This window comes from Acetilactobacillus jinshanensis, assembly GCF_004359375.1.
Lineage (GTDB): Bacteria > Bacillota > Bacilli > Lactobacillales > Lactobacillaceae > Acetilactobacillus > Acetilactobacillus jinshanensis.
The window spans coordinates 519,044-634,386 of the sequence record NZ_CP034726.1 but is presented as its reverse complement, the minus strand read 5'-3'; the positions used below and the strand labels follow the sequence as shown (position 1 = coordinate 634,386).

At 40.4% G+C, this 115,343-nt stretch carries 93 protein-coding genes, 3 tRNA genes and 1 pseudogene (2 of these 97 running past the window's edge); 71 read left to right on the top strand and 26 right to left on the bottom strand.

Annotated features, from left to right (window positions below; all coding sequences use genetic code 11):
• The 8 genes from ELX58_RS03070 to ELX58_RS03035 form a co-directional block, all read left to right on the top strand.
• On the top strand, window positions 1–95 hold the final stretch of the coding sequence (locus ELX58_RS03070; RefSeq protein ID WP_133442565.1) for an APC family permease. 1,318 nt of this gene lie to the left of the window's left edge; 95 of the gene's 1,413 nt are visible here — the last part of the coding sequence; its start codon lies beyond the left edge, outside the window; the stop codon is at window positions 93–95.
• Between the two features lie 344 nt (window positions 96–439).
• Window positions 440–1,255 carry a phosphoribosyltransferase family protein gene (locus ELX58_RS03065; RefSeq protein ID WP_133441696.1) on the top strand — a complete coding sequence of 272 codons (816 nt, stop codon included), beginning with the start codon at window positions 440–442 and terminating at the stop codon, window positions 1,253–1,255.
• A gap of 29 nt (window positions 1,256–1,284) precedes the next feature.
• Window positions 1,285–1,584, top strand: coding sequence for a hypothetical protein (locus tag ELX58_RS03060; protein ID WP_133441695.1), 300 nt, complete (start codon window positions 1,285–1,287; stop codon window positions 1,582–1,584).
• Between the two features lie 695 nt (window positions 1,585–2,279).
• A complete protein-coding gene (locus ELX58_RS03055) occupies window positions 2,280–4,073 on the top strand; it encodes an ABC transporter substrate-binding protein (RefSeq protein ID WP_418620995.1) in 1,794 nt (597 codons plus the stop codon).
• 453 nt (window positions 4,074–4,526) lie between these two features.
• Window positions 4,527–6,311, top strand: a complete 1,785-nt coding sequence (locus tag ELX58_RS03050) for an ABC transporter substrate-binding protein (protein ID WP_236747700.1) — start codon at window positions 4,527–4,529, stop codon at window positions 6,309–6,311.
• Between the two features lie 226 nt (window positions 6,312–6,537).
• Window positions 6,538–7,950: a sugar porter family MFS transporter gene (locus ELX58_RS03045; RefSeq protein ID WP_236747699.1), complete on the top strand. Its 1,413-nt coding sequence runs from the start codon at window positions 6,538–6,540 to the stop codon at window positions 7,948–7,950.
• A gap of 61 nt (window positions 7,951–8,011) precedes the next feature.
• Complete coding sequence (locus ELX58_RS03040) at window positions 8,012–8,464, top strand: zinc ribbon domain-containing protein (RefSeq protein WP_162614612.1); 453 nt, start codon at window positions 8,012–8,014, stop codon at window positions 8,462–8,464.
• 634 nt (window positions 8,465–9,098) lie between these two features.
• Complete coding sequence (locus ELX58_RS03035) at window positions 9,099–10,895, top strand: ABC transporter substrate-binding protein (protein ID WP_174919238.1); 1,797 nt, start codon at window positions 9,099–9,101, stop codon at window positions 10,893–10,895.
• A gap of 126 nt (window positions 10,896–11,021) precedes the next feature.
• Here ELX58_RS03035 and ELX58_RS03030 read toward each other — a convergent pair whose 3' ends face one another.
• Together ELX58_RS03030 and ELX58_RS03025 are read right to left on the bottom strand one after the other, a co-directional pair.
• Window positions 11,022–11,384, bottom strand: coding sequence for a helix-turn-helix domain-containing protein (locus ELX58_RS03030; protein WP_133441692.1), 363 nt, complete (start codon window positions 11,382–11,384; stop codon window positions 11,022–11,024).
• A 39-nt stretch (window positions 11,385–11,423) separates the two neighbouring features.
• Window positions 11,424–11,777, bottom strand: a complete 354-nt coding sequence (locus tag ELX58_RS03025) for a DUF1516 family protein (RefSeq protein ID WP_133441691.1) — start codon at window positions 11,775–11,777, stop codon at window positions 11,424–11,426.
• 119 nt (window positions 11,778–11,896) lie between these two features.
• Between ELX58_RS03025 and ELX58_RS03020 the strand changes: the two genes are divergently transcribed.
• The 14 genes from ELX58_RS03020 to ELX58_RS02970 all read left to right on the top strand — a co-directional run bounded on the left by ELX58_RS03020 (window position 11,897) and on the right by ELX58_RS02970 (window position 26,987).
• The gene (locus tag ELX58_RS03020) at window positions 11,897–12,241 is read left to right on the top strand and encodes a hypothetical protein (RefSeq protein ID WP_133441690.1); all 345 of its coding nucleotides are present in this window, start codon (window positions 11,897–11,899) and stop codon (window positions 12,239–12,241) included.
• 90 nt (window positions 12,242–12,331) lie between these two features.
• Window positions 12,332–12,970: a hypothetical protein gene (locus ELX58_RS03015; RefSeq protein ID WP_133441689.1), complete on the top strand. Its 639-nt coding sequence runs from the start codon at window positions 12,332–12,334 to the stop codon at window positions 12,968–12,970.
• Window positions 12,971–12,995: 25 nt separating this feature from the next.
• Window positions 12,996–13,250, top strand: a complete 255-nt coding sequence (locus tag ELX58_RS03010) for a hypothetical protein (protein WP_133441688.1) — start codon at window positions 12,996–12,998, stop codon at window positions 13,248–13,250.
• A gap of 2 nt (window positions 13,251–13,252) precedes the next feature.
• Window positions 13,253–13,495: a hypothetical protein gene (locus ELX58_RS03005; RefSeq protein WP_133441687.1), complete on the top strand. Its 243-nt coding sequence runs from the start codon at window positions 13,253–13,255 to the stop codon at window positions 13,493–13,495.
• A gap of 139 nt (window positions 13,496–13,634) precedes the next feature.
• A complete protein-coding gene (locus ELX58_RS03000; RefSeq protein ID WP_133441686.1) occupies window positions 13,635–17,531 on the top strand; it encodes a PD-(D/E)XK nuclease family protein in 3,897 nt (1,298 codons plus the stop codon).
• Window positions 17,528–21,466, top strand: a complete 3,939-nt coding sequence (gene addA / locus ELX58_RS02995; RefSeq protein WP_133441685.1) for a helicase-exonuclease AddAB subunit AddA — start codon at window positions 17,528–17,530, stop codon at window positions 21,464–21,466. Before ELX58_RS03000 ends, addA begins: the two co-directional genes overlap by 4 nt.
• A gap of 136 nt (window positions 21,467–21,602) precedes the next feature.
• The gene (locus tag ELX58_RS07835; RefSeq protein WP_162614611.1) at window positions 21,603–21,761 is read left to right on the top strand and encodes a hypothetical protein; all 159 of its coding nucleotides are present in this window, start codon (window positions 21,603–21,605) and stop codon (window positions 21,759–21,761) included.
• 183 nt (window positions 21,762–21,944) lie between these two features.
• Complete coding sequence (locus ELX58_RS02990) at window positions 21,945–22,277, top strand: hypothetical protein (protein WP_133441684.1); 333 nt, start codon at window positions 21,945–21,947, stop codon at window positions 22,275–22,277.
• Window positions 22,278–22,366: 89 nt separating this feature from the next.
• Complete coding sequence (locus ELX58_RS02985) at window positions 22,367–24,259, top strand: ABC transporter ATP-binding protein/permease (RefSeq protein ID WP_133441683.1); 1,893 nt, start codon at window positions 22,367–22,369, stop codon at window positions 24,257–24,259.
• Between the two features lie 174 nt (window positions 24,260–24,433).
• Window positions 24,434–25,312 carry a GRP family sugar transporter gene (locus ELX58_RS02980; RefSeq protein WP_133441682.1) on the top strand — a complete coding sequence of 293 codons (879 nt, stop codon included), beginning with the start codon at window positions 24,434–24,436 and terminating at the stop codon, window positions 25,310–25,312.
• 383 nt (window positions 25,313–25,695) lie between these two features.
• Window positions 25,696–26,070: a DUF805 domain-containing protein gene (locus ELX58_RS02975; protein ID WP_133441681.1), complete on the top strand. Its 375-nt coding sequence runs from the start codon at window positions 25,696–25,698 to the stop codon at window positions 26,068–26,070.
• A 201-nt stretch (window positions 26,071–26,271) separates the two neighbouring features.
• Entirely contained in the window at window positions 26,272–26,445 is a 174-nt protein-coding gene (locus ELX58_RS07830; RefSeq protein WP_162614610.1) for a hypothetical protein, read from the top strand.
• 185 nt (window positions 26,446–26,630) lie between these two features.
• Entirely contained in the window at window positions 26,631–26,759 is a 129-nt protein-coding gene (locus ELX58_RS08045) for a hypothetical protein (protein WP_257791761.1), read from the top strand.
• A gap of 12 nt (window positions 26,760–26,771) precedes the next feature.
• Window positions 26,772–26,987 carry a hypothetical protein gene (locus ELX58_RS02970; protein ID WP_133441680.1) on the top strand — a complete coding sequence of 72 codons (216 nt, stop codon included), beginning with the start codon at window positions 26,772–26,774 and terminating at the stop codon, window positions 26,985–26,987.
• A gap of 180 nt (window positions 26,988–27,167) precedes the next feature.
• Here ELX58_RS02970 and ELX58_RS02965 read toward each other — a convergent pair whose 3' ends face one another.
• On the bottom strand, window positions 27,168–27,653 hold the full coding sequence (locus tag ELX58_RS02965; protein WP_133441679.1) for a hypothetical protein: 486 nt from the start codon (window positions 27,651–27,653) through the stop codon (window positions 27,168–27,170).
• A gap of 91 nt (window positions 27,654–27,744) precedes the next feature.
• Here ELX58_RS02965 and ELX58_RS08040 point away from each other — a divergent pair, with 91 nt between their 5' ends.
• Entirely contained in the window at window positions 27,745–27,876 is a 132-nt protein-coding gene (locus ELX58_RS08040) for a hypothetical protein (RefSeq protein WP_257791760.1), read from the top strand.
• Window positions 27,877–27,978: 102 nt separating this feature from the next.
• Here ELX58_RS08040 and ELX58_RS02960 read toward each other — a convergent pair whose 3' ends face one another.
• The 3 genes from ELX58_RS02960 to spxB all read right to left on the bottom strand — a co-directional run bounded on the left by ELX58_RS02960 (window position 27,979) and on the right by spxB (window position 32,804).
• On the bottom strand, window positions 27,979–29,424 hold the full coding sequence (locus ELX58_RS02960) for a nicotinate phosphoribosyltransferase (RefSeq protein ID WP_133441678.1): 1,446 nt from the start codon (window positions 29,422–29,424) through the stop codon (window positions 27,979–27,981).
• A 51-nt stretch (window positions 29,425–29,475) separates the two neighbouring features.
• The gene (locus ELX58_RS02955; protein ID WP_418620994.1) at window positions 29,476–30,882 is read right to left on the bottom strand and encodes a flavocytochrome c; all 1,407 of its coding nucleotides are present in this window, start codon (window positions 30,880–30,882) and stop codon (window positions 29,476–29,478) included.
• 122 nt (window positions 30,883–31,004) lie between these two features.
• Window positions 31,005–32,804 (bottom strand): pyruvate oxidase, encoded by a 1,800-nt coding sequence (gene spxB, locus ELX58_RS02950; RefSeq protein ID WP_133441676.1) that lies wholly within the window; start codon window positions 32,802–32,804, stop codon window positions 31,005–31,007.
• A 383-nt stretch (window positions 32,805–33,187) separates the two neighbouring features.
• On the opposite strand from spxB, the gene ELX58_RS02945 reads away from it, so the two are divergent.
• From ELX58_RS02945 to ELX58_RS02930, 4 genes are all read left to right on the top strand, one after another.
• Window positions 33,188–51,370, top strand: coding sequence for a DUF5776 domain-containing protein (locus ELX58_RS02945; RefSeq protein ID WP_133441675.1), 18,183 nt, complete (start codon window positions 33,188–33,190; stop codon window positions 51,368–51,370).
• Window positions 51,371–51,706: 336 nt separating this feature from the next.
• Complete coding sequence (locus ELX58_RS02940) at window positions 51,707–53,452, top strand: DUF262 domain-containing protein (protein WP_133441674.1); 1,746 nt, start codon at window positions 51,707–51,709, stop codon at window positions 53,450–53,452.
• 195 nt (window positions 53,453–53,647) lie between these two features.
• A complete protein-coding gene (locus ELX58_RS02935; RefSeq protein WP_133441673.1) occupies window positions 53,648–54,421 on the top strand; it encodes a (S)-acetoin forming diacetyl reductase in 774 nt (257 codons plus the stop codon).
• Between the two features lie 236 nt (window positions 54,422–54,657).
• Window positions 54,658–55,461 carry a hypothetical protein gene (locus tag ELX58_RS02930; RefSeq protein ID WP_133441672.1) on the top strand — a complete coding sequence of 268 codons (804 nt, stop codon included), beginning with the start codon at window positions 54,658–54,660 and terminating at the stop codon, window positions 55,459–55,461.
• A gap of 316 nt (window positions 55,462–55,777) precedes the next feature.
• On the opposite strand, the gene ELX58_RS07825 is transcribed toward ELX58_RS02930, so the two are convergent.
• The gene (locus tag ELX58_RS07825; RefSeq protein WP_162614609.1) at window positions 55,778–55,930 is read right to left on the bottom strand and encodes a hypothetical protein; all 153 of its coding nucleotides are present in this window, start codon (window positions 55,928–55,930) and stop codon (window positions 55,778–55,780) included.
• 128 nt (window positions 55,931–56,058) lie between these two features.
• On the opposite strand from ELX58_RS07825, the gene ELX58_RS02925 reads away from it, so the two are divergent.
• Window positions 56,059–56,430 carry a hypothetical protein gene (locus ELX58_RS02925; protein ID WP_133441671.1) on the top strand — a complete coding sequence of 124 codons (372 nt, stop codon included), beginning with the start codon at window positions 56,059–56,061 and terminating at the stop codon, window positions 56,428–56,430.
• Window positions 56,431–56,500: 70 nt separating this feature from the next.
• Here ELX58_RS02925 and ELX58_RS02920 read toward each other — a convergent pair whose 3' ends face one another.
• Both ELX58_RS02920 and ELX58_RS02915 read right to left on the bottom strand, forming a co-directional pair.
• Complete coding sequence (locus ELX58_RS02920) at window positions 56,501–57,790, bottom strand: MFS transporter (protein WP_133441670.1); 1,290 nt, start codon at window positions 57,788–57,790, stop codon at window positions 56,501–56,503.
• A 247-nt stretch (window positions 57,791–58,037) separates the two neighbouring features.
• Window positions 58,038–59,003, bottom strand: a complete 966-nt coding sequence (locus ELX58_RS02915; protein ID WP_162614608.1) for an alpha/beta hydrolase — start codon at window positions 59,001–59,003, stop codon at window positions 58,038–58,040.
• Window positions 59,004–59,254: 251 nt separating this feature from the next.
• Between ELX58_RS02915 and ELX58_RS02910 the strand changes: the two genes are divergently transcribed.
• A complete protein-coding gene (locus ELX58_RS02910; RefSeq protein WP_133441668.1) occupies window positions 59,255–60,124 on the top strand; it encodes an IS982 family transposase in 870 nt (289 codons plus the stop codon).
• Between the two features lie 24 nt (window positions 60,125–60,148).
• Here ELX58_RS02910 and ELX58_RS02905 read toward each other — a convergent pair whose 3' ends face one another.
• Window positions 60,149–60,760 carry a thymidine kinase gene (locus ELX58_RS02905; protein WP_133441667.1) on the bottom strand — a complete coding sequence of 204 codons (612 nt, stop codon included), beginning with the start codon at window positions 60,758–60,760 and terminating at the stop codon, window positions 60,149–60,151.
• Window positions 60,761–61,214: 454 nt separating this feature from the next.
• Between ELX58_RS02905 and ELX58_RS02900 the strand changes: the two genes are divergently transcribed.
• Together ELX58_RS02900 and ELX58_RS02895 are read left to right on the top strand one after the other, a co-directional pair.
• On the top strand, window positions 61,215–61,895 hold the full coding sequence (locus ELX58_RS02900; RefSeq protein ID WP_133441666.1) for a VIT1/CCC1 transporter family protein: 681 nt from the start codon (window positions 61,215–61,217) through the stop codon (window positions 61,893–61,895).
• A 52-nt stretch (window positions 61,896–61,947) separates the two neighbouring features.
• Entirely contained in the window at window positions 61,948–62,613 is a 666-nt protein-coding gene (locus ELX58_RS02895) for a VIT1/CCC1 transporter family protein (protein WP_133442561.1), read from the top strand.
• 125 nt (window positions 62,614–62,738) lie between these two features.
• On the opposite strand, the gene nrdD is transcribed toward ELX58_RS02895, so the two are convergent.
• A complete protein-coding gene (gene nrdD, locus ELX58_RS02890) occupies window positions 62,739–64,937 on the bottom strand; it encodes an anaerobic ribonucleoside-triphosphate reductase (protein ID WP_418620966.1) in 2,199 nt (732 codons plus the stop codon).
• 349 nt (window positions 64,938–65,286) lie between these two features.
• Between nrdD and ELX58_RS02885 the strand changes: the two genes are divergently transcribed.
• The 10 genes from ELX58_RS02885 to ELX58_RS02840 all read left to right on the top strand — a co-directional run bounded on the left by ELX58_RS02885 (window position 65,287) and on the right by ELX58_RS02840 (window position 75,883).
• Window positions 65,287–66,546, top strand: coding sequence for an NRAMP family divalent metal transporter (locus ELX58_RS02885; RefSeq protein WP_335878649.1), 1,260 nt, complete (start codon window positions 65,287–65,289; stop codon window positions 66,544–66,546).
• 45 nt (window positions 66,547–66,591) lie between these two features.
• Window positions 66,592–67,077 (top strand): hypothetical protein, encoded by a 486-nt coding sequence (locus ELX58_RS02880; RefSeq protein ID WP_133441664.1) that lies wholly within the window; start codon window positions 66,592–66,594, stop codon window positions 67,075–67,077.
• A gap of 21 nt (window positions 67,078–67,098) precedes the next feature.
• Window positions 67,099–67,680, top strand: coding sequence for an anaerobic ribonucleoside-triphosphate reductase activating protein (gene nrdG / locus ELX58_RS02875; RefSeq protein WP_133441663.1), 582 nt, complete (start codon window positions 67,099–67,101; stop codon window positions 67,678–67,680).
• An 11-nt stretch (window positions 67,681–67,691) separates the two neighbouring features.
• Entirely contained in the window at window positions 67,692–68,480 is a 789-nt protein-coding gene (gene sufC / locus ELX58_RS02870; RefSeq protein ID WP_133441662.1) for a Fe-S cluster assembly ATPase SufC, read from the top strand.
• Complete coding sequence (locus tag ELX58_RS02865) at window positions 68,473–69,651, top strand: SufD family Fe-S cluster assembly protein (RefSeq protein ID WP_162614607.1); 1,179 nt, start codon at window positions 68,473–68,475, stop codon at window positions 69,649–69,651. Before sufC ends, ELX58_RS02865 begins: the two co-directional genes overlap by 8 nt.
• Window positions 69,641–70,885 (top strand): aminotransferase class V-fold PLP-dependent enzyme, encoded by a 1,245-nt coding sequence (locus ELX58_RS02860; RefSeq protein ID WP_133441660.1) that lies wholly within the window; start codon window positions 69,641–69,643, stop codon window positions 70,883–70,885. Before ELX58_RS02865 ends, ELX58_RS02860 begins: the two co-directional genes overlap by 11 nt.
• Window positions 70,845–71,279, top strand: a complete 435-nt coding sequence (gene sufU / locus ELX58_RS02855; protein ID WP_133441659.1) for a Fe-S cluster assembly sulfur transfer protein SufU — start codon at window positions 70,845–70,847, stop codon at window positions 71,277–71,279. Before ELX58_RS02860 ends, sufU begins: the two co-directional genes overlap by 41 nt.
• Window positions 71,280–72,701 (top strand): Fe-S cluster assembly protein SufB, encoded by a 1,422-nt coding sequence (sufB, locus tag ELX58_RS02850; RefSeq protein ID WP_133441658.1) that lies wholly within the window; start codon window positions 71,280–71,282, stop codon window positions 72,699–72,701.
• 20 nt (window positions 72,702–72,721) lie between these two features.
• Complete coding sequence (locus tag ELX58_RS02845) at window positions 72,722–73,192, top strand: flavodoxin (protein WP_133441657.1); 471 nt, start codon at window positions 72,722–72,724, stop codon at window positions 73,190–73,192.
• A gap of 171 nt (window positions 73,193–73,363) precedes the next feature.
• Complete coding sequence (locus tag ELX58_RS02840; protein WP_133441656.1) at window positions 73,364–75,883, top strand: M1 family metallopeptidase; 2,520 nt, start codon at window positions 73,364–73,366, stop codon at window positions 75,881–75,883.
• 133 nt (window positions 75,884–76,016) lie between these two features.
• Here ELX58_RS02840 and tnpA read toward each other — a convergent pair whose 3' ends face one another.
• Window positions 76,017–76,478 carry an IS200/IS605 family transposase gene (gene tnpA / locus ELX58_RS02835; RefSeq protein WP_133441655.1) on the bottom strand — a complete coding sequence of 154 codons (462 nt, stop codon included), beginning with the start codon at window positions 76,476–76,478 and terminating at the stop codon, window positions 76,017–76,019.
• Window positions 76,479–76,578: 100 nt separating this feature from the next.
• Between tnpA and ELX58_RS02830 the strand changes: the two genes are divergently transcribed.
• The 3 genes from ELX58_RS02830 (at window position 76,579) to ELX58_RS02820 (ending at window position 80,091) form a co-directional block, all read left to right on the top strand.
• Window positions 76,579–77,922, top strand: a complete 1,344-nt coding sequence (locus ELX58_RS02830; RefSeq protein WP_133441654.1) for an RNA-guided endonuclease InsQ/TnpB family protein — start codon at window positions 76,579–76,581, stop codon at window positions 77,920–77,922.
• A gap of 259 nt (window positions 77,923–78,181) precedes the next feature.
• On the top strand, window positions 78,182–78,982 hold the full coding sequence (gene thiD, locus ELX58_RS02825) for a bifunctional hydroxymethylpyrimidine kinase/phosphomethylpyrimidine kinase (RefSeq protein WP_133441653.1): 801 nt from the start codon (window positions 78,182–78,184) through the stop codon (window positions 78,980–78,982).
• Window positions 78,983–79,110: 128 nt separating this feature from the next.
• The gene (locus ELX58_RS02820; RefSeq protein ID WP_162614606.1) at window positions 79,111–80,091 is read left to right on the top strand and encodes a tyrosine-protein phosphatase; all 981 of its coding nucleotides are present in this window, start codon (window positions 79,111–79,113) and stop codon (window positions 80,089–80,091) included.
• Between the two features lie 72 nt (window positions 80,092–80,163).
• Here ELX58_RS02820 and ELX58_RS02815 read toward each other — a convergent pair whose 3' ends face one another.
• The gene (locus tag ELX58_RS02815) at window positions 80,164–80,688 is read right to left on the bottom strand and encodes a hypothetical protein (protein WP_133441651.1); all 525 of its coding nucleotides are present in this window, start codon (window positions 80,686–80,688) and stop codon (window positions 80,164–80,166) included.
• A gap of 75 nt (window positions 80,689–80,763) precedes the next feature.
• Window positions 80,764–81,426, bottom strand: coding sequence for a hypothetical protein (locus ELX58_RS02810; RefSeq protein WP_133441650.1), 663 nt, complete (start codon window positions 81,424–81,426; stop codon window positions 80,764–80,766).
• A 360-nt stretch (window positions 81,427–81,786) separates the two neighbouring features.
• On the opposite strand from ELX58_RS02810, the gene ELX58_RS02805 reads away from it, so the two are divergent.
• From ELX58_RS02805 to ELX58_RS02785, 5 genes are all read left to right on the top strand, one after another.
• Window positions 81,787–82,578 (top strand): gamma-glutamyl-gamma-aminobutyrate hydrolase family protein, encoded by a 792-nt coding sequence (locus ELX58_RS02805; protein WP_133441649.1) that lies wholly within the window; start codon window positions 81,787–81,789, stop codon window positions 82,576–82,578.
• 17 nt (window positions 82,579–82,595) lie between these two features.
• A complete protein-coding gene (locus ELX58_RS02800) occupies window positions 82,596–82,781 on the top strand; it encodes a hypothetical protein (protein WP_133441648.1) in 186 nt (61 codons plus the stop codon).
• A 75-nt stretch (window positions 82,782–82,856) separates the two neighbouring features.
• Window positions 82,857–83,510: a uracil phosphoribosyltransferase gene (upp, locus tag ELX58_RS02795; RefSeq protein WP_133441647.1), complete on the top strand. Its 654-nt coding sequence runs from the start codon at window positions 82,857–82,859 to the stop codon at window positions 83,508–83,510.
• 124 nt (window positions 83,511–83,634) lie between these two features.
• Window positions 83,635–84,111 carry a hypothetical protein gene (locus tag ELX58_RS02790; RefSeq protein WP_133441646.1) on the top strand — a complete coding sequence of 159 codons (477 nt, stop codon included), beginning with the start codon at window positions 83,635–83,637 and terminating at the stop codon, window positions 84,109–84,111.
• A gap of 3 nt (window positions 84,112–84,114) precedes the next feature.
• Window positions 84,115–84,555, top strand: a complete 441-nt coding sequence (locus ELX58_RS02785) for a GNAT family N-acetyltransferase (protein WP_133441645.1) — start codon at window positions 84,115–84,117, stop codon at window positions 84,553–84,555.
• A 67-nt stretch (window positions 84,556–84,622) separates the two neighbouring features.
• Here the strand turns inward: ELX58_RS02785 and ELX58_RS02780 are convergent, their stop codons facing one another.
• Entirely contained in the window at window positions 84,623–85,339 is a 717-nt protein-coding gene (locus tag ELX58_RS02780; protein WP_133441644.1) for a nicotinamide mononucleotide transporter, read from the bottom strand.
• A 242-nt stretch (window positions 85,340–85,581) separates the two neighbouring features.
• On the opposite strand from ELX58_RS02780, the gene ELX58_RS02775 reads away from it, so the two are divergent.
• Window positions 85,582–86,979, top strand: a complete 1,398-nt coding sequence (locus tag ELX58_RS02775) for an MFS transporter (protein WP_133441643.1) — start codon at window positions 85,582–85,584, stop codon at window positions 86,977–86,979.
• A gap of 326 nt (window positions 86,980–87,305) precedes the next feature.
• Here ELX58_RS02775 and ELX58_RS02770 read toward each other — a convergent pair whose 3' ends face one another.
• Window positions 87,306–88,082 carry a hypothetical protein gene (locus tag ELX58_RS02770; RefSeq protein WP_133441642.1) on the bottom strand — a complete coding sequence of 259 codons (777 nt, stop codon included), beginning with the start codon at window positions 88,080–88,082 and terminating at the stop codon, window positions 87,306–87,308.
• A 96-nt stretch (window positions 88,083–88,178) separates the two neighbouring features.
• On the opposite strand from ELX58_RS02770, the gene ELX58_RS02765 reads away from it, so the two are divergent.
• From ELX58_RS02765 to asnS, 10 genes are all read left to right on the top strand, one after another.
• The gene (locus ELX58_RS02765) at window positions 88,179–88,949 is read left to right on the top strand and encodes a spore germination YkwD domain-containing protein (protein ID WP_133441641.1); all 771 of its coding nucleotides are present in this window, start codon (window positions 88,179–88,181) and stop codon (window positions 88,947–88,949) included.
• A gap of 30 nt (window positions 88,950–88,979) precedes the next feature.
• Complete coding sequence (locus ELX58_RS02760; RefSeq protein ID WP_133441640.1) at window positions 88,980–90,362, top strand: bifunctional metallophosphatase/5'-nucleotidase; 1,383 nt, start codon at window positions 88,980–88,982, stop codon at window positions 90,360–90,362.
• Window positions 90,363–90,440: 78 nt separating this feature from the next.
• Complete coding sequence (locus ELX58_RS02755) at window positions 90,441–90,713, top strand: hypothetical protein (protein WP_133441639.1); 273 nt, start codon at window positions 90,441–90,443, stop codon at window positions 90,711–90,713.
• A gap of 52 nt (window positions 90,714–90,765) precedes the next feature.
• Complete coding sequence (locus tag ELX58_RS02750; RefSeq protein ID WP_133441638.1) at window positions 90,766–90,999, top strand: hypothetical protein; 234 nt, start codon at window positions 90,766–90,768, stop codon at window positions 90,997–90,999.
• A 75-nt stretch (window positions 91,000–91,074) separates the two neighbouring features.
• Window positions 91,075–92,016 (top strand): carbamate kinase, encoded by a 942-nt coding sequence (gene arcC, locus ELX58_RS02745; protein WP_133441637.1) that lies wholly within the window; start codon window positions 91,075–91,077, stop codon window positions 92,014–92,016.
• A 268-nt stretch (window positions 92,017–92,284) separates the two neighbouring features.
• Window positions 92,285–92,357 (top strand) — tRNA-Asn (locus ELX58_RS02740).
• A 416-nt stretch (window positions 92,358–92,773) separates the two neighbouring features.
• Window positions 92,774–94,291 carry a phosphoenolpyruvate carboxylase gene (gene ppcA / locus ELX58_RS02735; protein ID WP_133441636.1) on the top strand — a complete coding sequence of 506 codons (1,518 nt, stop codon included), beginning with the start codon at window positions 92,774–92,776 and terminating at the stop codon, window positions 94,289–94,291.
• Window positions 94,292–94,485: 194 nt separating this feature from the next.
• A tRNA-Asn gene (locus tag ELX58_RS02730) sits at window positions 94,486–94,558 on the top strand.
• Between the two features lie 38 nt (window positions 94,559–94,596).
• Window positions 94,597–94,669, top strand: a tRNA-Asn gene (locus tag ELX58_RS02725).
• A 293-nt stretch (window positions 94,670–94,962) separates the two neighbouring features.
• Window positions 94,963–96,258, top strand: coding sequence for an asparagine--tRNA ligase (asnS, locus tag ELX58_RS02720; protein ID WP_133441635.1), 1,296 nt, complete (start codon window positions 94,963–94,965; stop codon window positions 96,256–96,258).
• Between the two features lie 84 nt (window positions 96,259–96,342).
• Here asnS and ELX58_RS02715 read toward each other — a convergent pair whose 3' ends face one another.
• The 4 genes from ELX58_RS02715 to ELX58_RS02700 all read right to left on the bottom strand — a co-directional run bounded on the left by ELX58_RS02715 (window position 96,343) and on the right by ELX58_RS02700 (window position 100,819).
• Window positions 96,343–97,611: a RecX family transcriptional regulator gene (locus tag ELX58_RS02715; RefSeq protein ID WP_133441634.1), complete on the bottom strand. Its 1,269-nt coding sequence runs from the start codon at window positions 97,609–97,611 to the stop codon at window positions 96,343–96,345.
• A complete protein-coding gene (recA, locus tag ELX58_RS02710; protein WP_133441633.1) occupies window positions 97,611–98,732 on the bottom strand; it encodes a recombinase RecA in 1,122 nt (373 codons plus the stop codon). The genes ELX58_RS02715 and recA overlap by 1 nt, the downstream gene beginning before the upstream one ends.
• Window positions 98,733–98,977: 245 nt before the next feature.
• Window positions 98,978–99,874, bottom strand: coding sequence for a GRP family sugar transporter (locus ELX58_RS02705; protein ID WP_162614605.1), 897 nt, complete (start codon window positions 99,872–99,874; stop codon window positions 98,978–98,980).
• Window positions 99,875–99,949: 75 nt separating this feature from the next.
• Entirely contained in the window at window positions 99,950–100,819 is an 870-nt protein-coding gene (locus tag ELX58_RS02700; RefSeq protein WP_133441631.1) for a GRP family sugar transporter, read from the bottom strand.
• Between the two features lie 279 nt (window positions 100,820–101,098).
• Here ELX58_RS02700 and ELX58_RS02695 point away from each other — a divergent pair, with 279 nt between their 5' ends.
• The 3 genes from ELX58_RS02695 (at window position 101,099) to ELX58_RS02685 (ending at window position 103,697) form a co-directional block, all read left to right on the top strand.
• Window positions 101,099–101,944, top strand: coding sequence for an SDR family oxidoreductase (locus tag ELX58_RS02695; protein ID WP_133441630.1), 846 nt, complete (start codon window positions 101,099–101,101; stop codon window positions 101,942–101,944).
• A 138-nt stretch (window positions 101,945–102,082) separates the two neighbouring features.
• Window positions 102,083–103,111, top strand: coding sequence for an adenosine deaminase (gene add, locus ELX58_RS02690; protein WP_133441629.1), 1,029 nt, complete (start codon window positions 102,083–102,085; stop codon window positions 103,109–103,111).
• A 16-nt stretch (window positions 103,112–103,127) separates the two neighbouring features.
• Window positions 103,128–103,697: a cysteine hydrolase family protein gene (locus tag ELX58_RS02685; RefSeq protein WP_133441628.1), complete on the top strand. Its 570-nt coding sequence runs from the start codon at window positions 103,128–103,130 to the stop codon at window positions 103,695–103,697.
• 72 nt (window positions 103,698–103,769) lie between these two features.
• Here the strand turns inward: ELX58_RS02685 and ELX58_RS02680 are convergent, their stop codons facing one another.
• A complete protein-coding gene (locus ELX58_RS02680; protein ID WP_133441627.1) occupies window positions 103,770–104,546 on the bottom strand; it encodes a hypothetical protein in 777 nt (258 codons plus the stop codon).
• An 83-nt stretch (window positions 104,547–104,629) separates the two neighbouring features.
• Between ELX58_RS02680 and ELX58_RS02675 the strand changes: the two genes are divergently transcribed.
• The 5 genes and pseudogenes from ELX58_RS02675 (at window position 104,630) to ELX58_RS02655 (ending at window position 111,058) form a co-directional block, all read left to right on the top strand.
• On the top strand, window positions 104,630–104,887 hold the full coding sequence (locus ELX58_RS02675; RefSeq protein ID WP_133441626.1) for a hypothetical protein: 258 nt from the start codon (window positions 104,630–104,632) through the stop codon (window positions 104,885–104,887).
• 67 nt (window positions 104,888–104,954) lie between these two features.
• Entirely contained in the window at window positions 104,955–105,485 is a 531-nt protein-coding gene (locus tag ELX58_RS02670) for a hypothetical protein (protein ID WP_133441625.1), read from the top strand.
• Window positions 105,486–105,962: 477 nt separating this feature from the next.
• A pseudogene (locus tag ELX58_RS02665) lies at window positions 105,963–107,331 on the top strand (Na+/H+ antiporter NhaC family protein).
• 29 nt (window positions 107,332–107,360) lie between these two features.
• Window positions 107,361–108,617, top strand: a complete 1,257-nt coding sequence (gene tyrS / locus ELX58_RS02660) for a tyrosine--tRNA ligase (protein ID WP_133441624.1) — start codon at window positions 107,361–107,363, stop codon at window positions 108,615–108,617.
• Between the two features lie 377 nt (window positions 108,618–108,994).
• The gene (locus ELX58_RS02655; RefSeq protein WP_133441623.1) at window positions 108,995–111,058 is read left to right on the top strand and encodes a BRCT domain-containing protein; all 2,064 of its coding nucleotides are present in this window, start codon (window positions 108,995–108,997) and stop codon (window positions 111,056–111,058) included.
• A gap of 86 nt (window positions 111,059–111,144) precedes the next feature.
• Here ELX58_RS02655 and ELX58_RS02650 read toward each other — a convergent pair whose 3' ends face one another.
• A complete protein-coding gene (locus tag ELX58_RS02650; RefSeq protein ID WP_133441622.1) occupies window positions 111,145–112,179 on the bottom strand; it encodes a zinc-dependent alcohol dehydrogenase family protein in 1,035 nt (344 codons plus the stop codon).
• A gap of 150 nt (window positions 112,180–112,329) precedes the next feature.
• Between ELX58_RS02650 and ELX58_RS02645 the strand changes: the two genes are divergently transcribed.
• Complete coding sequence (locus tag ELX58_RS02645; RefSeq protein WP_133441621.1) at window positions 112,330–113,028, top strand: hypothetical protein; 699 nt, start codon at window positions 112,330–112,332, stop codon at window positions 113,026–113,028.
• A 60-nt stretch (window positions 113,029–113,088) separates the two neighbouring features.
• Here the strand turns inward: ELX58_RS02645 and ELX58_RS02640 are convergent, their stop codons facing one another.
• The 4 genes from ELX58_RS02640 to ELX58_RS02625 all read right to left on the bottom strand — a co-directional run bounded on the left by ELX58_RS02640 (window position 113,089) and on the right by ELX58_RS02625 (window position 114,856).
• Window positions 113,089–113,490: a hypothetical protein gene (locus ELX58_RS02640; protein WP_133441620.1), complete on the bottom strand. Its 402-nt coding sequence runs from the start codon at window positions 113,488–113,490 to the stop codon at window positions 113,089–113,091.
• Window positions 113,491–113,634: 144 nt separating this feature from the next.
• Entirely contained in the window at window positions 113,635–114,057 is a 423-nt protein-coding gene (locus ELX58_RS02635; protein ID WP_236747698.1) for an acyl-CoA thioesterase, read from the bottom strand.
• 27 nt (window positions 114,058–114,084) lie between these two features.
• A complete protein-coding gene (locus tag ELX58_RS02630) occupies window positions 114,085–114,501 on the bottom strand; it encodes an ImmA/IrrE family metallo-endopeptidase (protein ID WP_162614604.1) in 417 nt (138 codons plus the stop codon).
• Entirely contained in the window at window positions 114,491–114,856 is a 366-nt protein-coding gene (locus ELX58_RS02625; RefSeq protein WP_162614603.1) for a helix-turn-helix domain-containing protein, read from the bottom strand. The genes ELX58_RS02630 and ELX58_RS02625 overlap by 11 nt, the downstream gene beginning before the upstream one ends.
• Before the next feature lie 258 nt (window positions 114,857–115,114).
• On the opposite strand from ELX58_RS02625, the gene ELX58_RS07820 reads away from it, so the two are divergent.
• Both ELX58_RS07820 and ELX58_RS02620 read left to right on the top strand, forming a co-directional pair.
• On the top strand, window positions 115,115–115,276 hold the full coding sequence (locus ELX58_RS07820) for a hypothetical protein (protein WP_162614602.1): 162 nt from the start codon (window positions 115,115–115,117) through the stop codon (window positions 115,274–115,276).
• On the top strand, window positions 115,276–115,343 hold the 5' portion of the coding sequence (locus ELX58_RS02620) for a hypothetical protein (RefSeq protein WP_133441617.1). It continues 127 nt past the right edge of the window; only the first 68 of its 195 coding nucleotides appear in the window; the start codon lies at window positions 115,276–115,278; its stop codon lies beyond the right edge, outside the window. Before ELX58_RS07820 ends, ELX58_RS02620 begins: the two co-directional genes overlap by 1 nt.

Genomic DNA, 115,343 nt, shown 5'->3' with positions numbered 1-115,343 from the left:
CAGCTAAGATCTACGCCGCCATTTGGTTTATCATCGGGATTATTATTTATTTTGTATACGGCATTAAGCATGGTTATCAAAATGCCGATAATTAATTTCAATTTATCCAAATTGTGATTAGATCAGTACTAGTTAATCGTGTACGTGATAACTCAAAGTATCTTAACATTCGTTTTAATAACTCACCGAAATTTTTGGTGAGTTTTTTGTTTCCATGTTAAATGGGAGTGATTTACCGAATTTTACACGTAAATCATGGTCATATTTAAGAATTTGGTATAAATTAACGAAAAATAACTCAATAATATTAACTAATGGTGTAAAAAATTGTAAACTATTAGTGGATAGTAGGTCCAGTGAAAAATTGCCACTGAACTTAAAATCATGTATCATAAGTTAATGTAAAAAGAAACAAATTTTATAAAAAGGGATTTTTCAAATGGCAGTAAAACGTCGAGATCGTTTAATCAATATCACTTCATTCTTATTGGAACACCCTAACCATCCGGTTACCGCAAAGTCATTCATCGAAAAGTATGGCTGTGCTAAGTCTTCACTTAGCAAGGATATTAAGATTATCCGTCATAATTTTGCGGTCCGTGGAATCGGTCGTGTTCACACTCAGGTTGGTGCTACCGGTGGTGTTACGTATACGCCAAAGGTCAGCCCAAAGCGAACTAAGGCAATCATTAGTTCCATTATTAAAGACTTAAACAATCATGACCGTTACTTGCCAGGTGGTTACGTTTACATGTCAGATATTCTGAGTCGTCCATACACCTTAGAACAGATCGGTGATGTGATCGCTACTCAGTACTTAGACAAGCCGGTTGACAAAGTCTTGACCATGAACGGTAAAGGTTTAATCGCACCAAGCGTTGCGAAGGCTTTAGGTGTATCATTCATCCCATCCGCTCATCAGTCCAAGATCAGTGATGGTGCCACCATCAACGTCAACTACTTCTCAGCAAGCAGCCACCAGTTACATAATTTAGTCTTACCACAGCGTAGCCTTAAAGAAGGCTCCAACGTTTTGATCGTTGATGACTACCTTAAAGAAGGTAGTACGATCAACGGGATAATTAACTTAATCAAGGCCTTCCATTGTAAGTTAGCCGGTATCGCTATTTTAGCCGACGGCAGCAATGGTCACTTGAACTTTGACCATCCTTACCAGTCTCTGATCCGGATCAACCCTAACGAAGGCCAGATCAAGGCTAGCTTTGGCAACTTATTTGATAAAAAGAATAACTAAGTAATCAACTATTTAGAGGAGATAATAGAATGGCTAAAGTTCAATCATCTAAAGATTTACAGAACGATGCCTTAACTTTCTGTGATGACGGTATTAAAGCCGCTAAGCAGAATGATTCCCAGAAGGTTTCTGACGCTGCTAACAACATGTGGGGCGCCGTTAAACCATTATTGGACCGTGATAAGAAGTCCGCAGGTAAAAACTCTAAGCAGAGTAATACCTTAAAGAAGGTTTGGACTTCCATTAACGGTACGATCGACAAACCTGGTAAGGCTACTCCAAAGACCTTCAAAAAGATGAAGAAAGCCTTAAATCGTTTAGATTACTAAACTAAACTTAATAAGATAGCCTGACTTCCGTTGAATTAGGGAGTGGGGCTATTTTAATAGCTTGATAGTCTCAAATTAGAAACTTTAGTTGTAAATAATTCTAAAATAATTTAAATTTTCTTAAAATTATGTTGACATCTCTCAAAAATAGTTTATTATAGTAAATGTAATCTCATATGAAAGAAGTTTGCAGGATGTTAAATGTTAATTATTATTCACATTTAAATAATGATCAACGACGCATGGACGTTCGACGAAACTGCCGAATTAAGTCCATGTGAGTTTTAGCATTCTCTTTTTTCAGAAATTATGCTCACATGGTGATCAATCAAATCGTGTGAGCTTGACATATATTCTTCGTTTTCAATCTTATGAAGTTCAGAAAAGCCACACGGTTTGAGTAAATCGTGTGGCTTTTTTAATTGCATATTTTAAAAACGTTGAGTAGGAACTTTGATAAATTGACGTTCACAGAGAAGCTAGGGCCATGAGAGCTAGCCATGTTGATTATCAAATTCGAGCCTATGAGTTACTTCCCGAAGCGAGTAGGGAAGATCGGTCAATCCGTTATCAATTAAGTTTGCGACAACTTTTCGAGCTAGTCTGTGTGAGCAGACTAGAAAATGAGGTGGTACCGCGTTTCGTTCGTCCTCTGGATATTTAAAATTGATATTAATATTCAGGAGGTATTTATGATGTTGAAGCATAAGAAATGGTTAACGCTTGGCGTTGCCGCATTATCATTAATGGGATTGACAGCTTGTTCAAATCAGGCAAACGGAACTAATAAACACGTGCATTTTTCACAGAGTTATACTGCTAGTCAGCCGGCTACTAAAAAGGGTAACCACAGTACATTGCACGTAGCTGAAGTTAACGATGCCCCGTTTGCTGGGATGTCCGCACCGACGTTACAGAGTAACCAAGAAGATGAAGATGTTTATTCACCCGGTGGTAACGGTAGCCTGTTCCACACGAATAAGAATTATGAAATCGTTAACGGTGGCTTAGCTAACTTAAAGCTAAACAAAAAGAAGAACACCGCTTTGATCACATTAAAGAAGAACGCTAAGTGGTCGAACGGTCAGAAAGTTACCGCTAAGGATGTTGAATATCCTTATGAAATCGTCGCTAACCCGAAGACTAAGGCTCAATCATTCAGTAATGATATGGATGATATCAAAGGCATGTCCGCTTATCATAAGGGCAAGGCCAGCACCATTTCGGGGATCACGTTCCCGAATGGCCCAAAAGGCACCAAGACCTTAATTCACTTTAACCACTTAACTCCAGCCATGAAATACGCTGGTAACGACTTTACCCAAGACGTCGTTGAGCCTTATCAGTACATTAAGAACGTCCCAATTTCTAAATTAGGTGAATCGTCACAAGTCAGAAAGCACCCGATCTTCGCCGGGCCTTATAAATTAAAGAAACAGGTTCAAGGTGAATCAACTACCTGGGTACCAAACAAGTATTATTACGGTAAGAAACCGCAGATTAAACACATCGATATTCAAGTCGTTTCATCTAATAACATCGAAGCGGCATTTAAAGCTAAGAAGTATGACTTCGCCTTTAACTACGGGATTCCATCTGAACAGTATCCTAAGATCCACGCTTTAAAGGATTACAGTGAAGTCGGTACGCCGGACCAAGGTTACACGGATTTCGGTTTTAATGTTGGTCACGCTAACAAGTCTGGTGTCAGTGTCATGGATCCGAATAGCAAGATGCACAGCGCTAACTTAAGAAAAGCTATGCTTTACTCCATTAACTTAGACATGATCGCCAAGAAGTTGGATAACGGGATCGACTACAGAGGTAACACCATGATCCCACCGGTATTCCATAAGTACCACACTTCATTCGCATCCCAGCCAGGCTATCCATACAACATGGCTAAAGCAAAGAAGTTATTAAAAGCTGCGGGTTACACCAAAAAAAATGGTAGCAAGTACGTCACTAAACCAAACGGTAAGCCGTTAGTTATTCACTTCGGTTGTATGCAGGGATCCAGTGCCGCCAAAGCTACTGATGAATACTTCTTACAACAGTGGCATAAGTTAGGCTTGGACGTTAAGTTCACCACTGGCAAACCAATGGAAATGAACAGCTTCTACTCAGAATTACAGAAACCTAAGCAGAAAGCTATGGATGTCTTTGAAGCATCATTTGGTGTCGGCTCTGAACCTACACCAACTTCCATGTACGGTCCTGATGCCGCTGATAACATGGCGCATTTAAACACTAAAGAAAACACCAAGTTATTGAACGAAATGAACGACAAGAAGTCATTCAATCTCAAGCACAGAATCAAGATCTTCCACGAATGGGAGAAGTACATGAACAAGAAAGCAGTCTACTCACCTGAATTCTATGATTCATTATGGACTGCCGTTAACCATAGAGTTACCGGTTACAGCTTATCTCCATCCAACAACGAATTCTGGAGTAAGTTGGGATTAAACTCAGCTAAGTTAAAGTGATTCCTTAACTTAGAGTCATTCATATAATATTTATCCTGTGATTAAGCAAAAAGGCCTGGACTCATTAAATTGAGCTCGGGTCTTTTTCACTATAAGAAACAATATTAGTAAATATAATAATAATTATATAAATATTATTAATGTTAACTTGCAATATCTGAATAAAGGTCTAATATATTAAATGTAATCTCATACGAAAGAAGTTTAAGCAATGTTAATTATGAACGATTATTTACAAATGAATAATCAGCGACATCATATGGATGCTCGACATCATAGTTGAACGTCCATGTGGGTAATTAGCATGCGTTAGTAAAACTTCGTTAAGCTCACGTGGTTATATAAAAACCAGGTGAGCTTAAACTATTAGTCGTTTCTACCTTTATGGAATTAATTTAAGTCACCTGGTTGGATAATCAGGTGACTTTTTTGATCCTTTCAGGAGGTAGTTATATGATTGATCAAAAGAAATTGTTAACGTTAGGGATTGCAGCGGTATCGTTAATGGGATTGACAGCTTGTTCTAATCAACAAGCAAACATTGGTAAACATGTTCACTTGTCTGAAACGTATAACGCAAGTAAAGCCCCAACTAAAAAAGGTGACGATAGCACCTTGCACGTTGCCGAAATTAACGATGCTCCGTTTGCCGGGATGACGTTACCGACTTTACAGGATAATCAAGAAGACGTTGATGTTTATTCACCTGGTGGCGAAGGCAATTTATTTAACACGAATAACAATCATAAAATCGTTAACGGTGGCTTAGCCAACCTGAAGTTAAACAAGAAGAATAATACCGGTCTGATCACCATCCGTAAGAACGCTAAGTGGTCGAACGGTTCACCAGTAATCGCTAAAGATGTTGAGTACCCGTACGAAATCTTAGCTAATCCAAAGAGTAAATCTCAGCAGTTCAGTACCGATATGGATGATATTCAAGGAATGAACGCTTACCATAAGGGTAAGGCTAGCACTATTTCTGGGATTACCTTCCCAGATGGGACAAAGGGTAAGAAGACGCTGATCCACTTTACTCACTTATCACCGGCTCTAGAATATAATGGCAATGATTTTATGTGGAACGCCGTTGAACCTTATGAACATTTGAAAGACATTCCAATTTCAAAGTTACCGTCTTCTAAGCAGGTTAGAAAGGATCCCATCTTCACCGGGCCTTATAAGTTAAAGAAACAGATTCAGGGTGAAGCTACTAGTTGGGTACCTAATAAATATTACTGGGGCAAGAAGCCACACATTAAACACATTGCGATTCAGGTCGTTTCGTCCAGTAATACGGTTGCTGCATTAAAGTCTAAGAAATATGACTTTACCTTTGGCAACGGTTCATCTGATTATTCCCACATTAAGCCGTTAAAGGATTACAGCGAAGTTGGTCAGCCAGGTTACGATCTTAACGATTTAGGCTTTGTCGTTGGTCATGGCAGTAATAACGGTCACAGTACCATGACACCAAGTAAGATGAGTAACGTTAACTTGAGAAGAGCGATGCTATACTCGATCAACTTAAATCTGCTTGCTAAGAAATTTGGTAATGGCTTATCCTACAGAGCTAATACGCTAATGCCACCGGCATTCCACAAATACCACAATTCCTATTCTTCAACACCTGGTTTTCCATATAACATGGCCAAAGCTAAAAAGCTGTTAAAGGACGCTGGTTACAAGAAGCGGAACGGCAGTAAGTACGTTACCAAACCCAACGGTAAGAAATTAGTCATTTACTTTGGCTGTATGCAGGGTAACGATGCCGATAAAGCTACTGATGAATACTTCTTACAACAGTGGCAAAAGTTAGGTTTGGACGCTAAATTCGCTGACGGTAAGCCGATGGAAATGAATAGCTTTTACTCAACCTTAGAAAAACCTAAGCAGAAGACCATGGATGTCTTTGAAGCGGCGTATTCGTTAGGTACTGAACCAACCCAAGATGTAATGTCTGATCCTGACGATCCAGATAATTCTGCTCACATGAACACTAAGGAAAACAATAAGTTGATCAAGGAAATGAACGACAAGAAATCATTCAACCTGAAATACAGAATCAAGATCTTCCACAAGTGGCAGAAATACATGAACAAGATGGCCATTTATGGGCCAGAATCCTACGGAATTGACTGGACCGCCGTTAACCACAGAGTTACTGGCTTCAGTTATAAAGGTAGTAACAATAACTTCTGGGGTAACTTAGGCTTAGATTCAGCACATTTAAAGTAGACTTCGCCTTAACTTAAATTAACTTACATTATTATTTACCTTCTAATAAATGAAAGATCTGATCTCATTAATTTGGGATCGGGTCTTTTTGTGTTTATATCGTAATTTTAAAATCAACAGACCGATCAGTGTCTATCGCCACCTTATATCCACCGAAATTGTTTAGAGTTATCTATGAGCGTTAATTACACTACGCATATTAACGCTCGTCAGGGGGATGACACTTTTGTTAGCGCAAAATGCTCATCATTTAAAGTTAAGTCAATTATTTATATATCTGATTGGATCATTAGGTGGCTTATTGTTCGGTTTTGATACTGGAATTATTTCCGGAGCCTCACCATTGATTGAATCGGATTTTCATTTACCAGTCGGTAAAACCAGTCTGGTAACATCGTCCGTGCTGATTGGTTCGGCAGTCGGTGCCGTATGCATTGGTTCGCTGTCTAACCGGTACGGTCGTAAGAAATTGTTGCAATTTTCCGCGATCCTGTTCCTGATCGGTTCGGGATGTTCAATGTTTGCCGTGGGCTTTGTATCTTTAGTATCAGCCCGTTTACTGTTAGGTTTTGCCGTTGGCGCCGCTTCAGCATTGACTCCGGCTTACCTAGTTGAACTAGCTGATACTAAGCATCGTGGCTCACTGGTTACGTTGTTTCAGTTGATGATTGCGTTTGGCTTCCTGTTAGCTTATTGTGCCAACATTGGGTTACTGAATGTTGACTGGCTTGGTCTTCATAGCTGGCGTTGGATGTTAGGTTCCGCTTTGATCCCATCACTGTTGCTATTATTAGGCTCACTAATCCTACCTGAATCACCACGTTACCTAGTCAAAGAAGGACATCCCGAATTAGCCCGTCATGTCTTACGGACCTTGCGAGCCAACACTGGTGAAGATCCCGATGCGGAACTGCGCATGATGATTAAATTTAATCACCGTAAGAAGGGCAACCGCCGGACTTTATTTAAGATTGGGTTACCAGCTTTATTAGTTGCCGTCGGCTTAATGTTCTTCCAGCAGTTCATCGGTATTAACGCGGTTTTGTATTTCTTACCCCAGATTTTCATCAAGGCCTTTAAATTCTCGACTTCGAGTTCAATCTGGATCTCAGTTGGTGTTGGGGTCGTTAACCTGATTTCAACGGTCATCGCTTACCGAATTATCGATGACTATAACCGGAATTCACTCCTGATCATGGGCTCGATCGTGGTTGCTGTGACCTTAACGCTGTTAGCTGGGATGAATTACCTATTCAGCATTTCAGCCATCGTCGTGCCAACGTTGATCCTGATCGTGATTTACATTGTCGGCTACGACCTGTCATGGGGTCCGTTAGCCTGGGTCATGATCAACGAAATCATGCCGTTTCGAATGCGTGGTGTCGGTGCCTCGATTGCTTCAGCCACTAACTGGATCTGTGACTTCATCGTATCGCAGAGTTTACTGACTTTAATTGCTTTATCCGGCAACAATATCTGCGGTCCGTTCGCAATCTATGCCATTATGGCATTCTTATCCATCTACTTCGTCATTAAGTGGGTTCCGGAAACCCGTGGCCGTTCATTAGAACAGATTGAAACCGGTCTGATTCATAACTTTCATCAGAAGAAATCCACGGTAAAATCGACATCGAAGTAGTGAAATTCGTCCATAAAATAAGTGGTAAACTGGCTTATTTTTAAGGTAGAAGGCGATGAAAATGACTTACAAATATTGTCAAAATTGTGGTAAGGAAATCCCATCAAACGCTAAGTTCTGTCCCTATTGTGATAAAGCTCAGATGATTAAATCAGCTAAAAAAATATCAGCTAAAGACCAGCCAAGAATTCAGGTCAACGGTGATCAAATTATGATCACCCGGCACCGTCGGATCTCACCGTTCAACATGAAGGTAATCACCTTGATTACCGTCATGATGGATGTGATCGTTATGGTTCTCTTTAGCAGTAGCTGGGAAACAATTGCTAGTAACGTCAGGAACATCGGTTCACTACCGGTTGTAATCTACATTATCTTTACACTTTGGACATCGTGGATCGAGTACTACTTCGGTGAAAAGATGTCGAAGCGCTACAATGATCTGATGCTCTGGTTCATTGGCATTATGGCGTTAGTTGCCTTTGCGTTCCTGGTTGCTGGAACTATGATCTAATAATAGAAACATTATGTTTATATAAATATAAAAGCATTTAATAAATCTTAAATTAATGTTGACATCCTGCAAAAATAGAGTATTATAGTAAATGTAATCTCATATGAAAGAAGTTTGCAGGATGTTAATTATTAATGATTATTTACATATGAATAATCGACGCATGGATATGCGACGTTGCCGACGTCAAATGTCCATGTGGGTAATTAACGTTCACTAGCTGAACTTTATAAGCTCGCATGGTTATCAACTACAAACCGTGTGAGCTTAATCTTGCTCTTCGTATTTTACCCTTGAAGTCATAAATTAGCCACACGGTTTGAAGAAATCGTGTGGCTTTTTTAATTGCATATTTCAAGACTATGAGTAGGAATTTTAATTTAATTACTGCACAGAAAAGCTAGAAGCATGAGAGCTAGCTGAGCATCAAATTAATTCGAACCTATGAGTTACATTCCGAATAAGTAGGGATGATCGGTCAATCCGTTATCAAGTAAGTCTGAAACGACTTTATGAGCCAGACTGTGCGAGCAGTCTGGAAAATGAGGTGGCACCGCGTTTCGTTCGTCCTCTTGGATATACTGTTTTACTAGAATTTTTATAAAAAGATACATATATTCAGGAGGTATTTGTGATGATCAATCATAAGAAATGGTTAACGTTAGGAATCGCGACGTTATCCTTAATGGGCTTAACCGCTTGTTCAAACCAGGCCAAAGTTGGCAAGCACGTTCACTTTTCGGAAACTTATAACGCCAGTAAACCGGCTACTAAAGCGGGTAATGATAGCACGTTACACGTTGCTGAAATTAACGATGCTCCCTTTGCTGGGATGACGTTACCAACTTTACAAAATAACCAAGAAGATGCTGATGTCTACTCACCAGGTGGTGAAGGTGCTTTATTTAACCAGAATAAGAACCATAAAATTATTAACAATGGCTTAGGTAGTTTAAAGCTGAATAAGAAAAAGAATACTGCATTAGTAACGCTTCGTAAAAACGCTAAATGGTCCAATGGTCAGAAGGTTACCGCTAAGGATATTGAATTTCCTTACGAAATCTTGGCTAACCCCAAGAGTAAATCACAGCTATATAGCCCCGATATGTCAGACATTAAAGGGATGAACGCTTATCATAACGGTAAAGCTAAGACGATTTCCGGGATTACGTTCCCCGATGGCCAAAAAGGTAATAAAGCTTTATTCCACTTTAATCAGATAACTCCAGCGATTGAATATGCTAGTAATGACTTCATGTGGAACGGGGTTGAACCTTACGAACATCTAAAGGGGATTCCGATTTCTAAATTACCATCCAGTCCGCAGGTTAGAAAGCATCCAGTCTTTATCGGTCCTTATAAGTTAAAGAAACAAATCGATGGTGAATCAACCGACTGGGTCCCTGATAAGTACTATTACGGTAAGAAGCCGCACATTAAGAACATCGATATTCAGGTTGTATCATCCAGTAACACCGTTGCCGCTTTAAAATCCAAGAAGTATGACTTTACGTTCGGCAACTCTGCTTCTGATTATGCCCACATTAAACCGTTAAAAGACTATAGCGAAGTTGGCAGACCGAATTTTAGCATTGCTAACTTTGGCTTCATGGTTGGTAAAGGTAACAAATCTGGTCACAGTACGATGACTCACTCCAAGATGGGTAACGTTAACTTAAGAAAAGCAATGTTATACGCTTTGAATTTAAATCTAGTTGCCAAGAAATTCGGTAATGGCTTATCCTACAGAGCTAATTCATTAGTACCGCCGGCCTTTAACAAGTACCACAGTTCTTACAATTCTACACCTGGCGTCCCATACAATATGGCTAAGGCCAAGAAGTTACTAAAGGACGCTGGTTACACCAAGAAGCATGGCAGTAAGTACGTTACTAAACCAAACGGTAAGAAGTTAGTTATTCACTACGGTGCTATGCAGGGTAACGACATTACCAAAGCTACTGATGATTACTTCATGCAGCAGTGGCACAAGTTAGGCTTAGACGTTAAATATGCTAACGGCAAGCCAATGGAAATGAACAGCTTCTACTCAACCTTACAGAAGCCCGTTCAGCACGTGATGGATGTTTACATCGCTTCATCAACATTAGGTACTCAGCCAAACGAAGCTGAACCTACTCAAGCTGATATGTACGCTCCAGATGATCCTGGTAACTCATCTCATTTGAACACTAAGGAAAACACCAAGTTATACAAGGAAATGAATGACAAGAAGTCATTTAACCTTAAACACAGAATCAAGATTTTCCACAAGTGGCAGAAATACATGAACAAGATAGCTGTTTACGCTCCTGAATTCTATGGAATTGACTGGACTGCGGTTAACCATAGAGTTACTGGCTTTGATTATAAGGCTGGCAATAATGATTTCTGGGGTAACTTAGGCTTGAATTCTACTCATCTAAAATAAGTTAACACTTTAATTCATTAATTCTCATTCATATAACTATTAATTCCTGTGATTAAGTAAAAGTCCTGATTTCAAATTAATGAAATCAGGACTTTTGTTTTAGGTTATTGATATAGAGTTAGCTAATTAATCTTCATAACGATCTTCAAACCAAAGCTGAAGTTGGTGACGAGCATCGTCATCAAGTTGGATTCCGTGCCAGTTAAGTGGAGTCCCATCTTGAAGAGCCTGGTTAAGATCCAAGCCTTTGGCTTTAGTATGCTCAGATTGTTGGAGGCTTTTTCCGTAGAGTTGAACGAGCTTGCTAATGGGAACGTCTAATCCCAGGGCAAGCCGATCAATTGTCGACGTTGTGATATGAATCTTTTTGCCCTGTTCAAGCCGCAAGAGATGAACGAAGCTCAGTCCAGATTTATCACAAACATCGCTTAATGATAGGTTCTTTTTAATTCTAATCTTTTGTAATGCGTCACCAAAGAGGTTACTCATTATTAAGGCCTCCCAATAAGATATCAAGTTTAGTTGTTATTATAGATGGATCCATGGACGAAAACCAGCGGTAAGTAAGCCTAAACCGATTAAGATTAGCAGTAGGATTATACAGATAATGACGATCGGTTTCGTAAGTGTATTTTTAGCTCGTCTGGCGATCAGGAATTCTAGAAAGCCAATCATGCAGAGGGATGCACCAACTTTAACGAAGGATAATCTTGGGTGTCGACCCATTGCCGTTGGTAACAGGATGGCGCCATCTAAGATAAATAGAATGTACAGAATCCGAATCATAATCGTGGCAAATTTTGAACCGCCACGTTTGCGTAGATCAATGTATAAAAACGTCAACAGTAAAATTACAAATAGAATGTGTAGCCATAGCAGCATAAAAGATTTTCTCCTTATAAAATAACGATAACCTGGAAATATATCTTCATTATACCAGACACCGTAATGATCTAATAATTGCTACAATAAATATAGATTAATTAAAAAGAGTGTTATTTATGAGTTACGAAATTGCTTACTTTGGGACCCGTGGCGTAGTTCTAATCTTAATGGCTGGATTGGTGTATTTAATTGCTGAGAGTTCCAATTGCTATAACCAAAAATGGATGAAATGGGTCAGTTTAATTTTGCTGACGGTCGGGATTATCCTCGGAACGATCGTGTTCAAGATGGGGATTGTCCTGTGTAGTTTTCTTGTCGCTGCCGCAATGACTTTAGTGATGATTCAGGAATACACCAAATACCGTGCAATTAAGACTTGGGTAATGGTCGTGTTTTGGATTAGTCTACTGGTGTTAATTACGCATCTCGGGATGTTGATCTTTAAATGGATGACGAATTAATAATCATAAAAACGATGATCAGATTTATATATGCCGTGTATAATAGGAAGTGTACTTCTAGAAATCGTTTGTGAAAGGTCATCGAAAATTATGAAACACGTTAAGAAATCGAAAGAATCGCTTCTAAAACATCATCGTGAAGATTTTAACCCCAAATATAATTCACATTTAAAGCCCAAGCAGCATTCCGCAATGCATTCAGTAGGTCGGTTTATGATGTGGACGTTAACGACACTAATGTCATTGATTATTATTGCTGTAGTTGTGATTGCTGGGACCTTATTGCTATACAAGCATGCTGATAATCACTCTAAACACGTGGTTGCCGAACAGGTCGAACGGAATAACCGGCCTCAGCAGCCTGTCTATAATCAGTCGTCGTTAAATCAGTCTTCTGATCATAATACTGATCGAAGGTTAGTGAATTACTATGCTAAAGCTGACGGTAAATTTGTAAGTCATATTAGCTATAACTCTAAGAAGGACGTTGCCAAGATTACTTTGAAGAAGCCGGTTGCCAACGCCATTAAGTATGTATCTAACACTAAGAAACCGAACCAAAAGAAATTAGTTCCAGATCTAAAAAAGGGTGTTGACGTTGATGACCTATTAAGTAATCAGGCCGTTGAAATCGCAAATGCAGCCCATGATGGTTACTTCACGTTCCAGTTTGCTAATGCCAATGGTTATCAAGCACCGAACACTAAGTCAGGAAATTATAACGTTTAATATCTAATGAACAGGAGAAATGATTATGCAAGAAAGCCAAAAAGCTAAAATTGCGAAAGAATTAGTTAAGGCTCCCGATTTCGAGAGTATCTATAAAGTATTAAAGACGATTCCTTCATACCGTGATATTTTGAAGGAATTAGCTCATACCTATCAGATTTACTATAATCCGAAGGACCAGCGCTTCGAAACCGATACTTCAGATCATAGCCATTACTTAGATTGCCGGTATGACGACGTCAAAGAATGTATTATGACGTTGATTGATGAGAATCTGTAACTATGATTTTTAATATTATTAAAGTCATCTGTGTTTTGATGGCCATCTTTGCTGTCGTGACGTTGTGGCAAGCTAAAATCAAACGACTTGGCAAGGTTTTAGGATCAATCGTGGTCGTCTTAATTGCGTTTAGCGCTAGTGACGTCACGGTTGAAACTGAAATTATGTACACTTTAGCTAATCTAATCATGCTGATGATTACGGTTGCGTTTCGAATTAAGATGAAGCAGCAGCATCGTATATAAATGAATAATTTAGAAATAGGCCTATCTCCTGATATGAAGGGGATTAGGCCTATTTATTTTACACGAATTAATATCTATCCATGTTATAATATTACTAAATACATTCACACAGAATTCACCATATAAGGAAGGCTTAATATTGTCAGCACTTCAATTTATCGTCGGCAGAGCCGGATATGATCATTTCTCAGCGTTAATCAGTAAGTTGGAACGAGATCATAAAGATGATGTTAATAACGGTCATAAGGATAACTATTATTTCTATTTGGTCCCTAACCATATTAAGTTCAAGTCTGAAATTAACACCTTAGAGCGCTTACGGTCTGATGATAAAAAGTACGATGATAATAAGCCTTACGCTCAGATCAACGTTCAGATTTTATCCCTAACCCGAATGGGCTGGTTCTTCTTTAATCAGGCTCCGATGCAGCAGCATCAACAGATCGATGACTCTGGGGTTAACATGTTGCTATATCTAATCGTCCAGAAGCACGCCAAAGAGTTACCGTTATTTTCTAAGGAAAAGGATCAGACGGGCTTTATTCTGAAGATCGCTCAAGAAATTAGCGAGATGCAGACCAGTCAGATTTCTGCTGATGATTTAGCAACCCTATATAAGCAGTCCGTTAATAGTATTAAGCGAAATGATGACAATGATGACCTAATTAAAAAAATGCACGACTTCCTGATTATCTATAAAGCTTATGAAAAGGCAACTAATAATAAGTACATCAGTAAACCCGGTGTCCTAAATCGGTTGTGTGATTATTTAGCTAAATATAAGGATTTGGATAAATGTCATTTCTACATCAGTGGCTTTTCTCAGTTTACGGCTCAGGAAAATCGCCTGGTTCAGATTCTGATTAAACGCTCTGCAGGTGTCGTTATTGATTTAAATATGAACGAATCCTGCATTGGCAATAAGTTAAAACCGTTCGATCTGTTTTACCGACCGCTGCGTTTGTATTATCGTCTGGCTAATTATGCCAAAGATATGAAGATTAAGCAGGATGGATCGATTATTGCGGGGAAGCCTGATAAAAATCAAATGAATCCTGACGTTTTGAAATTGGAGCAATACTGGATCAACGCTTATCAGAACCACATTACACCAGGTAATTTTAAGGGCACGATTAATCCCAAGTCGGTTCAGGTCGTCCAAACGGATAATACCTATTCCGAATTAGCTAACGTTGCCATTAAGATTAGACAGATGGTCACAACAGGGAAGTACCGTTATTCCGATTTTCTGATCCTAACTCGGCATCTGGATAAATTCAGCAACGTCATTAAGCCAATTTTTCATCTTCAGCAGATTCCCATCTTTAACGATCTGCAGCATCAAATGATTTTGCATCCCGTCGTTCGGTTGATTGGTGACCTGTTCTCGATTTACCACGCTAAAGACCAGCGCCAGTACACTTACCGTGACGTGATGGATCTACTAAAGACCGGTTTATTAATTCCAAAGACTGACGACGGGACGTTTATGAACGTTGATGATTATTATCATGACGTCTACCTCTGTGAAAACTTCATCTTACAGAATGGTTACTGGGGTAACCAGTGGCTTCAGGACGAAGACTGGCAGTATAGTTACTATGATGACTTCACCCACATGAACTTTACGAACGACAATCTTGATCAGCAGATTGCTAAAGTAAAGAAACACGGTGGCGACGTCAAACGTGCTAAACAGATTTTAGATCAGGTCGTCGACGTTAATAAACGTATTAACTTTATTAAGGATTATGTCAAAAACACGTTAGCACCGTTCTTTGATCAATTGGATCAGGCTAAGACCTGTCGGGATGCTGCAACCATCCTATATAATTTCCTTGCTGAAAATGGTGCAGATGTTGTCGATCGTCTTAAACACTGGCGAGATAATGAAATTAACGCTCACCAGTTAAGTTATGCCGGTCAAAACAACCAGGTCTGGGGTACTTTCTGTAATCTCTTGGATAGTTGCGTTGACGTCCTCGGTGATAAAAAGTTTGATGACCAGTTTACGGTTAATGATTTCTGGTCATTATTGAAAGTTGGCTTTGAGTCAGCATCTTATTCGCAGATTCCGCCAACCTTCGATCAAGTCGTCATCAGTGAAAGTAAAATTGTCCAGATGAAAGGCTATAAGGTTGTCTTTATGATTGGTTCTACAGATGACGTTATGCCTGATCACACTGTTAACAACACCTTATTTAGTAATACCGATCGTGCTGATTTAAAACCGGCCGTCAACGAATTTAATAATGATCATGATAAACAATGCTATCTAAATGACGGTAGTGATTATCAAGTTAATAATGAACCATACCTAAACGACTTAGCCTTCATGAGCGCCAATCAAAAGGTCATCTTCACCTATAGTTTAAAGAATGATGAAGAGGGCAACGGTGACATTAAGGAATCCCCATATGTTGCACACATGCAAGACGCCTTTGGCATTCCGACCCAGCGACCTGACATGATGCCAATCGTACGTTCGAAGGGCGCTGGAATCTACACCATGACGTCTCATGATAACTATTTAGGTAGTCCAATGGGAACGCTCCATCATTTGATTCAAGCTCTGCATGCCGTTGATAGTCTTAATCAGCACATTAAGAATAAAAAAGATTGGGTATCGTTACCCGCTGATTGGCAATACATCAAGACCCAATTGTGTACTGACACCAAAACTATGCAAGCCGAAAGTAAAAGTTATGGTGTTGACATTCCTCATCTAACCAAGAAATTATTGCAAAGTGTTCACTATAAGAATGAACCGACACCGTTGAAATCGAGTTTGGTCGACCAGCTTTACGGTACGCATCTAAATATTTCAATTTCTCAGTTGGAAAGTTTCTATCGTAATCCATACGAATATTTTTTGAAATATGGACTAAAACTGAAGCCACGCCAGATTTTAGGCCAATCAATCTCCAGTAATTTTGGGCAGTTTTACCATGCTGCGTTAAAGCGAGTTTTGATTATCCTTAGAAACAAATACGGGACTGAGATTACTCAAGCAAGTCAAGATGAATTAGCGAATGACGTTGACGACATCGTTCATAAACTGATTTATGACCCTAGTTACGGTGATAAATATTATATCTTACGTAGTTCATCCCGGATGAAGTACGTTGAAAATCAGTTAAGGACCATCATCAAAGCCATGGTTCGCACGATTTATCTCCAGTCCATCAAATACACGGACATCAGACCGTGGCGGATGGAATTACCATTCACCACTAAACGAACACGAGATCCACATCTTCCGGCATTGTCGTTCAAAGTTCAGACTAATCAAGACCAGCCGCTCCATGACATCTACGTTAACGGTCGGTTTGATCGGGTCGATCGGATCACAAATGATCAAACCCATAATCAGTACTACGGGATCGTTGATTATAAGTCTAGTAAGCATAAATTCAACTACGGCCAAATCTATGCTGGGACCGAGATGCAGATGATGACCTACCTAGACGCTCTGTATACCTATTTGCGAAAATATAAGTCGCATTCCTACGTTTTTGGAGCTCTGTATTCATTAATTCAGGATCCAATCCTGACACCGAAGAACATTCGGGATGTTGATAACATCATGCATAGCCAAAACATCTGGAACATTTTATTGCAGCAGCAACAATATAACGGGGTCTTGATTGACGGAATTGGAATGCCAGAAGATTTTGATAAGAATCTCCGAGCACATCAACCATCTAGTCTATACGCGGGCTTAAAAAAGAAGAAGACTTCACCAGGTTTTGCTAAAGTCAGTCAAAAACATTTGTTGACCAAGAGTGAATTTGATGTCATCAGAACGTGGATCGAACACAAAATTAAGGAAGCGGGTAAAGATATCTACAGCGGTGATGATGCTTTGAAGCCGGCTAAGTGGGGCAACCGAAACGCCCTTACTTATTCGGAATATAAACCGATCATGTGCTTCGATCATTCAATGGGTAATCAGTACAACGAGATCAAACCGATTTATTCACCAAGTGCATTAGTCAAGAAGATCCAGCAAGCCGAAGATGGAAAGGATAAATGATCGTTATGACAAATGACAAGCAGCCAAGATACGATGAGCAACAGGAACGTGTCATCAGAATTCGCAATAAGGGTAATTTATTGGTTTCCGCTTCAGCTGGTGCCGGAAAGACGACGGTATTAGTTAACCGGGTCGTTAATCAATTATTACCGAAGGACCTGGTGTTCTCGAAGGGTCGAACTTACGGGATTGGTAACTTCTTGATAGTTACTTTTACTAGAGCCGCAGCTAAAGAATTGTCATCACGAATTCAGGCCCAGCTCCAAAAGAAGATCACCAATGATATGTCGCAGCCTGATAAAGAAGCCTTATTGCGTCAAATCGGTGATTTACCAACGTCTAATATTGGAACGTTGGATTCTTTCTGTCAGCGGATCGTTGAACGTTATTACTATTATCTAAAGAATTTTGATCCGCACTTCAGGATCTTAAACGATAATACGGAAGTGACGTTATTAAGGGATGAAGTTTGGAAGAACGTTCGAGAAGACTTATATACTAGTGGTGACCACAAGTTCAGACGATTAGCCTCGAATTTCTTCAGCCAGCACATTGATTCCGATGATCAACTGACGGATCCGTTAACGACGTTGGTATACGCACTCTACAATTCATTTAAACGTTACATTTTTGTTGATTCCGACCACGATAAGATGATGGCGGTTAATTCGGATTATGACAAATTATTCAAGGCCTGGTGTGATTACGTTACGCAGATGTATCAAGTCAGTAAGTCATTTAAGCAGAGTCCTTTATATCAGAAATTACTTTATAAGCAGATGGATCTACGGCTTAGTCAAATCCTGGATAAATATAAGCGAGCTATATCGATCACCAATAAGTATGGCCTGGATTCTGAATACAAAGTCGTTAAATCGGAATTTGACGCCATTTCTCAGCTTCAAAAAATGATCAAACCAGACAGTGAATATTCGTGGAATCAGATTCGGAAAGGCGCTAAAAACGTTACCGTAGTCTGCGGTCAAAAATTCCCGAGTAAGCGGAAGACTAAGGATAAGGTTCAACACAATATCGTTCATAGTTACCGGAATGCTGGGAAAGACGCTTACTGTGAAAACAAACCAAATTCGTTTATTAATACCTTCTTCATGTTTGATGAAGCTGCTAACATGGACATCATTAAAAAATCTGGTCAGATTATCGATGAATTATTGAACGTCGTTAGAGCATTTGATAAGGCTTACACCCAAGTCAAAAAGCAGCGTCACGTTATGGAATTTATTGATATCGAACGGGCTGCATTAAAAATCTTGGAAACGAGTCAAGACGTTCGAGATCATTTTCAGAATCAGTTTCATGAGATCATGATCGATGAATATCAGGATGATAACGAACTTCAGGATGCCATCATTAAACTGGTTGCTAAGCACAATCCGAAGACGGGTGACACCACCAACGTCTTTATGGTGGGTGACGTTAAACAATCAATCTATCGATTCCGTTCTGCGGACCCGAAGTTATTTTTGCATAAAGATCATGCTTACAATAAACCGAACCCAAACGGCAATCAGGAAATCATCCTCAGCCGAAACTATCGTTCGACACAAAATATCGACCGTTTTGTTAACTGGGTCTTCACTCAAGTTATGGACGAAAAACTAGGTGGGATTAACTATTATTATCAGCCTGAACGTTATGGTGCCACAGAAATCTACGACAATAATTCGTTGCAAAATCATAAACCAATTAAAATTATGATTTACGCTAATGATAAAAAGCAGAGTAAATCACAAGATTCGGCTACTAAAACTCCTGATAAAGACGGGACCGACTATCAGATTGAAATGGTCGCCCAGGAGATTCGACGCTTAGTTGATAATCCAAAGAACAAGATTTATGATAAGCAGTCACATCTGCAAAGATCTGTTCAGTTTAAAGATATTGCTTTACTGGCATCGACCCGAGATGATAATGCCAAGATTGCGGACATCTTTCGAAAGTATCACATCCCGGTCCAGATGTTGGGCTCTCAGGACTATTTCAAAGCCACTGAAGTCCAGATTATGTTATCGTTACTGAACATCATTGATAATCCGGACCAGGACATCCCGTTAGTAGCGGTTTTACGGTCACCAATGGTTGGCTTGGATGAAAATCAGTTGGCTTACTTAAGGATCAATTCCAAGACTGGTAATTACTATCAGGCCGTAAAGACGTTTTATCAGGATTATCAGTCAAACAATGAGCATAAAGATAGCTTTGTTAAAGATATCTATAATAAAGTCAAGCAATTCTTGATGAACCTGAGTAAGTTTCGGAAGATCACTCAGCGTCATGGCTTAGTGGATTTAATTTGGAGTATCTATCAAACGACGGGCTTTCTAGATTACGTTGGCGGGATGCCCGCTGGCGTGCAACGGCAAGCTAATTTACATGCCTTGTATCAACGGGCTGCCCAATATGAACAGGCTAATTTCCATGGCTTATTCCAATTCGTGCAATTCATTCGCCAATTACAAAATCAGCAGAAAGATTTAACGGATGCCGTGCCTCAGCAGGGTAAAGACGTGGTCTCATCAATCACCATTCATAATAGTAAGGGCCGTGAATTTCCGATCGTCTTTCTCCTGGATGCTTCCCAGAAGTTTAATCCGGTTGAATTCCGTCAGGATTATATTCTGAGTAATGATCTTGGCTTAGGAATGAAATACTATAATCGTAAGTTACATGCTGAATCAAATTCGTTGCCTTATCAATGTCTGATCAATTATGAAAAACGTGAAGATCTGTCCGAACAGATGCGAAAACTATACGTTGCGTTTACTCGAGCTAGACAACGTTTATACATTATCGGTCAGGTACCGAAGAGGTCGAGTGTTAAGCGAATGATTGCTAACTGGGAAGATGCTGCCGATAGTTCTCATCAATTGTTAGATTTAGCCGACCGAGCCGGCGCTAATAATTACATGGATTGGATCGGTGCCTCGTTAGTAAGGTTGCCATCATTCCAGAAAGATTATGCTGATGATTTAACTAAGCCACAAAAGTGTGCTGATTTAAAGAACGAACCGAACGTTAGCGTTAAATTCTATTCAGATGACACCATCAACGAAGCTGAAAATAAATTTAACCTAAACGCTTCAATTAAATTGATATCAGAACCATTAACCGATAAGGAAAAACGGACGATCAAAGATGTTATATTCATGAAGTATCCGCATCAAATTGCCACTCAGGAAGGTAATTATCGATCCGTATCCGATGTGAAACAGTTGTTTGATGATCCGAATAAGGTTGAAATGGGTGAACTCGATCAGCAGAACCATCAAGATCATCACGGCCGATCCAACCAATACGTCACCGGTGATTTTGCGAAACCGCAATTTATGCAGGACGGTGCTGAACCGAAAGCAACCGCAATCGGAACGGCTACCCATCTAGTGTTTCAGATGCTTGACTTGCATAAGGATCAATGTCCAACCATTAAACAAATTGATGATAAGATTACTGATCTAACTAATTATCAGATGATTGATAAGCCAGTCGCTGATAAGATGCTTAAGTACCACACTCCGCAAAAGGTTCAGGCGTTCTTTAAGACTCGCTTGGGTAAATTGATCTTAACGGATCCCGATAATTATCATCGTGAGGCCCCATTTTCGTTATTGATTAAAGCCAATCAAATTTTTGATCACGGTTTTGGTCCTAAAGATCCGGAAAGTATCCTAATTCATGGGATTATTGATGGTTATTTCTATGATCAAAAGACTGGTGATGTCTATTTGGTTGATTACAAGACTGATTACGTTGACTTTCAGAATGAAGCTGCTTCAATTGCGAAGATTAAGGATCGTTATCAAGGTCAGCTAAGATTATATGCTAAGGCACTAAAGAGTGTCTATAGTGAAAATAGTTTGAGGTATAAGGGTCTGTATCTGTTATCAACGTGTAGTTTGGAGCAGATTAAAGATTGATTAATAATGAAATCACGCAGCAAACGTTGTTGTGTTATTTTTTGTTATAACAACTTAAATAAACAACCAAACTTATAAAAAGGGCCATTGATAGAAATTGATAAAAATTCTAAGTTAAAAACTGAGGTGACCAGATATGCCAATTAATTATAGCGGGACACTAGATAAAGATACGATTGCTAAACTTTTGGCATTTGAATTCGTTGATAAACACAAGATTGGCGTTGATCCAGAAGATTTGGCTAGATCGTATTCGAATGCTTACGCAACTATTTATAAGGCACTACAGCTATAACTGAAATTAAGTACATAAATTAGAAAATTAAATCAGTCTTTATATGAATTCGTTTCCGATAAGAAATGAATTCTTTTTGTTTTTATGATCAAATTATTAACCTAACCTTGAAAATTATGAAGTATGTTTGCTAACATAAAACTAATTCGGAAAATTGAAGACATCAAAAGAGAATGATTAATTGTGTACAATAGTTCTGCTGATATAAAAGGATACTTACAGGATCAGCATTCACAGCACGTGATTATTGATAACTGGAATCACCACACGCTGATTAAATTTCAGAAGTGGGGCGTTTTGATCGTCAAGATCGTTACTAAACGCTTTGGAAGCAATTTGGCTGATAAGCAGTCAAAGTTTATTCCGAAGGGCAAGCTTCACGGGATGACGATCGAACGTGAAAAACATTATAACTATTTCAAGATTAATGGTCACGTGGCGGTTCAGTGGAAGACTCTGAGTCCAAAGAATTATACATGCCGGAAATTAAAGCAATTAATTAAAAATTACTATTAATAAAAATTACTATTAAGAGGGAGCGGTCATTTATTAACGTTCTAGAATTAAAAAATATTCGTAAATCATTCACCGCAGACGGTGAAACGTTGCACGTTTTGAAGGGGATTAACCTTAAGTTCCATCTCGGTGAATTCGTATCGATTTTAGGTGAATCTGGAGTTGGGAAATCAACTTTGATGGATATCATCGGTGGCTTAGATAGCCATTATAAAGGTGAAGTGGTGGTCAACGGTAAATCACTGAAGAGTTACACATCTAAGCAGCTTGATCAGTACCGTCGTCACAACATTGGTTTCGTCTTTCAGAGCTTTCATTTAATCGGTCATTTAACGGCCTTGGGTAACGTTCTGGTACCGCTAGATATGACGAACTTATCCAAAAAGCAACGAGTTGAACGTGCTAAACATTTATTGAAGACGGTCGGCCTTGGTGATCAGATGAAGAAGTACCCGTCCGAACTATCCGGTGGTCAACGGCAACGTGTTTCGATTGCTCGTGCGTTAGCTACCGATCCGCAAATTTTGATTGCTGATGAACCAACGGGTGCCTTGGATCAGAAGAACACTGATGAAGTCTTAAGGATTTTAGATAAAATTGCGCAAAGCGGTAAATTAGTCCTGACCGTTACCCACTCGCAACGGGTTGCTGAATACGGGACCCGAATTGTTCACTTATCAAATGGTGAGATCGATCAGGATAAAAAGTTACGTGATGGTTATCAAGCCAAAGGTCAAGCTAGTACATTTCATTCTCAGCCATTACGTGCTGGATCATTATGGCGAATGACGGCTGATAATATTAAGCGTAACAAAGGTCAGAACATTTTAACCATTATCGGTGCGGCAATCGGCTTAGTTGCGATTATCTTAATCTTAGGCTTAGGTGTTGGAACTAAGGGCTACGTTAGTCAGCAGATCACTTCACAAGTTAAGCCAACCGTTGCGATGATTCAACATCATAACCAAAATGATACTCAGCCAATGAAAGCCCATGACTTAAAACGGGTGAACGACGTTAAAGGTGTCAAGAGCGTTGATTATGGCCTGGACACCAGTAAGACTCAGTTCCGATATAATAAGAAGAATGCGAATACCGATAGTTTATCAAGTGCCGTTGCGTTATTGAAGTCGAAAGATATTAAGAAAGGTGCTGCACCTGGTAAAAACGAGATCTTGATTACTCCAGATATTGCTAAGCAGCTAGATAAAAAGCATCCCAACAGTGTGATCGGCAAAAAGATCAAAGTCAGCTCAAGCATCACCGATCCGGCTCAATCCGCCAACAAGAAACAGTTATCGGTGCCGATGATCAAAGGTAACTTAAAGGTTTCTGGGATCATGACCGATGCCGCTGCAAACAATGATGGTAATACCGTTGCGTACTCAACGATTAAATCCATGGCCAAGAAGAGCCACGTTAAAGCAGAACCGCAATATTTAATTGCTAAATTCAAGGGTAACGTTGCTCAGAACAATGTGGCTCAACAGCGAGTCAGAGATTTAACCAAGAAGGGTAAAACCCAATACAGAGTTGTTAGTGCTTCGTCGATGCTAAGTAAGATTAGCCTGTACGTTCACATCATTACCGGTGTCCTGATGGCAATTGCCGCCGTATCATTATTGGTTGCTGCGGTCATGATCGTTGCTATTCTCTACATCAGTGTTAATGAACGTACCCGTGAGATCGGGATCTTACGTGCGTTAGGTGCCAGCAAGAAGAACGTTCGTCACTTATTCTTGGATCAAGCTTTGCTACTAGGAATCATTAGTTCCGTCTTAGCCACAATCGTCAGTTATTTAGGTGAATTACTCATTAATCACTTTACGTTGGCTTCATCGATGAACTTCAATATTCTGCAGATTATGCCACATCAAATCGTGATCGTCTTTATCATTACACTAATCATCAATGCGATTGCTTCGGTAATGCCATCGTGGCGTGCATCTCGATTAGATCCAATTAAATGCTTGAATAAATAAAGATTTAAAATTATAGATTTAGCTCATCAGAATTTTCTGGTGAGTTTTTTGTTTATCAGCTTAATAAATGGATTAATAAACTTTAACCCATTAAATTCGTTTCCATTTTCCTTTATAATGTACTTATATGTAAATATAAGTATATTAGTTTCTTAATAGGAGAGAGTATCTTACATGCGTATTATACTTGGTTTAATTCCCGCGCTATTCTGGGGCTTAATGCCGCTGTTCTTAAATCGATTCGGTGGTAAACCTGCCGAACAGATGCTGGGAACCGTTTATGGCGCGGCGCTTGCCAGCGTCATTTTCTATTTCATTATGCAGCCGGCGATTAGTTTCAGCGCTTTTGCCTGGTGCTTCGTGGCTGGGATGTGTTGGTCGTTCGGAACGATCACTCAATACAGTGCTTATCCTGAGATTGGGGTCTCGATCACCATGCCGACGTCAACCGGTTCTCAATTAGTTGGGACGTCGATCGTGGGTGTCCTATTCTTCAAGAGTTGGCCAGGACTTTCTGATAAGTTCATTGGCTTTTTAGCAATTGCAGTGATCGTGATTGGCGTTTGCATGACCGCTTATCAGGATAAAAGTAATTCCGGTGGGATGAAGATCAGCAAAGCTAACTTCAAAGCTGGTTTAATGAACGCTAGTTTTGGCGCGATCGGTTTTATTATCTGTAACTCATTGCCGAAGATTCCGCAGGCAGATGGCTTTGAGATGATTATGCCACAGTGCTTGGGAATGTTAACTTCCGGAATCTTAATTGCACTGTGCAGAAAGCAATATCGTCAAGAAAAGCCGTTCTTCAAAGCGGTAACCTTTGAGAACATGATCACCGGCTTTTCGTTTGCAATTGCCGAATTCGTGTACTTCTTCTCAATTGACATCAACGGCTTGTCAACGGGCTTTGTTCTATCTCAAATGTGCGTCGTGATCTCAACGTTACTTGGTATTTACGTTATCAAAGAACACAAGACCCATAAGGAATTATCACTAACGTTAAGCGGATTAGTCTTAGTTGTCGTTGGTGGTGCCATAACCGGTCTAATTTAGTTATAATGAACACGTAGCCGTCAGCTTACCTAGGAAAGTTGATGGCTATTTTTATTAATTAATGTTAGTTATCCCTAACATTAAATTTTGGATAATAAATGTTAAAATATATTTGTAATCAAGGGAGCGATAGACATGACACCAAAAGAATACCGCAAGATTACTGAAAACCGTGCCCGCACGTTACGAATTGAACATCAGCGCAACGAAGCTGAAAAGGACGTTATTCGTAAGATGCGTGAAAGTCGATAATCGTTAAATGCAATTTAATCATGATGATACCGTCAAGAGTAATTCTTGGCGGTATTTTTGTTATAAATGGCCTTGATGAATAAAATAATTTTTGGTATTCTAAACTCAAATTTATTGAAGAAGGGATACTCATGACGTTTTCTAAAGCGTGGCGAGAATTTGGTCATCATTTATTTTCAGCAAAGGGATGCGCAACTCGCAGTGAATATAACTGGGTTGTTATCCCGGTCATGTTGGTGTTTATCTTATTAGCAGTCGTCGGCTTTATCATGCTAGGTCACTATGCTTTAATTATCCCGGGTTTATTTATGATTGGGATTGATATTATCCTAGCGATTTTAATCATGATTTTCGGCTTCTGCCTATTAGCTCGTCGTTATCATGATGTTGGATCTAGTAAATGGAACGCTTTAATGATTTTTATCCCGACGCTTCGTTATCTTGATCTGATTTATATGATGGTGATTCCTCCGGATCCGGAACGAAATCGGAAGTATCAAAATTAAAATAAAATTGTGATACATGATGAAGGCCACGTAGCAATTAATATTGTTACGTGACTTTTATTTTTCTCTTAGCGTAAATTCTCTTTTCTAAAAATTATACTTATAACGTATTAATGCTGCTATTTATTACAAATTATCAAAAACGGTTGATATAATTCGTGATGGATTTGATGTTTTTAGAATTAAGAAAGGTTAATAACAATGAAGCTATACAAAGAATTTGCGTACAGTTCAATTCAAAAGGCTACAGCCGCATTAAATGAATGGTGCAGTGCGCACGCTCAGAACTTTACATATAAAGTGGTCGCCATGACTTACGATAAATATGGGAATGCCGTCATTTTAATTGCTTACAAAGAGCGTTCTAATAATTAGTTAACATAATTACTAATAACGTTTATATATTGGCATAATATATAATTATATAGAAACATATTAAATTCATTTAATATTTATGTTGACAAAGTACAAATAGAGTATATAATCATAATTGTAAAGAGAAATATGGATCTGCTAAAAGATATGTATTTCAATCTTCTTTTTAGAAAGAGATGTCTCCGATGCAAAAGATTAAAAATGTTCACACCCATATGGGTATGAACGGAATTATGAATTTATTGTTTATTGATCGTCAATTTTGCATTTTGAAGTCATCCCAAAGCTTGGAAGGCGGGATGACGAATAGCTGAGGAGGTTTTATTATGATTGAAAAATTAAAACTTACTAAAGATGGCGCCTTAGAATCTTTGCTGAATGCGTCTAGGGCACTCGGTAATGAATGTTCATCTTTAATGAATAAACCTAAATTATTTGGTAAGTTATTGTTTTCAACTCCAGGTAAGTTAAAGCGTGATCGTGTCACCTTACCTGAGGGTCCAACCATGTTGAAACCGCTGGACGCTTCGTCAAGGTCTTGAAATGTAAGACTTTTCGCCAATCCGATAATCGTAGATGTTAATCCTTGAAATTATTTATCTCGTATATAGATGAAATTTAAAACCTGATCCTAATTAATATTAGAACCAGGTTTTTTGTTTCAATATTTAAAAAGAGGCTGAAATTTAATTCAGCCCCTTTATTTTGATAATCAATCTGTTTTAGACGCTTAAATATTCGATTAATTTCTTAAATACTTTTGGCTTATTATCCAAGACTTTCCATTTCTTATTGTCTAGATAAGCCCATTTTGTATTCTTTGGTAATTTTTCAAGCGTCTTTAATTGGTCTAGATGAGCATAACCATTAGCAACATCAAATACGTCAACGTTTTGAGATTGGTTAACGTTTTTAGTGTTGGTAAGGGCCAACTGTTGTTCTGCCTGCATAGCTTTTTGATAAGGCATGACACATTGTAAATGCTTAGACATCGTATGAATTGGGTTGAAGCCATATTTATATAAACTGGCTTTCGGATTACTGAATAGATGTTTTCTATCAAAAGCTTTAACGAAATTGATAATTTTATCCATTGCTTGTGGAATGGTTATCTTATCTCTTAAGCAATTATTCTTTACGGTCTTGATATTGTTAAGTAGTACTTTGATACTACTAGCTAATTTAGCTTTATTGTCTTTGTTTTGCATACTTTTAACCCCGTTTATGATTTAATAACCTTATTATATCGCCTATTCTGTGTTCTAAACATTATTTTGAATTCATATGAAACTAATTAATATGTTTTCTAAAAAAGAACTCAACCTTTTAAATAAAATTATTCCCGATCAACAATTTCTTGATTCTGATCAAGGTATTAAAGCAGCACAAAAAGGCCGTGAGCTTGCTGCTAAAGATGCCGCTCGATATTGATTAGTAATTTTATCGTAAATAAATTTAATAACAAGAATCTAAATAGCGCAACTGAAACGAATTCAGCTGCGCTATTTTTAGTGTTAGTTTAAATATCTATTTCTACAGTTTCTTTAAATACTCCCGAATCTGCTTAATATTATTCTGCTTATTTTCCCAGCATTGTTTTGATAGGTCGACAGGGTAGTATTCAGGATTGATTTGACGCTTATATTCTGGCCATAGTAATGATAGGGAAGTCTTAGCATGCTGCTTAATATCGTTGATCGGTGGTTCGTGATAGACCTGTTTGCCATCTTTAAAAATCGTCTTTAATAATGGTTCAGCTTTAAAGTCAGTCAAGGTCTTATTAATATAGGTATATTTAGGATGGAACATAAATAGTGAATGTTCTTTATTCGGATCTTCACCGTCCATGGTGATGTAATCACCTTGAGATTTACCATCACCACTAGTAATTCGCCAAGTCTGTTTCTTAGCGGGATCCGTAGCTTTAGCCGGATTTTCGGTTAATTTCATGGCGTTCTTCAACTCACCAGTTCCGTCATCAACCGCAACTAGCTTGTAAACACCGCCTAAACTCGGCTGATCATAAGCAGTGATCAATTTAGTACCGACACCCCAGGCATCGATTTTGGCATGCTGCATCTTTAATTGGGTGATGATGTATTCATCTAGACCACTTGAAGAGACGATCTTGGTGTGGGTAAAGCCCGCAGCATCTAACATCTTACGAACTTGTTTGGATAAGTAAGCTTGGTCACCGGAATCCAAACGAACGGCCTTAAAGTTAATCTTGTTGCCCATTTCTTTAGCGACTTTAATGGCCGCAGGGACACCACTCTTCAGGGTGCTATAGGTATCAACTAAGAACGTACAATCGTGATGTGTTTCAGCGTAGGCCTTAAAGGCGTCATAATCATTACCGTAGAGTTCAACTAATGAATGCGCATGCGTACCGGCGATCGGGATGTCGAAGAGCTGACCCGCTAAAACATTTGACGTGCCATCAAAGCCACCGATGTAAGCAGCACGGGCACCCCAGTTAGCGGCAGAAACTTCCTGAGCTCGACGGCTACCGAATTCGACAACGGGATCTTTACCCGCAGCCGCTCTGATTCGAGAGGCTTTCGTTGCGATCAAAGTTTGATAATTGACGATGTTTAGGATCGTGGTTTCCAGTAACTGACATTCTAAGATCGGTCCTCCCACCTGAACGATTGGTTCATTCGGGAAGACCAGGTCACCTTCATGGGCAGAACGAATCGTCCCGTGGAATTTAAAGTGACGTAGATAATCCAAGAACTTCGGATTAAAAAGATGAGTACTCTTTAGGTATTGAATATCCTTATCACTGAAATGTAAATGATTAACAAACTCAATCAAATGCTGCAGACCCGCAAAAATCGCGTAGCCGCTGCCAAACGGATTTTTTCGGAAAAACATTTCAAAGACCGCGTTACGGTTTTGAAGATGCTTGCCCCAAAAAGTCTGCATCATACTAAGTTCATATGCATCAGTATGCATTGTTAAATTGCCTTTTGACATTTAGCACACCTCCGTAAATATATGTAGATTATTAATTATGTAGTAAGAATTTTATTTATTATTTAATTTCTGTAAGTATTGGAACGCACTCTGACCAGCTTTGCGGCCAAAGATTACGGTTTCAGCGATTGAGTTACCGCCCAAGCGGTTGTTACCGTGCAATCCACCGGCAACTTCACCAGCCGCAAATAATCCAGCAATCGGTTTGTCAGCAGAAGTTAAGACCTGTGTAAAACGATTAACTTTTAGGCCACCCATGGTGTAATGAACAGCTGGCCCCACGTGAATGGCATAATAAGGAGTTTGATTAATCGGCCGAGACATCCCAGTCGTCCGACCGAATTGATTATCCTTATGCTTAGACACCATCTGATTCCAGACTTTGATGGTTGACGTAAAATTGCTTGGGCTGACGTTCATATGATGGGCTAAATCATTTAAGTCTGTGCCATGAATTACTAAACCAATCGAATCATAAAAGTCGATTGCTTTAATTTGATTTCTAATTCCCTGATCAAAGACAACATAAGCCTTTTTCTCGGGTAACTTATTAATCGCCGCAGTAACCTTCAAACGGGTATCCAGTTCGTTCGTGAACCGTTGACCCTGCTGATTAATTAAGATTGCACCTTCACCACGAATTGCTTCCGGGATTAAGTAGGCATGAGACGTGTCTTGTTGAACCGTAGGGTGAATCTGGATCTTGGTCATGTCGACTAAACCTGCACCAACGTTAGCGCCTAATTTCAGTCCATCACCGGTTGCGCCAGGCTGATTGGTCGTTCGATAGTGAAGTAAATCGGGTCGATATTTCTTAATGATTGATTTACCGGCACCGAAGCCACCGGTCGCTAAGATAACAACGTTGGAATTGACGTGAACGTCTTTTTGACCTTTAAAGTTGACTGTGACACCGAAGACTCTGGGACCATTCGTCAAGATTCGTGTGACGTGAGCGTGATTAAAGATTGGGATGCTTGCTTGGTCACACAACTTAAGTAAATTTTTGATTAAAAATGCGCCAATTGGGGCATTATTACCAGGACGGTGAGTTCGTGGCATGTGCATTCCACCAGAAATCGTTAAATTTGGCAACTTAATTCCACGTTGATCCAGCCAATCAATGGCCAATGCCGCATGACTGGTGAAATACTGCAGAAGATCGCGGTTGTTTTCTTTGCCACCACCAATGTAGGTGTCACGGTAAAAGTCTTCGTAAGTATCAACGATATGATGCCGAAGCTGAACATCAGTTTCTGCCGCGTTCATACCAGATGATGCACAGGTTGAATTACCGCCTAATTTGGGCATCTTTTCAAAAATGACCGGCTTTAAACCTAATTCATGAGCCTGTAACGCTGCGACTAAGCCTGTTGAACCGGAACCCACGATGATGAGATCATAATCGTGCCTTAAATCCTTAAATTGATTTGGATGAAAGATATATTTACTCATAATAACGTCCTTGATGTGAAGCGAAGCATAATTCCTAGCTCTTACTCCATGAAGGCTCATGACGTATTTAATTTGATAACGGTTTTACACATAATCATTGCTACCTTTATATATGAACTAATTTATTACTTAGTTTGTTTTAAGAAATAAGCAAACGGCTTTAACATCTGACCATCATATTCATCAAAGAACTGACGAAGGGTGTAATGACCACCATTTTCTTTATCCTGACGGTAGGTTGGCGCAACCGTTTCGGTGAGCTGGCCATTCTTGTAACCCATGCGAATATCTTCAACTGGTAAGGCACGTTCATCAACGACACGAGCATCAATTAAGAATGGCTGGCCATGACGAACTGAAGCGTAAGCTTGCTTCAAAGCGCCAGGAATCTGACTAGGCTTGTCAATCGTGACACCGTCAACACCCATGTTCTTAGCGACACCGGCAAAGTTAATGTCTTGTAAGTGTAAACCGAAGAATTTCATTGGGGCATCTTCCTGTTCACCCATGATGAAACCTAAGTCATGGTTAGAGGTTACGATGCTGATGACTGGTAAGTGATATTTATGCAAAGTGACTAGATCCTGGATGACCATTGATAAGGCACCATCACCAAGTAGACCGATTGCAGGGTGCTTTGGATAATTCAATGTGGCAGCCATGGTAGCTGGTAAACGGTAACCCATGGTGGCGTATAATGCGGAAATCGTCCATTTGTGATGATATAAGTTTAAATAACGGAACGTATCGATGATGTTATTACCAGTATCAATTGCATAAATCGTCTTCGGATCGGCAGTCTTGTTTAGCCAGTAGTATAACTGTTGAGTGTGGAGGCGTTTGGTCGACATTGTCTGAATGTGATGCATGTACTGATGCCAGTTCTGGTTATCCTTAACTAAAGCTTGGAAATATGGCGATGGCTTAGCAGGAGTGCTCATCTTTAAAGCTTTCTTTAAAAAGTCACCGGCATCGGACCAAATCCCTAAATCTAAACGGTGGTGCTTACCTAATTCACTCTTATCGTTATCGACTTGAACGTATTTGTATGGATAAGATGAATAGAAGTTAGCGAAGGCAAAGTTACCACCGATGACAATTAGAAGATCTGATGTTGGGATGGCTTCATCAGCGGGCTTACTTGCGGCACGGTTAGCACAGCCTAAGTAACCTTCGTAGTGTGGATCAACTAGACCTTTGGCTAGACCATCGATACATACGGGGATCTGTAACTTCTTGGATAACTTAACAACTAGGTCACCGTTGCCATGGATACCACGACCAACGTGCATTACCGGTCGTTTAGCTTCTTTGACCATCTTTAAGAAGTTTTTAACGTCTTCAGTGGTGGCCTTAGGTTCAACACTTGGACGATCCATTGACTTGGAGTGAGTTGAATATCTTAAGTCAGGGATCTGCATGTAACCAAAATTATTTGGAACGACAACGACTGAGACGCCACGGTTCTTGTAAGCCTGCTTAACGGCTTCGTTAATTACATGCGGGAGACTCTGCGGTGTCATAACGATTCGGTCGTACTGAGCAATGTTCGCAAAGATTGGTGATTCAGGGAATTCCTGGAAGCAATCGTAATTCATGGCAGCATTGCCGACCTGCCCAATTAACGCTAGGACGGGTGAATGATCAGCTTTCGCATCATATAAACCATTGACTAGGTTAGCGGCACCTGGACCAGCGGAACCGAAGCAAACACAGATCGTACCGGTTAATTTAGCGTTGGCACTGGCGGCTAATGCGGCAACCTGTTCATGTCGAACTTGAATAAACTTTAGGTGGTTCTTTTCCTGATCCAAAGCATGCATCAGGGAGTTAACTGAACCTGCTGGATAACCATAGGCTTGTTTAACGCCATATGATTCTAAGACTTTTAATCCGGCTGCGTACGCACTAATTGTTTTTGGCATATTAAGATCTCCTTTAAACAGAGCTGATTTAACTATCATCATTTTTGACTATAGTGAATTTTGTTTATGAAATTGCTTTGGTTTTCTACATAACGCGTGTTCTTTTCCCAAGCTTCAAATCAATATAATGTGAAATGGTCTTTTTTGGACTATTTATCATAAACTGAACCTTTATAAAACTGGTCTAACATTTAGTCACTAAAAGTGGTTTAATATAAATAGTTAATATTAAATGGAATGGATTACATAAAATCCGAATTCTATCAATCGAAGTACAATTTGTGAAATAAACTTGTTTAATTAGTTAAATATTCGTTTAAGGAAGCGTTTAAAATTGCTATATAACAAGAGCCAATTTAAAAAGACTAACGATAAAAAAACTCTTGCACAAGGTCGGTAAGCACTGGGTAACCGTATCGATTGCCATGCTTGCTATGATCGGTGCCGGAGCTGTATCGACTACTTATAGCGAAGACGCGAAGGCTGATAATTCGGCTAATGTGTCGGCATTAAATAATCAGAAGAACGATCCGGCGGCTAACCATTCGTTTAATACGGCAGCCATTACCGAACAGGCCAATGAATTACATGAATCCATGGTAGCTAATGCTAGCCAGAAGGTTCAGCATACCAATCCATTGGGCACCATGCGCTTAGGCGCTGATCACGATAATGATGGTGTCACCAATGCGGGGGTTGCTCAGGGCGGACTTTTATCCCAGCAGATCAGTAAAGATAGTGACGTGATTGATTCAGCCGTGGCTAATGTGGAATCGTTGGCAAACGATCCTGCAGTTACTTCATTCTCAAATGGTGGGGACATTACTAATTCCAGTAGTAATGCTAATCGCGCATCTGCATCAATTGATTCGGCTTCAAATATCATTGCGTCACAGTCAAGCAATTTAGCAAACTTTGATAATGTTCCTGCTAACGTCAGAAGTAATTCATATGATGTTAAAGCTGATCAAGAAGCTACTACTGCAGCCAGTGCCGTAACCGGTGCCGATTCAGTTGCTGTCGATGCTGATGCAAAAGCAGCTGCTAACTTAAGTAGTGAAGCTAGCTCTATATATGCAGCTAAATCAGCCATTAATTCAGAATATTTTGCTCAAAACAAAGATGTGAGTTATTTAAGTTCGATCGCTGTAATCATTAGTGGTGGGGCCAATGTTGCTAAGGTAAATGGCTCACTATCACTAACATATTATTCTAGTTCTTTAGCAGGTAAATCATCGGGTACCTATAATTATGGATCAAAAGGAATTAATGGGACTGTCTTTGAGAGTAGTTATGATAAAGGCTCTGGGACACTAAGTTATGCATACACTGACAACACATCATATGTTAAAAATAGTGGCTATGATGACCCAACCAAATATTCGACATCGTTTATATCAGCTTATGAAAGTGCCGTTAAAGTTAATAGTGAAAATGATAGTGCCGAAATCGAGTCACTATCTTCAGAATTAGTTGCTAATAATCAGTTAGCATCTAATTACATGAATGCCGCAGATTTAGCCATTAATAATGCATCTACCGCTTATTCCATGTTTGCGAATGCTAAATCTTTAGCAAACGATGCGAGTTCCACAGCATCAAGTTATGCGGTTGCTGCATCCAACGAAGGCTCCGACAGCGTAGTTGCAGCAGATAATGATGCCAATAACGCTAGTTTAGAAGTTTCCATGGCTTCTTCCGTAGCATCTGCAGCAGCTAGTTATTCCAATGAAGTGTCTGAATACGCGGATGAGGCCAAAAAAGATGCTGAAAATGCCGTAACGGCAATTGTTACTGATCATAATCCGTATCAGGCGACCATTAATCCGGCAAACCTTTATGCCCGTGATACATATGAAGTTCATGGGGAAAATGGTGATTATGATCCTAGCAATCCAGGTAAGTATAAAGCGGTTACGACGGATGGCGGTGAAACCATTAATGATCAAAACGTATGGTTCTTTAATGATCCGAAAGATCATAATGCCGAAGGATATTGGTTTAGAGATCCTGCACAGCGCATTGTTGAGTATGGCCAAAATTCAACTGGAACTATACAAAGTGGAATTGAAAGTAATGGATTTGCTGAAACGTTCACTAATATTTGGGGCAATGGGATCAACTTTACCTTTGATTGGCGCACGCATAGCTTAATAATTAGTGGTACTGGTACGTTAAATCAAAATAATCATGCCCAAACTGAAGGTGGGTACCATGGTTGGAATGGCGCATACTCTGGTATTAATATGATGTGGAATCCAAATAATCCTAATTATAATAACGTTAGTGATGTGAATTTTCGTCAGGCAGTTGTAGATATTAACCGGATTGCGGGTAATGGTACTAAAAGTGACCAGGGTGATTACGATATAAAATTAGATTCGGCAACCCAGAGTAAGGTTGATAGTTTATTTGAAAATCAAACCTTATCAGATGGTCATGGACACATGATCACATATCAGGATCAGTTCAGTGACATTAATATCCCTAAGTGGCGCCTTCAAAATTCAGATGGAACGATTAAATATAATCCAGATGGTACCGTTACTGTTTCGGATGTAGATGTTAGTCACTATGATGGTTTTCAAGGTAACTCAAAGCCATATTACATTACTATAACTGGTACCATTAAATCTAATAATAATGATTGGAAATTAAAGATTGCTGGACCTAGTGACACAGAATTTAATAAGGGCCTAAACCATGTTTCTGCTCCGTTGGATGCATCGGGGCTATTCTCCGTGGATTCTGGTACCGGTAACACTAATTCTGACAGTGATGTTTCTGGGGTTGCCGGTGGCTTCTGGGGCCATTTTGAATCGATGGACCTTCATAATCTAGATACTTCACGGGTAAAAGATACCGGATATAGTAACACCATGACGGCATCTACTCCAGCACCTAATAGTGGCTTAAATCAATCTGATATGACGCCGGTTCATAGTTCAACCGATAATCCTTACGATGAAAATGGTTGGAGTCGTTTCGTTTCTGAAGATTCAAAGCACCAAAGTACTAATGGTACCTTAAACAATTTACAGTACCTAGAATTACCAGTGGTACCTAAAGATTTTGTTAAACAAGACAGTGATATTGGTGGTTATCGTTCACCATACGCTATTCAAACCACAACGCCTTTAATAGGTCTTAATACTAGGCAGACCGGTGATATTAACAGAACTGAACAGCATAGTTTATTCACTAATTTTGGTGATAAAGGCGATAACACTGATATTAAAATTGTGAACGGTAAACCTGAATTAGTAAACGGTCAGTTTGTACCTGCTAAAACTGATGCTGATGATGTCATAGATCGGTTTGGTAATTCAATCAAGGTTGATAGTGATGATCGTGCTAGTGATTTACCCGTTGGAATTTACTACGCCACCATTCCAGTTAAAGTTAACGTAGTTGATGAAACTCACAATAATCATGTTATTGAGACGGAAAAACAGATTAGGTTACCAATCTTAGCAAAGGCTTTCGATAATTATAGCCAGTTAATTGAGAATGAGGTTAAGAAAGATCAGTTAAACATCTTAAACGGATTTACGATTGATCCACATCAGGATTACGTCGTTCATAACCCTAAGAGTCGTACCGATGCCTTTATTGATATTAAAGTTAAGCCTCAATTTGAAACGGCATTGGTACAGCTTTATGTGGGTGATAATAGTGATAAGACTAATCCTACTGAATTAACGTCAGATACTAGTAATTTCATTAATGGTGATTCTAGTGATGTTAAATATGATCATTCAATCAAGAATTATTATGGTGCTAAACTTCATCCCGTTAATGATGGTAACTACATCGATGCTTTTGTCCATCGTGAAAATCCAGCAATTAATAATCAAAAGGTTTATCGGATTGCGACTAGTACTAATAAGGGTAGTCGTACCGTGACTGAAGATACCATCCCGTTACCTAATTTATCTGATAACCCAGATTTATCTAACTACATCTATGTCGATGATGGTGACGGTACTACCAGTGATACTAAACATAAGGGTAGCCTTAAGATTGGTTATCAAGACGTTGATCCGGCTAATCCTGGTTATACTAAAATCATTCAAGTTCGGATCATGTTAGATCCACAGAATGCAAAGCAGATTAGTAATGATGCTGCTTCAACGAGTAGTGCTGCAAATGCAATTAAGGCTGTCTCCAGTTCTTTATCATCAGGTACATTATCTGTAGCTGGAATTACCAGTAATAGTACGGCACTTAGTTCTGCTCAGGATGCCTTAGCTAAAGCATCCGCTGCAGTTTATGCGGATAGTCAGTACATTGAGAATAGTAGTGCTAACACTTTGACTGGTAAGAATTCTACCGAAGCATCAAGCATTGCCGCTGGTGATAGTAATGCCGCATCGGAAGCCCGTAGCCAAGCTACCGTAGCATTCCATGCTGCGGCCAGTGCCGGTAGTACGATTGCTAGTAATGATGACGCCAGCGCATCCAATGATTACTGGAACGTTGATTCGCAAGATGCATCGATTGCTTCAATTGAATATAATGCTATGGCTACAGGTGCATCTAAGACTGCTGCTAGTACTGCTTATGCAACAGTGTCAGCCCAGGCTAGTAGTGCTTCATCTGCTGAATCGGGTGTTGACTCAGCTAACGAAGCCGCAAGCAGTTACGCATCCTTAGCTGAAGAAGAAAGCTTCGGTGCCGAATCGGATGCCGCTTCAAATGCACGTAATGCTGTAAGTGAAGCTGCCCAGGCTGCATCATATTCAATCATCGTTTCTAGTGCTACTAAGATCGTTGCATCTGGATACAGTGCCGTTACCAGTTACAGTAATGCCGATCACGATGCCGGTATAGTTAACTTCGCTTCGAGTGTCGTAAGCAATGCCAATAAGGATCCGTTTGTGAGTGGTAAGGCTGCAACTGGTAGTAATTTGGCTATTCTACGTAATGATAACGTTGCCACATCGGTTGGTTCTGATTTAACTATAATTAATACGGCTAAAACTACTGTTACTTCTGCATCGGCAACGGTATCAGCTAATGACGCTGGTGAATTAGCTAAATCAACAGCCAAACAAGATGCTGATTTAGCTGCAGCTAATGCTTATAGCGTTGCATTTGATGCCGCCAGTCATGAAGCATCCAATGATGCTACTGTAGCTTCATCATATGCTAATCCAACATCTAATAACGCTTCGTTGGCATCGATAAGTGCCATGGCCGCCATCAGTGTGGCTAACGCTATTCCATCGTATACCGCAGATTATCATGATAGCTTAATTGCTCATGATGATGCGGATAGTGCATTTAGTTCTGCTAGTAATGCATCAAGTGATGCGTCGGTTGCATCCAGTGCCGCATCAGTTGCTATTTCGGCTGCATCCGTAGCTAGTTATGATTATGCTCATAGTAATGACGATGGCAAGAGTGATACCGATAGTGATGCATCCAGTGCTGCATCCGTCGCTTTGAGTGCAGCTACCATAGCTAGTGTTCATGCAAGCGATGCTGATCAAGAATACTCTAGTGCTTCATCTTATGCTTTAGAAATCGTTAGCTTATCAAGTGAAGCCTCAACCATGACCAGTCTATCAATTGCCGCTAGTGAATCGGCTTCACGTGCTGCAGCTAGTGCGGCTGGTGCTCAGGGTACTGACTTGGAAGCTAATAGTGCCAGCACTGCTGCATCCGTTGCTGTAAGTGCTGATAATATTATTAGCAGTGGCAGTATGTTAAGCATGAGTAATGGCATCCCATTAGCCAGCGGTTCAATTGGAATTAGTGGTGCTACGTTATCTGATAGTATAACCGCGGATAGTTCTGCAGCGGCAAGTTATGCTGCATCAGCAAGTGCTGACGCTTTTAATGCTATTAAGTATCAAAATAGTGCCAGTAGTGATGCACATAGTGCTTCATCATACGCAAGCGATGCAAGCGCCGATGCATCACAGGGTATTGCCAATAGTACTAAAGCTATCAATGATAGTACCAGTGCGTCGATTGCGAGTTCATCAGCTTCATCTGATAGTGCTAAGGCTTTGAGTTATGCAGAAGACGCATCTACTGCTGCGTCAAATGTTGTATCTTTGGCAACTAAAATCAATAGTGTTGCAATTGACCTTCACAACAGTTATTTGAATACCCAAGATTCTAAATCAGCTAGTTCAGAAATTGTGACTGCTCAGACTGATGCCAATTCTGCTAGTGCAAGTGCCGCCAGTGCTAGTGCTAATAATGGTGATATTAATGGTAACGCTCAGGGTGCTGCTAATAATGCTAGTTCAGCAATGAGCTACATTAATTCAGCTAATACGTATCATAATTCAGATGCTAATACTACTACCGCTATTAATGGTGTAATCAGTGAAGCTACATCAGCTAGTAATGAAGCTTCTTATGAAAGTTCGTTAGCATCCAGTGCTAATTCGGTTGCTCAATCTGCATCAACAACGGCTATTGAAGCATCAAATAGTGCAGCATCTGATTCAACGACGACGTACTATCATTCATCGAAAGAGCCAATGACTTCAGCAGATGGAGCTAATATGACATCCTTCAATACTTTGTATTCAGGAATTGACAGTATTAGTAGTAATAATGATGGTACATATAAGTACTATAAAGAAATAAATGTTACATCTTCGACTTCATCATTTACTAGTGCTCACGATACAACGGAAACTGTAACGTATACTGGGTCTGTAGAAGAAACATTTACGCCAAGGGGTACTTCAAAGCCAACTAGTATGAAAGGTACTAGTGGTAACTATACCTATTACAGTCTTATTAATTCATCCTCTACTAGTGAATTTACTGTTAATTCTGGATCACTTAGTAGTCGTGCTACAGCATGGATATATTCTGGTTATGTAACCGATTCAACAGCTAAACCTAGTTATGGATCGGACAGTGTTATTGGTAGTAATGGAACATATAAATTCTATATGATGTCATCTTCTGATAAGACATTTACAGCATCAATTGGTAGTACTAGTAGTAGTGCTACTTCTTATGAATATTCTGGATATGTTGAAACACAAATTACTGCTGACTCCAGTATTGATAGTATGAGTAGCACTGGAACTGGTAGTTATATCTATTACAAGGCTGTTACCAGTAGTTCAACATCAAACCTTAGTAATAATGTAGTTCCTGGCCCATTTACAGACAATATTCCCGGAACGACTGAGTCGTCCACTTATAGTGGCCAAATGGAAAGTGTAATGAATAACGATAGCAATGTTTCAATTACTAATAGTAATTACACTTATACACCTGTAAGTATGAATGGCAGTCGAGGTAATTATAAGTATTACTACATGAATCCTGAGGTACCAACTGATGGGAATACACCTACAGAAGATAGTAAAGTTACTTATACAGATTCAAATAAGTCTGCTGCCGCTTCCGATGCCGCCAAAGCTGAAATTGCTTCATCAATCGCTAGTTCCACTAGTTCAGTAGTTGCCTCAGCAAGTAATGCAGTAAACGCTGCCTCTACTGCTGCTGCAAATGCTAATGGTAGTGCTCAAACGATCGTAAAGAGTCTAGCTAATTCAGCTGCTGCATCGGCATCCGTAGTTGCTTCTACCGCGGTTCAGAGTGCAAATGGCTACAATAGTCCAATTTCTACTGAATTTAATAGCTTTACTAACGCCACTAATAGTTTGAATACGGCATCCCAGTCGACCAGTTCTGCAAAGAGTGCTGACGCTCAGTACGATAATTCATCAGCTAATAACTACATTAATCAGCAGAGTTCCATTGCCACCAGTGCATCGGAGGTCATCGCTAGTGCCAGTGCTGCATACCAGAGTGCTAGTCAACAGGCATCACTTGATGCTGGATCCGGATCTGGATCGGTAAAGTCAGCTTCATATGATGCGACTAATAAAACGATTAGTCTTGTAAATTCATCCGTAAGCGGTGCTAAAGCATATCAGAGTAATGTGATTAATGATTCTAAGGATGCAGGAACAGCTAGTGCTTCTGCAGCATATTCTGATGCCAGTTCCGCCGTTAGCGATGCCTACAATGCCGCTTCGGTAGCTAACGATGCATCGTTACAGAGTAGCCTCGCCAGTTCAGCTGCTTCCGTGGCCGCCAGTGAAGCTAAAATCGCTAGTACGGCAGCCGTTAGCGCAAGCAGTGCTATCCAGAGCTTGAGTAATTCTCGTTATAACTCGAATTCCGCCGCAGCCATGATTGATGCTAACAAGGCTAGCCAGAGTGCTTCCTTAGCATCCAACGATGCTGCAAGCGCCAGCGCTAGTCAATCGGTTGGTTCAACGGCTCAAAGTCAAGCTGCCAGTGCTAACAGTGTCACGGCTTCGTTAAGTGATTCCGTAGCTAAGATGAATAACGCTACATTAAATAATGCGTTGAACAATGATGCTTCGATTGCGAGTGCTGATGCTAATTCGGCTAATAATGAATTGGCTAACGCAAGTAAGGATGCTGCCAGTGCTTCATCGGCCGCAGCTTCCGCAGCCAACGCTGCCCAAAGCGCATTATCTGCTGCCAACGGTGGTAGCCTTAGTGGTGCTGAGAGTGGTAGTACTTCCGCTCAGACTGACAGCGTTTCTGCAAGTAATGACGCTTCATCGGCATCGTTAGAAATCAGCTTAGCCCAAAAGGCGGCTGCCGATGCCATGGCTCATGAACACGATGCTGAAAGTCTGGTTAACAGCGCCAAAGTTGCTAGTAACGGTGCTAGTGATAACGCATCGTTGACCACGAGCGTGGCATCCAGTGCTTACCAGGACAATTACGATGTTCAGTCCGAATCATTCAACATCACGAGTGATTCCAACGCAGCGGCTTTGAATAGTGGGTTAGTTCAACAGTTAGAGCACAATCGTGATAACATCAACATCTTTAACAGTAATGCGTCGGCATCCAACGCTATGACTTCATACTCAGCTGCCGAAACGAGTGCTAACGCCATTGAAAATGGTGCCAAGCATGATGCTAACGTTGCATCCAATAACGCTAGTAACGCTTACTCTGTTGCATCGAGTGCCGATAGTGCTGCTCAGTCTGACTTTAAGGCTAACAATTCTGCATCGGTTGCGTCAGATGAAAAGAATGCCTATAGTGCTTTGACTAGTGCTATTGCCGCATCGACCTTAGCAAGTAGTGCTGACGTGCGTGCTTCCAGCGCATCGGTCGTTGCCTCCAATGCCGAGAGTGATGCTAGCAGCATGGTCACGAGCTTAACCATTTCAGCTGAAAATAACAATCCATCGAGTGCTTCAGCCAACGCATCGAGTGCTGCTTCGTCAGCTAATAATGCAGCTAAGAGTTTGAGTTCGATGGCATCCAATCATTTTAGTAACGCTACCAGTGCTAGTTCCACGATTGCCAGTGCCATCAGTGGGATGTCATCTGCTAGTGGCTACGGTGATTCGTACGCAACGTCAGTAATTAATTCTGATAAGGCGGTTGCTAATAACGCTAGTGCAACCGTAAGTAATTACGTAAGTGACATCACTAGTTTGAGTAATCGTGCATCTAACGCGGCTAAGTTCGCTAATTCTGAGATTAGTAGTCTTAATGATGATAAAGCCAGTGGAAATAATGCCGGAATGTCACAAGCGGCTCAATTGATCAGTGCTGATAATCAGGATGCTAACCAGGCTTCTAGTCAGGCTTTGTCTGAAGCCGTTGATGCTAACCACTTAGCTGCTGATGCACAAAGTGCTTCGATTAACGCAAGTGCTATGACCAGTGTCGCTTCAGCAATTGCGAACGCCCGTGCCGCTTCTGTTAATGCAAGCAAGGCGAGTGTATTTGCATCGCAAGCTACGGATAATAGCCAGAGTACGAGGGATGCTAATACAGTTGCTTCGAGTGATGATAGTGCTATTACTTCTGTAAGTCAGGCTGTAGCTACGCAGTTCCCTAATAATGTAACTGTAACGAGCTATAGTTCATTTGCTTGGAATAATAATGATGAAAACTACACGGGGTCATATGTAACGACTCAGTCATTTGATAGTTCCAATTCAAAAGCTAACGTTGAAGTAGCTAATTACACAAGTAGCGCCAATGATGAAGCATCGTCTGCTAGTTCATACAATTCCTTAGCTTCAAGCTATGCTAAGGCTGCTAATTCAATTGCCGCTGAAGCATCAGCTGGTGCTAGTCAGGCGGCCGTTGATTTAGCTCATAGTGATGCTGAAGATGTGAACGCCGATAGCGTCAAGGTTTCCAACGAAACTAGTCAGGTAAGTCAGGATGAAGCCAGTGCATCTAGTGCTGCAGGTAGTGCATCAACTAATGCATCCGAAGCTAACGTTAACTTAGCTAAAGCTCAAAACGTTCTTAATAGCTTAAAGAATGCCGGTCAAACGGCTGCTTCAAACTCTAGTGAAGCAAGTACCGCTGCATCATCGGCTAATAATTACCTTAAAGGTAGCGCCAGTACCGATGCTCAAGGTCACATCTATGTCAACATGATGTCCAATAATTCATCGGCATCTAGTGCAGCCGTTGTGACATCCAATGCTTCAGCATCTGTATCAAATGACGTCAACTCAGTTAAGGCTTACAGCAACGGTTCGAACACGAGTGCCTTTAGCTCCTTAAATAGTTACAACAATTTGGCTAATAATTACAATAGTACGGCTGATTCAGCTAGTGCCATTGCCGCAAGTGCATACAATACCGCATCGAGTGCAACGAATGATGCTCTTAAGCAGTCTACCAGCGCTAGTCTTGCTGCTAGTCAAGAACCAAATTCTAAGGGCAGCGATGATGCTAGTGGTAGCGTTGCTTTAAGCGCTGCGAATGCCGCTGATAGTGATAATGCATTAGTTAGTTCTGAATCAACGGTTGCCAGTCAAGAAGCAAGTATTGCCGCTATTGCTGCATCAGAAGCTAAGCAGATTCATGTCAACGCCGACAGAATTGCTTTAAGTTTAGCTAACTCTGCAGCTCAAGATGCGTCAACCAGCGCTAGTTCAGAAAACGTAAGTACTAGCCGGATGGCTTCGTACGCAACGATTAATAACGGTATCGTTTCATCCGCTAATTCCGTTGCGGCTAGTGCATCGACAGTTACCAATTCGATTAACGCTGTCGTATCAGGATCGGTTCTAAGGCAATCGATTAAAGACCGGATTTCGACCGATAACCATATTGCTCAGAGCGCATCAAGTGCCATTTCAAGTGCTAATAGTGGGTATGCTTCAGTAGCGGCCAGTGCATATAGTCAGGCAAGTACGGATTCCATCAATGCTTCAAAGGATGCATCGAACGCGAGCGTTGAAGCATCCAGTGCTGTTGCGGCCGCCAATGCTGATCACATTACTGACGCGTTAGCTCAGGCATCTGAAGCAGCTTCAAATAATAGTGCTGCTAACAGCGCTAAATCGGATGCAATCATCCAATCAAATGCCGTTAGTAATGCAGCCAGTGATGCAGCTAACGCATCGTCCGCCGCATCCAGTGCCGCTAGTGATGCCGCTAGTTTAATCAACTCGATTGTTAATAATAATTTGTCGAGTGCTCAAGGTAACGCTTTGAAGTACAAGAATAATGCAGATGCTTCCGCTGGAGTCATTAGTGCTGACGTTACCAGTGCATCTACTAGTGCACATACTGCTAGTGGTGACATTTCATCGTTAATCAATAGTAAAATCAGTAAGTTTAATAACGCTGTGGCTACCAACCAAGCTAATAATGATTCAGTCACCGCCAGTTCGGCATCGAACGTTGCCAGCTCGGCAAGTGCTGAAATCGTTAGTGATAAAAACGCCGCTAATGCAGCTAAATCAGCTGCTGATGCTGACTACACTAAAGCAACAGCTAAAGGTGTTGATAATTCAACGGCTTCCAGTGCGGCTAGTGACGCCAGTCAGCAAGCACAAGTTGCTAGTTCCGCTTCGATTGATGCTAGTAATGCTTTGACGATTGCTAACAGTGCTGCTGTAGTTGCTTCAAATGCTGAAAAAGATGCTGAATCAATTGCCGATAGTTTGAGTAATACTAATTCGGCATCAAGTGATGCATCGATTGCAGCTAGTGAAGCCGGTAATTCTGCGGCATCTGCTCAAGGATGGAGTGCTGGAGCTCAGAGCGCTTACAGTAACGCCAGTTCAGCTAACTCACAAACGATTGCTGACAGTACATCGGCTCTTCAATTTAGTAACTCAGCAGCTAACGCTAGTTTGTCACAGGATTCTAGTTCCGCAAGTTCAGCCTTTGCAGCCGCTAGTTCAGCCAGTGTCACCGTAGCCAACGATATTTCCGCAGCTAACAGCGCTGCTAAGTCAGCAGCTCAAGAAGCTACTAACGCTAAGAATGATAATAATGATCCAGTGGCTGCCGCCAGTGCTGCCGCTAGAGCTCAGAGTGACAGTAACGTTGCCGAAAGTGCATCCAACGCTGCAAGTAACGATGAAAATACGGCATCCAGTGCCGCCTCGGTTGCGGACGTTGCGCAATCCTCAGCTGACAGTACGTTAGCTAGCTTAGAAAATATCCGGAATAGTACGTTAGATTCATATGCTTCAGATGCTGCTAAACACGCATCGAATGCTGAAAACGACGCCTCGAATTCTCAGTCAGGTGCTGAAAAGGATAGTGCCATTGTTGATACAGATAACAATGTTGCTACTAGTGCTTTTAATGTGACTAGTGAAAATAGTGTTACGGCACAGAAAAATAATGAAACCGCATCTGATAATAATTCAATGAATACTTACATGTCAGAAGTATCTAAAGCTCGAGGCGTTGCGGTAAACTTATCTTCAGCTGCAAATAGATATACGTCATATGCTAAATTACTTTCTTCTGCCGCATTAAGCGTTGCAAACGATGCTGCTTCTGCCTCATTAGCATATAATGTTTCTGAAGCATCTGATTATGATAGAGAAGCATCTGTTGAAGATGAAAATGCTAGTATGGTAAGCTCTACTGTTTCATATATTGCGTCATTGGCATCTCATAATGCATTAGTTGGAAGTGATGCTGCTAAATCAGCTAATAGCTTGTTGACCAGTTTGGTTGATAATCAACGGACGACTTCAGAAAACGCATCCCGTGCCTCAATTGATTCATCCGAAGCGGCTAGTGATGCTTCGTTAGCTAATGATGATGCTAACATGGCTAGTAATACAGTCACACCAACCGCGGCTAATAAGCAAAACACGATTGATATTAGTAATACTGATGCCAACTACAACAACAGTTCTGCGGCTAGTCGCTTAACGAGTGACGTAAATGCCGCTAGCTTAGCTTCTAGTAATGCGGTTAACTACAATAACTTAGCAAAGAGTGCTAACAGTGTGGCATCATTAGCCGCTAAGCATGCGAATGGCAACGGAGCAAATTCTAGTGATAGTACAACGGCTCAATCGCCATACAATAATTCGTACGCCGGTGATTACTACGAAGCATCTAGTTATGCTCATGCGGGTGACAAGAGTGATACCGCTAAATACACGACCCGTGCTGACAGTGATAACTACTTAGCTAGTTCGGCCTTAACGGTTGCTAATTCACTGGCATCGGCCGCTAGTTCAGCTGAATCAACTGCCAGTGCCGCTTACAGTGATGCTCGTAGTATCAACGTCAGCTTGTCGGCATCGAACTTCGCTTCCATAACCGCAAGTTATGCATCCAACGTGGCTCGTGATCAATCCAACGTTTATTCAGGTGTCATGAGTGATCACAGTAACGCATCGGTTGAAAATGACTTGGCATCAAGCGCTATGAATAACGCCAACAGTGCTAGTTCTGAAGCTGCTGAAGAATTCAGTGGCAATCCATCATTAACTAGTATGAGTACGTTTAGTCAGGAAGCATCGAACACAGCATCGGATGCTGCTAAACAGGCATCTGTAGCATTCAGTGCTAAAGCAGTCGCTGGCAGTGCCAATAGTGAAGCCCAGAGCTTAAAGGCTGATGCGTTATCCGCTTCAAGTGCTGATGAACCAACGAAAGCATCATTAGATGCCAGTCAAGCATCGAATGATAATAACGAAGCTAGTCAAGCTAGTCAGTCTGCATCGAGTGCTGATGTGGCCGCAGTCGCAGATGCCAGTGCAGGTAGTGCGGCTGCCAGTTCTGCTGATAGCTTACTGGATGCCTTGAAGAACAGCGCTGCCGCCGGGAGTGCCATTGATTTGACGAGTGTATCCAATGCTGTAACGTCGGCTTCCTCAATCATGAGTGCTATGAGTTCAATCGTGGTTACTAAGTCAACATCCGCATCGAACGGCAGTAATTCAGCCGCAAGCATGCAGGACAGTGATGATAACAGTGCAGACTCAACCGCCTTTAGCTTAGCTAGTTCCGCTAACTTAGTAATCAGTAGTGCCCAGAGCGTCGTTACTTCTGCCTCGAATGAAATCCATAGTGATAGTTCATCAGCTAAAGATATGGCAAGTACCAGTGCTCAAAGGGAATCGGCAGCTAACCAGGCTGATTCAGCATGGTCTGCAGCTAGTTCCGCAGTTAAAGTCGCTGAAGCTGAATCCAATATCGTGGTTGCCGCTAGTTCCGCAGCTAAAGCTGCTGCAACGGGCGCTAAGAATACGAACGACAGTGCATCGGCATCGGTTGTCAATGCTGAAGCTGATCGTTACGCATCCTTAGCCGCCAGTCATAAGGCTAACGTTGATCAAGACGTTGCATCCACTGGTTCATCTGCTGATGGCGTAATCACCAGTGCAAGTAATGTGACATCAAGTGCTGCATCAACCGTTGCTTCCGCAAGTGCAATCGTGGGCAGCAATGCTTCAATGAGGCATTACAGCAGTATCGATTCAAGTGCTAAGAACGTAATTGATGCCCAGTCCGCTATCATGTCGACTGAGTCAGCTAGTGCTAGTTCAGAAATGAATAATGCTTCAAGTGCAGCTAGTGCTGCGGTATTAGATTCATTGGTTGGTGATACTAGTGGAGCTAAGAGTGAAAACGCTAGTGCATCGATTGATGATGCGAACGCCAGTGCCGACAGCTCCAAAGCTTCGAGTGCGGCATCGACCGCATCGAGTGCTGCTAGGAATGCAGTGACTGCGGCTATTGATGCTACTACCTTAGCTAATAGTGTGAAGAACGGTAACCAATCACTTGCTCAAAATGCGCAGATGGCTTCAAGTGTTGTCTCAACGATTAACACTAACCTAGGTAACGCTAGTTCTGCATCGTCCGCTGCTCACAGTAATTCTGCTGCAGCTTCCGGTTACAGTAATGCTGTAACGTCATACAGTAACGAACTTGCTAATTCATACAATAACAGTTCAGCTACTTCGCGGATGAATAGTGATAGCAACGCTGCTTCGGTTGCCGATAGTCAAGCTAACTCCGCTAGTTCGGTTGCTTCAAGTGATAGCATTAAAGCTAGTTTAGTGGCTCAAGACGCCAGCGCCATGGTACAGATTGCTAATTCAGCATCGGCTAACCCAACTCAGCCAAATGCTAAGCAATCGGCTGCAAGTGCCGTAACCCGTGCTCAGCAGGATAGCTTAACGGCTAGTTCTGCAGAGAGTGATGCGGCATCGGCTGCTAGCGCGGCTAGTTTAAACAGCCAGATGGGTAGCATTGCATCGAGTGACGCTAGTGAGATTATCGTAAGCCTAGCATCGTCGGCTGCTAAACACATTGCCTCGAGTTACGCATCCAACGCTAACCAGCAGGCTAACAACGCCAGTGAAAACAACAGTGATGTTGTTTCTGGCTCATCCGCTGAGAATAATAGTCAGGCTAACGACAGTTCTGATGCCACGAGCGGTAATAACCAGGCTGCTAAGGCTAAGTCATCGATCAGCAATGATACTAATCCTAGTGATAATGTTGCTAAGAATAAGATCTCTGCCGACGCATTAAACGCAGCTAAAGCTTCTGGTGACGCTAAGACTCAGTCATCCAGCGCATCGGGTGATGAAAAAGCCGCAAGTACTCAGGCATCGATTGCTTCAAGCGCTGCCAGCGCCGCAAGTTCAGCCGTTGCAAAGGGTGATTCGAGCACCGCAAGTCACGATGCCAGTGTTGCATCCAGTGCTGCTAAGTCAGCTAGCTCTGCTAATTCAGGTGCGGTAAACGCCGCATCCACAGCATCTAGTGATGCCCAGCAGGCTTTATCCGCGGCCAGTGATGCTCAAAATTTACTCAATAGTGTAAGCAACAAGAGTGATACCGCTGATCAGAACGGTAAGACTGCATCTACGGCATCGACCGACGCTGCTAAGTATGCATTTTCTGCTAGCTCAACAGCTAAGGTCATGAACACTTCTAGTGCTAACGACTTCAACAGCAGCAGTGCTACTAATTCGTTAAGCGTTGAAGGCGCTTCATATAATAATAGCTCAGCTGACAGTAGCTTAGCCGTAGATTCAAGCGTTGCTAGTGAAGCATCGAGTCAGGCCAGTTCAGCTAACTCGGTTGCTAACGACGCTAATTCCGTTGCTAGTTCAGCAACCTTTGCTGCCAGTGTTGACGATAGCATCGCTAATTCCATTGCTAGTGGAACGCCAACCGGTCAGAAGAGTTCTGTAGCCGCCAGTGCCGCTACTAAGGCTCAGTCCTACGCAGCCTTAGCTAGTTCTGCTAACAGTGTGGTTCAGTCAGCATCTAAAGTCGGTAACCTTGACAGTTCTGCTGAAAGTACCGCCGAAAGTTTAGCCCAAAGTACGGTTAACAGTTTATCCGAGGTAACGACTAACTTAAGTTCTCAAGCTTCAGCTGATAATGCATCAGCTAACGCTAGTTCAACCGCTGTTCAAAATAACAGTAGTGCTAATCAATCTGATAACTCTGCAATTTCTGGATACAGTAATAGTTCAATCGTTACAAGTTCCGTTGCTCAAAGCCTAGCTTCTGATAGTAGTGCTGCTAATTCAGCAGATAGTGATGCTTCAATTGTAAGTTCAATTGCTGCTAACGCGTCTGCTGTTGAAGCTGGTGAAGTCAGTGCCGCCAATCGTGATCATAGTGATGCTAACAGTGTTGCTTACAGTTCCGCTGTCAGTGCTGCTCAGAGTGCATTGGCAATTGCTAATTCTGCCGCAAGTCGCGCTAACCGTGATTTTATGGTTGCATCTAATGCCGCTAGTTATGCCAACAGCATTCTTGGTTTATTAAAGAACAGTGTCGCCGCTGACGAAGCCGCTGGTGCCACAATGGCCTCTAGTCTTGCTGAATCAGCAAGTAAGAACATGGAAGCTGCAAAGAAAGCTCAAGAAGCTAAACAGATTGCTGAGCATAAAGCTGCTAAAGCTGAATATCAGACTAAGTCAATCCACTTACCAGCTAACACTACACCTACTCAAGCCACTAAGGTTGTTGACCGCTTAGATGTTGACCAGACCGCAACCTTTGGTGACAAGTTAAGTATTACTCGTAAACCAACCCTTAGTTACTACAGATACCTGATGACCTTAAAGCCAGTCTTGGCTAACAAGTACATTGCTGGTCGTCGGACTAATAAGACGGTTACGATCATGCCACGTGGTGACGAAGCTAAGATTGAAAAGGTCTTCAATATAAAGCAGAGTCGTCGTAATGTGAAAGCATTCGAGATCACGCTTGGTAAGCAACGTTACTTCGTTCAGGATCAGACTAGAGCGATTACCAATGCTTACTGGCAGACGAATGACTTGAAACGCGCTATTGCTCATGATCATTCTAAAATTGCTACTGTAACTAGAGAATGTATCATTTACAACAGTTCTCATTACACATCACGGCGTGCCATTAAAGTGGTTCCGATTGGGACTCGCGTCAAGATCAAGCAAGTCATCACGATTGGTAAGAAGGGTAATTACCAGACTCGTTTCGAATTAACGAATGGTGATTACATCACTTCTAATAAGCGTTACACAACGCTTAAGAAGTCGAATCTTAAGCCAACTAAGCATATGCGTCAGATTAGCAAGCATAACGTTCAGAAGATGAACGCCAAGATTACTCAACAATGTGAAAATGCTTACCTGAAGGCTCATCCGTATTCTGACGCCACCGTTAAGGCCGTTAGTCAGATTAACTTCAACGGACCTGCTAAACACGTCTTTACCAAGAACGGCTTAGCTAAGGCTCTTGATGCTGCTCAACCAGGTCAGGTAATTAGTTACTATGGTACCAGGATGGCGGCTCTTGATAAGTGGACTCATTGGCGTTACTTCATGGTTACCAAGGATACCTTAGCCTATCACTTCATTTTGGGTGTTGGTAATGCTAAGGTTAACAACATTCTTCGGATTCATCACGCAATTACGATCTTCATCACTAAGATCATTGCGGTTCATGGTAAGAAGCGTAACTACATCCGTTATGAATTTAAGGCTAACCATCATAACTACTGGGTAACCGCCCGTGAAGATTACGTACCGAACTCGTACTTACAGAATCGTGACTTTGCTAGACGGGATGCGCATTACGTTAAGGTAATTCGCCCATGCCGTCTGTACATTGATCGTCATTATAACAATAAGACATTAGTTAGTAATGTTCGTGGGGGGATCTTCCACGTGAAGAAAGTTATTTTCATCAACCACCCAAGTTGGGAACAGACACGTCTGGTATTGACGAACGGTAATTACATTACGGCTAATAAGAACTTCGTGAAGATTATTAAGTAATAAGAATTAAATAATTAGATGTTTTATGAAGATTCACTGTGAAAGGTGGGTCTTTTTTGTTTGGAAAATTATTTAAATAATGTCAAAAAATATCGCGAAATAGCAGAGGATTTCATGCTATTTAATGAAAAGTATTGCAATTTATTAAAATAATTGTTGATATATTAATGATGTCTGATATTTATTCAGTAAAATTATGCAAGAAATACTGTGTTAAACAGCATCAAAGTTTAATTAATTTTCATGAAATGGTATAGTAAAAGCGCGCCAGAAATTGCTTTCTGACGCGCAAAAGTAAATTTATTTGAATAACATCTTCAAGAAAGAACTGATTTAATGTTATTCACTGATATTATAACATATAGCAGTGCTATAAAATCACCAAAAATATTGGTAGCTTATCAACGTCCGTTTGAATGGGATGCCAAAAATGGTCAACGTTTTGCAGAAGATATGTTGGACGTAATGTCTGGCAAGGAAAAGGAATGCTTCTTAGGAAGTATGACGCTACTGAGAGTACCTACAAATGATATATATCTTATTGATGGTGGTAATCGTGAAATTTCAGGATTAGCTCTGATAGCGCTATTACGGAATCGTGCAATTAACTTAGAAAACAAACATGATCGTAATAATGAAGGAACTAAATCGGCATATAAGTTAGTTTTTACCGCTAAAAACAATATGAATGATTTATTGTATAGGGGTTCACGGAAGCAAATTCCTTTGTCAATTCCGAATGGTACTGATAATGAATCAAGACGATTTATAGCTTATTTAAAAGGGATGCTGATTGATGATGGCCATCATCATTATGCTGCTTTCTATAATAAGGGTAAAAAGGATAGTGTTTATCGTTTAAATAGTGTTCATCGAGTTCTTTCCAGAATCATCGGCCATAAATTACAAGATATGAATTATGAAGAACAGGCTAAATACTTATATACGGCTTATCATAATTTATGCAATAATGTTAAAGTTGCTAGAATCCTTACAACCGATCGGCGACAAGCTCAATCAATTTACGAGTCGATTAACAGTACTGGTGTTCAATTAGCTCCTCAAGATTTAGTTAAGAGTTATTTAGCAGCATTACTAAGTGAAGATAGTTCCGAAGAAATGAAGACCGGAATGGGTAAATTTACTCAAATGTCTGCGGTGTTTGATGATATGGATACAATCCCTTATTATTTAAGTATTTATTGTGAAGCTAAGCTTGGCATGTCGACATCGAATTCATCACTTGTAAATCGGGTTGATAATAATATTTCAACACCATCTGAAGCCAAACAAATGATTGATGAAACACTCATTTTAGCGTCGACATTTAAGGAACTTCAGAGACCAAAAAGTGTTAAGCATCTTCAAATGCCTGATATAGCTCATCAAAATATGATGCTCCAAGACATGGGTGAACATTATTTCTATAACGTAATTCTTGCTATGCACTATCGTAAATATAGCAAACAAGCAATTAGAAGTGTCTTTAAAGTCCTTTTAAAGATTTCAGTTCAAAGAAGTTTAAAGCACAATAATCGTCCTCACTTTAATAAGGTATCCAGTGAAATATGGTCAAATGCACCAAGTATTCAGACGATTAAAGCTCACGCTATAAAAGAAAATCGGAAAATCCAGGGACAATTGTATAGTTCTAAGCAAATGTGCATGAGTTATAATGAACCATTAACTAAACCGGGATCCTTACGATTTTCTACTATTGCATTTATTATTGCTAACATTTATCGTTACGAGAGTAATGATTTCAAGACAAAAGATTCAATTTACAATTCATTATTTAGGAGTAAACGAAACCCATCATTTATGTTAATGCATTTAAGTGAAACGGTTGATGGTGGTTTACTTAATTCGCTCGGTAATGATGTTTTAGTTGAAGCATCTCTAAAGCCAGAACAAATTAAGACGTTAGATCATAAATTAGAGTTACTAGATAAGTCTAAACTAAAATATAATCGTCAATTATATACTTATGTAAAGAAAGCCCTTGATCAAGGCCATGGTATTACTGAAGTGGTTAGGCAGCGTCAGCATCATGTCGCTGATGATTTTGCTAAGATTTGGTAATTAAAAATAGGGTGTATAATCAACATTATATTATCGAAAGTTAAAGGTCTCATTGCAAAATGAGGCCTTTTTCTATTGCCATCAATTAATTCAAGTGGTAATTAATCGTGCAAGCTTAAATTGTTGCAACGGGGCGGAATCAGCATACACTAAGGGATGTTAACAACATTAATAGTTTGCAAAGGAGTTGTTACAATGTCTAAAAAAGTAGCATTAGTTACCGGTGGTAGCCAGGGAATTGGTAAAGCCATCGTTGACACATTAAGTAAAGACGGTTTTGCCGTTGCCGTTGTTGCCCGTAAGAAAGCTAAGATTGACAAAGTTGTTAAGGACGTTAACGCCAATGGAGGCCATGCTATTGGTTTAATTGCCGACGTATCCGACCGTGATCAGGTCTTTGCTGCTGTTAAGAACACCATCAAGAAGTTAGGTGATCTTAACGTCATGGTAAGTAACGCTGGGGTCGCTCCAACCACACCGATCGATCAGGTCCGTCCGCACGACTTACAGATGACCATGAACATCAACTTAGGTGGTGTGATTTGGGGTATCCAGGCTGCATCCCAGGCTTTCCGTAAGCTCGGTCATCCTGGCAAGATTATCAACGCTTGTTCTCAAGCCGGCCAGTACGGTAACCCTAACTTAACTGATTACGGTGCATCCAAGTTCGCCATCCGTGGAGTTACTCAGACGACCGCTCAAGAATTAGCTAAGTTCGGTATTACGGTTAATGCATACTGCCCAGGGATCGTTAAGACACCGATGATGAAGGACATTGCCGTTAAGGTTGCCAAGAACGCTAACAAACCAGTTGAATGGGGCTGGAAGCAGTTCTCTAAGAACATTGCTTTAGGTCGTTTATCCACGCCGCAAGACGTTGCCAACTTGGTATCATTCTTAGCTAGTCAGAAGTCCAATTACATTACGGGCCAATCAATCCTAGTTGATGGTGGTATGGTCTTCAGATAATTAATGTTTCTCCCTGACGGAATTCCCTCTTGAAAACAAAAATTTATAGAGAGAATTCATTAGCTTAATCTTGAATAATTTGAATGGCACGTTAAATTTATTTAGCGTGTTTTTCTTTTACCCAGTTTCAGTGAATTTTTCCTAAAAATGAGTGCTAAAGTATGTTAATCACGCTAATAGTTAGGTATAATGACTTTTGCTAGATATAAATATAAGCAAAATTGGAGAATAATCGTATGGTTAATAATCTTTGGAAGAAAATGGGCTACCGTCAAATTATCAGTGGCTTACATTATTTAGAAAAAGTTAATCCGTCGTCCGAAAGTACTGGTAAGGGTGTTCTGATGATTATTCAGGGGGCTCAGTTCATGTTCGGGATCGATTCGGCTAAGTATTTAAAGGATACTTATAAGGCTACCGGCTCCAATAGTGAACTAGCCAGTACTTTAGGTGACTTGTACAGTAATGACGAATGGCGCAAGAAGATGTGGCAGTTCGTCGAAATTAATGATCCAGACTTTAAGAATGTCGCTAAAAAGATGGCTGATCAGAAGAAGATTGAAAAGAAACACCGTAAACATGATGTGATGGTTCTTAAGTTCTTAAGCCGTTACCCGCACTTATCCGAATTGGAACAGCAGATTCAGGACGCCTTGATCAAAGGTGGTCAATCCTTTGCTAAGACGCAGTCTGATAAGAAGTCACCGTTGAACGAAATTAACGTTGATCCGTCCCAGAAGAAGATGGACGTCTTCGTTGCTAAGGTTGAAGTTCGTCAACCAAAGGACTTAATTACCAGTAAAAAGGACGAATACGCAATCTTTAACGTTTACGTTAATATGGAAACTGACAACTTCAAATTCACCGATAACGACGTTATCTACAGTAATTACTGTAAGAAGTCGAATGTGGAAAAGAATAGTCATCATACACCGTTTAACGTTACCGGTAAATTCAAAGAAATCGTTAACCTTCAGCCGTTCTTTATGCAGTATTTGATTTTGTGTAATCAGCAGTACAAGAAGTACGGCTTCAAGTAAAAATTAATAATTAAGATAAAGAAAAGCACGCTTCATTTTTGGAGCGTGCTTTTCACTTATAAAAGGAACGCTATGGGAATGCTTGACAGATGCTAAGCATCAAAGCGCACAATATCGTTACACCGACTATCATACCTGTGTATCGCATAAAACCGGGATGCCGACTGTGAATTACGTGAACCGTCAACCAAGCAGCTAGCGTTGCACAGATAACAAGTAATACGAAACCTAGCATCCTACGCACCTCCCAGTGTCAGAATAGTCTGAGCACTAGTTGGATACATGGTGATATGTTAAGTCTTGTATGGGCGATTTATCACACCGATGCGCAAACAATCAAAATGACACCGTAGACGACGATTGAGCCTAAGAACGTTAAGAACGTTGGCCATGAAATCGGACAACGGTAACAAATGTAGCTAATCAACGTAATAAATATAATTGTGCAGACGATGAGAACTATAAACATCAATTCTGACACCCCCATCTACGATAAGAATAGATTATCGTGATTATGAATGTGTGTTGATAGTAGGGGGGATGCCGTGTTGATTGGTATACTGGGTTATAATTAATTAGTAAAAGGACTCTTCAACCATGCTTAAAACTATTAAATCTACTGCGATCATGTTTTTACTAATTCTTGCCGTTTTAACGGATGGCCTAATTATTGATTCGAATTTAAACACTAGCGCCAGTTATTTGTATTACATGTTAGCACTGTATTTTTTAATTTGTGTTGTTGCTGGCTTCATCGTTGTTTATCGTGTTGCTAATAATCCTAACAAAGCATTCAAGAAATTAGCACCGATGTTCGTCCGAATCTCGTTTTTCTCGTTAATGATCTGTAAGGTCTTTTTGATTACGCCTAAGAATAACATTTTAGTTAATTTAGCACCAGCGTTATTCATTCAAATTGCGTGTATGATCGATCTGAAATTAGCGGAGCATACAGCAAAAATTATGTAAAAATAAGGAGCGTTGTTCTTAAGCAATGCTCCTTATTTTTAATAATGGGGTAAATAATGTGTAACCTTAATTAAGCATTTGCTCGCTGTGCACGCATCTTCTTAGCATGTTTGTGGTAACTGCTGATGGCTTGGAAAGTCGTCATAACGATTACCGTAATCACACTGATGATGAACATGACAACGAACGAATGACGGATGATGCCAACTAATGAGTTGGTTGGGTTCATGAAGATTCCTAAGTAGTGGGTACCTAAAGGTCCTAAGAATGAACCTAAGTTAGATCCAGTGATTAAGATTGAAATCGTAAAGGTTTCGTACTTAACTGGAACAACTCGACCAACTAAGGCGTATGAATAAGTACCGAACATTGGGAATGCCATTCCTGAACAAATAGCACCAAGTGCTAACATCCAGATGTTACTAGCAGTAGCTTCTAGGATGGTACCAATGGCGATCATAATGACACCGGCAGTAACGGTGTAACGGTGGATCCAGCCATAGATATGACCGAAACTAGCGTTAACGAACGTTGCGAAGATGGTGTTTAGACCGATGATCAAACCGGCTTCACCAGGGTTACCGATATGTAAGAAATGAATTAAATTTGGAACTTCGATAAAGCAACAAACGTTGGCCATGACCATGAAGATCATTAAGAATGATAGACCACAGACTAAGCTAACCAAATGAAAGACATGCTTCTTGGATAACTTAGGGGCTTTAGCTTTACCGGTCTTAACGGCTTTGGTTGCAGTAACATCCTTATCATATTTAGTTGGAAAGTCTTTCCAGAAGTAAATTAAGATCAGGAAGATCAAACCATATGACAGGAATGACAGGTGCCAGTTAATCATTACTAGCAGGCCCATCAGAATATCCAATACACATTGGCCTAACGGTTCCATCGCGGTACGGTAACCAGACATTCTGATTCGTGTCCGTTCATCGTAACGGAAGTAAATGTTAATTGAATCAATTGCTAGGGCATTCAATAGACCTAGACCAAGGCCCCAACCAATTCGTGTTAACAGAATGAAAATAAAGTTATCACTGAAGGCTGGCAAAATACCTAAGACTGCAGTAATTAAAATACCTAAGCCAATCGTTCGTTTAATCCCAATCTTTTTGGCAACCCAAATCGAGATAAACAGTGTAATCAGTGCAGATAATTGTTGAGCCGTACTGATTAAATCAAAGATACTAATTGGAACATTCGAGAAGTACTTTAACATCGGTGGCAACGCCGGGGTGATGGCTTTCCCGGATGAAATAATTAGGGATGGTACCAGTATCGCACCAAACACGATTGCGCGCTTGCGCTTGTTGACCGGACTATCCAAATCATCGTCTTTATTCATGGCTCTTGCGCTCCTTTCTTAAGTGTATGTATTGCCGACTCCATGGTTGGATCCAGAAGCCGGTGGTTAGATTATGAATATGATGAGAATAGTGTCATCTGATTGCTATTCAGTTATCATCTTATGGGAGCGCTTACATATTATGGTGCTGATATTTCATAACGGAGATGTCGATTTACGTCATATAAAGAAAATCCCCATCACGAAATTATATTTTCGCGATGGGGATTAATTGGCTATCTAGTGATTAAATCGTAATCTGGGATAACTGCTTTTCGTTAAGGTTCTGGACGTTTTCCCTTTTCAGTAACCGTTTAAAGAAACTAAGTTCATCATCGTCACATCGATCAGCGATCGGGTCACTTTGATCAATCTGAAAATCATGCTCACGAGGGAAATCATCACTACCGTAGATCTTATAGAGGTGAGGAATCTCATGGTCGATTAATAGTTGATCCATGCGGAACGACTGGTTGATCATGTCGTCATCGGATGCCGTCTGGACAAAGACTGGTAGGAACGGTCGCTTAATGTAGTTATCGATGTGAACGAAATCCGGGTAATGTTGAGTAACCTGGTGTGTATAATACGTACTTTCGACCGGATTGACGTAACCAAGGATCTTATTGATAAAGAAAACACCACAGTTAAAAACGCCACCCATAATATTAATTGGCGGGCGCTTAAAATCGAATTTAGCTGCGGCGATTGGGTTAGTGTATAAAGTTAGGTATTCTTCGGCCAAGTTAGCACCAGCACTGTCACCAATTATGAAGACGTGCTGGAGATCAAAGCCATATCGATAGGCGTTCTTAACGCACCACCGAACAGCCATCTGAGTGTCGTCCCATGCACAGGGGAACGGGTATTTCGGTGCCAGTCGGTAATCATAGCTGACCACTTCAAATCCGGCTCGTGCTAGGTGCATACAGTAGAATTGATACGTCTTCCGGGATCCATAGACAAAACCTTTGCCGTGCATATCGATAATTAATGGCAACTTACCGATCTTAGCGTTGGCTGGTCGATAGACATCGATTAAATTATGTTTTTTATCAGGTCCGTACTCTAGATTAGTGTGTTTAATGATATCTTTCGGTTTCGGATTTAGCCCTTGATCACGAATATTATCGGCATGTTTCCAATTTTCATGGGCTTGTTCGGCTATCTTGATGTTCTTTGGGTTATTACTTCTTAAACTGGCAATTCGCATAGTATAGCTCCTTTTAAAAACACTCATTTACCATCCAGTTCTATTTTATGGAAGCGCTTTCATTACAAGGTGCCGATAATTAATATCTTGAATGTCGATTTGTCGATAACGAAACAATCCCCATAACGGAGATTTGGTTTCGTTATGAGGATTGGGTAATGATTACTCGTTTGGCTAGTTGGAGATAATATTAAAAAAGCCGAACATGTCGGCTATACTAAAAGTAGTTCACACAATAGGAAGTATAGCTTATGCTCGACCAAGTTCAGTATACTAATAATCACTCGTTAATACAATTTCAATCCTGTATTCATACCATTAAACCACTTTATAAAGCCTTTATTTCCAAGAACTTTCGCCGAAGGCGAAATGTTAATCATTCAAAATTAACAGATGTAGAAGTAATCGCTTTATTATGTCTACAAGCGTTATTAGGCATAAACGCTAGACTTAGGTTTTATCATTTTATACTTGATAATGGCGTGATAAGTCCTAATAGAATGCCTGAAGAATCACGTTTCAACAGAATTTGTAATCGAGATGGCGTCATTCTTCAAATTATTCGTTGGCAACTTATTATACGATACGTATATCCAAAGTATTCGATAATTGACAGTTTACCGATGCCATTATGTAAGTATGTCCGTAATACAAGAGCTACGCTCTTAAATCGTTATGCAAATATCGGCTTTAAATCTACTAAAAAGATGTATTACTACGGATTCAAAGGTAGTTTTGAAGTATCCGATTCGGGTATAGTTCTTGCATACACCATTACTAAGGCATCTATTCATGATATTAAAATGGTTAAAACATTAGTTGATGAATTTCCATGTCAGCATATTCTAGCTGATGAAGGATATATTAGTAAGGCTTTGAAAGCAGATTTAGCTAAGCATGGAATTTGGTTCTGGACGCCATTACGTTCAAACATGAAACAATATTCCTACGATGATAGCCTACTAAGGCGACTACGTCGCCACATTGAAACGGTATTCTCTAGATTGAATCAATTATTTCATATTGAACATAATACTGGCAGGTCACTTAATGGATTTCAGACAAGGTTGGAGCAAGCATTATTAGTTGATACACTATTAAAATTAAAAATACTGAACTAGCCAAACGAGTAATGATTAATTAATTTAATTATCTTTGATCGTGGTTCGTTTTAATAGTTTTAAGTTGGGGTGGTAGAAATGATAACGGCAGACCGGTTTATAGGTTTCGTTACCGCCAACTTCAATTTGCTTCCCATTATATACAGGTTTGCCATTATGGAAACGAAGGTTCATCGTGGCTTTCTTACCGCAGAACCAGCAGACCGTTTTGATTTCACGGATCTTATCGGCATAGATCAGCAGGTTCTCTGAACCTTCGAACAGGTGGTTCTGGAAGTCATTCTTTAGACCAAAGGCCATAACCGGGATATTCAAATCATCGACAACTTTAGCTAATTCTAAAACGTGATGCCGCTTTAAGAACTGGGCTTCATCGATCATTACACACGAGACCTTGGGGACCTTTTCTTTGAATTTCTTGATCACGTCGTAGACGTTGGTATCGTTTCGGATCGGGTAAGCTTTGCAACTGGGACCCATTCGCGATTTGACTTCACCGGTCTTTTCACGGGTGTCGGTCGCACTGGTCATGACCAGGACGTGTTTGCCTTCCTCGTGATAATTATGGGCGATCCGTAAGATGTCCATACTTTTACCGCTGTTCATTGCTCCATAGTAATAGAAGAATTGCGCCATGATTAATTCCTTCCTAAGCATTTTTGACTGACATCTACAATTTTAAATGAAATTCTGCACAAATTATAGGAAAAATTTTGTGAAATGAACATGAGCAAAATACTAACATTAGGAATTAAAATGTTTAGTATTAGAAGCGATGGGAATAGATAAAGTCCTATCCACCGCTATGAATCCTGATTGCCTTTGGATCACACAGCGGGTAAAACATGTATGCAGTAATTTACTTTTGCTTTTAGCATATGTATCAACCCTCCGCAAACTTGTGAACGGGGAGTGTTGTTAATCAGCTCCTTGAAAGATCGGCCAGTAACCGGTCTTTTATTTTAGCTAAATTTTTACATCACCTAAAATTTAAGTTATCAAAGTTGAATATCTTTACTTTTGATTTGTTACCTGTATCATATAGACACACGATAAAATGTGAAGGTTTACACAAAGCGGTGATGTTTATATGGAAAAAGCTAAAAAGAAGACGTTAAACCAAAGGATTAACGTTATTCGTGCCAGCGTGATGGGCGCGAACGACGGGATTCTATCGATTGCCGGAATCGTTATCGGGGTCGCTGGTGCATCTGCCAGTAACTTCGCAATTTTTATTTCCGGGATTGCCGGGATGATTGCCGGTACCGTCTCCATGACGATGGGCGAGTATACATCCGTCAGTACCGAAAAGGATTCGCAGCGTCACGCCATCCTCCATGAGAAATACGCGTTAAAGACTAATTACAAGGGTGAGTGCGATGCCATCAGAAATAAGTATTTAAAGACCGGGATGAAGCGATCGTTAGCTGATCAAGCCGTTAAGGAAATGATGAGCAAGGAACCGTTGGTGTCAGCCGTTCGTGAACGCTATGGCTTCGACATCAATGATTTTACTAGTCCTTATGCTGCGGCAATTGCTTCGATGATTTCGTTCCCGACGGGTTCAATTCTGCCATTAGCTTCAATTGGTTTAGCCCCAATGCATTTACGTATCATCGACACGTTCCTTGCCGTCATCATCGCTTTAGCCATCACCGGTTACATTGCCGCAATCATTAGTAACGCCAGACGGTTTCACTCTTTGATGAGAAACGTGATTTCAGGAACGTTAACGATGATCGTTACCTATATTATTGGTAGATTACTTTAACTAGAGAGGGTGAATCAGATTGAAGAAATTTAAACGTCGTCATAAGCAAACCATGAACGAAAAGCTGAATACCTTACGAGCTGGAGTTCTAGGCTCTAACGATGGAATCTTAACCGTCGTTGGTGTCCTGTTTACCGTTGCCATCGCGACACCGAATCAGTTTACGATCTTTATTTCTGGTCTAGCTGATTTACTGGCATGTGCCTTCTCAATGTCATCAGGTGAGTACGCTTCGGTTAGTTCCCAGAAGGATGCTGAAGGGGCCGCTGTAATTAAAGAAAAGCGGCTCATGGCCACTAATTTTAAGCAGGAATTACGGACCGTTCAGCACTATTACATGAAACGTGGGGTTACCCAGGCCACGTCATTAGCGATCGCTCGTGATTTACTGTCCAAGCGGCCGTTAACCACTTTGGTTGACATCAAGTACGGCCTAGATTTAGGTCACTACATGAATCCATGGTACGCCGCATTTTCTTCGTTACTGTCCGCCTCGATCGGTGGTTTCTTTCCGTTAGTTGCTATGACGTTGTCACCGGTTAATATCCAGTGGCCGGTCACGATTACGGTCGTCATCTTAACTTCGGCATTGACCGGTTACTTGAGTGCTAAGTTGGGTAACGGCTTAGAAAAGGTTGCCGTGATCCGTAACATCATCATTAGTATCATCACCATGATCATTCACTATTCGTTAGGTAAGTTATTGAATCAGTTCTAAATAATTCAGGTTAATATAATTTAAAAGGGATGCTTATTAAAAAGCATCCTTTTTTATTGGCAAACTAAAAGGGCGCCATTCCATGATTTATGGGATGACGTCCTTCTTTGTTTATTAATTGGTATCTACACTAAACGAGAGTCAGATTGTTTGTCCTTTTCATATTTAGCGACGTTTTGGATCATTCCGGTGGACATGTTCTTCTTACGAGAAGCAATTTCCATTAATCGACCGTGGACGATTGGGCGAGCCTGCGGATTACCTAGGTAACCACAAAGTCGCTTAACTACGTCACAATAACGTGGATCGCTGTTGCCACACTGCGGGCAGACGAAACCTTTTGATGTGGCCTTGAAATCACCTTTGAAACCACACTTAAAGCACTTATCAATTGAAGTGTTAGTGCCTAAGTAACCAACGTGATCATAAGCCCAGTTCCAAACGGCTTCTAATGCTGCGGGGTTCATCTTTAGATTTGGGTATTCACAGTAATGAATGAAACCACCGGCAGCGTATGGCGGGTAATCCTGTTCAAACGATAGCTTTTCGAATGGGGTTGGTTGTTTACGAACATCGTAGTGGAAACTGTTGGTGTAATACTGCTTATCAGTAATATCCTTAACCTTGCCGAATTTCTTTAAATCGTCTCGGCAGAAGGTATCGGTTAATGATTCAGCTGGTGTGGAGTACAAGCTGTAATGATAACCGCTTTCTAATGACCACTTATGGCAGAGGTTGTGCATCCGACGAACGATGTCAACGGTAAAGGCCTTAACCTTCTTGTTGTGTTCCCAGTTGGGTCCGCCAAAAGTCGTTCCGACTTCGTATAAGCCAATGTAACCTAGGGAAACAGTAGCACGATAATGATCAAAGAGCTGACGAACGTTATCACCGGGTTTTAAACGTTTGCCAAAGCCGCCATATTCATATAACAGTGGGGCATTTTCAGGTTTAGCCTGGCAAACTCGGTGGGTCCGGTACTTTAATGCGCGGTGGCAAGTTCCCATTCGTTCGTAGAAGATCTTCCAGAACAGGCCCTTGTTACCATGGGCTAACATTGCGATGCGTGGCAAATTAACGGTGACGACACCTAAATTCATGCGACCGTCGTTTTCTTCTTTACCATCTTTATTAGTCCATTTCTGCAAGAAAGAACGGCAGCCCATTGGTGCTTTGTAATTACCGGTGATCTGGCAGATCTTATCATACATCAGTATATCTGGGTACATTCTCAAGGTTGAGCATTTAATTGCTAATTTCTTGATGTCATAGTTCGGATCCTTTGGGTAGAAGTTCAAGCCTTTCTTTAAGACGTAAATCAACTTTGGAAAGACTGCGGTTCGACGTTCTTTACCAAGGCCCTTAATTCGGATCTTAAGGATGTCTTTTTGAATCTCACGTTCGATCCAGCTAGTTCCTAAACCGAAGTTAACGGTCGTGAATGGCGTTTGGCCTTGTGACGAGAAGAGGGTGTTAATTTCGTATTCTAAGGATTGCATGGCGTCATAAATATCTTTTTTCGTGTATTTAACGGCAAAATCACGTTGTTTATCTGGTGCAACCCATTCTTTAGCTTGTTTTAAATGCTTACGGTAGTTCTTTTTAGCGTATGGTTCTAAGACTTCATCGGCCCGGTTGAATGAGATTCCACCGTATTGCAATGACGCAACGTTGGCGATGATTTGCGCAATCTGAGCCACGGCCGTGTTGATAGACTTCGGAGTTTCGACGTATGCGTTACCGATCTTAAAGCCGTGAGCCAGCATGTTCTTAAAGTCAACTAAGCTGCAGTTGGTTTCGGTAGTAACCGGCGAATAATCCAAGTCATGCCAGTGAATATCACCACGTAAATGAGCTTTAGCAACGATATCAGGTAGCATCTGGAGACCGATGGCACGGCAAGCGGTCCCAGCTTGAAGATCCCGCATTGTGTTAAAAACTTTACTGTTCTTATTGGCGTTTTCGTGAACGATTCTTGGATCACGTTTAAAGAGACGTTCCATCTGTAGCTGAACATTGGTTGCGTCTTTAAATTCCTGCTGTTCCTTTTTGAAGTATTGGGTATACTTCTGATCGTCTGATTTAAGGTCGTTTTGCTTGAAAAATATGTGAAATTGTTCACGTATTTGGGTAGTATAAATTAATTTGGCGTCCTTAAAGTGATGAAAAAGCTGTTTTTTGAACTGAAATTGAAGTTCTTTCGGGACCTTTAATTTGTTCAAAATGAAGTCCAATTTGTATTGATAAAACGGAGTTTTGTCTCCGCCACGCTTAACAACTTTTCCGTTGAGTAATTTATCAAGATCAATCGTGGCTGTTTCCAAAATAACACTCCTCTATCTGAATTAAGCTAAATATACAATATGTTGTATACATCTAAAATATATCACACATATGTAGTACGTAACAATGAAATTTGAATAAATTTAGAAAAAGATTATTTTTCATTTTTAGCCAAAATAAAAAATAACCAGCTATAAATCTTATTATGATCTAATTCTTCAATTTGAAATCACGATGAATATCTTATCAGAATTTAACAAAATCACGCAAGCAATCCTTTTTATTTTTCTTAATTAAAATTCTTTCCTCAGACTTGTTTACATTTTCACAAATCTCATTTAGAATGAAAAATTGTTAAGAACTTAAATCCAGATATTGTAGGTGGTAAATATACCAACACAACATAAGGGACCTGTAAGGGCCAACTTTGTTAGCCAGACTAAACGATTTTGTAAGGTAATCGGGCCTGGATTGATTGTAATGTTAGCTGATACCGATGCCGGATGTCTATTGACCGCGGCTCAGTCCGGTGCTGAATGGGGTTACAAGATGGTATTACCCCAGATTATTTTAATTCCGGTGCTATTCATGGTTCAGGAGATGACGGTTCGATTGGGAATCGTTACTCGTCAGGGTCATGGTGAATTGATTCGGAAGTACTTTGGTACCGGCTGGGCAATGCTTGCGGCGTTTACGTTAATGGCTTCCGTGATCGGTGCCTTGTTAACTGAATTCATCGGGGTTGCCGGTGTGAGCGATCTATTTGGAATTTCACGCTGGATCTCAATTCCGTTGGTGGCGTTACTGCTGATCAGCATTGCCTTTGTTGGTAAGTACCGACGGATCGAAAAAATCGGCTTGATCTTTGGCTTTGCTGAATTGGCGTTTGTCGTTGCATTAATTTTTGTCCATCCACAGATGCATGATTTGGTGCACGGCATGATCACGGTCCCTTGGCATAATTCATCATACTTATATTTAGTTGCAGCCAACCTGGGTGCCGTAATTATGCCTTGGATGATCTTTTATCAGCAGGGCGCCGTGATTGATAAGCACCTATCCGTTAAATGCATTAAGAAAGAGCAAACGGATACGGCTATTGGAACGGTTATTACTCAAGCCATTATGATTGGCTTCATTATTTTGTTTGCTGCAGCCACAGCCCATTCCCGAGCAACGTCGTTAAGTACCGTCGGTGATCTAGTAACGGTCTTGCAGCCGTACATGGGCTACCAACTGGCCCGGATCTTAATGGGCGCCAGTATTTTTGGTGGTTCGTTAGTTGCTGCCTTAGTGGTTGCGTTAGCCGGGACCTGGGGTATGACCGAAGTCCTGAACTGGCCTCACAGTTTAAACGAAAAGCTAAGTAAGAAAACGGTTGGCTTTTATGGCATGTACGCCTTGACGTTTGTCGTCAGTGCGACAATCTCGTTAATCCACTTCAATCTAGTGAAAGTCACAATTGCCATCGAAGTTATGAATGCCTTGCTTTTGCCAATCGTCTTGGGCTTTTTATTGCTCTTAGAATCAAGAGCTTTACCAAGTCATTATCAGATGCACGGCGTTTATAAGTGGACCGTGATTATTTCATGCCTGTTAGTAATGGTATTCGGTGTCTATATGATCGGTCCGACGACCGGTATCTGGTAATTATTAAAATCAATCGTTAAATGTTAAACGCAAAGGAGCGATCCCATGGAAACTAAAACTATAGATATCCAAAAAGAAATGAGCGGACTTGATCAAAAGTTAGCTCAATGGACAAAACGTTTAGGGTTGAACATTCAATTCAAAACTAAGTTATATCCCAGCGCCAAATTTTTCCATAAAATTACGGCGTTTAAGATCTATGACTCAAATCGCCAGTTAATCCCGTTTGCCTATGATAATGGTCATAACCTAACCGAAGATGGTTACATTACCCGTCACTTATTACATAAATATCCAAACGTGATTAAGGAAACCAAGCAATACCGACAGCATCCTGAAACCTTAAAACTAGGCCTTAATTTGAGGCCTGAAACCGTTAAGCAATTTGCGTCCCAGTTATTCACGATCGAAGACGTTCGCTATTTCGAGATCAACGTCAAGACCGCTAATGATAATCCTGATGAATTAGCTTTAACCATCATTATGTTCTCGGTTTATCTAAATCATATTTTAACTAACACCGCTGATTAATAAGTAAAGGAGTTTGATAAGATGCTAAATCATAAGGTACGACCAAATAATCCAACCCCAGGTCAATGGGATGACAGTAAGATCAGTCTGCAATACATTGCCAGCTATAAACCATTCAACTTTGTCGATGGTGAAGGGGTTCGTTGCAGTCTTTATGTAAGTGGCTGTTTGTTTAACTGTCCAGGTTGTTACAACCGAGCGGCCCAGAATTTTCATTACGGTCGTCCGTACACCAAAAAGTTAGAAGATCGTATTATTCGTGATTTGAGTAAGCCTTACGTTCAGGGCTTGACATTATTAGGCGGCGAACCGTTTTTAAATACCCAGGTCTGCTTACGAATTTGCCGTCGGGTTAGAAAAGAATTTGGTCATAAGAAGGATATCTGGTCCTGGACCGGCTTTACTTGGGAAGAGTTAATGAAGGAATCCTACGACAAGTTAGAGTTGCTATCGATGCTGGATATCCTGGTTGACGGTCGTTTTGAACAGGATAAAAAGGACTTAACTCTCCAGTTCCGTGGCAGTTCAAATCAACGGATTATCGATGTTCAGAAATCATTAAAAGCTAATCATGTTGTGATCTGGGATAAATTAGTTCATTAAAAGGAGCTTAAATTATGGGACTAAAGATTCGTAATTTACACGTCAAAATTAAAGAAAACAATCGTGAAGTATTAAAGGGCGTTAACTTAACCATTCCCGACGGTGAAATTCACGCCATCATGGGACCGAATGGTACCGGTAAATCGACGTTGTCACAAACTATCATGGGCTCGCCACGTTATCAGGTAACCCAGGGAACGATTGAATTTAACGGTCATCAATTAAATAACATGCCAACCGATGCTCGAGCTCGACTCGGTTTGTTCATCGGAATGCAGTACCCGATGGAAATTAAAGGCGTTAAGAACGCCGACTTCATTCGTGAAGCTGTTGAAGCTACGCATAATACCGGTGATCATCACGTTTCGATCCTGAGCTTTTTGAAAGCCATGCATAAGAATATGAACATTCTCGACATGGATGATTCATACGCTGAACGTTACTTAAACGAAGGCTTTTCCGGTGGTGAAAAGAAACGGAACGAAGTCCTGCAGATGATGATGATCCAGCCGAAGTTAGCGATTCTCGATGAAATTGATTCAGGTCTGGATATCGATGCTCTGCACGTGATCTCCCGCGGGATTAATCACATGCGCAGTCCGCATTTCAGTGCCATGATCATTACTCATTACAACCGAATCCTGAAGTACGTGAAGCCGGATGTCGTTCATGTGATGATGGACGGTCGCATGGTTACACATGGTGGACCTGAATTAGCTGATCGTTTAGAACGTGAAGGTTATGCCGGATTACGGGATGACCTGGGTTTGCATGTAAAGCTGGTGGATGACGATGGCTGAATTAGATCAGATTAAGCAATTTTCCCAGCTAAATCATGAACCACAGTGGCTAACCGCTAAACGAATGGTTGCTTACCAGATGGCCTCAACGTTACCCAAATTCCATTTAAAGGGCGTTGATACTAAGCACGTTGCTTTTAATAATCCTAGTTTGATGTATCACCCGTTGGATAAGCATAACTACGCCCCTGATGACGCTAAGAAAAAGGGTGTCTTAGCAATCAATTTGCTGTATGCCACCCGTTATGACCGGGAATTACTGCAAGAAAATTTAATGGAAAAGTGCTTCATTTGGAATCATGATCAATTTTCGGCTCAACACGTGGCATTTTTACAGACGGGTGCGTTTGTTTTTATCCCGTCGAACGTAGTCGTGAAAGAACCAATTGACGTTTCTAAGTTGGTCAACCCAATGAAGCAAGAAAAGCACGTCTTGATTATTGCTGGTGCTAATTCCGAAGCAACCGTCGTTTATTCGTCAGGACGTCACACCAGCCCGAACACGCGACAGATTACCGAAATCCTCTTGGGTGATAATGCCCATCTGAATTATTATGATTCAGCAACGACTGACGCTCAGCAGAACCAAAAGGGCTTGTATGCCTACTTAGCTCGAACTTCACGTTTAGATTCATACGTTTCGTTATTAAATCAACACGATACCGTCTATCAAGGGAAGGTTAATCTTGATGGTGAAGGGTCGGAAGCTTACTTAAATTTAATCAGTTTATCTGATCATCACCAGTATCAAGCAATTCATAATGACGTGACTAATTATCAGACCCATACAACTGGGATCATCAGACAGCGTGGCATCGTTGCTAATCAGGCTACGACCCATTGCTATACCGTGGGCAAAATTGTTCAGGGTGCTAAGAAGACAAATTCTGATCAGTCAGCTCGATTATTAACGTTGGATCCACACAGTAAGGGTGAGATCGATCCAGTTCTATTAATTCGTGATAACGATGTCGAAGCTGGCCATTCGGCTAGTATTGGAAAGGTTAATCGAGAATTACTTTATTACCTGGAGACGCGCGGAATCAGTAAGGTTAAAGCAATCTACTTACTGACACTTGGCTTTCTGTTTCCGTTAATTCAGAAATTCCCTGAAAAGAATTTACGGGATAAGATTTTTCATCAGTTGGAGGATCGAGTGTATGAACGTTAAAGAAATTCGGCAGGATTTTCCAATCTTTAAGCATCGACCAAGAATGGTGTACTTAGATAATGCAGCAACCACCCAAAAGCCAAAGTCGGTTATTCAGGCGTTAAGCCACTTCTATGAATACGATAATTTTAACGTCCACCGAAGTGTCTACACTCCAGCTCAACAAACTACTGAGAAGTATGAGCACGTCCGAAAACAAATAGCTGACTTTATTGGGAGCCGTAACCCTAAGAGCATTATCTTTACCCGAGGAACGACCGAAAGTATTAATGATATAGCAATAGGGTACTTTCAGCGAAATCTTTCAGAAGGAGAAGAAATTTCAGTCTCCATAATGGAGCACCACAGTAATTTATTACCTTGGCAACGCCTGGCTAATCAAACGGGTGCTAAATTAAACTATATTCCTTTAACCGCTAATGGCCATTTAGACGTTAAACAAGCTGAACAAATGATTGGACCGAAAACTAAATTAGTAGCATTGACTGGAGTTTCAAATGTTCTAGGCGTAATCAATCCAATTCGAGAGATATGTAAATTAGCTCATAAAAATCATGCACTACTTCTATTGGATGCTGCACAAATGGCACCAGAAATGCCAATCAATGTTCAGAAAATTCATCCTGATTTTATGGCTTTCTCTGGACATAAGATGTTAGGACCAACTGGAATTGGTGTTTTATACATCAATCCAAAGCTTCTGGATAAAGTAACTCCGTGGCAATTAGGCGGTGAAATGATTCAAAACGTTACTACCCATAACTTCACCTACGCTGATGTTCCCCAACGGTTCGAGGCTGGGACACCAAATATTGCTGGAGTGATTGGATTGGGGCAAGCCATTAAATACCTAAATCATCTGACGATGCCGTGGATTCAAAAACGGTGTGCAGATTTAGGTCAATATCTTTATGATCAATTGTCACAAGTTAAAAGAGTAATCGTTTATGGCCCAAAGCACCGCCAAACCGGAATCGTGTCCTTCAACGTTAAAGGGGTTCATCCCCACGATGTCGCTACCGCTCTAGACTTAAACCAGATTTACGTTCGAGCTGGACAGCATTGCGCTCAACCGTTAGTTAACGACTGCTTGAAGACTTCGGCAACGGTTCGGGCCAGTTTGTATTTTTATAATACCAAGTCAGATTGCGATCGATTAGCAACCTGCGTCAGAAAGGTCGTGAATTTCTTCCATGCAGCTCAGAGACATTTACCAAAGTACGATCGTGGATAACGCGTTGAACCAGCAACATCAAAAGCCATTAACAGAACCTGATGTACTTCGTAAAACGCTCTTTAATTCATCGTGTGGTGACCGAATCACAGTATCTGGAAAAATCAGTCAGCACAAGTTAAATCAAATCAGCTTTAAAGCGACCGGATGCATCATTTCACGAGCTTCCGCTAACATGATGGGCAATCTATGCATTAAGCAGGATTTATCAAAAATTGATTCGTTAGTGACTGATTTCTCAAAATTAATGACTGGTGAACCGATTAAAAATCCAAAATCGTTAGGTGAAGCCCAGGCTTTGCAATCCATTTCGGAACTACCGACTCGAATTAAATGTGCAATGTTGCCGTGGAAAGCAATTTACCAGTTAATTAATCAAAATGAGGTGAAATAAATGCGGAATCAACGTAAACAAGCCGAAGAAGAACGGTATGTTAATCAAAAAATCGATCACCGTTATCAATACGGCTTTAAAGATAAATTTAAACCGGTTTATTCGACCGGCCGTGGATTAAACGAACACGTCATTCGTGAAATTTCGGCTCGTAAACACGAACCAGAATGGATGCTTAGAATTCGTTTGAAGGCATATCACATTTATAAAAAATTACCGATGCCTAATTTCGGTCCAGATCTTTCACATCTGGATTTAAGTAAAATCAAATACTTTCAAGAACCAACGGATCATCCAACCCGTTCGTGGAACGATGTCCCGAAAACGATCAAGCGGACGTTTTCACGAATTGGGGTGCCGCAAGCTGAACGAAAATATTTAGCCGGTGCGGCAGCCCAATACGAATCAGATGCCGTCTACGAAAATCTAAAGAAAGACTTTCGTAAAATGGGCATCATCTTTATGGATACAGATAGTGCTTTACAAAAGTACCCAAATTTAGTTCGAAAGTACTTTGGCCACTTAATTTCTCCATACTGTAACAAATTTGCGGCGTTGAATACAGCCGTTTGGTCTGGAGGAACTTTTCTGTACGTGCCAAAAGGGGTTCATGCTAAGGTACCGGTCCAGACGTTCTTCCGCATCAACGCTGGAAATACTGGTCAGTTTGAACGAACGTTAATTATCGTCGATGAAGGCGCCAGCATTAACTATGTTGAAGGCTGCACCGCACCTAATTATTCAGCAGATAGTTTACATGCGGCCGTGGTCGAAGTCTTCGTTAAGAAGAACGCTTTCTGTCGATACACCACGATCCAGAACTGGTCAGATAACGTCTATAGTTTAGAAACCAAACGTGCATCTGCTGACGAGAACGCCACAATGGAGTGGGTCGATGGTAATCTAGGTTCCGAAAAGACGATGAAGTACCCAAGCGTCTGGCTGAATGGTGAACATGCCCACGGGTTAATGCTATCGGTAGCTTTTGCTCGGCACGGTGTTTATCAAGATACTGGATCGATCATGAAGCATAACGCACCACACACGTCTTCGAACGTGGTTTCCAAATCGATCTGTAAAGGCGGCGGAGTATGTAACTATCGTGGCTTCGTTAAGATGGGCAAAAACAGTGATCACTGCAAATCGCACATCGAATGCGACACCATTATTATGGATGACAAATCCGATAGTGATACCATCCCGCAAAACATCGTCAATAACGGAACTAGTTCGATCGAACATGAAGCCCGAGTTTCCAAGATTTCTGAAGATGACCTGTATTACTTGATGAGCCGTGGCTTAACGGAAACGCAAGCCACCAAGATGATCATCATGGGCTTTATTGAGCCGTTCTCACGCCGGTTACCGATGCAGTTTGCCGTTGAATTGAACCGCTTAATTGATTTACAAATGAGTGACTAAATAATGAAAGGGTCTTAATTATGTTAAAAGCGCACGTGGTTTTTGCAACCATTACTGGTAATAATGAAGCAATTGCTGATATCGTTACCGATAAATTAAATGATTTAGGAGTTCATACCGTTGAATCCGATATGTCGCAGACTGATCCAACCGAATTTAAGGACGATAATATCTGTGTCGTCTGTAGCTATACATATAATAATGGGGATCTACATTTGCCTTTCGAAGGGGTGGATTTTTATGAGGATTTAAAGCTACTTGATCTATCAAACCAGGTTTATGGGGTCGCCGGATCAGGAGATACTTTTTATAAGAAGCACTATAACGTGGCCGTAGATAAATTTGACCAAGCTTTTAAGCAAGCTAAAGCTAAACCGGGTGCTAAACGCGTCAAGATTAATCTGTCACCTGATGAAAACGATATTAAAACGCTGGACACGTTTACCAAACAACTTATTAGCACGGCCAAGGATAAATTAGTAAAAGCTTAATAGCATTTCCATCGTCTAGTTTGACTAAATTTTAATCAAACTAGGTTGTTTTGTTTGACATTCCATAATATAGAAACATTCCATTATGGCAACGACTGAAAGTACAGAATTATTGCGAATCCCCGCTAAATCAGCTACACTTTACATGGATCTATATTAGGAGGTAAATTTATGTCTGCACATCGTTTGCTGAATCTATTTCAGCCTAAACATTATGACTTATATATTGATGTCAACCGGAAAAAGCGCTTAATTACCGGTAAAGTTGTCGTTAGCGGACACGCTAGCCAAGCTAAGATGGCGCTTCACGAACATGATATGAAGTTTCCATCAGTTTTAGCTGACGGTAAAAAAGTTCCGTTCAAAGTCGATAACTCAAAGGAACGCCTTAATATCCAGTTACCAAAAGCTGGTGACGTTACCTTAACGGTTCAGTATTCTGCTCCGTTAACCGACAAGATGATGGGAATTTATCCATCTTATTATAAGGTCAACGGCGTTAAGAAAGAATTAGTTGGTACCCAGTTCGAAACCGACTTCGCTCGTCAGGCTTTTCCGTGTGTTGATGAACCAGCCGCCAAAGCCACGTGGACTTTAGCTCTGAAGTTCGATGAACACAAGGGTGAAATCGCCATTAGCAACATGCCCGAAAAGAAAGTTGAAAATGGGGTTCATTACTTTGAAACGACCCGTCGCATGTCATCTTATTTGATCGCCTTTGCCTTTGGTGAAATGCAGTACAAGATGACTCAAACCAAAGATGGTGTAAAGATCGGTGTTTTCGCTACCAAAGCCCATAAACCTGACGAATTAGACTTTTCATTAAACATTGCTAAAAACGCCATTGAATTCTACGAGAAATTCTATGGCGTTAAGTATCCGTTACCGCATTCCTGGCAGTTGGCATTGCCTGACTTCTCAGCCGGTGCCATGGAAAACTGGGGCTTGGTAACTTACCGTGAATCCTTACTCTTATTGGATCCAGAAAACACGTCATTTGCTAAGAAGCAGTTAGTCGCCACGGTCGTTTGCCATGAATTAGCTCATCAATGGTTTGGTGACTTAGTAACCATGAAGTGGTGGAACGACATCTGGTTGAACGAAAGTTTTGCCAACATGATGGAATATGTTTGTACTAACGCCATCAAACCTGAATTTCACATCTGGGATCTTTTCCAGACGTCTGAAGTTCCGCAAGCTCTACAGCGTGATGCCATCGACGGCGTCCAGGCCATTCAGGTTCACGTTGAAAAGCCAGCTGACATTAACGAATTATTCGATCCGGCCATCGTATACGCTAAAGGTGCCCGAATGTTAGTCATGGTTCGTGCTTTACTGGGTGACAAGAACTTACGAAAAGGCTTGAACTTATACTTAAACACCCATAAGTACCACAACGCCGAAGGTAACGACCTTTGGAGTGCTTTAGGCAAAGTATCTGGCATGGACATCGGTAAACTGATGCACACCTGGTTAGCTCAACCTGGTTACCCAGTCGTTAACATGAGCGTTAATAAAGACGGTGACGTTGTCTTATCCCAGAAGCAATTCTTCATCGGCAAGAGTAACGACGTTGGCCGTCAGTGGGACATCCCGTTAAACGCCAACTTCAAAGCACCGAAAGTCATGGAAAGCAAGACCTTAAACTTAGGCAAATACGAAAACTTAAGGGTTGCCACTGGCAAACCGTTAATGTTGAACGTCGGCAACAATTCCCACTTTATCGTTAAGTACGACCACACCTTATTAAGTGATCTCATTAAGCATGCCGACCAGTTAGGTCACGTTGGCCAGTTACAGTTACTTGAATATTCACGCTTATTAGCTGAAGCTCATCAAGTATCATACGCTAGCGTCGTACCGTTATTACTTAAGCTGAAAGACAGCAAGTCCGCCATCGTTAACCAGGCTCTTTACCACTTAGCTGGTGAATTAAGGGACTTCGTTACACCTGATTCAGCAGACGATAAGCAGATGCGTGAATTCTTTGACTTACTAACGTCAGACCAGTTCAACCGGTTAGGTGTTCAGCATCATGATGGTGACACTAACGATGACGACTTGGTTCGAAAGATGATCTTACGTGAAGCTCTGTATGCTAACAACCCAGTTACTAAGCAGGGCTTACACAATTTATTCGATGAACATCGTCAGGAACCAGGTAAGTTATCAGCTGACGTCCGTGGTGTTATCTTGGCTAATGAAATGAAGAACTACTGTAGCGAAGACCTATACAAGCAGTTCAAACACGAATACGAAACGACAGTTGATCCAAGCTACAAGACCGACTTAATGTTAGCGTGTTGCTCAGCTAGTGACCCGCAGATCTTAGATCAGATTATGAATAGTTACAAAGATAGTAGTTTCATTAAGCCGCAGGATCTCCGGAGTTGGTTCGCCAGTGTCCTTGATAATCCAAAGGGCCAGCAAGTTGACTGGGACTGGTTCCGTACCAACTGGAAATGGCTCGTTAAGACCCTTGGCGGTGACATGGAATTCTCGTTCTACATCACTTTGATTTCGCGAATTTTCCATACTCCACAGCGCTTAGCTGAATTTAAAGCATTCTTTGATCCAAAGAAGAGCGTTCCTGGTTTGGACCGTGAAATTACTCTGGATGAAGAATCAGTTGCTAATAAGGTCAGCTTGATTCAAACTCAGAAAGCTGAAGTAATGAAAGCAATTAAATAAGATTTCATTTTAAAATCAATCATATTAAAGTATTCTGTAAGTACGAGTAATGCTTACAGAATGCTTTTTTATTTATCGAATTTTAGCGAAAATAGAACTAATACTCCCGCTTTCAAACGGGAGATGAAGTTCGTCATTTTCGCTTTCTTTTGTCTAAATCAGGATATGGGCTATTTTGGTATTGATCGTCAATGTACTTCTCAACAGTTTTTCTACTCATATCACCTACGGTGCCAACATAATAGCTATGTGACCATAAATGATTTCCCCAGAATAGTTCTTTCCGAAGTTTCGGATGATTACGTAGAAAGTATCGAGCACTGTTGCCCTTTAAGGTTCTAACCATCGTTGTAATTGATAACTTAGGCCTAAATGATACTAACATATGGACGTGATCTGGCATAACTTTAATATTCTCGACTTTAACTTGGCTACATTTAGCGATGTACTTTAATAATTTCTCCATGCCTTGAACTAACTCTGGAGTCGTAAAAACCTTATTGCGATATTTAGTTGCCCAAACTAAATGGCAATGGATGTTATAAACATAATTTCTCATGTGAACGGCATTGTCATAATCGTATTTCTTGTCCATATACATATCACCTTAAACACTTATATTATAGTTATTATAGCTTATTGTAATCAATCTATCGACACAGTATAATTATAAGTGTAGGAAGAGGTGAGTTCAAATGAAATCAATGTCACAATTACAGTATCATTTTGGTGCTAAGTACCGTTGGTATCCTTCGGATACCCAAAAACAGGTTGTTAAAGTGAATGCCGATGTGAGACGAGCTTTCTATAATCATCTAATTGCTAATAAACGCAAATTAGGGTGGATTATACATACATCTTACTGGAATGGTGATCTTAAACGAAAAATAATTGCTAATTATAAACACACGCTCCATGAATCAGTAGTCCGAAAACGAATTAGCTGGCTACGTGATAAGTATATTGACAGTCTGAACTTTGCCAAGACAAATCAATCGAATAACTTGGCTTATAAGAACCACGCTAGTGGCCTACAAGGACAGCCTCAATTCCATCGTAAAAAAGACCATCCTTATGAATGGAAATATCAGACATCGAGGATTACCTGGAAATCTAAAGGGAAACGCAAGTCCAATATATATTTTACTGATAACAGGCACTTAGTATTACCAGTCCTTGGCAGAATCACATTAGGCACAACCCGTAAAATGCCTGACGATACGTTAATTGGTACCGTTACGATTTATAAGGATGCGACCGATAAATTCTGGGTTTCCCTACAATTAGCTAGTGACACACCGTTTAAATCCTATCAGCCGCAGACTCACTCTGCTATTGGAATCGACTTGAACATCTGTAATTCCCTTATGGATAATTATGGGCATCAAGTCTCTAACCCTAAGTTCTACACTCATGGATTACCGTACTTAAAGTTCCTGCAGCAGCGGGAAAATCGTAGACGACGTTATGCTAAAAGTCATCACATCAACCTAACGGTTGATAAAGGATATCAACGGGCTAGAAAACGCTGTGCTAAGTATTATGGCTACATTAAAAATGAACGAAGAGCTTTCTTAGATCGGATTTCGACTAGACTGATCGAGAACCATGATTTGATAGTTGCTGAAAATCTAAAAAGTTCTAATATCCTGCGTAACCATAAGATTGCTCAAAAAGCCAGTGATTGTGGTTGGCGTGAATTCTTGTCGATGCTGCAGTACAAAGCTAAGTTATACGGAAAAACAGTTATCCTGGTTAATCCTGCTTATACTACTCAAATATGTAGTCATTGTGGCTTCATTTGTACTAGACAGAATGGCTGTCATTTAACTTTAGTAGACAGGAAATGGACTTGTCCTCGATGCCAGACGTATCATGTTCGTGATCAGAATGCGGCTATTAATATCTTGAGAAGAGGACAAAAGGAAATTCTTGTGAAGCAACGTCAAAATCTAATTCGATTAAAACGCAAACGGACTCCGCAAGAATTTGATAATCATCCTAATTTAACCTTTGAATTTCATCGAGCTGCAGAATAAACAGCTCAGCTCTCTAAAGTCTGGAGTAATACGTGTATTGCTCTGATTAAGACCGTAGTCAGCTGACGAATTAAAGTCTTATAGAGAGTTTAATAATATGGATTAGCTTAGTAGGCTCTGTCGGGGGAAGCCGTAAGGCTTCTAGATAACTCCCGCAGCTAATCTACTGATGGCCGATTGCCCTGTGCTATTCATAAGGGTGATGTCCATCATGCTCCCGCCTTTAGACGGGAGTAGGTTGATAAGGAAGTCAGTAAGAATGTTAAATCAATTCCCACAAGTTCTGACGATTGCTGGATCTGAAAACGACGGTGCCGCAGGGATGCAAGCCGATTTAGCGACGTTCGATCACTTTAAAGTTTACGGGACTTCAGTCGTTACCGTTTGCGTAGCCGGTAATTCATACGGAGTTCATGCTCAGCAAATTATGTCGACGTCATTCATTGATCAAGAATTTAAAGATTTAGCCGATGATTTTAACATCAAAGCATCTAAGACCGGGATGTTGGCTAACGCCAGTGTAATTAAAACGGTCGTTAAAAATTATCAGCGATATGATTTTGGTCCGTTGGTGGTCGATCCCGTAATCTTTGGGAATAATCCAAACACCCGATTATTAGATCCGAACACTTTTCAACTTTTAAAAGCACGGTTGATTCCGCTCGCCACAGTCCTAACGCCCAATTATTATGAAGCGCAAACGTTAGCTAAAATGAAAATTAATGATGATCAGGACATGCTAACGGCAGGACATCGGCTTCAAAATTTAGGTGCCGATAATGTCATCATCAAAGGCCCACATCATGATCCTCAGCAGAAAATCGTTAAGGATCTCGTTTTATTGTCGAATGATCATCATTTCTGGTTGGCTGGCAAATATTATCCGACTAAACGTAAGAACGGAACCGGTGACACTTTATCGGCAGGCATCTGTGCTGAACTAGCGAAGGGTCAATCAGTTACCGATGCCATTAAGAACGCTCGGGAATACGTTGATAAGGCAATCCGAAATCCACTGAACGTTGGCCATGAATATGGTCCGATTAATCATTTTGTGTAATTTATATGACTTAAAACATGTTGGAATATGACAAGCCCATTACAAATGTTACGCTTGCTGTAATGGGCTTTAGGCCATATATATGCTATCCTAAACAGTGTCGAAAACATTACCGAAAGGAAATTACTGTGAATTCATTTAGGAAGTCTCTATACGTCGGTGCTTTGCTGATGGCACCGTTTCTATTAAGTGCCAGCGTGGCCAGTGCTAATTCCAAACCGGCTAATAACCAGCAGAACGTCCAAGTTCAGCGATTAGGTGCGTCCCAGCACGAAAGTGAACAACAAATCGCTAATCAACAGCCACAAGCCGTTAAAAATGATAACAGTCCCATTGAACGGGGCGACAGCAAGTATTGGATTAATCGAGTTAATTTAGCTGCTTATAAACGTCAAAATTATCGTTACCCACACATCAGTTGGAACGGCCGTGACATGGGTGGTTACTATGCCGGCCATGGCATGTGGACCAAGACTGGTGTCGTCTATCGTGGTGCTAATCTGCATAAGATCTCAAAATACGGTACCCAGCATTTAAAAGATCTAGGCATTAATGAAGTGATTGACCTACGTAGTTACCATCACCAAGGTGGCGCTGATCCGAACGAAGACCATCCTAATCAACCAAATCCATTGGGTGTCAAATACGTTGAAGCGGTAGTGAACACCCGTGCCGATAAACAAAAAATTGCACCATTTAAACGAGCTTACGGTGGTGAAATCTATAAGTACGCAACGTCATTCTTAAGGTGGAAACACGCTCGACAAGCTTATCATCAAGTCTTTATGGAATTACTAAATCATAAGAGCGGTGCCATTTATTTCCACTGCATTAACGGTGATGACCGAACCGGAATTATGGCCGCTCTTTACTTATCCGCATTAGGCGTTAGTAAGTGGCACATCTATAATGACTTTATGATTACTGATTACTATGATCATAAGATGTCATACCGAAATAAAGCTGCTGAAATGAACCGCTTCTTCTGGGGCATTCGAACCTGGTACGGTACCATGGATAACTACTTAACTAGTTCCAACGGTCTAGGCTTAACTCATAAGCAAATTAAGCAACTTCGCAGTAAGTATTTAGTTAATTACAAAGGCTAATTTATTAATTAAGCCAATTAAAAAAAGATCACAAATGTGATCTCTTTTTCTTATCTCCAAATAAAATGATGTTTAATTGAACGTCTTTTCAATCGTAGTTTTTGGTAAATAATCAATGATCAAACTACCGTCAGGACTCTGCGTAAAGTTAGCGTCAGATACAAAGCGGGCGTCCAGAACCACGTTGCCGGCTTTGCGGAGTTGCGTTTCAGCGTCTTGCCACTTCTTTTTAAAGGCAGGTGTTTTAGCGACTTTAAACGTTGAATTGATTTCTTTAACTTGGCACTTGTTTTGAAGATCAAAATAAATGAAGTAGTAGATCGTTAATAAATCATGGACGAACTGTTTCTGTTCCTTAGGCTGGAATTCAGGATAATTAGGGTAATCGTTCATTAGATTCTGTAAATCATCCGCATAGTTAACGACTTTCTTGCTAATGTCCATGTCAGGGTATTTCGTCATCTTGGTACTAACGGTCTGAAAATGGTGGGTAACGTTAATAACGTTTCGAATGTCATCAGCAATTTTAAATTGATCATGGTTCTTAACGTGAAACCGAACGGATTTAATGAGTTTTAAGATTGGTTTGGTGCGCACGAAAGATTCTCCTGGTTCTAAACAAAAAGCATCCCATTCACAGGATGCTTGTTTATGATTAGATTAAAAATTAAATTAGCCTTTTTTATGGAATTCGATACCCTTTTTCTTAAGTTCAGGAAGAGGATGCTTTGGTAAGTACGTATCGTTAGCCCACTTAAGGAAGTGCTTAACAGCGTAAAATTTACTGTCGTGCATGTCGCCACCGAACAAGAACTGGTTAGGAACGTAGTAAGAACCACGATCAGTACCACGGTAAACGTAGTAGTTTAACGTGTTGGAGCGGTTCAACGGAATCTGGTATAAGTCATAAGCCATTCGGGATGGGGCGATTCCAGTTGTCTTCTGCATGTATTTCCAGTATCGAGGTACTAAATATGCTAATAGGGAATGAAGCTTTAAAGCATAGAAATGATTAATGTCCGTCTGGTCTTCAAATTCCTTGACGGTCTTTTGTGGATTCTTTGGTAAATCCAAGTTCATCGTGTTGTTACCCCACATCCGGTTAACAGCGTTCTTAATCATTTCATCATAGAATGGTAATAACTTCTGGGTGATCTTATCCTTTGGGATCATGGTGTCATTACTCTTGTTTTCCTGGTAGTAAAAAGCATTTTTAACTTGATCCGTAATATCGATAATTTCATTATCCAAAATGTGGGAATAAATGTGAACCACATTTTTATCGGTTATCGCATATGAATAATGTTGGTTACTATTGTTTTTCGTAATGATCATTCCTTTTCTATTCAGATCAGAATTGGAAATCAGTGTATATGTATCTATTTATGATTATACCCCATTCAGATGAAAAAATCATCTAAGGCAGTCGCGTGATGTTGACATTCTGGCAATTAGCAGTATACTTAACGTGTACGATATTAAATGAAGGGAGTTTATCATAATGCTAAACCAATTAATCTGTCAGGCCTGTTGCTTCAGTGATTCAAACCATATCTGCCTGTGTTGAATAATTAGTGTTATGATGCTTCTTATTTCGCGCAGGTGTTCTGCGTGAAGATAATAAATGGGTTATTAAGCTGCGCAGAGTTATCTCGTGGCTTTTTTACATGGATGAATTGAAATGGAGAATAAATTATGAAGATTGGAATCACTAGTGACATTATTAATACACATACGGCTAACCATTGGCAAACCGCTGCCGAAGGGATCCACAAAAAGGTTGCCGACGTAGTTGCCAAGAACGGTGCTTTACCGTTTATTTTGCCAATCGTTAACGCTAAATTAATTAATGCGTACTTACATTTAGTCGATGGCATTATTATTACCGGTGGCTGTGACATTAACCCGTCATTTTATAATGAACAGCCGTTAAACGGGATTTGCACAGGCGAACGGAACCGTGACCTGTTTGAATTTGAGTTGGTTCATCAGGCAATCCAAATGCATAAACCAATTTTAGGATTATGCCGTGGATTACAGGTGATCAACGTTGCCTTAGGTGGTAGCTTATACCAGAACTTAATGGTTCAGCTGCCCGATGACAAGATTCAGCATGAACAGAAAGCTGCCGGTAATAAACCAACTCACTCCATTTTGGTTAAATCTGGAACCCATCTTCATCATGCCTTAGGTGATAAAGCTTTCGTCAATTCTCGTCATCACGAAGCCGTCAAAAAGCTGGGTAAAGGCTTAGTTGCCAGCGCCTATGCACCGGATCACGTGATCGAAGCAATTGAGAGTCCCGATGGCTTATTACAGGGGATTCAGTGGCACCCCGAGGACCTGTATTATAATTATCCGAAACAGGAAAAATTGTTCCAGGATTATCTAACCCGGGTCGCTCACATTAAGGCTCACCGTGTCGAATTGGTTCAAAAACAACTGAATTCACATACTGAACCCAATAACGTATCGATTTCAAAATAGAATAGGGAGTAACTTTTATGACTCGAAACATGATTGTTCAACAATTAGCGATGCTTTACATGAAAAAATCTGACATGGCTAAAATGACGCCAAAGCAAGTTGTGCGGAAGTACCATCAAGTTGTTAAGCAAATGCAGGACGAGGATAAACAGTTACATAAAAGCACCAAGAAGTCAGCTTCTCATCAGGTTGGCTTTCACTAACAGGAACTTCGACTCCAATCTTTGATTGGAGCCTTTTTTGTATGTAATTAACTTGAATAGAAAGAGGAACTTTAATTGAAGCATTTTATTATTGATAAACACCCGTTAATTCAGCATAAAATGTCAATTATTCGGAATAAGAACTGCAGCGTTAAGCAGTTCCGAGACACGATTAAAGAAGTAACGTTATTACTTGGCGTCCGTGCCACCCGTGACTTACCGTTAAAGACCGTTAAGATCCCAGCAACGACTGGAACAACAACTGCCAAGCGATTAGCTGGTAAAAAATTAGCGATTGCTCCAATCTTAAGAGCTGGCTTAGGCATGCTCGACGGGATGCTGGATTTAATTCCGTCGGCTCGAATCGCTTGTATCGGGATGTACCGTGATCCGAAGACGGAGGTTCCGCACGAATACTTCGTTAAGTGTCCGAACGATATTACTAAACGAAAAATCATTATGGTCGATCCAATGGTCGCTACCGGAACAACCGCCATTGATGCAATTACCGCTTTAGTGCACCGCGGCGTTTCACCAAGAAACATTACGTTCCTTTGCATCATTTGCTCACCAAACGGGGTTAAAGCCATCCTGAAGAAATACCCGAGCGTTAGAATCATTACGTCTGAAGAGGACGGTCCGTTAACTCCACAGAATTACAACGCTTATGGATTTGGTGACGCTGGTGACCGTTTATTCGGCACCAAGGGCAAACACACTTACGATTAATAAATAAACAGTCGTTGATTACTACCGCTGAATAACGCTTTTTGTTACCATGTCAATCGCTTAAAGACGGTTGTCAACTAAAAGCGGTTATAATGTAAGTAGTGATCATAAGAAGGTGTCCGGAATGTCAGATGTAGTAAAATTTTTAGACAAATGCGAACGAATGGCTCAACATTCATTTGTCCGTGAAGCGTTGGATTTGATTAACGATCCTTTTAAACAGCTTAAGTGCGATAAAAAGGTCTACGTTAAAGCGGCTTATAAGTCACTTCAGGTTAATCATGATACCTGGTCCTACGAGATTTCGGGTAATATCCCGAACGTTATCAGAGGAATGAAGGACTTCTGTACTAAAGCTATCAAGTACAATAAGTTTACGGCAGCCATCAACGAAGCCTACTACCTGGATCTATTACAACGGTCACCGATTAAAAAGTATCGCTACTTAGTTTTCGCCTACGGTAAGGTACCTGATTTTAAGAAATATGACTTTCGGTTCATCAACCAGAACGATGGTTACATGATGTGCGCTGCACCTTTAAAATCGGATGACGTGATTGGCCTTGCCGAACGAATGAAACAGAATTTACCGGGTGATTAATTAATGAAATTACATTGGCACATCAAGACGTTTAACCAATTAACGTTAAATGAATTCTGGAAAATCGTCTATCTACGCGATAAAGTCTTCATCGTTGAACAAGATAGTCCATATCAGGAAATCGATAAACAGGACCGTCATTCATATCACGTCTTTGCGATGAATGATCAGCAGCATTTAATTGCCTACGCTCGGTTCTTTAAGAATGGCGATAACGTATCATTTGGCCGAGTCGTGATTCCTAAAGAACACCGCGGCGAAGGCATTGGTGCTGAATTAATAAAGAGAGTTCTTAACGGGATTAAAAAGGTGTACGGTCCGACTAAAATCGTGATTGAAGCTCAGTATTATGCGATTGGCTTCTACAAGAAGTTAGGCTTTTATACCGTCGGCAAGCCATTCCGGGATGCTGGACGTAAACACATCAAAATGATTAAAGATTAAAATCATCAAAACGAAAAGGGCACTAATCATTAAAGATTAGCGCCCTTATTTTTATCCCAAATTTTGATTAACTTTTGACTTGTTCCTTATCGAATCGACTTGTGAACCAGAGTGATAAGCCTGCTAACGAATTAACGATGTAATAAATATATTTACCGACGTTAGCGTAGTTACCCTGAATAAAGGCCTTAACTAACTGGACCAGATTATAGAACAACCAGAATGGCCACTGCATCGTTAACTTCAGGGCATTAAAGATATTGGCGACCAGTGATAAACCAAACACCAAAACGGTGGTGTAAAACAACCAATTTTCTTGAGTAAAGCCCAAAGCGTTGATCCACCAGCTGAAACTGAATGAAGCAATTAAGATTAGGACAATAATGACACCACCGCGAAAGCCATGAAGCGGTTTAGCGGCTTTAAAGCGTTCGCTGTGCATCCAGGTTTTGATGGCCCAGCCTTGAATAATAAACGTTAGTGGATAGGTGAAGATCGCACCTTTATTGCCTAACAGATAGTCAATCGTTCCTGAGGTAACAACGGCAATTAAGCCAATCCAGTTGCCCAGGTTCTTGATCCGGCAGACCAGGCGATCACTCATCAGCGAAATGATCGAAGCAATCACACTAATGATCCCAAACGGAACAAAGGCACTAATTCCGCCCCAATGGGTGATCGTATCTAAGTTCTCAAAAATATATCCAGAAAAGTAGGCCGCCAGAATTACAATGGCGATACCGAGCCAATCAAAGCCCTTAGATTTAGCAATTTTATTTAACATATGCAAGACTCCTCTTGTTTTTTAGCAGCCGTAACGGAAGCAACGCTGCTGAAAATATAAACTTATCTGAATTATACAAAATTGGAACCGCTTTTATCAAATTTTTGTCTAAAGACCCCTTTAAGATCCCCAATTCTGCATGTTAAAATACAAAACATCACATCACATCACATAAGCACTTAAGGACCATTTCACATGGAACTAGAGCGCTTTTTTATTTATTCAAAAGGAGGGTGACCATCATGACTGAAAACAAGATTTCCAAGCAAATGTTAGGAGCAATTATCGCTCCCGGAATTATGTCATTTTGCGGTGTAGTGGTAGAAACGGCGATGAACGTTGCGTTCCCAGACCTCATTCAACAGTTCCACATCAGTGTCAGCACCGTTCAGTGGATGACGACGATTTACCTATTGATCGTTGCCATGGTGGTTCCGCTCTCCGCAATTCTGAAGCGAACTTTTAGGAATCGACCGTTATTTTTAACGGCTAACCTAGCTTTTATGATCGGTTTATTAATTGATATGATCGCTCCGGCTTTCTGGATGTTACTTTTAGGTCGAGTAATTCAGGGCATCGGGACTGGAATTGCTTTACCATTGATGTTCAACATCATTTTAGAACAGGTTCCAAAAGCTAAGGTTGGTTTAATGATGGGCGTCGGCTGCTTGATTACTGGAATTGCTCCAGCCGTTGGCCCAACGTACGGCGGAATCGTGAACTCGTTCCTTAACTGGCGCTGGATCTTTGTTTTCCTACTGCCAATCCTTTTATTTTCGTTGGCAATTGGAATGAAAGACATTCGACAGATCAAACCAACCAAACGAGCTCAGTTTGATATTAGGAGCGTTCTGATGATTTTCATCACGTTCATCAGTTTAGTTTACGGCTTTAGTAACATGGGCAAGGTCGGCACCAGCGATCAAGCTAACATTGCCTGCGTTAGTCCAATTATTTTAGGCATTTTTGTTTTGGCTACGGTAATTGACCGTTCAATGAAGATTAACGACCCGATAATTCATCTTCGAATTTTAAAGAATAAGGCATTCTTGGGTCACTTATCAGGATTCTTTTCTCTACAGTTTCTAACCCTAGGGCTATCGTTCGTACTGCCGAATTACATCCAAATGGTTAACGGTGGTAATTCATTGAGTGCTGGCCTGTTAATCTTTCCCGGAGCCTCGATCTGTGCCGTTCTAGCACCGTTTGGCGGTCGCATCATGGATCAGTTTGGTGCCCGAAAGCCGATTTTACTGGGTAATATTCTGTGCTTGATTGCGATGATGTTATTCGTGGCTTTAGGAACTCACTTATCAGACTGGATGATTGCCACGTTCTACTCGATTTTTATGATCTGCATCGGGATTAGTTTTGGTAACATCATGACGAGTGGAATCAGCTATTTAAAGGTAACTAACCACGCTGACGGTAACGCCGTATTTACAACTCTTCAGCAGTTATCCGGAGCCATGGGAACCAGTGTTGTTTCCGCCATCATTAATCACGCTCAATTGATCGGTGGCGCTAGTAAAGTTGCCCTGACCGTTAAGGGATCCGAATCTGCATTTATTGTGATGACGTTTATCGTTATGATTGGTTGCTTACCATTGTATAAAGTTGTGGGTGGCAAAGTTAAGTAATTAATAACTAAAAATAATGGAAAATGAAAAGCCGTACCTCTAATTAGCAAGGTACGGCTTTTCACTTGAATAGATTAAGGGATGATTAACAACCTAAAACGATTGATAAAAGATAAGCGCCACTTAAATCGACAGTGGCTTTTTTCATGAATTATCAACATCGCCAATATACGTTCCCAACGAATAACGGGTCTATTGTAAGGGATTACATCATTATCGTGTGGTGGTGATATTGTATATCTAAGCTGTCCATTTCGTTAATCAACATGGCCAATTTGACGAAACAAAAGGGTCGTCAAATTCTGACGACCAACTTAAGTGATTAATTATTTATGCTCTAACTTTCGACGAGCCATTTTCTGCAAATGTTTACCAACTAAGCGTAATTCGCCGTAGAGAAAGCCTGCTTCATCGTTGTGATTAAACAGGTGCGTCTGTAGATCAATGTTCGGACTCTTGCTGCCTAGATTAACTTTAACGTTCTTATTATTAATGTGAACCTTTTGTTTATCCAAGTCTTCCGTTTGGGGAACTTCGTAATACATGACCATAAAGTTTTTAACTTTAATCAAGAAAGCCGTTCCGCCAAAACGATCCGCAATTTGAATTCCCTGCAGAATCGAAAACAGATCCTCTTCTGGTAAAGCCTTTTCGAAAGCTTGGAATTGTTCCAGTGTAAATGGGAACTGCTTAATAATTAAATTGAAATTTTTAGCCATCTGCTGAGTCTCTAAGAAATCAATCGGGTGAACCAGGCCCGTTTTCGGGTTAATTCCGAAAATGGTGTGGGGATGCTGGTGATAGATCCGGTCTAAATCAACCAGTTGCTGATTAAGCTTTAACTCGTAGAATTGGTATTCATCTTTACCCATTTTCTGAATTAACGATTTTCGTTCTTTCGTCATATCAAACAGAAAAATCTGGGTAGTGTTGAAAGCACTGCTGACCATTAAATATTCTGGTAAACGCATCCCAATAATCGGGTTTTTGTCACGATATTGATATTCAAAGCGATAACGGTACGCAAAGTATAATAAGTGGTAAAGGGCCCACGGCTTATTAGGCGTTGGACTGTTAATAATATTTGCCACACGATCGATCATATAATCTCTTCTTACGTAGAAAGTCTACTTATTATTCTACTATGAATTAATGATATAATTAAGGCAACACAAAAAATATACAAAAAGGATCCTTTTATGAAGCACAAGAGTTGGTTGATTTTAAGTAGTATTCTTTTATTGGGCTTGGTGGGAAATACTGGTCTAGCCACTACTCATGTCCACGCACGTCGTGTGCATCGAGCTCATTATAGTCAGATCACACGCTGTCAACGCCGTCCCGTCGTCACTAAAATTCCGGCAAACATTTATCCAAAAGATTTACTTTATTATACGGAAAACGGTCAAACAGGAGTTACCCGAAATTATTTCAGTAATCGGCATGTAAATCTCGCGATGTCAAAACGATACATTAAGTCTGTCGTTAAGAATGAATATTCAGCAATCAACTCAGCCCGTAAATCAATTCATGAACGACCGTTAATTCAAAATCAGAATCTAGTTAAACTTGCTAAGTGGCGAGCTAAACAGGCTGAACGACACTTTACACATTACAACCAAAAGGGTCAGCCACTAGCTTGGACCGATGCCGTTAAGATGCACTGGGGATCCTATCTATATAACCGCTGGAATATCGGTGAAAACATGTTCTACGTCGGCAAATTATCCCAAGTCCATACTAATAACGGCCTTGCTGGATATTACTTTAAAGATCCGTGGGCTTTAGCCGATGACAACGTTTTTGATTCGTTAAACAATGATGCCGCTTCACAGTGGTCTCATGGTGAAAACATTATGATGCCTAGGCACCGTTATATAGGAATCGGCACGTATTACCGTAAATCGACCCGGGTCCTATACGTCTTGGTTGAATTTAGCACCAAGAAACCCGTTATCCATAAGAAATAATAAGAAGTACGTCACCAAAGGAGATATTATATGACCGAAAAAATTGCTTTTCTGCACACTAACGACCTGCATTCGCATTTTGAAAACTGGCCAAAAGTTCGGCATTATCTATTAGATAAACGAGCCCAGTTAAGAAAGCAGGGCTATCAAGTCTATACTGTCGACGTTGGTGACGCGATTGACCGCTGGCATCCCTTGACCGACGCTACCGATGGTCAGGCCAACATTCAGCAACTAAACCGAATTCACTATACAGCTGCAACGATCGGTAATAACGAAGGGCTTAATAATCCGCACCATGTCTTGGATCATCTATATGATCACGCTAACTTTCCGGTGATTTTAGACAATCTTTATGATACGAAGACTAATCAACGTCCGAAATGGAGCCAATTCGATAAGGTCGTTAAAACTAAACAGGGGACTCGCATTATGTTCGTGGGTCTGACCGTGCCTTACGAAAACGGCTATAAGTTTTTAAACTGGCGAGCCACTGATTATAAAAAGACGGTCCCTAAAATCTTAAATAAGGTTAAGGGCAAGTATGACTTCTTGGTTCTGTTATCACACCTGGGTGTTGATCGGGATCGCTACATTGCTAAACATTACCCAGAATTTAACCTGATTGTCGGGGGTCATACCCACCATTTATTCCCGCGCGGTGAAAAGGATAATAATAGTTTATTAGTCGCCGCCAAGAAATATGGTTACTACGTGGGCTGCGCTACCTTTGAATTACAGAATCATAAGATCGTTAATGAAAAGGCAACCACCGTCAGGACCGCTGATTTACCGAGTCAAAAGGGTGACTATGCTGAAATTAAAGATTATATGGATCGTGGTAATCAGCTGTTGACTGATTACAAGGTTGCCGAAATCCCAGAAACGTTGCACGCTAAATTAAAAGAACCAGCTAACATTAATACGGTAGGTCTAAAAGCGATCATGGAAGCTACCCACACTCATGCGGCAATGATCAGTACCGGAATGTTTCTGAACAGCATCCCGAAAGGAATCGTCAACATGCGACAGATTCATAATTGTCTGCCACATTCGATCTTCCCGATGAGCTCTTTAATGACTGGTCAGAGTCTATGGATGTTAGTTAAGGAAGTTAATAAAAGCCGGAGTTTCCTGTCCCGTTATCCAATGAAAGGGATGGGCTTCCGTGGCAAAATCTTTGGCTACGTCCGCTTTGCTGGAATCAAGTACGATCCAAAGACGGAAATCGTGTACTACTGCGGTAAGCCGGTTATCCCAAGTAAACTGTATAAAATCGGGATGCTGGATCACTACATGTTCATCCCGTTCTTCCCGGTCATCAGCATTATGGGACACAACCACATTTTCCACGATAAGTTCTTACGGGTGATCTTTGCGGAATACCTTCACCGCCATTATCCGCTTAAATAGTGAGTTAACGGTTGGTTGAACCGAAATTATGAATTATAATTATAGATGAGTTAAATATAAACGTTAAGGAGAAAAAATATGAAAAAGTATTACGTTATTGTTGACTACAAAAAGAGCGGTAACAAAGTTACCAGCTTAACTTACTTCTCAAAGACTAAGCACGGTTTCAAGACCTATACTGATCCAACCGTTATGATTATCGGTATGGATAACCGTGATCACGCCTTTTCCGATGGTGACGTTACCAACTTAAAGCGTTGGATCAAACAGCACCCATCCGAAGCTAAATACTCTGTCGATGATTTACACGTTATGTATACCGATGATTTTAAGAAAAAATTTAATGCATAATTAATGAAGGGCCATTGATGGCTCTTTTTGTTTGCCGAGGGAGGCTTTAAAGATGGCTAAACCATTTACGATGAGCGATGATAAATTAGTCAAGATTATTGAAACTGACGTCCAGAACAAAAAGTTTGGCGACGCTGGTGATAAGGCCGATTTATTAGAACGAAACCATGCCGACGACATCTTAAACGTTTGGATAAGCATGTTAATTGATGACCTAACAGCTCAAAACCAAAAGAAATCTTTAAAGGACGTTGCCACGATTAAGAGCAAATTAGCCAAGAAATAAGCTGCGTTGCTTTTATTAACGGCATTTTTCCTATAAACTAAAGACGTAAACCGAATTGTAATGGAGGTATTTTAAATGAGTAAACGTATTGTAGTTGCCTTAGGTGGTAACGCCATCTTAACTGATGACCCATCCGCTGACGCACAACAAAAGACACTATTAAACACCGCTAAGAACCTAGTTAAGTTCGTTGAAAACGGTGACCAGCTAATCATTGCCCACGGTAATGGTCCACAAGTTGGTAACTTATTATTACAGCAGGCTGCTTCTAATTCCAAGAAGAACCCAGCAATGCCATTAAACACCTGTGTTGCCATGACCCAGGGTGGAATTGGTTACTGGATCCAGAAAGCTATGGACGAAGTTATGGCCGCTAAGGGTATTAACAAGAAGTCCGTTGCTTTAGTTACCCAGATCAAAGTTAACGCTAATGACCCTGCATTCAAGCGCCCAACCAAGACCGTTGGACCATTCATGAGCAAGGCTGAAGCTGACAAAGATAAGAAAGCTCATCCGGATTACGTTATCGTTGAAGATGCCGGCCGTGGTTACCGTCGTGCCGTTCCATCTCCAAAGCCAGAAAAGATTTTAGAAGCCAACGCCGTCGAAGACTTAGCCGATAAAGGTATGATCCCGATCTCCGTTGGTGGTGGTGGTGTCGCCGTTGCCCAGAAGGGTGATTCCTTACAGGGTGAAGACGCCGTCATCGATAAAGATTACGCCAGTGCTGAATTAGCTAAGGAAACTCACGCTGATGCCTTGATTACATTAACTGCCGTTAAGAATGTTTACGTCAACTATGGTAAGCCAAATCAGAAGGCTTTGAAGCACGTAACCGTACCTGAAATGGAAGAATACATCAAACAGCACCAGTTCCCAGAAGGCAGCATGTTACCAAAGGTTCAGGCTGCTATTGACTACGTCAACGCAACTGGTAACGAAGCTGTTATCACTGCTTTAGGCAACATTGAAGGTTACTTAAAGGACCACTCTGGTACCATCATTACTAAAGATTAAAAATTAACTTTATTATTTAAAGGCCTAATATCCTAGTATTCTTAAGGATGTTAGGCCTTTTATTTCGGCCACTTGCCGAAAAAGTTCACAAATATTTATAATTTCATTTGCATTTCTGAAATAATGGTTTATTATATAAATTGCATTGAGCGATAGATTAAATAAAAAGTTTTGATTAATTTAAATTAATTCTTGACATTTAATTTCGTTGCTCTATTATAAAAAGTGTACAAAGTGATATGTCTTACTCATATTGTTCACTAGTTATTGTCCTGTAGTCTAATGGTAGAACGCCCAGTTGTTTGCTGGGATGGATGGTGGTTCGAGCCCATCTGGGACAGTTGGAAGTTGATGCTTCCCAAATTATGACACCTTCATTATTGTCCTGTAGTCTAACGGTAGAACGCCTGGTTGTTTGCCAGGATGGATGGTGGCTCGAGCCCATCTGGGACAGTTTCTAGTTGTTTGTTAAAATTTAAGGAGTTTTGGTTATGTTAGTCATTAGTCGCTTGTTATTAGTTAAACGCGACGTTAAGGATGACAATCTGAATACCAAGATGGATTCAGAATCAAATCTTTAACGTCTGTGTGAATTATATAGATATTAATCCAAATGTGATCCGCACAGACCCGAATACTAGGTCTTGTGGATCGTGACTAACATATATAACACGAAATCAAACCGCATGGCTTAGTAGAAAAGCTGTGCGGCTTTTTTAATGCTTTGATAAATTACTAGGAGGAAAATGTTATGGTTATGAGTGAAGAAATTGGTCGTAAGATCCCAAACGTAATGGGTTCGCAGCATCCAGATAACGCGCGAGCTCCATTTTTCCAGAAGAGTCCTATGGTTAACTCTTTTAACGAAATGAAGGAAGCTTACGAAGACTTCAAGACCTTAGATACAGATGAATCCATGTGGGACTGGGAAGGTAAGTATGCCGATGGTACCGTCCTAGACCATTTAATTGCTGATCACTACGACTTCTTTAAGAAGCACCCGTTGGGTAAAGATAAATTCCTAACGTTCCGGTTCCCAAACATTTGGCAGGAACCAGGCTACAACATTATGCAGGCCATGACGACCATGTTGACTGCCGAAGACTTTACTCATGATTTGCATTTTAACCGGCCATCGATCGAAGCCATTTTACCAATGACCCAAAATGCTAAACAGATCATTATCACTCAGGAAAAGTTCGAAAGTTTAGCTAAGTATAAGACCGAAAGCTTTAGCAAGGGCCATTATAAGAATAATCCTTACATTGGCATGATTCCGTTATTCGAAAACTTCGACGTTCAACTAAGCATCCCGAAGATCTTAACTGATTACATCAAGATGTACCACGAACATTTCCATCGTCACCTTAAGTACATGCGAGTCTTCTTAGCGTGTTCTGATACAGCATTAGGCAACGGCTTCCTTAACAGCATTCTTGGTAACAAGATTGCGTTAACTCGGATTGGTCAGTTCTCACACCAGATTCATATGCCGATCTTCCCAATTGCCGGTAGTGGCAGCACGATCTTCCGTGGTGGTTTATCACCGGTTCGGATCGATCGTTACACCCGTGAATATCCAGGATTAAAGACCGCGACTGCTCAATCAGCATTCCGTTATGATTACCCATTAGAAAGGGTCGTTAAACCCGCGATTAAACACTTACGTCATAACTTACAGCACAATGATTTCCAGGTCATTCCGAAAGCTGACGAAAAAACGTTGATCAAGATTGCTAAGGAATCCAGCATTGAATACCACAAGACCTTAGATCCATTGGTCAAAGACTTACAGCCCGTCTTTAGTTCCTTCCCAAAGCGTCGTTACCGTCACCCAACGGTCGGGATCCTAAGCTACTCTCGTGATGTCGATGGCTTCAAGATGCCTCGTGCCATTACTTACAGTGGCTCGTTCTATTCCGTTGGTATTCCGCCCGAAATCTTAGGTGTTGGTAAAACCTTAGCTAAATTAAGTGATCATGAAAAGGCCGTTCTTATGAAGTACTATCCTGACATGAAAGCTGACTTTGAATTATTGATGCATTACTTTAGTCAGAGTGCCTTAAATGAATTAGAAGCCAAGAACTCCGCTTGGAAAGAAGTCGAAAAGGATGTTCAGGGGATTACGAAGACCTTTGGTATTCAGCCCGGTCCAAAGAATTCATCCGAAGCTAAAGAATGTCAGTTAGCCTCTGAATTAATCAACGCAACTGATTCCAAGACGATCACCTGGTTAATCAATCGTCAGGGTCTCTTAAGACATTTCTTAGGCTAATTTGATCGGATTAACACCATTTATTAGCCTTAAATATAGATAGTAAACAAAATTGAAACAATTTGAGAATAATAAATTGAAAATTTATTAATAAATCTCAACATTTCCCTTGCATCATAAAATAATGATGTTAATATAATAAGTGTAGTCGATGAGATCGGTTGCAAGATAACCGGTTCGGCTATCCTTATTATTGTCCTGTAGTCTAATGGTAGAACGCCTGGTTGTTTGCCAGGATGGATGGTGGTTCGAGCCCATCTGGGACAGTTGGAAGTTCAGCTTCCCAATTATTACATATTCATCATTGTCCTGTAGTCTAATGGTAGAACGCCCAGTTGTTTGCTGGGACGGATGGTGGTTCGAGCCCATCTGGGACAGTTAATAAGGAGTTGTCATCAATGTCTTTAATTAGTTTAAGCATTATCGATGACGCTAATAATTCAAATCTGAATCGAAATCTAAATTCAAATTTGAATTATTAGCGTCTGTGTAAACACCAGAATACTTTCTTAAATCAATGAATGGATCTGCACAGACGGCATCAATCGGCTGTGTAGATGTTATTTTTCAATAGTGACAACACTAAAGTGAAATCCTCACAGCTGAGAATCAATTAGTTGTGAGGATTTTTTAATAGATAATATTTGATACTTTAGAGGAGCGAATTCATTATGGAACGAATTTGTATTGCTGATTCCAAGGAACACGTTGGCGAAGAAGTTAAAATTGGTTGTTGGTTAACTAACAAACGTGGCTCAGGTAAGATTGCGTTCTTACAGTTACGTGACGGGACCGCATTTTTCCAGGGAATCGTTAAGAAAAACAAGGTCGATCCGAAGATCTTTGATTTAGCCGAACACCTGCGACAGGAATCAAGTTTCTGGGTTATCGGGACTATCGATGCCGATAAACGATCACCATTTGGTTACGAAATCCAGGTTGAAGACATCAAGATGATCGACAAATCTCATGACTACCCAATTTCTCATGAAAAGTACAACATTAACTACTTATTAGACCATCGTCATTTATGGATCCGTCATAAAGAACCTTGGGCTATTTTACGAATTCGTGATGAAGCTAAACGTGCTACCTACCGCTTCTTCCATAAGCACGGTTTCGTTCAGTTCGATGCACCAATCTTTACCGCCAACGCACCAGAAAACACGACCGACTTATTCCATTGTGAATACTTTGGTGAAGATGCTTACTTATCACAAAGTGGTCAGCTTTATGAAGAAGCTGGTGCCGCAGCTTTTGGTAAGGTTTATTCATTTGGACCAACGTTCCGTGAAAGTAAATCCAAGACCCGTCGCCACTTATCCGAATTTTGGATGATCGAACCTGAAATGGCATTTTGTCACCAGGACGAAAGCTTAAAGGTTCAGGAAGATTATATCGCCTACATGATTAAGAGTATCCTTGATCATTGTCAGTATGAACTGAAGTTATTAGGCCGGCCGTTAGATGACTTAAAGGCTTGTACCAAGACGCCATACCCACGCATTAGTTATGATGATGCCATTAAGTTATTCCATAAGAACGGCTTACACATCAAGTGGGGTGAACCATTTGGTTCTCCTGAAGAAACTTGCATCGGTGAAAACTTCAAGAAGCCGTGCTTCGTATGTAACTATCCAAAGAGTGCTAAGCCATTCTACATGAAACCGGATCCGGACGATGATCGAAAGGTAATCTGTGCCGACTGTATCGCTCCACAGGGTTACGGTGAAATTATTGGTGGTTCTGAACGTTCAACTAATTACGACTACCTATTAAAGAAGATTAAGGAAAGTGGCCAGGATCCTAAGATGTACGACTGGTACTTAGACTTACGTAAGTACGGTAGTGTTCCGCATTCTGGCTTTGGCTTAGGCTTAGAACGTTTCTTAGCCTGGATCACTCACCAGAACCACATTCGTCAGTGTATTCCATTCCCAAGATTAATGAACCGGTTAAACCCATAAGTTAATTCTTAATCATAGATAAGTACCTAAAAAAGGCGATGATCTTTATAATTAAAAGATCATCGCCTTTTTGCTTGTCAGTAATTACTTATTCTGCTGATATTCTTCCATTGCCTGATCAATCGTGTCAAAATCAAAGCCTTTCCGATAGAGGAACCGTTTGATTTTCATGTTAATCTGGTAACGATTATTGGGAGTCAATTTGCGACCATAGCGACGAAAAGCTTGTCGAGTGTATTTATTCAACAGTAATTTTTGCATCGAGTGATCCGGTTGAAAATGACATTCATTGACGGCTTGACTCGCAATTTCAAAATTGAAACCTTTCCGAACTAACGCCGTTTTAATTTTACGAAGCCGTTTAGCAAAGGGTGTATGCGTCTGCATCTTAAATTTATCCTTTGCCATGTGTTTAGCTACCGATAATTGTTTATCAACTGGGTAAACCTTTGCCATGACGTCCTGAATCGTTAAATCACTGACACCTTTTGATCGAAGAAATCGACTGATAGCGAGTGGACCTTTACTGCCACTAATAATTTCTTCTCGAATGTATTCCTTTGAATACTGGGAATCATCAATCAAGTGGTAGTTCTTAAGCATTTTGATGACTTTATCAGCATCGGTCGGTGAGGCATCATACTTTTGGTGTAACCATTTCTGGATCTCATGTTCAGTTCTTAAGTGATGAACAATTCTAGCGGAAGCTCGGGTGAACATCTTTGAAACGTCAGATGATTCGCTGATCTTTTTTTCAAGAGATCTTGAAATCGACATCCCAATTCGAAGGTGATATTTCGTCAGTTCGTTAATTCCAGCTGGAAATGCATAGCGACCGTTAACGTAAACGTTAAACCGGTTTTTACGACGTTGCGCTTTAATTAAAGTAATCACACGCTTGGATCGGGATGGAGTCTGCTCAACCGGGCCTAAAACCTTAAGTAAATTCTGTTTAGCCTTATTCATAGCTGAATTAGACTTAGCTTTCGGATTGGGCCGTGATTTTTGCTGCTGTTTAATTCCCGCCAAGACTTTTTGCATGTTCTGCTTAGCCGTAGCCATTGAATTGAGCTTGGGCTTTGACCCCTGCTGTCGACAAGACTGGTAAGCAGTCCCCAAGACGCTTTCTTCCATATCAGTCAATAAACGAAGGGTATGTTGATAGGTGGATAACGAAAGGGCGTCACTTCCGTGCTGAAGTGCCGTCCATTGTTTCAAATTCAATTTAGCAACGTATTTAACCCAGGTCTTACTTAAGGTTCCCTGGTCACGTTGCTTTGCCTGCCGATCATACCAACGAATATTCATTTTAATCAGATGGGCTAAATGTTTCCGGTCTGATATGATCTTCATTATTTATCAGCTTTCTTGCCGTGTAATAAATTTTCCTGCTTAGGGGATTTAGCTTTCTTATCTGAACTAGCTTTTTTATCTTTATCGGTTTTATCCTTATCATTAGAATCGTCAGGATCAGCTTTCATCCCATAAGCCGTACGGACTTCGTTATAAAGTTTCTTGCATGCATCTGGATGATCATGTAACCATTTCTTGGCGTTTTCACGACCCTGACCAATTCGTTTGCCATCATAAGAGTACCAGGCACCAGCTTTATCAATGATGTCTTTGTCAGCACCCATGTCAATTAGTTCACCTAATTGACTGATACCTCCACCGAACATGATGTCAACGGTGCAACGCTTGAACGGCGGGGCAATCTTGTTCTTGGTAATTTTGACTTTACCTTGGCAACCAATTACATCGGTGCCTTTCTTGATCTTCTTACCACGACGAATTTCTAAACGAACTGACGAGTAGAACTTCAGGGCACGACCACCAGGGGTGGTTTCAGGGTTACCAAACATCACACCAACCTTTTCACGAAGTTGGTTAATGAAGATCATGGCGGTATTGGTACGGCTTAATTCACCTGAGAAAGAACGTAAGGCTTGTGACATCATACGGGCCTGTAAACCAACGTGACTGTCACCCATTTCACCTTCGATTTCCTGACGGGGTACTAAAGCCGCAACGGAATCAACGACGATTAGATCAACGGCACTACTTTTAACCAGGGCATTAGCAATTTGTAAACCTTGTTCACCGGTATCCGGTTGAGATAGAAGCAAATCGTTAATATTAACACCCAATGCCTTAGCATAGTCAGGATCCAGAGCATTTTCGGCATCGATATAAGCAACGACACCACCATGTTTCTGCACTTGAGCAGTAGCTTCTAAAGCTAGGGTAGTTTTACCAGCTGATTCAGGGCCGTAAATTTCAGTGATTCGGCCCATCGGGTAGCCACCACCTAAGGCGTTATCAATTGCTAAACTGCCGGATGAAAATGTTGGGACCGTTAACGGACGGTCTGACATTCGCATAATGGAACCTTTCCCGAACTCTTTGGTAATCTGTTTCAAGGCCCCATCTAAAGCGTTTTTACGCATTTTGGCTTGATCTTGTTTCTTTGCCATATTAAGTCTCCTTTAAATTAATGATCGGAGTTATCAATAATTTCAATTTATTTTCTCTTTAATTAATCGTTATGATTAGTAACGCTAATCTTATGATAACTCTTGTTAATAAAAATTAACAGTCTAATGGTGAAAGAACTGCAACAATATATATTACGTAAAAAGACGCAAAACAGTTGAAAAATAAACAAAAAAGCGTGATGATTTTTAAACCATCACGCCAAAATATTTATCTAATTAATAAACTACTTTAATTGAGCAATCACGGTAGCGGCACCTAATATCAGTACTAAACCAATCAGGATAAAGGCCATTTCCTTATAGGTCTTATGTTCATGAAGAATGAAGATTCCACCAAGAGTGGAGACCAGAACGTTCATTTGAGTTAATGGAAATGCGGTAGCCGGACCTAACTTACTTAATGCGTATAAATAGCAAAGGATACCAATCCCACCAAGTAAACCGACGATCATGTTCTTGAACGATACTTTAGCGGTTAAAACGTTGAAGTGGGCTTTATGCTGGATAAAGGCAGCCATGACAGCAGCACCTAAGCACATCCCGATATTCTGACCTAGGCAAAGAACGATGGTCTGACTAAAGGTGTGTGCATCACTAATCTTCGGGAAGATCGAGCAGGCGGTATAACCAAAGGAACCAACGATTAGCATTGTTAAGCCGCCTTTATAATCTAGTTTCTTGTTACTCGAAGCGTTCTGCTTATAACTGGTCAAACAAATCCCGATGATCAGAACGGCGATACTGATAAAACCGTATAACTTGGCGTGAGGCATGTACCATTCGCCCCAGAAGATGACCCCCAATAACGGGATCTCGATGACTTGTAAACCGGTTGAAATCGGCATTGCGATTGAAACGCTTAATTGTTTGAATGAGGTGAATTGCATCAGTTGGGCAACGGCCCATAAGATCCCACCTAGCAGTGGCCAGAAGAGTAATTTAAAGGTGATCGCAGGCATGCCAAAAATCATACCGTAGACCAAATATAAAACGACACCGATCACGAACTGACCGTAACAGGTCCCGGTGACCTGCTGGATTGGCTTACCACCGACTAGGGTAGCTAACAACGGACCAGCACCCCAGAGCAGGGCTGGTAAAATCGCAATAAATATATCCAAAAGAATCATCCCTTAACATTAATTTGTTAATAAAAAAATCCGCTAACTAAATTAGCGAACCGTTAATAACTTATACTATAGACGTGCAATCACAGTTGCGGCACCGATGATTAAAATTAATCCAGCGATAATGAATGACATTTCCTTGTGGTCCTTGTGTTCTTTAAGAATAAAGACACCACCTAAAGTAGAAACGACAACGTTCATCTGGGTTAACGGGAATGCGGTAGCTGGACCCAAGTGACTTAACGAAAATAGGTAACAGTAAGTACCAAGTCCACCCAATAAACCGACGCAAGCGTTCTTAAACGATACCTTAGCCGTTAAAATATTATTATGACTTTTGGCTTGGTAGTAGGTTGCCATTAAGACACCACCCAAGAACATCCCTAAGGTTTGCGGCATTAAATTCGTTAAGCCGCTAGCGTTGGTAATCTTTGGAAAGACTGAACAGGCAGTATAGCCAAAGGAACCGACGATTAGATTCATCAGGCCGCCTTTGTAGTCCATATGCTTTTCGGTACTGGACGAATGATCGTTGATACTGGTCATGTTGATCCCAGTAATCAAAACCAAAATGGCCAAGAAACCAGCTAATTTTTCAGCTGGCGTTCCCCAGTCGCCCCAGAAAATAACTCCGGCAAGCGGAATTTCAATCAACTGCAAACCAGTGGAAATTGGCATAGCAATTGAAACGTTCAACTGTTTAAATGAAGTGAATTGCATCAATTGAGCAATGGCCCATAATAAGCCACCTAAAAATGGCCATAAAAATTGATAAAACGTGATTGACGGTCTAAAAATCAAAAATAAGATTAGACCAATAATTATTTGACCGTAACAAGTTCCGGTAACCTGTTGAATCGGTTTACCACCGACCAACGTTGCTAAGATTGGTCCTGAGCCCCATAACAGAGCGGGCAGAATCGCGATTAAAATATTCATTTACCAAATATCTCCTTTAACATTTGATTATAATAGCACAATTTGTAAACGGTTACATATTAAATTTCAAAATTATTTACTAATTAAACTAATTGTGGTATATACCTTAAGTCCTGTATAATTAAAGTTGCGCAAGGCAATGCGCATCATGCGGTAACGTCGGCGAGTGGAAATCGTCGGCGTTATTTTTAGCCTGAAGTTAAATCTGCCGTTGGTATTTAGAATGAATTAAATTATAATCAATTTAGTTAAAGAATTAATTAAACGGAGGGGATCGTTATGAATAAAACTTGGCTTGTTACCGGATGCCATACCGGTTTTGGTAAATGTTTAGCTACTTTATTAGCTCAGAAAAAGAACGTTAATTTAGTTGCTACGGCCCGTAAACCGAAGACGCAGTTGGATTATCTAGATCAGTACAATCATGGTCAGATCTTAAAGGTTCAATTAGATGTAACCGACAATAATCAGATCGAAAGTTCCGTTAAGGTGGCTAAAGCTAAATTCGGTCGAATCGACGTTTTAGTCAACAACGCTGGCTATGGAATCGTCGGAACCTACGAAGAAACACCAATTGTTGCCGCTCAAAAGATGTTTGATGCCGATGTCTGGGGATTAACCAAGATGACGCGAGAAGTCTTACCGATCATGCGAAAACAAAAACAAGGCGTCATCGTGGACTTCTCATCCATGTCAGGTTTTAACCCATTTTTGGACGTTGCATATTACACCGGTGCTAAGTATGCCGTTGAAGGAATGAACCAGGTCCTAGCCCGTGAAGTTAAGCCATCCGGAATTAAAGTGATGCTAGTTGAGCCAAGTGCGTTCCGCACTCATTTTTCAACAACGGCTCATCCGGAATTATCTCACATCAAGAATTACCAGTTCTTAAATCCGCAGATGAAATTCATGGCTAAGCGAGCCGGTGACGAAAAGGGTGATCCTAACAAAGCCGCTAAGATTATCTATGATTTGGTTAATAATCATCCTGATAAGTTACCGTTGCAATTACCGCTTGGTTCCCGTTCGGTTAACGGCACCATTGAGCATCTTGAAGATGAACTAAGTCGTTTCAAGAAGTTAAAGAAATTGGCTAGCTCAGCTGATTATTCTGATAATAAGTAAAAATTTAATAAAATTATTTAAAAATCCAACTCTTATGTTAACTTATCTCACATATGAGCTGGATTTTTATTTATAAAGGGGCTACCATAAAAATCGTTGATGCTTTTACGAATTTATTATAGCAAGAAGGAAATATTTATGTCAGAAAAGATTACACGTAAATTTGTCGATGGTTTACCAAAGGCCGAATTACATGTTCATATTGAGGGCACGTTAGAACCCGATTTGGAATTTAAACTAGCTAAACGTAACGGAATTGATCTAGGTGTTAGCAGTCCTGATCAAATCAACCGAAGTTACAAATACGGTTTGGCAGCATTTTTAAAATCCTATTATGCGGGGATGCAAACATTGATTACCGAACAGGATTTCTATGACTTAACCTGGGCATACTTAAAGAAAATGGCTAAGAGTAGCGTTAAACATGTCGAACTATTCTTCGATCCACAGGCGCACACCAGTCGAGGAATTTCCTTCTCAACCGTTATTAACGGAATCCATCAAGCAGCAGTTGACGCTAGAGCATTAGGTGTTGATGCTCAATTAATCATGTGTTTCCTTCGTGACTTTTCTAAAGAATCGGCTCGTAAAACATTGATTCAAGCCAAGCCTTATCATGAAAAAGGCTGGATCCTAGGCTTAGGTCTAGATTCTGATGAACATCACAACCCGCCGTTAAAGTTCATGATGTTATTCGCCAAGGCCAAAACCGAAGGATATCATTTAACAATGCATTGTGACCCTGACCAGGTGGATACTTTAAAGCACATTAAACAGGCTCTAGAAATCATCGAGGTCGAACGGATTGACCACGGTGTTAACATCGTTGCCGATCCTGACTTAATGGACTTTGCCATTCAAAAGCAGCTTGGCTTTACGATTTGTCCAATCTCAAATCTATATATTTATCACGACATGAAAGCTAAGCCAACGTTAGAACTCTTAAAGAAGGGTGCCTTAGTTAGCTTTAATTCAGATGATCCTGGTTACATGGGTAGTAACTACATTGATGACAACTACTATAAATTCGCTGAAAAATATCATCTAAGCCGCGAAGATCTGGTTAAGATTGCTAAGAATTCATTCTTATCATCATGGATCAGTAATACGGCTAAAAAGTTCTATCTAAAACAGATTGACGATTACATTAAGTTAACTAATAAGTAACGTAAGGAGCTATATCATGAGTGATATCTACAACAGTCATCAAGCTTTACTGATTATTGATTATACGAATGACTTCGTTGCCGATAAGGGTTCGTTAACCTGTGGTAAGCCCGCTCAGAAACTAGAACCTAGCATTATTAAACTTGCTAATCAATTCTATCAGAATGGCGACTGGGTGATCTTACCAACTGATGTTCACATCAAAGGCAACCCGTACCATCCGGAAACGAAACTGTTTCCAACCCATAACGTTAGAGGAACCTGGGGTCGTCAGTTATATGGAAAACTAAATGATTGGTACCAAAGTCATAAAAAGAGTCCTAAGGTCTTTCAGATGGATAAAACTCGCTATAGTTCATTCGTTGGGACTAATCTTGATTTAATGCTCCGTGAACGCCATGTTGATACTCTTCACCTAGTGGGTGTTTGTACCGACATTTGTGTTCTGCATACGGCAATCGGTGCTTATAACCGAAACTATAATCTAGTCATTCACAAGAGCGGTGTTGCAACTCTGAGTAAGACTGCTCAAGACTGGGCATTGAATCATTTCAAGAATTGCTTAGGTGCCAAAATCGTTAAATAATTGGGATTAAACCAAATTAAAAATCATGGTAAATGTTAATTAGCATTTATCATGATTTTCTTTTAGTTGATTTTAAAAGTTAAAGGCAGAATCAAAATCTTGATCAATTTCCTGGTTCATTTCTTTTACCCAATTATTAGATTCATTGAACCAGTTATTCGAATTCTGAATCTCATCCTGGATCTGCCGATTCAATTGAGTCATTTCGTCGTGGCTAATCTGATCCGGTGATGCGGAATACTTACCGTTGACGTCACTGTATTCATTTGATTTAGATTGACGACCATTGCTCCAGGAATTAGCGTCTTTCACACCGTACTTAGTCAGCTTGCCGTTGACTTCATTGATAAAACTAACCACGGATTTACTGGTACTGTATTCAGACGGCGACGTGACCGATGGTAGGTTAACCGTAGTTAATTGCTGACTTTGGAGATGATGAGCTAAATTAATCTGGTGTTTTTCGTTTGATCCCTGAAATGCTAATTTCAGCATTCCACGTTCGTTATTCTCAATTGCTTTAATTAGTTGAGCTTTATCATTATTAAGACGTTTAATAAGGTTTGCGTTCCGGCGATGTCGATGGGCACGATTAATCCGTCGAGCTAGTTTAGTCAGATTCTTCTGGTGATTGATTAAATGACGTTTGATTTGGTTAAGTTTACGAACGTTGCGAGCGTGAACATGGTTAGTTCGTTTAACGTTATCTAAATGACGAGCCATCCTCGTAACTTTATTATTAGGGTGGGAACGATTTGAATTAACGGTTGATGCGCTGGCACTTGTTGCACCAAGACTCAGCATCAGTAACGTACTAGCACAGATACACAATGATTTCTTAAATGACATAATATCTTGCTCCTTCTTGGACGGATATCCATTCTTCGAGTATATTATATAATGGAAATAAAATATCGAAAGTGGGTTGAAACATGGAAAAATTTGATATCGATAGACAGCATTTTAACTTAAAAGACGTTAAATACATGCGTTATCTAGATTATAAATTAAATAATACACCAGCATTGATGAAAAGATATCCTGGGGTCAGATTCCCACGGTTAGTGGAATACATCGTTAGTCATCAGGACTATGGGCGAGCTCTGTTTAAGGACGAAGCCATGGCGAAGGGTCGAAAAATCTACAAGATCCTCTGGACCGAAGGACTTTTCCACTCCTGCCAAGCATAAATAAGTCAAATGATCTAAAATTAGTTTAGATGAAACCATCGAATGTCATCGATAGAAAGGGAATTTGATGTCTAAACAATTGTCATTAAACCTTAGTTCTAAAAAGAAAACACCGACCGTTGATGAAATTATCCTAAATTCTGAACATCACATGATTGATCATCCGTGTGATGTTACCAAGATCGTGATTGATTGTTTCCTTAGTGATTACTGCTTCGGGATTGACCAGGAAGTCGGCGACGCCCAGATATATGATCCGCAGGATATTCAAGAAATGAGTGCCGCTTTAGTGCGAATCATGAGCTACAACCGGTTACTAAACACGACTCATCAGTTAGCTAACAAGTACTATAATAAGCAAGCTTCTTTAAAGGAAACGGAAGACGCCATTATCGGAACTTTAGATGGTAAGGTAATTCGTTACATCCCGTTCGGATCTAAGCTTCATAAAGACTTCAAGAAACTATTAAGAAAGACCGGCTACGGCGTTGAAGGCTTAATCAGCGGAATGGAAGATAATCTATTTGGTTACTTCTATTGCGAGCCCAAAGAGAATAATATCGTTAAACGTTTAATGACGGGCACTAGTAAGAAATAGTAGTAATATTTAGAAACAATCTTGAATATTATTTAAAATTAATTTCTGTTCACTTGCCAATCATTAAGATCGGTGGTACATTACTAAGTGTCAAACAAAATTCATAAGTAATCGTGAAATTCATTTCTAGTAGAGAAGCGGCTTGAACGTCAGAGAACCGGTGGTTTGCTGTGAACCGGGCAGGGTCGCTGCTCAAAATACGGTGAGTGTTGATGTTCGGAAATCATAGAACCGTTATCATCTATTTGAGTGAGTAGTTACCTGCTAATCTGGGTGGTACCGCGGTTATTAATAACTGATCGTCCCAATTATTTGAAAGAATAATTGAGGCGATTTTTTGTTATCTTAAAAGAGGTGCTTTGGAATGAAAGTAAAATATTAAACCGCCACTGTGGCGGAAATCCTCGTTATCAAAACGTTAATTAATGAATTCAATGATTTAACGTTCAATTTTCGATAAGCGAGGTATTAATTATTATGGATAAAGAAAATTCAAAACCGCAAATTCACTTTGGTGAAGGTTTATTAATTCTGTTAATGGTTCTAGTTATTATCGGTGTTAGTGTAATTGGCTTTAAATTACCACCAGAAGTACCGATTATGGCCGGAATCATGATGATCATTTTATGGACGAAGCTTCGCGGCTTCAGCTGGGATGACATCGACGAAGGTTTCATTATTGGGATTAAGAACGGGATTGTCCCATTACTGATCTTCATTCTGATTGGCTCTTTAATCGGGACTTGGATCGCTGCCGGTGTGATCCCAAGTTTGATGGTCTTTGGGTTCCATTTGATCAGCATTCGTTGGTTCTTACCATCGGTCTTCATCGTTACCGCAATCGTTGGTTCTGCCATTGGTAGTGCCTTTACCGTAATTTCAACCTTAGGTGTTGCCTTCATGGGGATGGGCTTAACGATGCACATCGATCCAGCCATGGTTGCCGGTGCCGTATTATGTGGTGCCATTTTTGGTGATAAGTCTTCACCGTTATCAGCAACCGATAACTTATCAGCTGCCGTCGTTGGTGCTGATTTAATTGATCACATCATTGATTTGTACGTTCATTATCTTCTGCTTCATCGGTGGCGGTAACACCAACGCTAGTTTACACAGTGTTCGAACAACGATCGCCATCTTAGAACAGAATTTCAACGTTACCTGGTGGGCAATCGTACCGATCGCTTTACTGTTCATCTGTGCCTGGGTAAGAATTCCAACCGTTTCGACGTTATTTATTAACGTTACCGTTTCGAGCATTATGATCTTTATTAAACATCCCGGTTTCAAGTTAGCTAACATCAACAACATCATTATCAACGGTTTCAAATCCACGACCGGTCACAAAGCTGTTGATTCATTACTTAGCCGTGGTGGCATCATGAACATGATGAGCACCGCTTCGTTAGTCATCATTGCTTTGGCCTTAGGTGGATTATTAATGCACCTAGGTATTATCAAGGCCGTTATGACTCCGTTAGTTAGTCACTTACACAGTACCGGTGCTTTAATTACTGCCGTTATTCTATCCTGTATCGGTGTTAACGTCTTTATCGGTGAACAGTACTCATCCGTCATCTTACCAGCAGCCGCATTTAACGAACCGTTCAAGAAAGCTGGCTTAGCACCAGTTGCCTTAAGTCGTGCTCTAGAAGATGGTGGTACCGTAATTAACTACTTAGTACCATGGGGCGTTGCCGGAGCATTCGTTGCCAACGCCTTGAACGTACCTGTATTAGACTACATGCCATTCGTCTTCTTTAGTCTGTTATCACCAATCTTCTCCATCTTAAGTGGAGTAACCGGGATTGGGATTAAACATGCTAAGCCGAATCAGAATAAATAATGAACTGAATTAAATAAGGAGAAATGATTATGGATATTATTGATGATTTAAAATGGCGTGGCGCCATTAATCAAGAAACTGATGAAAAAGGCCTAAAGAAATTATTAGCTCATCATAAGATCAGCGTTTACGCTGGAATCGATCCAACTGGTGACAGTATGCACGTTGGTCATTTAATTCCGTTTATGATCCTGAAGCGTTTCCAGAAAGCTGGTTTCCATCCGGTAATTTTAATCGGTGGAATGACCGGTGCGATTGGTGATCCAAGTGGCAAAAAAGCTGAACGAACCTTACAGACTCAGGCCCAGGTTAAGCACAATGAAAAGTGCTTAACTAAACAGGCTAAGCAGTTATTCGATAAAGACGGTGGCGTTACCATCGTTAACAACTACGACTGGTTATCCAAGTTAAACTTAGAAACTTTCCTTCGTAAGTTCGGTAAGTTATTCAACGTCAACGACATGATCCATAAGGAAATCATCAAGAGTCGTTTAGCTGCCGGAATTTCATTCACTGAATTCACTTACCAGATCTTACAGTCAATCGATTTCTTACATTTATATAAGACTCATGACGTTCACCTAGAAGTTGGCGGTTCCGATCAATGGGGTAACATTACTGACGGAATTAAATTAATCCGTAAGATCGAAGGACCAAAGGCTCAGGCATACGGCTTAACCATCCCGTTAATGTTAAAGTCTGATGGTACTAAGTTCGGTAAAACCGCTGGTGGTGCCGTCTGGTTAGACCCAAAGAAGACCAGTCCTTACGAATTCTACCAGTTCTGGTTCAACACGGCTGATGCTGACGTCATCAAGTACTTGAAGTACTTCACGTTCTTAAGCCATGATGAAATCACTAAGTTAGCAAAGATCACCAAGAAGACGCCTTGGAAACGGGTTGCTCAGCGTAAGTTAGCTGAAGAAGTCACTAAATTCGTTCACGGTGAAAAGGGCTTGAAGCAGGCTCAGAAGATCACCGATGCTTTCTTCCATGGCAACATCAAGAGTTTGACCGATGAAGAAGCTCAAATGGCTTTCCATGGAATGCCAAGTGTTGACATTTCATCCAAACCAGAAGGTATCATTGACTGGTTAGTCGACGCTAAGATTGAGCCATCTAAGCGTCAGGCTCGTCAGGATGTTAAGAGTGGTGCCGTTCATATCAACGGTGATAAAGTTCAGGACATGAGCGCTACTGTTGATCCAGCTAGTGCTTTTCATGGGAAATTCGTTGTCGTTCGTAAAGGTAAGAAGCATTACTGGTTAGCTAAAGTAACTAAGTAATTATAAATTTAAAATAATTTAAAGAGAGTTCGTTATAGAATAACGGACTCTTTTTTGTTTGGCCAAAATAAAAAGGCTAGTATTTAGCCAGTCTTTCTCTTGTGATATTGATGAAAATATGATTTGAGGAGAACACTAATTCCGATCAACCAGGTTATGGTCATAAATAAAATTGCAATTATTTCACGGATGAGCATCGTCATCACTTCTTAACATAATCACAATCAATTAGTCCCATCATTTTTAATGTTAATTATTCGAATTTTCTTAAGCCTGTTGATATTTTGGGTCAAGTCCTTTGGATTTTACAGTGGTAATAACTAACTTAATTTCTGTTAAAATAGACTTAGTTAGATCAAGTTCGGAAGAGGGATACGATGAGCAAAACAATGACTCCCAAAACTAAACAAGCAATTCAGACGTTAATCAAGCACTTACATCAAGCTGACGTAGCGTACTACAATAGTAAGCCGATCATGTCCGATGGTCAGTTTGATAACATGTACTTCGAATTAAAACAATACAAGCAAGAATTCCCTGATGATAAGGCCATTAATCATTACTTTTCAACCATCCCATATAATACGGATAACACGTTTAAACACGTTCATCATCCATACTTTATTGGGTCGTTAGATAAGACTCGAACCAAAGATGCCGTTGCTAAGTTTCTGGATAAGTGGAACCGTAAGAAGGGCGACCTCTGGTACACTGATTCGTTCTTAGTTCAACGAAAAGAAGACGGTTTGTCAATTGTCCTGTACTTTAACGATCCACGAATGAAGAAGCCGTTCGTGGCCTTAACCCGTGGTGGAGGCCACGTTGGTGAAGATATTACTAACGAACTATATCATTTTAATCGGATGGATATCGCTAAGATTCGGCAAAGAATCGGTAAACGTCATTTAGTCGTTCGTGGTGAAGCTTTAATTGATGATAAAGATTTTAACCGCATCAACAAGCATCATGAATGGGCTAACTCACGTAACCTTGCTTCCGGATCAATCATGAATAAGGATCCACGGGTTGCCGGTAAGCGTGGGATCTTCTTATCGGTATACACCTTGATCAACCGTGATGAATGGACCGATAAATACCCAACTGAATTGGAACAGTTAAAGTTTTTAAAGTCTCTGGGCTTCTACATTATCAAAGACGTTCATCAATTCCCGAATACTCCTGAGGGTCATCGTCAGATTATTCGTTTCATGTTCACGTTTCCAAATTGGAAGCGAAAGGCCGTTGGTCATCCAATCGACGGGATGGTCATCAAGCCAAACTATACAGTTAATTTAAGTAAAATCGGTTTTAATCCGCACGGTCCACGTTATAGTGTCAGCTGGAAATTCCCACCAAAGTCAGCAATCGGCATTTTACAAAAGGTTCGCTGGCAGGAAAGTGCTAATGGCAAATTAACGCCGGTTGGGATTTTAAAGCACCCCGTTCATATCCTCGGTTCCGAAATCAGTAAAGCTTCGTTAGCATCAATGCCTGATATCAAACGCCGTGGGATCATGCTATATGATCACGTTACGGTTCGACGGATGAACGATGTCATTCCTAAGATGATTAAACCAATCAAAGCCTTCCGAACCGGCAAAGAAGTTCCCATTTCTAAGACGATCCCTAAAGGAGCCATTCGAAAAGGTGCTTATCTATATCTACCCATTAACAAGCATTCCAAGACCGTGATGATTCACCGCTGGAAACGGTTTGTTTCAAAGCCGTGCTTAAATATCATGGGCTTATCGTATAAGATCATCGCTAAGTTAATTGATGAACATCTGATTGACCCGCATGATTTCAGCAGTCTCTGGCGAATTGATAAGAAGAAATTTATGAGCATCAAAGGCTTTGGCACTAAACGATGGGATACATTACAAGACGAATTACGCAAAGCCCAGTCTCGTCCATTAGCTCGAGTTCTAATGGGGTTACCATTAAATAACGCAGGTTTAGCTTTACTAAAGCCAATCGCTAAACGGATTAAGAATTTTAAACCCATTTTGAGTGATCCAAAGCGTTTACAAGCTATGCACCATAAATTAATCGTTGAGATCCCACAGCTAAAGGGCTTTGGTCAATCATCAGTTCCCGTAATTGATGATTTGTTCTCACCTGATATGATTAAACAGCTGCAAAACTTAACGCCATATCTGGATATGATTGACGATCAAAAATCTTCCTCAGCTAAGGCAAAGCCAAAGTCAGCTCAGAAATTAGCTGGAATGAAGTTCGTAATTACCGGTACATTAAGCAAACCACGTAAGCACTTCACCACGTTAATTAAACAAAACGGTGGCAAGATGCAGAGTGACGTCAATGGTAAGACTGCTTATTTGATTACTAACCATAAGAGTAATTCTAGAAAGTATCGGGCTGCGGTTGCTAAACACGTTAAGATCATTAATGAAAATCAGTTTGAAAAATTATTGCATTAGATAATAACTAAGACAGATAAAAAATCTCACAATCATTTTCAAATGAATAATTGTGAGATTTTTAGTTTATTAATTGATAATTAATTTTACTTATCTGCGACTTTTAAAACGCAGGCACCTTTAAGGTCACCTTTAGATACTCGCTTCAAAGCCTGATCAGCTTTGTCCAGTGGATAAGTGGTAACATGTGGCTGAATTCCTAAACGATCAGCTAAGGTCAAGAACGTTTCACCATCGTGACGGGTGTTACTTTCAACACTAGTTAACGTCTTTTCGTGGAAGATATGGTCTTCATAACTCATCTGAGGGATGTCGGTCATATGAATTCCGGCCAATGCTAGAGTTCCACCAGAACGAAGACTCTTTAAAGCGTTCGGTACACAATCACCAACGGGTGCGTAAATGATTGATGAATCCAATGGAACTGGTGATACGTCATAGGTATTGTTTACTGAGCTGCAACCTAATTTCTTAGCGTATCGGCCAGCATCACCACCACGAGTAAAGACGTGGACTTGAATCCCTTGAGCTAAGGCAATTTGGGCAGTAATATGGGCAGATCCACCAAAGCCGTAGAGACCTAATTTACCACCGGCGGGGACATTAGCTCGTTCATAAGCTCGGTAACCGATAATCCCGGCACATAATAACGGTGCTGCTTCAACGGATTTAAAGCGTTTCGGGATGTGGTAGGCATATCCTTCAGGGACGGTAGCATATTGAGCGTAACCACCATCATGATCCCAACCAGTGTACTTAGAGTTTGGACACAGATTTTCGTGACCTGAACGGCAGTATTCGCAGACGCCGCAGGTCCAACGAAGCCACGGAATTCCAATCCGGTCACCAATCTTGAATCGGTGAGCGTTTTTCCCGTTTTTAACGACGATGCCCACGATTTCATGACCTGGTGTTAATAGCTTCTTATGAACCGGAAGATCACCTTCGGTTACGTGAAGATCGGTGTGGCAAACACCACAAGCCAATACTTTAACTAAGGTTTCACCGGGTTTCGGTTGTGGAACTGGTTTAGTAACGTATTTTAACGGGAATGGCTTCTTATTAACTGAGCCTTGCTTTACAACTTCCCATGCTTTCATTGTCTTTGGAATGGCTGGCATATAAAGAACCTCGATTCTGATAGATAAAGCGCTTTCAACGTTTCTTCAGTTATTATTCTAACCGATATCTAAATAAAATAAACAATGATTGGCTTGTTACCGATAAATCAAGTAAAATCAAAATGAATAACGATTAACGGAGTGTTAACTATGGAATTAATTAGCCAGGGCCAAGCCCAGGTTAATCTACAACACGTTCTTAATGATCGTCGGTTAAGCTGGCGAGCAAAGGGCATTTACGCATACTTAATTCAATTAGGTAATCATACCCATATTGATTTAATTGAATTATCTACACATTCAAAAGATGGTTTGAGTAAATTTAAAACGGGCCTTAAAGAATTAAGTGATGATCATTATCTAGTAATTAATAATAAATTATTAATTATAAACGAATTAGGTAAGAGTCATCATGAATTAACTAATCCCAAAGTAGGGCAAATCATTAAAGCTCATGACGATCAAATAACCCACAAAACACTTCAGAATCAGTGGCTAATCATCTGGCATCGTGAAGACGCGCAAGTCACTAGGGCCTTAGTTAAATTAGCATCATATCTTAATACCGCAATGGTGATGTACGGAATTCAGTACTCAAAGCAACATTGTCACAGTTATCGAGAATCATTGCCATACTTAAACCGTTTAGTAATGAAGTGGAAACGACATCATCTAACGTCAATTGATAAAGCGCAACGTTGGATGAACCAGCAGAAGTTAAATTCGAAGCCTTGGAATTCAGAAATTCAGAGCCGAATCTTTGGCTCACGACAACGAACAACGATTAATAACACCCCGTTAAGAAAAGGGATTCCGAACGTATTTAAAAAGCACAAGCATGACAAGTAAAACAAAATCGGTACATAAAATAATTTTACGTACCGATTTTTTAATAATTTAATTTAATAATTATCGAATTAACATCTTGGTTGCCTTAAGGATATTCCCGATACAATCAAAGAAGGATTTTTCACGAACTAACGAGATTAAAAGTAACGAACCACCGGTCAAACTAGCTTGAATTTTAAGGGGCTTTAAATCTTCATTGATGTGAGCAAGGGTGTAGTGATGAGGATTAGGCGCAATGGTAAACATAATATAAGATGTTTTGTGAGGTGGAATTCCAAACCCTGCAGAAAAGATTGGCTTACCGTCTAAACGAATGCGGACGGTATTAATCTTCATCCCGCCAAGTCGAGTCGCGCCATCAAAAGTAAGGGCTAATCGACTTGGATCAGTATTAATTAATCCTCGTAACTTGCCTTTTTGAAAGCCGGCTTGCAATTTTTGTAACGTTGCTTTATCAAACATCTATTTAACCTTCCTTATCGATTTACGAAACGATGTAATATAGCTACGCAATAATCATAGATCAAATTAACGGATTGCCTTATTCTAGGTCGTTTTCGATACATTTGAATCCCTAACAAAAAGACAAACCCACTAATTATAAAGCTAATTATTCTGCTGACCACGTTTTTCTTCAGCCTTTAACTGACGATAGAAGTCAGGAAGCTGCTTTTCCATGTTAATGATTCGACCGTTAGTCATAAAGCAATGGGAACTTTTAGCTCTGCAAACGATCTGCCCTTTAACCGTCATTACATAGCCAACGATAAGTTTAAATCGATTGACTTTAAGAATTCGAACCCGAATTTTGATGAGATCAGGATAAGTGGTCGTCTTACGGTACTCACAGCTAATTTTAACGACGGGTGAAATAATACCGTTATCTTCAAATTTTGAATAGGGGAAGTTAATCTGAGCTAAATAATCATTCCGAGCTTCTTCCATAAAACGAACGTAATTGGTGTTATTAGTAATTCCCATCTTATCGGTTTCGTAATATTGAACTTTATGAATATACGGCTTAATCATTATCGATTCCTTATCTAATTCAAGATTTTAATGCGTTAAGCATTCCTTGGTGATCCGTTGAACCTTTGCCAAAAATTTAGGAGCAATGTGTAATTGCTCCATAATGGGCTGAACACTATTCAGATTATACTCTTCGCATTCATCTAAATAAAATTTAATCAATAGGTGTAAGGCGACGTCGTTAGCGGTGCCTTCAGAAGAAAAGCGGTTATCCATCGATTTAGAATGAAAGATTCGGTCATCCGATTCTAAAAGAACGTGGCCTAATTCATGAGCAATTTTAAAGGGTAACTGTGATTCAGGACAGTTCGTGTTAATAATAATAAATTTTTGTTTAATAAATGCCAGTGATCGCATTCCACTTGGCATCTTTAAAAATTTAATTATGATATGATGCCTTTTAGCAAATGCCACCAGGTCATTGATCACATCATCAATTATCATCGTTGCCACCATCTAGCATCCGTTTAACAAAAATCTTTTCTTCCTTACTAATTGGTCGACCACCAAAAGTGAGGTAATCATCATTATCAATTGCTTGCTTGAGATCGATAACCCGCTGTTTCCGAGTATCGTAACCTAAAATTTTACACATGTTAGTGTAACTAATCTTTAAGCCGTCGGCCATTTTCTTTAAAGTTGACGGTTTAGGGTTTGAATTTGCTTTATGATTTATTAATTTAGATAAATAGGCGGCTGATACACCGACTTTTTTAGCTGCTTTTCGTAACGATAAATGACTGTTAAAAATCGCGTCATGAACGTACTTTGCTAAATTCGTTTCGTTTACGTTTACCAAAATATCAATTCCTTCTCATTAACTACCGCTATTATAGCACCGTTAACAAAATATCAAAAGGTGTTAATTTATCGTTGCATTTTTGTTAACGAGGGACTAATATAAAAATTGCTAATTGAGATAGGCAAATTGAATATTCAAAGCAATGACTAGCTAGTTCACGTATCTCTACATTAATACCAGGGACGGATTCACGTCCTTGAAGATTACTACGTTAACAAACTTAAACGTAGCATTATCATGAAAGGGTCTTGCCTTATGAAACGAATTAACTTAATCGATGTTATGCGAGAAAACGATAGTTTAAAAAAGCAATTAATGATGAAAACGAGTTTAATTAATTATTTAACGCAACAGGTTAATACCGAAGATAAATTATTAGCTAAAATGGTGGCCAAACTTTCGGGAGGTCTTGAATAATGTTCTCTGTAGTTTTCTGGTTAGTTCTTATTATTGTAGTTTTAAAATTAAATGCTTCCGATTATAA

Excerpts from the sequence above, each read along its gene's own strand:
- ELX58_RS02840 (WP_133441656.1), top strand. The coding sequence starts at position 73,364 with ATGTCTGCACATCGTTTGCTGAATCTATTTCAGCCTAAACATTATGAC.
- ELX58_RS03030 (WP_133441692.1), bottom strand. The coding sequence starts at position 11,384 with ATGAGTAACCTCTTTGGTGACGCATTACAAAAGATTAGAATTAAAAAG.
- ELX58_RS02765 (WP_133441641.1), top strand. The coding sequence starts at position 88,179 with ATGAAGCACAAGAGTTGGTTGATTTTAAGTAGTATTCTTTTATTGGGC.
- ELX58_RS02790 (WP_133441646.1), top strand. The coding sequence starts at position 83,635 with ATGTCAGATGTAGTAAAATTTTTAGACAAATGCGAACGAATGGCTCAA.
- ELX58_RS02935 (WP_133441673.1), top strand. The coding sequence starts at position 53,648 with ATGTCTAAAAAAGTAGCATTAGTTACCGGTGGTAGCCAGGGAATTGGT.
- tnpA (WP_133441655.1), bottom strand. The coding sequence starts at position 76,478 with ATGGACAAGAAATACGATTATGACAATGCCGTTCACATGAGAAATTAT.
- ELX58_RS07820 (WP_162614602.1), top strand. The coding sequence starts at position 115,115 with ATGAAACGAATTAACTTAATCGATGTTATGCGAGAAAACGATAGTTTA.
- ELX58_RS07825 (WP_162614609.1), bottom strand. The coding sequence starts at position 55,930 with ATGTTTATAGTTCTCATCGTCTGCACAATTATATTTATTACGTTGATT.
- ELX58_RS03050 (WP_236747700.1), top strand. The coding sequence starts at position 4,527 with ATGATTGATCAAAAGAAATTGTTAACGTTAGGGATTGCAGCGGTATCG.
- ELX58_RS02800 (WP_133441648.1), top strand. The coding sequence starts at position 82,596 with ATGACTCGAAACATGATTGTTCAACAATTAGCGATGCTTTACATGAAA.
- ELX58_RS02970 (WP_133441680.1), top strand. The coding sequence starts at position 26,772 with ATGATTGAAAAATTAAAACTTACTAAAGATGGCGCCTTAGAATCTTTG.
- ELX58_RS02895 (WP_133442561.1), top strand. The coding sequence starts at position 61,948 with ATGAACGAAAAGCTGAATACCTTACGAGCTGGAGTTCTAGGCTCTAAC.
- ELX58_RS07835 (WP_162614611.1), top strand. The coding sequence starts at position 21,603 with ATGCCAATTAATTATAGCGGGACACTAGATAAAGATACGATTGCTAAA.
- ELX58_RS03065 (WP_133441696.1), top strand. The coding sequence starts at position 440 with ATGGCAGTAAAACGTCGAGATCGTTTAATCAATATCACTTCATTCTTA.
- ppcA (WP_133441636.1), top strand. The coding sequence starts at position 92,774 with ATGAGTGAAGAAATTGGTCGTAAGATCCCAAACGTAATGGGTTCGCAG.
- ELX58_RS03025 (WP_133441691.1), bottom strand. The coding sequence starts at position 11,777 with ATGCTGCTATGGCTACACATTCTATTTGTAATTTTACTGTTGACGTTT.
- ELX58_RS02640 (WP_133441620.1), bottom strand. The coding sequence starts at position 113,490 with ATGTTTGATAAAGCAACGTTACAAAAATTGCAAGCCGGCTTTCAAAAA.
- ELX58_RS02965 (WP_133441679.1), bottom strand. The coding sequence starts at position 27,653 with ATGCAAAACAAAGACAATAAAGCTAAATTAGCTAGTAGTATCAAAGTA.
- ELX58_RS08045 (WP_257791761.1), top strand. The coding sequence starts at position 26,631 with ATGCAAAAGATTAAAAATGTTCACACCCATATGGGTATGAACGGAATT.
- ELX58_RS02830 (WP_133441654.1), top strand. The coding sequence starts at position 76,579 with ATGAAATCAATGTCACAATTACAGTATCATTTTGGTGCTAAGTACCGT.
- ELX58_RS02770 (WP_133441642.1), bottom strand. The coding sequence starts at position 88,082 with ATGATCGATCGTGTGGCAAATATTATTAACAGTCCAACGCCTAATAAG.
- tyrS (WP_133441624.1), top strand. The coding sequence starts at position 107,361 with ATGGATATTATTGATGATTTAAAATGGCGTGGCGCCATTAATCAAGAA.
- ELX58_RS02920 (WP_133441670.1), bottom strand. The coding sequence starts at position 57,790 with ATGAATAAAGACGATGATTTGGATAGTCCGGTCAACAAGCGCAAGCGC.
- ELX58_RS03035 (WP_174919238.1), top strand. The coding sequence starts at position 9,099 with ATGATCAATCATAAGAAATGGTTAACGTTAGGAATCGCGACGTTATCC.
- spxB (WP_133441676.1), bottom strand. The coding sequence starts at position 32,804 with ATGCCAAAAACAATTAGTGCGTACGCAGCCGGATTAAAAGTCTTAGAA.
- ELX58_RS02845 (WP_133441657.1), top strand. The coding sequence starts at position 72,722 with ATGTTAAAAGCGCACGTGGTTTTTGCAACCATTACTGGTAATAATGAA.
- ELX58_RS02780 (WP_133441644.1), bottom strand. The coding sequence starts at position 85,339 with ATGTTAAATAAAATTGCTAAATCTAAGGGCTTTGATTGGCTCGGTATC.
- ELX58_RS02865 (WP_162614607.1), top strand. The coding sequence starts at position 68,473 with ATGGCTGAATTAGATCAGATTAAGCAATTTTCCCAGCTAAATCATGAA.
- ELX58_RS02960 (WP_133441678.1), bottom strand. The coding sequence starts at position 29,424 with ATGTCAAAAGGCAATTTAACAATGCATACTGATGCATATGAACTTAGT.
- ELX58_RS03015 (WP_133441689.1), top strand. The coding sequence starts at position 12,332 with ATGAAACACGTTAAGAAATCGAAAGAATCGCTTCTAAAACATCATCGT.
- addA (WP_133441685.1), top strand. The coding sequence starts at position 17,528 with ATGATCGTTATGACAAATGACAAGCAGCCAAGATACGATGAGCAACAG.
- ELX58_RS02905 (WP_133441667.1), bottom strand. The coding sequence starts at position 60,760 with ATGGCGCAATTCTTCTATTACTATGGAGCAATGAACAGCGGTAAAAGT.
- ELX58_RS03060 (WP_133441695.1), top strand. The coding sequence starts at position 1,285 with ATGGCTAAAGTTCAATCATCTAAAGATTTACAGAACGATGCCTTAACT.
- ELX58_RS02915 (WP_162614608.1), bottom strand. The coding sequence starts at position 59,003 with ATGCGAATTGCCAGTTTAAGAAGTAATAACCCAAAGAACATCAAGATA.
- ELX58_RS08040 (WP_257791760.1), top strand. The coding sequence starts at position 27,745 with ATGTTTTCTAAAAAAGAACTCAACCTTTTAAATAAAATTATTCCCGAT.
- ELX58_RS02760 (WP_133441640.1), top strand. The coding sequence starts at position 88,980 with ATGACCGAAAAAATTGCTTTTCTGCACACTAACGACCTGCATTCGCAT.
- ELX58_RS07830 (WP_162614610.1), top strand. The coding sequence starts at position 26,272 with ATGAAGCTATACAAAGAATTTGCGTACAGTTCAATTCAAAAGGCTACA.
- ELX58_RS02645 (WP_133441621.1), top strand. The coding sequence starts at position 112,330 with ATGGAATTAATTAGCCAGGGCCAAGCCCAGGTTAATCTACAACACGTT.
- ELX58_RS02810 (WP_133441650.1), bottom strand. The coding sequence starts at position 81,426 with ATGATCATTACGAAAAACAATAGTAACCAACATTATTCATATGCGATA.
- ELX58_RS02655 (WP_133441623.1), top strand. The coding sequence starts at position 108,995 with ATGAGCAAAACAATGACTCCCAAAACTAAACAAGCAATTCAGACGTTA.
- ELX58_RS02785 (WP_133441645.1), top strand. The coding sequence starts at position 84,115 with ATGAAATTACATTGGCACATCAAGACGTTTAACCAATTAACGTTAAAT.
- ELX58_RS03010 (WP_133441688.1), top strand. The coding sequence starts at position 12,996 with ATGCAAGAAAGCCAAAAAGCTAAAATTGCGAAAGAATTAGTTAAGGCT.
- ELX58_RS02930 (WP_133441672.1), top strand. The coding sequence starts at position 54,658 with ATGGTTAATAATCTTTGGAAGAAAATGGGCTACCGTCAAATTATCAGT.
- ELX58_RS02980 (WP_133441682.1), top strand. The coding sequence starts at position 24,434 with ATGCGTATTATACTTGGTTTAATTCCCGCGCTATTCTGGGGCTTAATG.
- ELX58_RS02700 (WP_133441631.1), bottom strand. The coding sequence starts at position 100,819 with ATGAATATTTTAATCGCGATTCTGCCCGCTCTGTTATGGGGCTCAGGA.
- ELX58_RS02715 (WP_133441634.1), bottom strand. The coding sequence starts at position 97,611 with ATGAAGATCATATCAGACCGGAAACATTTAGCCCATCTGATTAAAATG.
- ELX58_RS03020 (WP_133441690.1), top strand. The coding sequence starts at position 11,897 with ATGAGTTACGAAATTGCTTACTTTGGGACCCGTGGCGTAGTTCTAATC.
- ELX58_RS02910 (WP_133441668.1), top strand. The coding sequence starts at position 59,255 with ATGCTCGACCAAGTTCAGTATACTAATAATCACTCGTTAATACAATTT.
- ELX58_RS02680 (WP_133441627.1), bottom strand. The coding sequence starts at position 104,546 with ATGTCATTTAAGAAATCATTGTGTATCTGTGCTAGTACGTTACTGATG.
- ELX58_RS02775 (WP_133441643.1), top strand. The coding sequence starts at position 85,582 with ATGACTGAAAACAAGATTTCCAAGCAAATGTTAGGAGCAATTATCGCT.
- ELX58_RS03005 (WP_133441687.1), top strand. The coding sequence starts at position 13,253 with ATGATTTTTAATATTATTAAAGTCATCTGTGTTTTGATGGCCATCTTT.
- ELX58_RS02925 (WP_133441671.1), top strand. The coding sequence starts at position 56,059 with ATGCTTAAAACTATTAAATCTACTGCGATCATGTTTTTACTAATTCTT.
- ELX58_RS02860 (WP_133441660.1), top strand. The coding sequence starts at position 69,641 with ATGAACGTTAAAGAAATTCGGCAGGATTTTCCAATCTTTAAGCATCGA.
- add (WP_133441629.1), top strand. The coding sequence starts at position 102,083 with ATGTCAGAAAAGATTACACGTAAATTTGTCGATGGTTTACCAAAGGCC.
- ELX58_RS02675 (WP_133441626.1), top strand. The coding sequence starts at position 104,630 with ATGGAAAAATTTGATATCGATAGACAGCATTTTAACTTAAAAGACGTT.
- ELX58_RS02630 (WP_162614604.1), bottom strand. The coding sequence starts at position 114,501 with ATGATAATTGATGATGTGATCAATGACCTGGTGGCATTTGCTAAAAGG.
- ELX58_RS02755 (WP_133441639.1), top strand. The coding sequence starts at position 90,441 with ATGAAAAAGTATTACGTTATTGTTGACTACAAAAAGAGCGGTAACAAA.
- ELX58_RS02880 (WP_133441664.1), top strand. The coding sequence starts at position 66,592 with ATGGAAACTAAAACTATAGATATCCAAAAAGAAATGAGCGGACTTGAT.
- ELX58_RS02685 (WP_133441628.1), top strand. The coding sequence starts at position 103,128 with ATGAGTGATATCTACAACAGTCATCAAGCTTTACTGATTATTGATTAT.
- ELX58_RS03055 (WP_418620995.1), top strand. The coding sequence starts at position 2,280 with ATGTTGAAGCATAAGAAATGGTTAACGCTTGGCGTTGCCGCATTATCA.
- ELX58_RS02975 (WP_133441681.1), top strand. The coding sequence starts at position 25,696 with ATGACGTTTTCTAAAGCGTGGCGAGAATTTGGTCATCATTTATTTTCA.
- arcC (WP_133441637.1), top strand. The coding sequence starts at position 91,075 with ATGAGTAAACGTATTGTAGTTGCCTTAGGTGGTAACGCCATCTTAACT.
- ELX58_RS02695 (WP_133441630.1), top strand. The coding sequence starts at position 101,099 with ATGAATAAAACTTGGCTTGTTACCGGATGCCATACCGGTTTTGGTAAA.
- nrdG (WP_133441663.1), top strand. The coding sequence starts at position 67,099 with ATGCTAAATCATAAGGTACGACCAAATAATCCAACCCCAGGTCAATGG.
- ELX58_RS03040 (WP_162614612.1), top strand. The coding sequence starts at position 8,012 with ATGACTTACAAATATTGTCAAAATTGTGGTAAGGAAATCCCATCAAAC.
- ELX58_RS02670 (WP_133441625.1), top strand. The coding sequence starts at position 104,955 with ATGTCTAAACAATTGTCATTAAACCTTAGTTCTAAAAAGAAAACACCG.
- ELX58_RS02900 (WP_133441666.1), top strand. The coding sequence starts at position 61,215 with ATGGAAAAAGCTAAAAAGAAGACGTTAAACCAAAGGATTAACGTTATT.
- sufB (WP_133441658.1), top strand. The coding sequence starts at position 71,280 with ATGCGGAATCAACGTAAACAAGCCGAAGAAGAACGGTATGTTAATCAA.
- ELX58_RS02750 (WP_133441638.1), top strand. The coding sequence starts at position 90,766 with ATGGCTAAACCATTTACGATGAGCGATGATAAATTAGTCAAGATTATT.
- ELX58_RS02650 (WP_133441622.1), bottom strand. The coding sequence starts at position 112,179 with ATGCCAGCCATTCCAAAGACAATGAAAGCATGGGAAGTTGTAAAGCAA.
- ELX58_RS02635 (WP_236747698.1), bottom strand. The coding sequence starts at position 114,057 with ATGATTAAGCCGTATATTCATAAAGTTCAATATTACGAAACCGATAAG.
- recA (WP_133441633.1), bottom strand. The coding sequence starts at position 98,732 with ATGGCAAAGAAACAAGATCAAGCCAAAATGCGTAAAAACGCTTTAGAT.
- thiD (WP_133441653.1), top strand. The coding sequence starts at position 78,182 with ATGTTAAATCAATTCCCACAAGTTCTGACGATTGCTGGATCTGAAAAC.
- ELX58_RS02805 (WP_133441649.1), top strand. The coding sequence starts at position 81,787 with ATGAAGATTGGAATCACTAGTGACATTATTAATACACATACGGCTAAC.
- asnS (WP_133441635.1), top strand. The coding sequence starts at position 94,963 with ATGGAACGAATTTGTATTGCTGATTCCAAGGAACACGTTGGCGAAGAA.
- ELX58_RS02940 (WP_133441674.1), top strand. The coding sequence starts at position 51,707 with ATGTTATTCACTGATATTATAACATATAGCAGTGCTATAAAATCACCA.
- sufU (WP_133441659.1), top strand. The coding sequence starts at position 70,845 with ATGCAGCTCAGAGACATTTACCAAAGTACGATCGTGGATAACGCGTTG.